The organism is Clostridium oceanicum (assembly GCF_039521385.1).
Classification (GTDB): Bacteria; Bacillota; Clostridia; order Clostridiales; family Clostridiaceae; genus Clostridium_F; species Clostridium_F oceanicum.
The window spans coordinates 115,344-230,686 of sequence record NZ_BAAACG010000009.1; the positions used below are offsets into that span (position 1 = coordinate 115,344).

The following is a 115,343-nucleotide window of genomic DNA, read 5'->3' on the forward strand; positions in this document are numbered from 1 at the left end:
AGAATCATGTAAAAAGGCGTTTTTAACACAATGATTTAGATGCTGCTTTAGTACAAGCATATTAGCTTTTTTTAAAAGTGCCTGAGCTGCAACTATTTGATTAGAAACATCTACACAATATCTTCCATCTTCTATCATCTTAGTTATACCTTCTACTTGACCCCTACAGGTTTTTAAAATTTGTATAGCTTTTTTCTTTTCCTCATTCATTTACTAGCTCTTCCTTTCCATATATTATTAACTAAGGCAATGCTATTAAAGAGCAATATATTATTATAATACCATTTGAACTTATATTAATACAGTAAAATCTAAACAAAAATATAGAGAACCAATAAAATTTATTGATTCTCCAACATATTTTACAAAATAAACTTGTCATGTTTCACATGCTATTCATTTTAATATTTCTAACTATCTTTTTCTATTATTTCTTTCTCTTTTGTTTCCATATAACTACTTTTATCATTTTCCATTTCTTCTAATTTAAACTTATCTAGTTCTTCCTTTACATCCTTTGTCATATAACTTAATTCCATAGCAGCATTTGAAACTTCTTCTGTAGATGAGGTCATTTCTTCTGAAGATGCAGCAATCTCTTCTGATGAAGCTGAGATTTCTTCTGCAATGCCACTTGTTCCTTCTATTGTTTCTATTATTGAATTTTTTTCTTTGTCTATAAGGGCTGCTGATGAATTAACATATTGTATTTTAGGTATAACATCTTGTACCGCATCTATTATATTCTTGAAAGAATTAACGCCTTCTTCTATAGTCTTACCAGACTCTTCTAATTCATAATTAACATCTTTACTTGATGTTATTATTCCTTTATTTTCTTTTGATATATTATCTATAAGATTACTTATGTCTTCTGAAGAATTTTTGCTTTGTTCTGCAAGTTTCCTTATCTCCTCTGCAACTACTGCAAATCCTTTTCCAGCTTCTCCAACTCTAGCAGCTTCAATTGCAGCATTTAATGCTAAAAGATTGGTCTGCTGTGCAATACTATTTATAAGATCTGTTATACTATTTATCTGTCCTATATTTTCACCTAATTTATTAAGTTTCTTTATAAACTCATCAAAGTTAGTCCTTACTTTTGATATTGAAGATACTAAATTTTCCATTTTTTCATTGCTTTCATTAGCTGTATCCTGAATGTTGTTTGAAGTATCATTTATATCTTCTATAGAAATTAGCATCTCGTTTAATGATTTTTCAAATTTATTTAATACTGAAGTTATTTTAGTTAAGTCTTCTGCTTGAGTTCCTGTACCTTTAGCAACATCTTGAATGGTTTTGCTTATATTCTCTGAAGAGGAAGCCATCTCTTCAGAAATAGCACTTAAATTTTCTGAATGCAAATTAACTTTTTTAGTACTTTCCTTTATAGACAGTATAGTATCTTTTACATCCTTTTGCATAGACTGAACTGCTCTAGCTAATTCACCAACTTCATCATTATAATTTAAATATTTTTCATTTACTTCTTTAGTATAATCGCCTGAAGCTATAAGTTTTAAATGTTTTACTGAATGAACTATAGGATTACTTATAGATCTACCAATAAAATCTGCTATAACAACTCCTAATACTAGAAAAATTATTGAACATACTCCTATATAAAGCATTATCTTTTTAACACCACTCATTAAAACGTTTTTAGGTGCTGTAATTCCTAAAGACCATCCTGTAAGTTTTACTGAAGTAAATCCTAAATATTTTTCTTTTCCATCATAATCATATTCTCCTACACCAGTTTCTCCTTTTATCATTCTATCATATATAACACCTAAGCTTTCTAGTGATTTATCTTCCTTAGATTTTTTTAGTAAGTTTTCTTTACTTAAAACTAAATTTTCATCTTTATCCGCTATAGTTTCTCCTTTTTTATTTATCATAAAAGTCAAACTATCTTTCCCATACTTTATATCTTTAGTAATATCACTTAATCCATTTCCATCTCCTGCTGCTGACAGTACTCCTACTATTTGATTATTAACTTTTATTGGAACTGAGAGAACGATTACTACACTATTATTTGCCTTACTCACTATAGGGTCTGAAGCTCCAAATCCACCTCTAATAGATTTTTTAAAGTATTCCCTATCGCTTATATTATATTTTTTATTTTCCGTTGACATAGCATTACCATTTTTATCTGCTATAGCAATACTCATTGCCCCTATTTGTTTTATTTTCCCTTTTAATATCTTTTCTTTATCTTTCCATTTTACTTTTGAATCCTTTACTTCTTTCATATCTGCTATTTGCTCTAATGCTTTAAATTCACCTTGTAGTCTACTTTCTACTATTTTAGAAGCTTGTTTAGCAGCTTCTGGTAATGTAGAATCAATATTCCTAACTAATATTCTAGAAGATATAAAATAAGAAATTAAACCAAGACCAATACTAATACAAAGAATGACTAATCCAAAGTAAACCAACAGTTTTTTTCGTATGCTTACATTCTTTTTATTTTTTCCCATTGTCACACTCTCCTGTCATAAATTATTATGTGAAAACATAGCTATTGTTTTAATATATATACTTCTCCTTTTACTTTTATATTCGATATCTCTTTCTTATAATTTACCATTTTAGACCATAAAAAATATATTTTTCTATATTATTACAATATATTTATGTTATATTAATATATACCATTAATTATCTTCATATAAAACAATCTTTTATATACAATCCATAATAAAATTTATAAAAAAATAAAACCGATGTAAAACTACATCGGTTTCCTATTGATTATTTTTAATTGTCTTTTATTTTTTGGATTAATCTAAGTATTTCTAGATATAACCATACTAAAGTTACAAGTATACCAAAGGCTGAATACCATTCCATATATTTAGGTGATCCATAATAATCTAATTTATTTATAACATCTAAATCTAACATCAAATTTAATGCTGCAATAACTATAACAAATAAACTAAATCCTATCCCTATAACTCCCCCTTCATATAAAGGAATTCTTATACCAAAAGCTAAAGATGATAGAAAAGAAAATAGATTTACAATTAAAATTCCTACAGTAGCTATTAAAACTCCTTTTACAAATCTTCCACTTAAAGCTCCCATTGTTCTATAAATCAACAAAGCTGCTATTGCTATAGCTATTGTTAAAAGCACTGCTGGCAAAACAATACCTTTATAGCTAAACTCTATAAATCTAGAGATAGCCCCTAAAAGTACTCCTTCTGTTATTGCATATATTGGAGCTGTTATTGGTGACACTTTAGGAACAAAGCTAGTAACTACTGATAATATAAAGGCCCCTACAAGGCTTATAACTAATATAGTTCCAAAACCAGTATTTCCATCTCCTAGTGTTCTTGAAATACTATCCATTCTATTAAAAGAAAACACAAAAGAAGCTGTAAGTAATAATAACAATATAAAGGTTTTAGTATAGGCACCTTTAGCAGTCATAGCTCTATCTCCACTTAAAGTTCTACTTTTCTTTATGCCCTTCTCTAAAAAAGGATTTGCTTTACTATTCATAAAATACCTCCATAATGTTTTATATTCCTAATATAAAATTAATGTAATATTAATCTTATATTTTATATATTACATACCTTATACTATAATATCAATACTATTAACATATATTTAGGTTATATTAATATTATTGGAATTAAGCTATAAAGGTAATGTAACACATTATATTATCTTGTATTTTATGAAATACTTTATACCTTATAAATATATAACTTGATTACTTATTATTAAAAGGTTATTGAAAAAACAAATAAAATTTATCTTTCTCCAATAACCTTTTAAAATTATAACTATTTTATAAATTAGCCCTATATTAAAATAATCTATATATAAATTTTATCTGCTTCTTTAAACCATAAGCATACATTTTTCCAAGAGCATCTTCCACATATCTCATTACACTTTTTATGGTTTTTTAATTTACTATTAGCTATTTTTATTAAATCTTCAAAATTACTTTCTATAATTCTTTTTAAATTTAATTCTTTTAATATTAATTCATCCATATGTATTACATCTTCATGTATACATACCCCTTTTTTATTATTAGGACATTTCTCACATATATCATCACATTTACAAGATAAATTAATTTTAATTTTAGATTCTACTTTTGCTGAATTTATAAAATTCATAAGATTGTTTGTAAATTGTTCATTATAGCCGTAGCCTTGAAACCCTTGGGTGCATAAAATATGATGAGCTCTTAAATTTATTTCTTTCATACTTTAAGACCTTCTTTTTGAGTATTAATTTTATCTTTAATTAATGGTAAAATTTTAACTCCTAATAATGCTGTAACTATAGCTTTTATTATATCTCCTGGCAAAAATACTAAACAGCCCATTTTAAAAGCCCCATAAAAAGTAATACTAGTTCCCATAACTTTAGTTAATATAATATACATATAAGGAATACCTATAATATATATAAATATATATCCTATAAAAATATATATAAATAAATTAAAGAATTTAATATTATTAGTTCTTGTACAAAGTTTACCTGTAATATATGCACTAACTATAAATCCAATCAAATATCCAAAGCTTGGACTCATAACTTTTGAAAGTCCACCTGTAAAACCTGAAAAAATCGGTAATCCTATAAGACCTAAAAGAACATATATAAGTTGAGACCATGCTCCAAGTCTTGCTCCTAATATTACTCCAGCTAATGCTGTAAATAAAGTTTGGAGAGTTATAGGTACTGGTCCTATTGGTATTCCTGGGATAAAAGCTCCTACTGCTGTTAATGCTACAAATAATCCTATAAAACTCATCTCGCTTGCAGAAATTTTCATTATACTCACCTCTATAAAATCGCTTATTGTAAACTTGTTATATTTATATAGTTTACAATCATATAATAAGATTGTAGTATTTTATTTTAAAAAAATCAAGTAAAATTTAATAATTATTCTATATAACCTTGTTATATAATAATAAAAATTATTATATTAAGTTATAAATAACCTATTGCTAAATAATATAATATTATATTATAATTTATACATAACGTTTTCATTGATTTATTTTATTATTATATTTTTCATAAAATAAATTGAAATAATTGTAAGGATGTGAACCTTTCTATAATGAAAAAAGAAAGTTTTGGTTTAAAAAAGGTAAAATCCCATTTAATTTCATCTGTTATGTGGCTTGAAACCATATTAGCTTTTTTTATAATAATATCTGTTATAATAAGTGGAAAAGATTTAATAAGTTTTTTAATTAAAATTTACTCATTAGATCCAATCTCATCTTATGATATGTTCCAAAAATTATTGTCCTATTTATTGTTATTAGTTGTAGGTTTAGAACTTGCTTTAATGCTTGTAAAACATACCCCTAATAGTATTGTAGAAGTAATGCTTTATGCTATAGCTAGAAAAATGCTTATTTATGGAACCAGTAGTTCTGAAGTATTACTTGGTGTACTTTCTTTAGCTTTAATATTTATAATAAAGAAATTTTTATTTTCAAAACGAGATAAGCTACTTGCAAGAAAAGAAGCTTCCATAGAAGAATTTAGTATGGATATAGATGACAGTAGCAACATACAATTGTAAAATTATATATAAAAAAGCTTATAACTATTAAATAGTTATAAGCTTTTTTTAAGTAAATCTTATTATATTTCAAATTTTGAAACTGATTCTTTTAATTTTTCTGCTAATTTATTTAACTCCTCTGAAGCATTTACTATTTCTTGAAGACCAGATGCTTGCTCTTCAGAAGATGCACTAACTTCTTCAGATGTTGCAGCTGCTTCTTCTGATACAGTAGAAACTTGATCTAAATCTAATGTAACTTTTTCTTTATCTTTTATAGTTTCTTTTAATGATAAACTTAATTCATCAACATTTTTTTGTAAAAACTCTATGGATGATTTTATTTTATAAAAGCTAGTTTCAGTTTCTGCAATACTATTTGCTGTTTTATCATTTAATTCTATAGAATACTTAGTTTTATCTGAAACACTTGATATTCTATTTTTTATTTCTTTTACTATATCTTCAATTTGAGATGCTGATTCTGCTGATTCTTCTGCTAAATTACCAATTTCTTTAGCTACAACTAAAAATCCTTTACCTACATCTCCAGCTCTTGCAGCTTCAATAGAAGCATTTAAAGCTAAAAGATTAGTTTGTTCTGTTATTCCTTTCATAACTTCTGTTACTTGTTGTATTTTATTAGAATGATCTAATAAACTTCTAACTTCATCAGACACATTTAAGTTTGCTTCATAATTTTCACTAAAAGCCTCTGTTAAAGTTTGTATAGTATTTGATCCATTATTACTTATATCATTAACTTCTCTTAAAGAACTTAACATATTATTAGAATTTTTCATAGAATTATCTATCTTAACAGCTAAGTTTTCTGCAATATTAGAACATTCAACAACTTTTTCAGATTGACTAGATGCTCCTTCTGCTATTTGCTGTACTGATTTTGCAACTTCATCACCTACAGCACTAGACTCTTCTGTAATAGATACTAATGTATCAGAATTCTCTTTTAAATGAGTAGATACATATAAAATATCATTTAGCATATTAGTAATAACACTTGCCGTTGCATTCACATCATCTATAATATCGCTGAATTCTTTAGAAAAACAATCCTTTTTTTCTATCTTTTCTGTCAAATTACCTTTTGAATATTGTTTTAATGATTTTCTTATATTATTTAAAGGAAAAGAGATTTTTCTTTTTACAAATAAATTAGCTTGAATAGCTATTACTGCTAGAATAAGTATAGTTAATACTATAGTAAGCTTAAGAGAATCTATAATTTTCTCTGTTAACTCTTTAGAAGGCATTAAACTAATCATAGTATACCCTGTTTTACTATCCTTAATTTTTGATATTAAAAATTTTTCTCCATTCACCTCTCCCATAAATACGTTCTTGTTATTATGAAAAATTTCTTCTGCATTTGTATTTTCTTTAATTACATTTCCTATTTTTTTCTTATCTTTATGTGCAATTATTCTTCCCTTATTATCTATTATTAAAGAATATCCTTTTCTACCTATTGAAATGTTAGATATCCTATCGCTTAACTGATTCAAATTCATATCCAAACCTATTACCCCTACTACATTTCCTTTATCATCTAAAACAGCCTTAGCATAAGTTATATCATATTGATTTTTATTTGAAGCATTTACATAGGGCTCTGTAACTATAACTTCTCCCTTTTTTTGTATAGCATTTTTATACCAAGAAGTATTAGTAGGATCATATCCTTTAGGTAATGTAGTTTCTGGTTTAACGCACATATTTTTATTTGGAAGTGCAATATAAACATTATTAACTTCTTTATGGGAATTTACAAAATTTTCTAAGTTAATTGATAATTCCTTTAAACTATTTTTATCTTTTAATGCATTTTTTGCATCATAATCTTTTGATAACACTTCTACAGATTTACTACTATCGCTAAAACTATCTTCTAATACTTGAAACACTAGTTTTCCGCTCTTTTTTATAGTACCTTGTACTTCCACCTGTATAGCATCTTTTAATTTAAAAGAACCAGATATTAATATAACAGCAACTGGTATTATTATGCATCCTAAAAGCAATCTTATAATTTGCCAATAAAAACTTTTTCTATTACCCTTAGTCTTTTTCAATCTAACACGTCCCATCTATGTAATTTACCCCAAACCATATTTCTGTATTTACATATAATTATATCATAAATGGAATATATTAACTATTAATAATTTTTTAATAAAACTGTCCCCTATTTAAGACTTAAATATATTTTTTCCAAATTAGATTCCATAATGTCAAAATAATCTTTATCTTTTTTATTTACTTCCATAGTATCTATCTTTTTTATTTTTCCACCAACTTCTTTAGCTAAAGTATTAGATACTTTAGGACTTACATTTTCTTCATAAAATATTGTTTTTATATTATACCTCTTACAATAATCTACTAGTCCTTTTATTTTTTTAGGTGTTGGCTCCCCTTCTTGAAATACATCTTCTACACTACTTTGTTTCAAATTGAAATCTCTACATAAGTATCCAAATGCAGCATGACCTGTTACAAAATTTTTGTTTTTGCACTCTGAAAGTTTTTCTCTATAAGTTCCATATAATTTTTCTGCTTTTTCTTTAAATTTTTTAAAATTTTCTTCATAAAACTTTTTATTAGAAGAATCCACTTTAACTAATCCTTCTTTTATATTTTCACTTTGTTTAATAGCTGATTTTAAACTTAACCATATATGAGGATCATATTTTCCATGATTTGCATCTCCTTTTTCAGCTATTTTTATAGGCTTAATACTTTTTGAAGAATTCACTACTTCTAAGCTATCCTTATTAATATTACCTAAGGTCTTATCTACCCAATTTTCAATTCCAAGGCCATTATAAATAAATAACTTAGATTCATTTAAAAGCTTCATGTCTTTAAGTTTTGGTTCAAATTCATGTGGCTCAGATCCTGTAGGTATTAGAGTTTTTATTTCTACTTTATCTCCTCCTATATACCTAACTAAGTTTTCTAGTGGACTAAAAGAAACTACTACTTGAATTTTAGAATTTTTTTCTACATTGGAACTATTAGCATTTTTCTCTTTAGAACAAGCTGTAAATGTTAAAAAACTAACTATAATAGCAAAAATAGCTATACTTTTTTTCATATGTAACCCTCCTTTTAATTTATAATTACATTTTATATAGATTTAACATAGCTTTAGTAAAAAATTCTAGTATATTAACCAGTTATGTGGAAAAAGACTTGTTGCAAATAATTTGCGTTTACATGTATAATATAGATATATTTGTACAATATGTCAATATAACCATTAATAATATGGAGGTATAATTTACTATATGTTACATACAAACAACTTAAAATTTTCTTATACAAGTAAAGCACCCTATATTTTAGATAATATAAATTTAAATATAAAAAAAGGAGACTACGTGTCAATACTAGGGTCTAATGGATCTGGTAAAAGCACTCTTATAAAACTAATTTTAGGATTTTTAAAACCTACTTCTGGTACTTTAAAATTAAATACAAATAAAGTAGGTTATGTTCCTCAAAAGGTTGATAATTTCAACTCTCAATTTCCTATAACCGTTAAAGAATTATTAAATTGTCATAGAAAAATTTTAAAAATAAAAGATGCTAATTGTATAAATAATTCTCTTAAAGAAGTATCAATGCTAAAATATAAAAACTCTCTTATAGGTAACTTATCTGGTGGTCAAAGGCAAAAAATATTTATAGCTAAAGCTATTATGGGATTACCAGATGTTCTAATACTGGATGAACCCTCTACAGGTATAGATATAAAAAGTCAGAAACAAATTTATAAAATAATCAAACAATTAAATACTAACCATAATATAACTATTTTATCCGTAGAACATAACATAGAAGCAGCCCTTTCTAATTCTACCTACATTTTTAATGTAAAAGAAAGTATGGGAAATCTTTATACAAAAGATGAATATATAAATATGCTAAAGAAAGAAGTGATATAATGCTTAGTTATAGTTTTATGCAAAATGCTCTAATAATCTCAATATTCATATCTATTTTATGTCCTAGCATAGGCATTTATCTTGTTCTTAGAAGATATTCCATGATAGGGGATACCTTAGCTCATAGTTCTCTAGCTGGTGTAGCTTTAGGATTAACCCTAGGACATAACCCTGTATTAACTTCCTTTTTATTTACTTCTGTAGCAGGTATTTTAATTGAATTTTTGAGAAATTATTATAAAAAGTATGCAGAACTTATTTTGTCTATAGTTCTATCTTTAAGTGTAGGAATTGCTATAACTTTAGTTAGCTCTGGTATGGCTTCTGGAAATATAAATTCTTTTTTATTTGGAAGTGTATTAACTGTATCTACTGAAGATTTAATTACTGTAATAATACTTAGTTTAATTTCCTTTTTTATATTAGTATTTCTATACAATGAACTTCTATATATAACCTTTGATGAAGAAGGTGCAAGAGTATGCAAAATTAAAGTTAAACTTATAAACTATGTATTTTCAATATTAGTTGCAGCTACTATATCTGTATCTATAAGAATTGTAGGTGTTTTAGTATTAAGTTCTCTAATTGCCCTTCCAGTAGCTACTGCCTTACAACTTAAAAAAAGCTTTAAAACTACCTTATTTATTTCTATTTTAGTTAGCATGATAGATGTTATAAGTTCTTTGTTTTTATCTTACTATTTAAACTGTGCTCCTGGAGGAATAACAGCTTTAATGTCCGTTTTCATGTTAATTATTGTTATGATTTTCAAAAAAGCTACTGTTGCCTTTTCATATTAGTCTATATATTATTAGATAGACTATAAACAATAAATAAGATAACAACTACAATTAAAATATATTTCATAAAAACTGTTTAAATTTAAAGTATTAAATTTAAACAGTTTTTTGTTATTTAAAATAATTAATTTTATTTTTAACTTTAATTAAATATACATCTTACTAAACTGTAAGTTTATATATATACAATGTAAGGCTACATATATGTACTATCTTTCTAATGCCTTTTAAAATTATACTTAATAAATAGCTACTAACACTGCATATTTATAATTTTCAAAAAATCTAAGGAGGAATATACATGATTGAAATAAAAAATGTATCTAAAATTTATACAATGGGAAATGAACAAGTCATAGCCCTAGATAGCATTTCAACAAAAATTAAAGATGGTGAATTTATAGCTATAGTAGGACCTTCTGGCTCTGGTAAATCTACACTTATGCATTTAGTAGGGGGACTTGATACTCCAACTAAAGGTAAAATATTAGTAGATGGTAATGACATAAGTGAACTTAAAGACAGTGCTATGTCTAAATATAGAAATGAAAAAATAGGATTTGTCTTTCAATCCTTTAATTTAGAAAACACTCAAACCGCTCTTGAAAATGTAATGATGCCACTTATATTTGCTGGAATAAGTGATAAAGAAAGAAAAGCCAAAGCAAAAAAAGCTTTAGAAATGGTAGGACTTGGAGATAAAATCAAACATAAACCGATGGAGATGTCTGGTGGTCAAAGACAAAGAGTAAGTGTTGCAAGAGCCTTAGTTAATTCTCCACAAATAATCTTTGCTGATGAACCAACCGGTAATCTAGATTCTAAAACTGGTGAATCAATAATGGAATTACTTAAAAATTTAAATAAAGAAGGTTATACAATTATTATGGTAACTCACAACACTGAACATACCAAAGATGTTTCAAGAGTTATAAAAATTAGAGATGGTAAAATTCAGGAGGATGATACAAATGAAATTTAAGGACATTTTAAAGCTTGGATTAAAAAACCTTAAAAAAAGAAAAGGAAGAACTTTTTTAACATCTCTTGCTATAGCCATCGGTACTATGCTAGTAGTTACCATGGTTGGACTTGGAACTACTGGTGAAAAATATATATTAGACCAAGTAAAAGAACACAGCAATATAAAAAAAATAGATGTAAGTACTACTAAATATGTAAGTCTTGAAGAAATGGAAGAAGTTGAAGATTATAATAAATTCTTTAAAGAAAATTTTAAAAAAATAGATAAAAATTCTATTGAAAAATTTAAAAATATAAATAATGTAGAAAATGTTACTGCCTCTGTAACTTCTCCTTTTTCAAGTATTAAAATAGATAATAAATCTTATAACAACAAAAAATTCACAAGAGCTTTAGGCTATGACTTAGATTATTCTATATTTACTAAAAGTGATATTGATGCTATAAAAGTAAAAGATAAAAACTTTAAGCCCTTAATTGCAGGTAGAAGTATAAAAAAATCTGATAAAAATGTAATAATGATTTCTGAAACAATATTAAAACAAATGGGAATAAAAGATTACAAAAATATTATAGGTAAAAATCTTACCATGACTTTAAATAAATCCGATACTGGAATGAAACTTTCCCCTCTATCTGAAGACTTAAGAATAATAGGTGTAACAAACTCTAAAATAGATGTCTATTCTGGAAAATTATTAATACCATTAGATATAGCTTCAAAATTCAGAGGATATTCAAAATTTGAAAAAAATAGCTTTAAAACAAAAGGATTTGATTTAGTCTCAGTTTATGCAAAAAATACTGATGATGTATCGAGCATATCTAAAAAAATTAAATCACTTGATTATTCTTATAATTCATCTGAAGATTTTGCAAAACAAATATCCCATATATTTTCCACAATAAAAACTATCCTTGCATCTTTAGGTGTAATAGTTTTAATAGTTGCAGCTCTTGGAATAATAAATACAATGATTATGTCTATTTATGAGAGAATTAAATCTATAGGTATAATGAGATCAATTGGAGCCTCAAGAAAAAATATAAAGGAACTATTCATTGTAGAATCTAGTATGCTTGGATTGTTCGGTGGAGTAATGGGGTTAATTTTTAGTTTGATAAACAGCAAAATAATAGAAATTGCATTAAATATGTTTTTAAAATCTAAATCCACAGGCTCTGACCCTGTAACTAAAATAGCTTTTTATCTTCCTAGTTGGCTTACCTTAGGTTCTCTAATTTTTGCAATAGTTTTAGCTATTTTATCTGGATTATATCCTTCATCTAAAGCTTCAAAATTAGATGTAATCGAATGTTTAAATTCAAAATAGAAATGGAGATGAAAATATTGAAGTTAAAAGATAGTATTAAAATGTCATTTAATGATCTAAAAAATAGAAAATTTCGTACATTTATAACCTGTTTTTCTGTAAGTATTGGAGTAGCTTTAATAATTATTATGTCCTCTCTTGGACAAGGGCTAAAAAATTGGGCAAAAACCCAAGCAAATACTATGAATAATTTAAAAACTATAGCTGTATCTCCAAAGGAAGATGGAAAAAAACAGTTAAACAAAGATACAATCTCTGAATTCAAAAAAATTAAAGGGGTAGTTTCCTTATCTTCCAGATTAAATTCTACTATAACTTCTACTAATTTAAATAATAAATCTACCTCAACTACTTCTATTATAGGTATAGATTTAAAAAACAAAACATTTTTAAATTCTGATATAGAAATTGTAAAATCTAAAAATAAAAATGGCAGTCCAATCCTATATGGTAAAGATTTAGATTCAACCTCACAAAATGAAGCTTTAGTTGGAGAAGTTTATCTTAAAAGACTTGGAATAAAAGACTTTAAAAATGCCCTTAATAAAACTATCAAATTAAATTTAGAAATTCCAAATAAAAGACCTTTATCAATTTCCCTTAAAATTAAAGGAATTATAAACAAATCATATAAAGTAGAATCTAGAAAAATTATAGTTCCTTTAGATATAGCTGAAAAATTTAATAATTATGCTGAAGGACTTTCTACTTCTTCATTAACTGGCAAACTTTCTAGTGTAGTATTAGAAACTAACAATATGAACGACACTGAAAAAGTAGCTTCAAAAGTTAAATCAAAAGGATTTGAAGCTAGTACAAATGCAAAACAAATTAAACAATCTAAATCTCAAATGGATATATTAAATGCTCTTTTAATAGCTGGAGGTGTTATTGTCCTTTTAGTTTCTTCCATTGGAGTTGTAAATACTATGTCCATGGCTGTATATGAAAAAACTAAATCAATAGGAATTATGAAAGCTTTAGGGGCTTCTAAGAAAAATATAAAGGGAATATTTTTAGTTCAATCAGCTTCTTTAGGCTTTCTAGGAGGATTACTAGGATTTATAATATATCTAATTGCATACACATCTTTAGATAAATATCTTGTAAATATGATATCTAAAAAAGGTTCAGCTTCCATGGATAGTTTTTTAGTATTTAATCCTACATTTATTTTAATAGCTATACTTCTTGCAACAATAATATCCATGATTGCAGGACTTATACCTTCTTCTAAAGCAGCAAAATTAGATCCTGTAGAAACACTAAGTTATGAATAATGAAATAAACATATAATTTATTCTAATAACAACAAAACAAGAGGATTTCAATTATAAAAATTTATCCTCTTGTTTTTTACTATAAAATCAATCTTTAATTTCTCCTTTATTCATAAACATTGTTCTTACCTAAGCTTTTAGCTTTATATAACTTAGAATCAACATAATCTATTATTTCATCTATACAATATTCTTCATCAGACACATTTAAACAATCGTATTCTAAATCTTCTATATTTCCTACCCCTAAACTAATTGTAACTTTTATATTTTCTCCTTTAAAAATAAATTCATGTTTCTCTATAGAAGTTTTAATTTTATTAGCTATAGCTAACCCTTTCTTTTTAGAAACATTATTTAATACTAATATAAATTCATCTCCTCCATATCTAGCTATCCAAGCATTATCTTTTTCTATAAGTCTTGAAATAATTCTAACAATTTCTTTTAAAACCTTATCTCCCACTATATGACCATAGCTATCATTAATAAGTTTAAAATTATCTACATCAAACATCATTATACAAGCATTTACTCTTTGTGCTTTACAATTTGCTATATCTAAAAGTAATCGCTTACTCATATATCTTCTATTATAAGCCTTAGTAAGTTCATCTTTCATAAGTAGTTCTTCTATATTTGAAAACATTGTATCTAATAAATCCTCATCATCATTATGTTTTTCTAATATGTTTTCTGTAGTTATCTCTTTAAAAGTTTCAAGTACATATCTTTCACCTTTTATTTTTATAGGAGATGCTACTATCATAAAAATTTTATTTTTATTAAACAATGCTATCTTCATAAAAGTATTATTTTCTCTATAGGCTTTTATACCTATACAATCTGTACAGACTTTTTTTCTACCTAAAATCCCACAACATTTACCATTGTTTTCAATTTTCAATCTACCAGTATGAAGTATAACTTCATTAGTTATAGGATTAACTATTCTTATAACATCGTATAAATCTTGTAATAATTCTATCTGCTTTTTTGCATTAATCATACCATCACATTCCTTATATACATATAATTTATACTTACTAGATTATATGTGCTTTTATTATTTATGATACATATTATCATAAACAGATATGAATGTTAATAAAAAAAACAAAATTTAACATTTTATATGTTACAGCACAAATTTATTTAATATTTAAAAATATTTTGTTCGCATGTTATCGTTTACTTATCATAGTATAACTATATTATTAATACTTTATATTATGTGACTTTTATATTATTTATAAATTAAATCATCAGTTATAATATTTTCTAAGCTACACTCATTGTTTTTTATTACCTTCCATTTTAAATTAATTCTCTTCAATGTAACCTTACCATTTAATGATTTTTTATGATTCTTCTTATCCTTTAAACAATATAAATTTAACTTTACATTATAAGCATAAGTAACAGAACTATCTTTATTTTGTTGGAATTTTTTAACTAATACATCTTCTACAGAAATACTATATTTTAAAGCTGTTGCCATTAAAACTAATACCATGGGAGTTTGATCTTCCCACAATTCATTATAAGCTTCACTTGTCATTAACTTTTTTAAATTCAACTTAGAGTTTATAGCATCTACATTTAATTTATTAACATTGTGAGGAAGCTTTATAGTGTATAATTCATTAATATATTTTTTCAACAATTTTTCTGATTCCTTTTTTGTACTATTTATATCACCACAGCCTGTAACAAAAATAACTACTATTATGGTTAGCAATAATATTGCATTTTTTTTCTTCATAAAAGTTCCTCCCGTATTTAAATAAAAAACTCCAAAAAATTATATACTAGCTATTAATAATCTCGTAAATTATAAATAAGAATTAATATATAGTTTAACATTTTATCTACCTAAATTATTATATAACAAAGTATTGGGAGAATTATGTAAATATAGTTAATAAATTATTAATTTTACCCTTTAACTCAGTAAAATACCAGTTTTAATGCATTTTAACTAAAATTTTCTATTATCATATTAAAATAAATATTACCCTACTCACTAATTATTTATTAAAAGCTGCCTTATTAGAAAAATATCTTTTAGGAACAGATGAAATTAATTCTCTTGTATATTCCTCAGTAAAGGAATTTAATCCAATTTTTTTATTTTCAATATCTTCTACCAGTTTCCCATCCTTCATAACCATAATTCTATCACACAAATAATCAACTGACATTATATCATGAGATATAAATAATATAGAAGTATTGTACTTATTTCTTAATTTTTTTATCATATCTAGTATATATGCTTGAGTACATACATCTAAACTGGATGTTATTTCATCACATATAAGTACTCTAGGTTTTAAAAGCAATGCTCTACATATATTTATTCTTTGTCTTTCTCCACCACTTATTTTAGAAGGATATCTACTTAATATACTTTCATCTAAACTAGCAAAATTTATAAGATTTTTAATCTCTTTTATTTTATCCTCTTTACTTTTTTCTTTAAAATGATTATTTAAAGGTTCCATTAAAGAATCTATTACTTTTAAATTAGGATTTAAAGAACAATAAGTATCTTGAAATATTACTTGAACCTGTTTTCTAAAAATATTCATTTCTTTTTTTCTTATATCCCAAATGTCTTTCCCATTATATATTATAGTTCCTCTAGTTGGTTTTTCTAGTCTAACAAGTAATCTAGCTAAAGTACTCTTACCACATCCGCTTTCCCCTACTAATCCTAATATTTCATTTTTATTTAAACTAAAAGAAATATCATTTACTGCATTAATGCTTTTAGCTTTATTTTTAAATATGGTTAACTTACTTTTATAATTCTTGGTTAACCCTAAAACTTTTAACATGTAGAAATTACCTCTCTTTTAAAAGTAGCCTTCATAAGCTTTTTTGTATATTCTTCCTGTGGATTATTAAATATTTTTTCTTTTTTACCTTTCTCTATTAACTTTCCATTTTTCATAACTATAACATCCTCTGCTATTTCGTCTACTACAGCAAAATCATGAGTTATCATAAGTATGGTAGTCTTAAATTTTTCATTAATGATTTTAAATTGCTTTAAAATTTCTTTTTGACTCTTTAAATCTAAGGCAGTAGTTGGCTCATCTGCTATTAAAAGATCTGGCTTAATTATAATTGATACTGCTATCATCATTCTTTGAAGCATTCCTCCACTTAGTTGAAATGGATATTGTTTTAATATGCTTTCAGGATTATTTAAATTTATTTTTTCCATTATATCAATTAGCTTTTTTCTAATACAACCTTTATCAACAGAAAAATGACTAGAAATCATATTATATATTTGGTTTTCCATTGTTAAAGAAGGATTAAAACAGTTTATGGAATTTTGAAATATAGTAAAAATCTCTTTTCCTCTTATTTTTCTTATTCTTTCCTCTGAAAGGATTAATAAATTTTCACCTTTAAACATAATATTACCAGAAGAAATCTCTATATCTTTTGGTAACATTTTTATTATTGATCTTGACGTAATGGTTTTCCCACTGCCACTTTCTCCTACTATACAAGTTATCTTACTTTTCTCTAATGAAAAATTTATTTTATCTATTATATTTTTATTTTCTAATTTAGATTTTATAGTAAGATTATTTATATCTAATATTTTCATATATATCTCCTTAACCTATAACCTAATTTCTTAGTTTAAAACTAAAATGCATAACAAAACTATAAGGTATATTTAGAAAGCTTGTTTTTAATTTCATCACCTATAAAATTTATGCTAAGCATAGAAACTATTATAAATAGCCCTGGAAATAAAGCTACCCACCAAGCTCCTGCAAGTATATCACTTTGAGCATTATTAAGCATATTTCCCCATGAAGGTATTCCTTCCTTTACTCCTATTCCTAAAAAACTCATAGAAACCTCCATAAAAACTGCTTCAGAACAGTTTAATATAGCTACAACTAATATAGCTGATATACTATTTTTAAGAAGATGATTTATCATTATTTTAATTGTAGGAGTTCCTAATACTTTTGCCACTTTAACATAATTTTTATTTTTTATACTAATAAATTGGGCTCTAACTATTCTAGCTGTTTTAAGCCATCCTGTAAATCCTATAATCAAAATCATACTTAAAACTCCCCCTCTTACTATAGATTGAAATGCTAACATTACAACAAGAGAAGGAATTGATAAAAAAGAATCTAAAATTCTCATCATAAAACTATCAATAATTCCTCCAAAATACCCACTTATTCCTCCATAAACTATTCCTATAATTGTAGAGATCATAACAGAAAAAATAGCTATACTCAAAGATACTCTTCCACCATATAAAATTCTAGAAAAAATATCTCTTCCAACATTATCTGTTCCCATAATATGTATACTGTTTGGTTTTAATAAAACCTCATTCAAATTAACTTCTGAAGGATTAAATTTGCATATAACTGGAGCTATAATAGACATTAATATTATAACTAAAAGAACTATAAACCAAAATTTACATAGTATCTTTTTCACTGTATCACCTACTTTCTAAGATGGGGATTTAATATAATTTCAATAATATCTATAATCATAATGGTTAAAACAACTAGTATTCCTGTTACAAAAATGCATCCCATCAAAAGAGGATAATCTCTAGAATTAGCAGATTTAGCCATAAGCATTCCTATCCCTGGAAAAGAAAACACAGTTTCTATCATAACTGTTCCACCAAAAAAAGAAGGTATATTTATACCTAAATAATTAATAAAAGGAATGATAGAATTTTTTAATATTCCTTTTTTTATATTATTTTCTAAAACACCATTTGCTCTAGCTACCATAACATAATATTTATTGTCTTCCTCTTTAATTTTTTCAGAAATAAACCTAGCATATGCTCCTACATGTATAATAACTATAGATAAAACTGGCATTATTAAGTGTTTAATCCTATCTATAAATCCTCCCCCATCTATTGCTATATTCCCTGATGAAGGCAAAATCCTTATAGATACAGAAAAAATAAATATTAATATTAACCCTAACCAAAAAGATGGTATGCAATAAAAGAATATGCTAAAAAAATTTAATATTCTATCCCAAAGGGATCCTTTATTAAAACCTGCTTTAATTCCAAATAAAATAGAAAATATTACTATTAATATTATGGAGCTTATTAGTAAAAAAAGTGTGTTTGGAATTCTTTCTTTCAATATATGACTAACCTTTCTTCCTTCTATATAAGATATTCCCATATCACCTTTAAGCATTTGACTTGACCATTTTATGTATCTTTCTAATACTGGTTTATCTAATCCATAGTTTTCAACAATTCTTTGTCTTTCTATTTTATTTAAGTTATCTGCTTTTCCTCCATAAATAGCTACAGCCGGGTCACCCGGCGCAGCATTTATAATAAGAAAAGATATAATACTTAAGAAACCTATTACTATAATTCCTTGTATTAATCTTTTGCTTATAAATTTTAATATCATCTTATGTTCCACTCCTCAACATTCCATAAAAAGCCCATTCCATGATGTCCAAGTATCTTTTCTTTTATACCTGTAACTCTCTTGTTAACACCATATAATGCTTTTAAGTAAACATTAAAATTAAAGGGAGGATCAGAAACTAATTCCTTTTGAAATTCATTATATAAATTTTTTCTTTCACTCTTATTTTCAGTTGTTCTAGCCTTTTCAAGAAGATCATCTACTTTAGCATTTGAATAAGCACCAAAATTATTTCCCCCCTCTATTTGACTTGAATGAAATAATTTATATGTATGATCATCTGCATCATATGGACTTCCCCATCCTAATACAAAAGCATCACACTTATCTATTTCTATAGCATTCCAATCTAAAGCTTCAACTTTAACATTAACACCTAATTTTTTAAATTGTGAAGCTAGATAATTTGCTATTTTAACTCTAACTTCATCTGTTTTAGGAGCAGTTAAAGTAAATGAAAATTCTTTTCCATCTTTTCTTCTTATTCCATCAGAACCTTTTTTAAATCCTGCATCATCTAATAGCTTATTAGCTTTTTCTAAATCATAAGTGTATTTTTCTACTTTTTCATTATTAAACTCATTAAATTGTATTGGAGAATAGGCTACTTTTCCATATCCTAAAAGTATCCCTTTAACCATAGCTTTTCTATCTACTGCATAGTTAAAAGCTTTTCTAACATTAACATCTTTCCATATATCTTTTCTCATATTATACATAAAACATCTATAATCTGCTGTATCTAATTTATAAACTTTTACATTATCTGATTTATCAAATTTTTCTACTTGACTAGGTTCCAAATAAGCTACATCAATTTCTCCAGTTTTAAGTTGCATAGCTCGAACATTATAATCTGGTATAAATTTAATTACAATTCTATCTATATTTCCTAATTTATCTTTATCATAATAATCTTTAAACTTACTTAAGGTTAAACTACTTCCTTTTTTCCATTCTTCAACTTTATAAGGGCCTGTACCTATTGGTTTTTGATTAAATTTAGCATTATTTATATCTTTACCTTCAAGAGCATGCTTAGGTATTATTCCTAGGGTCATCTTATCTAATAATGCTGGAAAAGGTTTATCTAGCTTTATTTTAAGTTCATAATCTCCTGTAGATTTTATACTCTTTATTTCTTTAAACTCCGGTCTTAGTTCTGAATTTACCTTTTCGTTTTTTATTGAATTCACTGTAAATATAACATCTTCTGCTTTAACATTACTTCCATCATGAAATTTAACATCTTTTCTCAATTTAAATTCATAGGTTAATCCATCTTTAGATTTACTATAAGATTTTGCTATATCACATTTAGGCTTGTTATTTTTATCAAATTTCATAAGACCTCTAAATATTAAATTAGTAGTATATCCTGTAGTTAATATTGGATTTAGTTTTTCATCTTCAAACTCGGAACCATATATTAAAGTTTTATCCTTACTTTTTTCACTTGTGTCCACCTTTTTACTAGAACACCCTACAAGTATAAAAGATAAAGATAAAATCCCAATAATTAAACTACATATCATTTTATTCTTTAATAATTTTTTTTTCATAAGTATTCCTCCTAAAGTAGTCAATAATATTTACTTATATAAAGAAGCAATTTTCATTCCAATACAATATATTAGAAATCATTCATATTTTTATAAAAAAATCACTTATAATTTTCAAAATGAGATTTTTGCAGTATCATTTTGAGATATTTTTTTAAATTTCTCACTTTGATACCTATTTATATTTCTATTAAACAAAAAAAGTAAAGGTTTAACTTTACTTTTTAAGATTAATTTTAAATTTTAATAAATATACTAAGTTGAATTTATTATCTTTTCTTAAAGGCTTAAAACTAATATATATATATTAATTATAACAATATAATTTAACTTATATTGTTTTAATCAAGCTTTAAATATATAATCAACTCTCATATACCCTTTCTGAAGCACTGCTTCTAGCTAAAATATACTACTTTGTTATAACATTGTCAATATTTTTTACTAAATTTTACATAAATTTTCCATATTATATCATATTTAATGGTACATTTAAATATTATTAATTTAGGGCATTTTCAACTAATTTAATGAGGTGATATTATGAATTGTCTAAGCGAAAACAAATATAAAGATGAATTACCTTTAAATACTATAAAAAAAATAAAATCTATATTGCAAAAATTAGGTATATATACTATAGAACATAACTGGAAAAATTCTGTTAAAGGTTTTTATTCTGTTAGAGTAACCATTAAAGAAACCACTCTTGGAACAAATGGAAAAGGAACTACTCCTATATATGCTTTAGCTAGTGCATATGGTGAACTCATGGAAAGATTACAAAATCAATCATTTTTCAAACTATCAATTGACGTAAGTGATGAATGTTTTAAATATAAAGGCTTTTATTATGCTCCTGATGAAAAGCCTATGACAGCTGATGAATTTTTAAATAGTAATGATGATTGGACCAAATATCAGCTAAGTTCCTCAAAAGACTCTATAAACAAAAGAACATTAATGAAAAAATGGCAAAATATATCCTATGAAAAAACACCTTACGATTTCATAAGCCTTCCTTATATAAATATAAACAACAATAAACTATCCTATATACCTATAAAAATGATATCTAAAATGTATATGTCAAATGGTATGTGTGCAGGAAATTCTCCTGAAGAAGCTTTAGTTCAAGGAATGTCTGAAATATTTGAAAGATATGTAAATATAAAAATAATAAAAGAAAAAATAAATCCACCTAATGTTCCATCAGAATATATTAAAAAATATCCTAAAATATACTCAATGATAGAATCTTTACAATCATCTGGCAAATACAAAGTTTTAGTTAAAGATTGTTCTTTAGAAAAATCTTTGCCAGTAGTATGCGTAATACTTATAAATAGACAAGATAAAACTTATTTTTTAAAATTCGGATGTCACCCTGCAGTAGAAATAGCTTTAGAGAGGACTTTAACTGAATTACTCCAAGGACAAGATATAAAAAAAATGATTGGAAGCACCCCTTATTCATATAATCCTAAAAATGTAGATAGCTACAACAATCTCCTTGGAATATTAACTACTGGTGGTGGAACTTATCATTCAAATATATTCACTAAAAAATTTTCATATAAATTTAAAGGATTTATAGATAATTCAAATTTAAACAATAAAGAAATGCTTAAATATTTAGTAGATTTACTAAAAGAAAACGGATATGATACTTTTATAAGAGATTCTTCATATTTAAATATCCCTGCATACCACATAATTGTACCTGGTTTTAGTGAAATAGAGCCTTTTGATTTTGTTGAATCTTTAGATAAATACAGCAAATTTATAAACTTAAAAAAAGTAATTAGAAATATAAATTCTTTAGATAATAACAAGATCAAAGAAACTCTTGATTATATCAAAGAGGATAAAGATTATAATCCTTTTGTACCTGTAACAAAACTTATAAGTACTTCTATAGACGGCTTTACTCCTTGGTATTATTCAACCCTTGGATTATTTCTAGCAGCTTGTTACTATAAAATAGGTGATTTTAAAAATTCATATGAACAAATGGATATATTTATAAATGCATCTAAATTTAATTATCCCAATTTAAAATTATATAACTATTATAAATGTGTAAGAGATTACATTGGCTGTAAAGCTGCTAATTTATCTTTTAAAGACACTATAAATTCTCTTAATACTTTTTATTCAAAATCAATGATGAAATCTGTAATAAAAGAATTTAGAAAACCTGAAAATATATTTTCATATTTTGGTTGCATGACCTGTTGGAATTGTTCTAAGTGCATCTTTAAAAATACCTGTTCTTACAAAAAAGTAGAAAAAATATATAAAATATTAAAAAATCAAAGTTCTATAAGTAATATACATCAAGAAAATCTTAGAAAACTTTTAGATTAATAGTTTTTAATAGGAATAATTATATTTTTTCATTAAACTGAATTTTTTTTATTAATTGATTAACACTCCCTAAGCATACTTAATATACAGTATGTTTTTTATATACAATATAAAAAGAGCTAAAATATTTTAGCTCTTTTATATGTTTATACTATTATTTAGTATTCTTCAATATCAAATCGATTCATTTTGCAATCACACATTGGTTCCATTTTCATTCCATCCATTTGCTCCATTTGTTGCATCTGCATCCCATCCATACATTGCATTGGTTGCATTTGCATTGTACACATTCCTTGCATTGGCTGCATTTGCATTCCATCCATGCCTTGCATTGCTTGCATTGGCATTACACACATACATTGCATTGGTTGCATTTGCATACAATACATCCCTTGCATTGGCTGCATTTGCATTCCATCCATGCCTTGCATTGGTTGCATCGGTTGCATTGGTTGCATTTGCTGCATCTGTTGCATCTGTTGCATCTGTTGCATTTGCTGCATTTGATCCATTTGTTGCATTGATTCCATTTTCTTCATTTCATATTTATCTTTCATATCTTTATCTTCTTTAGTTTTAGTTTCTTTCATATGATCCATGCATTTACATTGGTTCATATTCATATCCCCCATTGATTGCATTTGATCCATAGATTTCATACACTTCATTAATACACCTCATTATAAAAAATTATTACATTACTATAATATGTTTGATTTAACTTTTTGCTATGCTTTTTTTATATATTTAATGTAAATTTGTTTTACCACATTATTCTTCTCATTTCATTTCCAGTAAATCTATCAATTGAACTATCTGAATCTCTTACATCAAATCTTTTTTTACACTTGCAAGGATTAATATTTAATATATAATTATATTTTATAGCATGCTTCATTTCATCTGTTAAAATGGTAAGAATCATGTCTCTATAACATCTACTAGGTATTCCTTGTCTTATTACTCTATATTTTTCCATAGCTTTTAATTCACCAAATATAGCTTTTTTTATTCCATTTATATAAGATTTTGGTTTTTCATAATCACCAGAATCTTCATTTTCCTTCAATTGTATACCTGTATAACATTTGTATATTTCCTTAAACCACTTAGCATGTTTTTTTTCATCTTTTTTTATACTTTTTATTATTTCTTTTTCTTCTTTAGTTGGAGCTTTAGACATCAAATAGTCATAAAACATCTGATCTGATTTTTCATCTTTAACTGCCTCTTTTATAAGATTTAATGAAATACATAATGCTTCTCTTGTAAAATCCATACCATAGTTACTACAACATCCTGCTTTATGCATTGGCATTGTATATGGGATACCATAGTTCATCATACAAATATATCTCCTTTATTATTGAATCCTCTTTCAGTATATTCTAAATTAGTTTTTTAGTACCTTGTCCAAAGTATTTTGTTTAAATATCTAAATACAAAATAAAAGAAGTCAATTTTAAATTTGACTTCTTAATAAAACAAATTTTTTTATATATTTTAAAATTATAATATTAGCCACCTAAAGTAATATCTTGATCATCATACCATTTTAAAGCATCATAAAATTGCTTTTCCTTAAAATCTGGCCAATAATCATTTACTACATAAAAATCAGAATAAACAGACTGAACTGGTAAAAAACCACTTAATCTTCTTCTACCTCCCCATCTTATAATTAAATCTATCCTAGAAACATCATAAGAATTTATATTCTTCTTTATAGTCTTTCTATTAGTACTATTATTTTCTTTTAAATTAGCTAAATCCCATTCCCAGCCATAATTAACTAGAAAGTTTACTTTTATACCACCATTACCAAATTTTTTTCTTTTAAAAGTATATGGTAATAATTCTTTTGGAAACATTTGAGATCTAGTATTTCCCAAAACTAATAAAGAAGCATCTTCTTTAGACAACATATTAACAGCTTTTACACAAGCATCAGTAAAAGCTTTCCTTTGTAATTTAGGCCTTTTAGTATTATCTGTTGTAAACCCATAATAGGTTATTTCTTTCACTCCTAATTTTTCGCAAAGTTTAAAAACTTTAACTCCAGGAATCAATCCAAACATATATCCTTTTTCCTTGTTAAATCCTTCTCTTTGAGCCCATCTTCTATTGCCATCTGGTATTAATCCTATATGATCTGGAATTCTCATAGTATTCCTCCTTAAGTGTATATGTATATGTGCCTCTAATATATTTATTGTTAATTTAAGGTATAAAAAATATTATTATATATTATTTACAATTTAATCCTTATTTAAACAATTTTATTATTATAGAATAAAAAATATTTTAAAAAATTTTCAAAGGGCTCAATTTTTTTCATAAAATTCCATAATTTTATTGACTTAAATAAATGCATATGATATCATTTGAACGAATTAAAGAAACTATAATTTATAATTTAATATTTTAAAGTTTACGTGTTACTGATTCGATCAGGCATGAGTAAAGCTTGCAATAATTAGCTTTTATTTACATCTACTTATATGTAAATATTTTCTAATTAAAGTTTTACTCATGCCTTTTGTTTTTTTAGTAATCACTATTACTAGTAAAATAATTTAATACAAGAGAGGAGATTTTAAATGTTTAAAAAATCATTTGGTGTTTTACAAAAAGTAGGTAAATCACTTATGCTTCCAGTTGCATTGCTACCAGCAGCAGGATTATTACTAGCATTTGGTAGTACATTTCAACAAGATAACTTTTTAAATCTTGTTCCAGCACTCAATAACCCTGGATTCCAAGCTTTTGCAAAAGTCATGGCTGAATCAGGTAATATAATTTTTGCTAACTTAGCTTTAATTTTCGCAGTAGGTGTTGCCGTAGGACTTGCAGGGGGAGAAGGCGTTGCAGGACTTGCAGCTATAGTTGGTTTCTTAATTATGAATACTACTATGGGCCTTGCAACTGGTGTTCATTCTAGCATGATTGGTCAAGCTCATCCTGAATATGCAAATGTTCTAGGTGTTCCAACACTTCAAACTGGTGTATTTGGCGGTATTATAATCGGTATTATTGCAGCAGCATTATATAATAAATTTCATAATATAGAGTTACCTTCATACTTAGGTTTCTTTGCGGGAAAAAGATTTGTTCCAATAATAACTGCAACATTTGCAATAATTGTTGGTTTAATAATGGTAGTTATTTGGCCACCAATTCAAACTGGATTAAATACATTCTCACATAATATGATAGATGCAAACAAAACTTTAGCAGCTTTTGTTTTTGGTGTTATTGAAAGAGCTTTAATTCCATTTGGATTACATCATATATGGTATAACCCATTCTGGTTCCAATTTGGAGAATACATAGATAAAGCTGGGCAATTAGTAATGGGAGACAATAAAATATTCTTTGCTCAACTTAGGGATGGTATCCCATTTACAGCAGGTACATTCATGACTGGTAAATTTCCATTCATGATGTTTGGTCTTCCAGCAGCAGCTTTAGCTATATATCAAGAAGCTAAACCTGAAAAGAAAAAACTTGTTGGTGGTATAATGGCATCTGCAGCTTTAACTTCATTTTTAACAGGTGTAACAGAACCACTTGAATTCTCATTTTTATTTGTTGCTCCAATATTATTTGGAATTCACTGTATATTTGCAGGTTTATCATTTATGGTAATGGAAATGTTAAATGTAAAAATAGGTATGACATTCTCTGGTGGTGTAATTGACTTCTTACTACTTGGTGTTATTCCAAATAGAACAAAATGGTGGCTTGTAATTCCTGTTGGTTTATGTTTCTCAGTAATTTATTACTTTGGATTTAAATTTGCTATTAGAAAATGGAATTTAAAAACTCCAGGTCGTGAAGATGATTCTGAAGGTCAAGTTTCAACTAACGTTAAAGGTGGTAAATTAGCTGCAGGAGTACTAAAAGCTTTAGGTGGAAAAGAAAACTTAGCAAACTTAGATGCTTGTATAACTCGTTTACGTGTAGATGTTAAAGATCCTAAAAAAGTAGATAAACCTGAACTAAAAAGATTAGGTGCTTCTGGTGTTATGGAAGTAGGAAACAGTTTCCAAGCTATCTTTGGACCAAAATCCGACCAATTAAAAGAACAAATCAAAGATGTTATTGCAGGAAAAATAATAACTGACGATGTAGATGTAGATAACACTCCTAAAAAAGCTGTTTCTGTAGATGATGATGATTTATTTGTTGCTCCTATAGATGGTAAAATAGTTTCTATAACTGAAGTTCCAGACCAAGTATTTTCTGAAAAAATGATGGGTGATGGATTCGCTATAGAACCTAAAAATGGTAATGTAGTTTCACCAGTAAACGGAACAATAACTACTGTATTCCCAACTAAACATGCTATTGGAATAACAGCTAATAACGGACTTGAATTACTAGTTCATTTTGGATTAGATACAGTAAATCTTAAAGGTGAAGGATTAGAAGCTTTAGTAGAGCAAGATTCTAAAGTTAAAGCTGGAGATCCTATACTAAAAGTTGATATAGACAAAATCAAAAATAAAGTACCTTCAATTGTAACTCCTATAGTATTTACAAATTTACCTGAAGGTAAAAAATTAGAAGTTAAACTTAACAAAGAAGTTAAACGTGGTGAAAAAGACATTGTAACTATAAAATAATAAAAAACTGTAACTGATTAATCAGTTGCAGTTTTTTTTATTATTTTACTTTACTTAACTATTTAATTACTATATATTAATCTTAAATCCTTAAATATATCTAAGTTATAATCTTTTCATATCTATACTGGTAAATCCTATATCTAATGTCATAAACTAAATATAGACAACCCTCCTATTTTCTTATAATATGTAAATAACTTGTATTTTAACTGAAATTATTTAAAATTTACAATAAACAAATATACTTTTATTTTTTATTTTTATTATTTAGGAGGTTGTTATTCAATGTATAATCCGCTAGATTCAAAATCTTTTAAGCCTTTCATTTTACTCCCCTTATTATTTACTATTATATTTTTACACTGTTCTATAAAAGTATCTGCTTCTAATATAAATAAAAACACTTCTCATTCTATATACTTAAATTTTAGAAAACATACCATATCTTTAAGACTTCTAAAAATGAACAACAAATTAGATAACCGTATTACAAAACTAACTAATTCAAATAAAGATTCCTCTAAAAAAACCCTTTACTCAATAGATAAAAATAATTATACTAAAAAAATATCTAGATCAATTACTGTAAAAAAGTCTATTAATAAAAACCCAGTTAAAAATACGGATACTAGTAATCTAGATTTATTAGCAAGACTTGTAAAAGCAGAAGCTGAAGGACAACCTTATAAAGCTCAAGTAGCCGTTGCAGCAGTAGTTTTAAACAGAATGAAAAGTTCAAAATTCCCTAACTCTATAAAATCTGTTATATACGATAAAAGTGATGGACATTATCAATTTACTCCTACAGCTAACGGATTTATTAACAAAAAGTCCTCTTCTATATCTTTAAAAGCAGCTAAAGAAGCATTACAAGGCTCTGATCCAAGCAATGGTGCTTTATATTATTTTGACGATTCTACTAAAAATAAATGGCTCTTAAAAAAACCTAAAAGCATAAAAATAGGCAATATGATTTTTGCATATTAATAATATGTAAGATTAAACTTTTTCTCCTTTTTATCAATATCAATTTTTATAACATCAACCTTTTTTACTTTTGAAAAAGGAGTTCCTATTCTTATTTTTGTTAAAAATTTTTCTATATCTGTACCTTTACCCTGTATTTCTATAGCTACAGAACCATCATCACAATTTTTTACCCATCCTGTTAACTTATAAGACTTTGCTATATAATAAGTAAAATATCTAAATCCAACACCTTGTACTTTACCATAAACATTAACTAAATATCTATTCATTTTATCCCTCCCTAATCATATTATAAACTGTATTTTAGATACTATAATAATTAAATTATAACTTATTTTATTTAAGTTATAATTTAATATTCTTTTTTATTCTATTTTACTTTCTAAGTAGTATAATTTGTAAAGGGTATCTATGTATTTAAACCCTTTTTTTTGTATTTTTAGTTGTTAATTCTTTAACGCAAAGACAAATATGTATATAATCTATATGTAGTATTCATATGATTTTTTTAATTAATTACAAAAGAGGGGATGAAACATGACTACATTTTACGCAGAAATTATAGGAACTGCACTAATGATTATTTTAGGAAATGGTGTTATTTCTAATGTACTTTTAAAAGAAAGCAAAGGATATAATTCTGGTTGGATAGTTATAGCAACTGGTTGGGGCCTTGCTATTGCTCTTCCAGTAGCTTTATTTGCAAGCATAAGTGGTGCTCAATTTAACCCAGCAGTTACCCTTTCACTTGCTACTGTAGGAGAACTTTCTTGGAGTAAAGTCCCTATGTACATAGGAGCTCAAACAATAGGCGCTTTTTTAGGAGCTTTTATTGTATGGCTTATGTATAAACCTTATTTTGATAAAACAGATGATTCTAAAGAAGTTTTATCTTGTTTTTCAACAGTACCAGCTATAAGAGGACATGCTGGAAGTTTTATAGCAGAAGTTTTAGGTACATTTGTTTTAGTTTTTGGAGCTTTAGGAATAGGAGCTCAGAAATTTTCTCCAGGAGTTTCAGCAGCTTTAATAGGATCAATAGTTTGGGCCTTAGTTCTTTCACTTGGAGGACCTACAGGCTGTGCATTAAATCCAACTAGAGACTTAATGCCTAGAATTGCTCACACTATTTTACCTATGAAAACAAAAGGAAATTCTGATTGGTCTTATGCTTGGATTCCAATAATAGCACCAATTGTAGGTGGAATACTAGGAGCTATTACATATACTTCTTTATTTTAATGAAAATATTAGATAACCTTTAATACATAAAATAGATAAAAATAGCAACCCCATAGTATATTTAAATATATTTTAAATTATACAATTACAATATATCCTCAAAGCTTAAGATTTTATAAAATAAAAAGTCTTACTAAAAATAATAAAAAATATTATTTTTAGTAGACTTTTTATTTTATATAACAATAAGTTTATTTTAAATATTTTTTCACTTCATCACAGGATAGCTTTCTTCCAGATACAACTACCTTGCCATCAATTACTAGTGCTGGAGTTTTCATAACTCCATATGATAGAACTTTTCCCATATCTGTTATATATTCTACTTTAGCATCTAATCCTAATTCTTTCACAGCTTCTCTTACTTCTTTATCCATGCTATTACAACTACAACATCCTGATCCTAATACTTTAATATCCATAAATACACGCTCCTTTATTTTTATAGCAAAAGCTATTTGGTATTTTTATTTATATTTCTAAAAAATATCATTTTAATTATTAAATAATATTTTTATTACAAATTTAATATCTAATTTAAAAACGGTGCAATAAAATTAAACAAATATCCTACTAAAATAATTCCTATACCTGTGACTACTATAAACAAAGCAATTAATTTAGGTTTTATTACTTTTCTAAGTAATATCATCTCTGGAAGAGATAATGCTACAACTGCCATCATAAATGATAGAGCAGTGCCAATCCCCACACCTTTTTTTATAAGAGCTTCTGCAATAGGTATAGTTCCTAATGCATTAGCATACAATGGTATTCCAGCTATTACTCCAACTATAACTGCAAAAGGATTTTCCCTACCTGCATATCTAGATAACAAAGATTCTGGAGCCCAACCATGAATAAATGCTCCTATTAAAATTCCAATTATAAGGTATATCCATATTCTTTTTATAATATCTTTTACAGAATCTACAGCAAATTTTACTCTTTCCTCTCTTGTCATAGATTTAATTTCTGCTTCTCCAACTTTTATTTTATATACATATTCTTCTACTTGATTTTCCATATGAAACAAACTTATAACTATTCCGCCTACTACTCCTATAACTACCCCTGTAATCACATATAATATTGCTACCTTAATTCCAAAAGAAGCAAGCAATATAGTAAAAGCTGCTTCATTTACTATAGGCGATGTTATAAGAAATGAAAAAGTAACTCCTATAGGTATGCCTGCTTCTACAAATCCAATAAACAAAGGAACTGAAGAACAAGAACAAAATGGAGTAACTATTCCTAATATAGAAGCCATAATATTAGCTTTTATACCACCAAATTTTTCTAGTATTTTTTTCGTTTTCTCCGGTGAAAAGAAACTTCTTATATAAGATATAATAAAAATCATTATTGCAAGCAATATCAAAATTTTTATAGTATCATAAAAGAAAAAATGAATGCTACCTCCAAGTTTTGTATCCATGGAAATTTTAAATATATTTTCTACCAAAAATCTTATTAAATTATCTAACCAAGTAAACATAGCTAGCCTCCTTATAGTAATTTTTATATTATTTTATAAGTATTTCATAAAATAACTAATTAATTATATTCTAATATACTTTCTAAAAAATGTTCTAGCTCAAAGGCTAGAATCTAATTTTTATACCATCTCTTCAATTATCTTTATTATGTCTAATATTTTCTTATCATTTATACTATAATGAACCCACATTCCTTTTTTACTGCTATTTAAGATATTTGCATCTTTTAATATTTTTAGATGTTGTGATAAATTAGACTGACTAAATTCTACATCTTTATTTAGCTCACAAACGCATTTTTCTTCATCTTGTAATTTCTTTATTATTTTTAGCCTTATAGGATGAGCTAAAGCTTTGAAAATTTTAACTTCTTTTTCCATAGAGTTCATAAAACCCTTCCCTTCTTTAGCTAAGATATTAGTAATTAACTTATTTATTTTAAATACATTAGTACATATATTACAAGTATTTAAATTTATAGTATATAAGTAATTTCTAATATGCTTATATTATATTCTATGTTATAAATTTTGTCAATATATTATTAAATTTATTTTTTTTCATAGGGATCTGTGCCTATAAAATTTACTGCTAATGTTGTTATTGGTATAGTAAATATAAGTCCTATACTACCACATAAAGCTTGAAGTATTTCTGCTGACATAACATCTTGATTTAACATTCTTTCAAAAGGAAGATTATAAGATGCCATAAGTATAAGAGTATACATAGCTCCTCCTGCATAAGCAAGTATTAAAGTATTAGCCATGGTTCCCATTATATCTCTACCAACATTAAATCCCGCTTTTATAAGCTCCATATTAGTCATTGCTGGATTATTAGCTTTTACTTCCTTCATTGAAGATGCTATAGACATACTTATATCCATTACTGCACCTAATGCTCCCATAAGTATTCCTGCAAATAATAGCCCTTTAAAATCAAATTTAGTATTTCCAGTTATATATATAACCATTTGAGCTTCTTCATCTCCAAGTCCCAATATTTGAAGAATAGAACTACTAATAAGCGCTATAATACCTGCTATCATAACTCCTCCTAAAGTTCCTATTATAGCAGCAAAGCTTTTCTTATTTTTTCCACTTATTATAAGTAAATTTATTATACTAACTCCTATACATATTATAACAGAGGATATAATAGGACTAAAGCCAGACATTATAAGAGGTATTAGTATCTTTAAGACTGCATATCCTGTTATCATAAGTGCCAGTACTGATCTAACCCCTTGCATTCCTCCCATTAAGGATAAAAGTAAAAAGAATACAACAACTATTCCTAATATGTATTTATATCTAACTATCTCATATATATATGATTTAGTAATTTTATTATTTTTGTCTGCCTCTATATTTACAAATACTTCGCTTCCTTTTTTGGCAGATATCTGATGCTTTGCTTTATCACTTACTAGGTTATCCATAGTAATTACTTTACCTTTAAATTCTCCATTTAAAATTTTCACTTTAACTTTACTTCTACTTAGTTGATTTTTAGATTTACTGTCTTGGAGCACTTCTATAACTTTCCCATGAGTAACATCATTTCTTATATATCCACTAGGGAAAAGCATTATTATAGCAACTATTATAGTAAAAACTAAAATTCTTATATCTGACTTTGATAACTTTTTTATCTTAGTCTTTAAGTTATTCCATATTTTCATATTAGTCTCCTTTCTAGTATATAAGCCTATATAATTATAAATCTTTTACAATAAATATACTACATGAAATATGAAATATAATTAAAATTTAATATTTAAGATAAAAATTATGAATTTTAATAAGTTATATATAACTTTGCCTATAAATATAATTATTTTTAAATAAAAACAAATAAGATTATTAATAAACTTTTATAAAAAATAAACTTTGCAGATTTTTATCTACAAAGTTTATTTTTATTTTATCTTATAATATAAAACTTAATATTAGAAGTTCTACAAGTCCTACTGCCCAAGCTATAGTTGTAGTAACTGACCATACTCTTATTTGTTCTTTTGCATCTTTTATTCCAAGTGAACGATTAACAACCCAGAAATAACTATCATTGAAATATGAGAATAAAAGTGATCCCATACATGCTCCAAGTGCTGCAAGTATTGGATTAACATTTGATGCTGCAACAATTGGTGCTGTTATAGAAGCTGCAGTTATCATAGAAACTGTACCACTTCCTTGAATAAGTCTTACTAATGAAGCTATTATAAAAGGTATTAAAACAACTGGCATACTAGATCCTGCAATTAATTTTGCTATATAATCTCCTGTACCACTATCACGAAGAACCATACCTAAAGCTCCACCACCACCAGTAACTAATATTATTATACCAGCAGATTTTATTCCTTTTTCCATTTCATTTATAACTTCTTCTTTGTTAAGCTTACCTGCTAATCCATATATAGCTATTATAAGTCCAAGACCTACTGCAATTACTGGAGATCCTAAAAATTGAACTATATTAGTAAACCCACTAACATTCATCATTTTTTGTTTTATTAAAACAGCTAATATAGTATTTCCAAGTATCAATATTATAGGAACTAATATTGGTGCAAAAGCCATAAACATAGATGGTAATTCTTTGTTATCCTCTTCATCATCAAAATCATATACCGGTTCTTGATATTCTGGACGAATCCATTCTCCTTCTTCTTCTCCTGGTATTTGATATATTTTCTTTCCTATATACTTTCCATAGATCATTCCAGCTATAGCCATAGGTATAGCTAAAGGAATTCCCCATAAAAGAAAGCTTCCAACACTTACTCCAAATATACCGGCAACTCCTACTGGACCAGGTGTTGGAGGTACTAAACTATGTGTAATTACAAGTCCTAACCCTAAAGCTACTCCAAGAGAAACTACTGATTTTTTAGTTTTTCTAGAAATTGCTTTTGCAAGTGGAGATAAAATTATAAATCCTGAATCACAAAAGATAGGTATTGATACTATAAATCCTGTTATTGCTAATGCTAATTCCTCTCTTTTTTTGCCTAGTACCTTTATAAATGTTTTAGCCATTCTTTCAGCTGCACCAGACACTTCAAAGATTTGTCCCATCATTACTCCAAAACCTATAATTATACCAATACTTCCTAAGGTTCCGCCAAATCCTTTAGATATAGATTCAATTATTTTGTTAGGCGGCATTCCTCCAATAAGACCAGTAATAGATGCTGAAACAATTAATGCTAGAAACGTATGAATTTTAGTTTTTAATATTAAAAATACAAGTATGATAATTCCAATCAAAAGTCCTAAGATCATTTGATTTCCTGCTACTGCGTTTCCCATTATTCTTCCCCCTCCGTATTTTTTGTAAAGGTATTCATTTGTAGTGAAAAAAATCTAGTAAAATATAATTATGTATACTGTGTAAATAAGTTATTTAGTATAAAATTTATTAAATATAAGTTCTTCCCTATAAAACTCAAAAGTAAATATCATTATATAAGGAAGAACTCCTATTTTAAAATATAAAATCTAGTTTTTAAATTTAGGTGAATATTTTGCAGCTAATATTATAGCTTCAATCATACTTACTGAACTTGCTATTCCAGTACCTGCTATATCAAATGCTGTACCATGATCTACTGAAGTTCTAAGTATTGGCATACCGCCTGTAACTGCAATAGTTCTTTCAAAATCTAAAGTTTTAGTAGCTATATGTCCTTGGTCATGATATAAAGATAAAACTGAATTATATCTTCCTTTAAGCGCTAAATGAAACACTGAGTCTGCTCCTATAGGACCTTCTACCTTATAGCCCATTTTTTGAGCCTCTTCTATAGCAGGAACAACTGCTTTCATTTCTTCATCTCCAAAAAGTCCATGTTCTCCACTATGAGGATTTAATCCTGCAACAGCCATTTTTCCATCTTCTACTCCTAATTTTTCTAGAGCTTCTGAACATCTTATTATATAATCTAAAACTCTTTCTTTAGTTACTAAATCACATGCTTTTCTTAAAGAAACATGTCTTGTTAAGAAAAATACTCTCATTCCTCTAACTTCAAACATAGTAAGTGGATCTTCTGTATCTGTTAAATCTGCTAAAATTTCTGTATGTCCAATATAATTTATATTACCTTTTTTTAAAGATTCTTTATTTATTGGAGTTGTAGCTATAGCATCTACTTCTCCTTCTTTAGCCATTTCTACAGATTTTTTTATATATTCAAAAGCTGCTTTTCCTCCTAGCCCTTGAACTTTACCTATTTTCAATTCATCTATATCTACATTATTTAAATCAATTAAATCTATAGTACCTAAAGTAAATTTACCATCTTTTGCTTTTTCAATACAATTTATATTTAACTTAACATCACAAAATCCCATAGCTTGTTTTATTACTTTTGCATCTCCTATTAATATAGGATTACATTTTTCATAAACTTCTTGTTCAGTTAATGACTTCACTACTATTTCTGGTCCTATTCCTGCTGGATCTCCTATAGGTATTCCAATTATTGGTTTATTAATCATATTGTTTCCTCCTTAGTCACAATTAATATTTTTAAGTAAATAATCTACACATAATTTCATTCCATCTTGGTTTCCTACCATTCCCCCTTTGCTTACAATCTTCATTTCTGGGAATTCCCCTTCTATAAATTTACCATAAGCTGCTAATGGAATTACTTCATCTAAAAGTTCTAATCCTGCTGAATTAAATTTTCTACAAATACTAACACTTATATCTCCACCACTGCTAAATATACCTCTTATAGATTTTATTTCCTTCATTATTTTATAACTTATTTCAGCTACAGCAGTATTCATTATTTGAGATAAAAATTCTTTTGTAGTATTTTGTTCATTTGCTTCTTTATCTAAGTTAATTCTTATTTCTTCATATAAAGAATCTAAAACTATACAAAACACATCATATCCATCTTTATTCTTTATAACTTCTTTTGCTACTCTATCTATTTCTTCATTTTTTGTATCTAAATCTCCTAATATTTTTCGAGCCTTTATATCTACTTTAAATATATCTCTATCTTGTAAAACTGTTTCTAATTGATTTCTTGTAGTATCAGTTATACTTCCTATAGACATAAGAACTTTATTACTTTTATTTTTCTTAACTTTCTTATCTAAAGCCATATTTTGTTTTATTGTTTCTGCAGTAAAAGGACCTGGATCTACGCAAACAAACTTAATATTTGTTTTAATTAAACCTTTAGCTATAATCTCCAAATCCTTGTTGTCTACTCCATCAAATATCATTAATTTTTTACCTTGAAGCCATAATTTTGATATTTTGTTTTTTAAATGCTCTGATCCTCTTCTTACATCTTCAAGATATATTGACGCAACTTCATATTTACTTTGCTCTTTTACTATATCTTCTATAACAGAAGAATTTATAGGTTTTTTGCCATCTTTTGCAGCATCTGTATCTTCTAAAGCCTTACCATTTACTAAAAGATAACCTCCTACAGCTTGTCTTCCTGCATCTTTAAATACTGGTACTATAGCAGCTATAGTATCTTTAGGAAGTATATCAAGCATTCCATCTATTTCAGATCCAATATTTCCTCTTAAAGTGCTATCTATTCTTTTTCCGTAAACTTTTACATCTGGACTTAAGAAAAATTCTGTAGCCTGATATACTCTTTCATAAGCATCCTCTTTTTCAACACCTCTACTATCTGTTGAATAAAGAACTGTATCATACCCTTTTTCTAAATCATCTTTTTTTAGAGAATTCATCATAGTTACAGGTTTTAAATTTAATTTTTTGATTAAAACACCGGTAGCATTAGCTCCTGTTAAGTCATCTGCTACAACAACATAATTTATCATTTAGTATCCCCCTTAGACTAATCAATTAGGAAATTTAATAAAATCTAGAGTTATGATTTTACTAATTATTTATATATTAAATTTAATATTCCTCAAAATAATAAATTTATAACTTTCTATACATTAATTACTTTTACATTTAATGATTCTATATATTTATTTTCATCCTTATTAAACTTTTTATCTGTAATAACACAATCTACTGATTTCACTGAAAATATATTTACAAAAGACTCTTTATTAAATTTACTACTATCTGTTAATAAAACAGAATAAGAAGCAGATTTTACTATACTTTTTTTCAATTTTGCTTTTTCAAAAGTAGGAGTAGAAAGCTTAAACTCAGAATCTATTCCTGAAGTCCCTAAAAAAGCTACATTAACTTTTATGTTAGATATAAATTCATCGGCAGTAGGACCTATAATACATCCTGTTTCCTCTTGTATTTTCCCTCCTACAACATATGTTTTTACATCATTTTGATATAATTCTAGAGCTATCTTAAGATCATTAGTTATAACTGTTATACCTTTTATTTTATTAAGAACCTTAGCTAATTCAAAAGTGGTAGTACCTGCATCTAGAAATACACTATCCCCTTCTTTTATTATAGTTAAAGCTTTTTCTGCTATTTTTTCTTTTACATATATATTACTTGTTTTCTTTAAATCATAAGATTGTTCTGATAAATAAGTAGAACGTTTTACAGCACCACCATGGCTCCTATATAAAATTCCTTTATCTTGTAATCTATCAAAATCTCTTCTTATAGTCATCAAACTTACATTTAATTCATTTGCAATATCTTCTACTTTTACACTCCCTAGCTTTTCTAGTTTTTCTATTATGTAATTTTCTCTTTCAACTGGAAGCATCCTATCACCTCTTATATATTATAAAACCATAAATTTTAATATAGTTTCCTTTATTATTGAAAATCAATTTGTGTTTTTCTTTTCGTTTGTATTGTTCGTTTCTGTTAATTTAATATTATACTGTATTTTATATTTTGTCAACATCTTTTATCAATGCCCGTATTTCAACAATACATGATATTTTTATGACAAAGTAACATGAAGATATTATTGCTAAAATCTCTTTTAATAAGAATATCTAACAAAAACTCACAGATAAATTAGGAATTTTATATTTTTCACCTTTAGAAATAAAAAAAATTAGCAAATATTTTTCTATTTGCTAATTTTTTTTATTTATGGTTAGTTAAATTATTATTTATATAGAGTAATTTTCATTAAAATTTTTTCCAATAAATATATTAACTTCAAAATATAGAAGTAAAACAAAAAAATTTTTTTATTATTTTACAATAGTTTTTTTTAAATAAATCTATTTTTAGTTCTATTTTAAAACTTAGTAATAAATTATAGTTTAAATTTATTAACTGTAGCATCTAATTTTTCTGATATTTCTTTAAAATGTCTCATAGCATCTACTATTTTATTTATCTGCTCTACTTCTTCTTGTACAGATGTTAATATTTCTTCAGTACCAGCTGAAGATTCTTCACATATAGCAGTTATTCCTTCTATAGATCCTATAACTACTTTCTTTTCTTCATCTACATTTGAAACATTCTTTGAAAGACTTTTAATCTCTTTTAACATATCTTTTATAGAGGATTCTATGTTATTAAAAGCTTCATTAGCTTTTATAAGTCCTTCATTTTGTCCCTCTACACACTTTTTACCTTTTTCCATATTTCCATTTACTATTTCAACTTCTTCTTTTATTTCATTAATTATATTTGAAATTTGCTTAGTTGAATTTGATGTTTCTTCTGCAAGTTTTCTTATTTCATCTGCAACTACTGCAAAACCTTTGCCACTTTCCCCTGCTCTTGCAGCTTCTATAGCTGCATTTAAGGCTAACAAATTAGTTTGATCTGCTATATTTTCTATAGTATTTATTATTTCACCTATAAACTGTGATTTATCTGATAGTATGTTGATATTACTATTTATTTCTTCCATAGTAGCATTACTATCATTCATTTTAACTTTTAAGTCTTTCATAGATTCTAATCCATTTTTGTTAGCATCTACAGTTTTATTATAATGCTCTCTAAGCATCTCATTACTATTAACTGATGCATCTATTTCTTTAGACAGCTCATCTAATTTTTTCATTCCATTAGTACATTCTTCCACTTGATCATTTGATCCTGAAGCTAATTGCTCTATAGTCTCAGATATAGCATTAACAGATTCTTTCATTTTTTGTATATTGTCCTTTACAAATCCTGAATAGTTATTAACTTCATAAGACTTATCTCTTATATCAGTTATAATGTTTTTAAGCTCACAACTTAAGTTCATAGAAACTTTAATCATTTGTCCAGTTTCATCTTTATTATCTAAATAACCTGTGTCATCTACAGTTTTTGATAAATTCAAATGAGATAAATTTTCCATAAAATCTATATTATTTAATATCGGTTTTGTTATTCTTTTACTTATATATACTGCATATAAAGCTGCTATCATACATCCTATTATTATTACCCCAACACTTATCATTATTATTTTATTTTCTCTTTTAAATATTTCAGATGTAGGAGCTTCACTTACTAAAACCCACCCATTATAAGTTTTAGAAAATGCAACTATTTTATTACTATTACCTATTTTGGATTCAAAAGAACCTAAACTATTTTCTTTTAACTTAGAAGAAATCTTATCATAAACATCCTTATTATAATCTTTTAATTTTTCATTCATTTTATGGTTCTTATTAACCACAAATTGTGAATTATCATCTAATAAGAAAGCATATCCTGTATCATAAATCTTTATGTTGTTTATCATTTTTTTATATTGATCAAAATCCATATCAACTCCAACTATACCTATTAATATTTCTCCTTTATATATAGGCTTTTGATATGAAATTTTTATTCTTCCATTATGATCTTTGTGGGGCTTGTCCCAAAACCCATTCCTTTTTTTTAGTAAGTCAAAGTACCATTTATTATCCTTATTTTCTTCTTTAAAATCAGCTTTTTTATAATCATATTCTAATTTTTCAAATTTACCATTATGATTTACATCTTCATAATTTACAATACTAGCTTTTTCCGTATATGCAAAGTTAGGGTTCACAAGAACATATGCACCCATACCTTTATCTTTTGAAGATATAATATTTTTTATTACAGGATCTAAAGATTTAGTATATTCATCTATGTATTTTTTATCTTTTTTCACTTTATTTTCATCAAATAAAGCTATGGATGATTTCTCTAAATCCTCTGCTATACTTTCTACTTTTATGTAAGTATTATCTAAAGTACTTGCTTTTGCTTCAGTCATATTTAATATTCTATTTTCACATTCTTCTTTTAAAATTTTCCTATTTCCATAAAGAGTTAATCCCCCTACTAAGATTGATATTACAATAGTGCAAGAAATTATAGATAGAACTATTTTTGTACTTATTTTTTTCATTAGTTCTTTCGCCAGCTTTCAAAACAAGCTGACTTCCCCCTTTCTATTCTCATTTTTACCCATTATAATATATATTATATCATTTTTATAATATATTTACATTTTTATTTTAAAATGTAAATATATTTATTTAAACCTTTTAATTACTAAAATAAAATTAATATTACTTAAAACTGATTAACATACATAAATCTTGATTTTCTAAAATAAAAAAGTATAAGGAGCTATAAATTATAACTCCTTATACTTTTAACACACTAAATATTTATTTTTATATGAATAATACAAATGCACTATGTATCTATTTTAGTCCAGTAGATCCAAATCCTCCAGCATTTCTATCAGAAGATGTAAGATCTAAAGCTTCTGTAACTTTAACTTTTAAAACTGGTTTTATAACCATTTGTGCTATTCTCATTCCTTTTTCAATATCAAATGGTTTTTTTCCATGATTTATTAATATAACTGCAATTTCACCTCTATAACCTTCATCTATAGTACCTGGTGTATTTAACACTGTTATAGAATGCTTTAAAGCTAGTCCACTTCTTGGTCTTACTTGAGCTTCTGTATTTTCTGGAAGCTCTATAGCTATTCCTGTTTTTACAAGTATTGTTTCACCTACATTAATAGTTTTATTTTCCACAGAATATAAATCCATTCCTGCATCACTATCATGAGCATACTTCGGTATAATAGCTTCTTCATTCAACTTTTTTATTTTTAATTCTAGCATAGCATTACCTCCCTTTTTTTATAAAAGTCCTTAAACATTATACCATCTCAATTATAAAATCCTAGTATTTTTACTAATATAATTTATATTTAAAAATAAGTTTATGATATTCAAATACTAAAGTAATATATTTTATATCCATAATCATTTTACAATTCTATACATATTATGTATAATCTTAGTAAGCATTCTTTATACTCTATATTTTATTTTGAAAGGATGATTAAATTGAAAAAAAATAGTTACATAAATGTTTTAGTATTTATAACAGCTTACATAACTACGCGAGTTATTTATAGGTTCACAGGATTTAGCTATAGCTTTTCTGAAGGCTTAAGTACAAAACTATTAATAGATTTAAGTTTATGGGCTATATCATACATAATAATTAATATAATTGTTAGAAAAATAGTTTTACCAAAAATTAATACAGAAAGTTAAAAAAGTAAAATATATATAATAAAAAACATTGATATTAATTTAAATAAAATATCAATGTTTTTTATATTACCATAAATATATAATATATTTAATAATAAAACTCTTATCTATATTAACTTTATTATTTTATATTTTCTTTTCTGTTTCTTTATCAAAGAAATGAATCTTTTCTACATTAAAATATATGTCTTTTTCTTCTCCTATAAATACTCTATCTTTAATATTAGATTTCATTACTAAGTTTCCTATCTCAGTAGACATATATATATAATTTTCAGAGCCTAAATATTCTATAAAATCTACTTTTCCTACTATTTTATTCATTGATTTTTCTTTATTAAAAGTTATATCTTCTGGTCTTACTCCTAATGTAACTTGTTTTCCTAAATAATCTTCCTTTTTTAGTTTATTACCATAACATTCATCTAAATATATTATAGATTCTCCTAACTTAATTGCAGTTTTCTCTTTTTTATCTATAACTTCACATTCTAGAAAATTCATTTGTGGAGATCCTATAAAACTAGCTACAAATTTGTCAGCTGGATTATTATATATATTTTGTGGAGTATCAACTTGTTTTATATCCCCATCTTTTATTACAACAATTCTTGATCCCATAGTCATAGCTTCCGTTTGATCATGGGTTACATATATAAATGTTGTATTAAGTTTTTGATGAAGCTTTATTATTTCCGCTCTAGTTTGAACTCTTAGCTTCGCATCTAGGTTTGATAGGGGTTCATCCATTAAAAATACTTTAGGATCTCTAACTATTGCTCTACCAAGAGCAACTCTTTGTCTTTGACCTCCTGAAAGTTTACTTGGCTTTCTACTTAACAAATCTTTTATTCCAAGTATCTCAGCTGCCCAGTAAACTCTTTCTTTTATCTTCTTTTTATCCATCTTTCTTATTTTAAGTCCAAATGACATATTATCAAATACTGTCATATGAGGATAAAGAGCATAGTTTTGAAAAACCATAGCAATATTTCTGTCTTTAGGTTCCATATCATTAACTAACACATCATCTATAAAAAGCTTTCCTTTGCTTATATTTTCAAGGCCAGCTATCATTCTAAGAATAGTAGATTTTCCACATCCTGAAGGCCCTACTAATACTAAAAATTCTTTATCTTTTATTTCTAAATTAACATTTTTAACTGCTTTAAATCCATTTTTATATACTTTTTTTATATCTTTTAATAATAAGCTAGCCACTAAATTTCCTCCTTTAAAACTGCTCCGCTTTTTAGTTTCTAAAAACTTATATTTTATAATAATTTAACCTATTGTATTATTTATTTCTAGCCCATTTTTCAAAATACTATTATTATACATTATCTTAATATAAAATAAATTAGAGATTTAATTCTAAATCTTTCTAGAAAAAATTTCAGCACATTCTGGCATAGAAACAGCAAATGAATTTATATATTTCATATCTTCTTTTTTTCCTAAATTCTTTTCTATTATTTCTTTATAAATTGTTTCTTTTGATATTCCTCTTTCTTCTAGCATCTTAAATAATTGATAATCTTGTATTCCAAATCTTAAATTTTCCCATCTTAAAGAACGTAGTGGCTTCATATCTCTACCTGGATATACAAATAACATATCTCCTGCTTTCCAATGAGGATATTTATAACTCATTTCTTCTAAAGGATCTTTAGGCCATATAGCATAGTCCCATCTTAAGAATCCATCTAAATTAAAATAATAGGTTATCCATGGGATTAATCTACTTTCAATTAATGGAGAACATAAAAAGTTATTTATTCTATCTGGCATGCAGCACACATAATATGTAAGGGCACCTTTTTTGTAATTTAAATCATTTTTAGTCTTTTGTATTTCATTTCTATATTTTAATAATAAAGGTAAGCTTAAAGAAATATCTTTAAACTTTTCTTTTCCATTTTCAAAACATTCCTCAGAATGTAAAGCTGTTTTATAAGTAACTTTATGGTTTTCTATTAAACTATCAAGAAACTCAACATAAGTATTTACAAACTCTGAATCTGATGGTTCATCACTCATTACTCTAACTTTATCCCACCATCCTTTTTCTATTAAATGATTAAATAAAGCTTTAATATATTCACCTAACTCCTTTTTTGAATCAATATATCTGAAGTTATCCATACTTTCATCAAAATATCTAACTCTAATTGGATCTCTATAATCTTTTATTGGATTTCCAAAACCTTTTGCATCCCAAAGACCTGAAATTCCAAACAAATCAATTTCTTTTTCTATTCCAAGTTTCATACAAATTTCTATGTATCTATCTAAATTACTAAAATCAAATAGAAATTTTCCTTTTTTATCTTTCTTAAGAGATATCATATTAATTTCAAACAAGTTAGAAGAATTTTCAAATACTTTATAGCAAGATTGTCCACCCCATGGAAAATCTGAAACTATACAGCATATAGTTTTTTGTCCTAATGTAACTAATTCTTTTAAATAATTTTCTATTATTTTAAAATGATCATCTGACCACAAAGGAACTTTATACATTCTAGCCCAATTACTTGGATGTTGCCATAAATCTAAGTAAAACTCATAATCTTTTAAAGGTTTTAAAGTTATATCTAATAAATCTACTTTTATATTTAAAGATTCCATTTCTTCTTCTTTTGTATAACCTTTTTGAAAATAAAATTTTATTTTTAAATCTAAGCTTTTTTCTTTAAAGTCTTTTGGAATTTTTCCTTCAACCCAAATCATTCTAGTTTCTTTCTCTTTTATAAAGTGAAATGGTTCTCTTAATATAACATCTCCAATAAAATCTCCATTATCATCTTTAACATAATCTATAAAACTTAGTTTAAAGTTATCTTTAATATCCTCTTTTGTTTTTATATCTAATCTTATATTATTTATAAGTCCTTTATAACACACATTATTATTTAAATCTAAAGAACAATTAAATTCTTCATCACTTTTAATCATTATACCTAAAGCAAATTTTTCTTCCTTGGCTACAGTTATATTTTTACTTTTAGAGCTCCAAATGCTATCTTTTACTCTATTATTTTTTATATGTTTATAATATGAATCTACTAAACAATATTTAATATCCATTTTTATTCCCCCAACATTCTATTACTGATAATTTAAATTTTTAGTCCATACAAAAGGTATAGGAAATACTGCTTTTAAAAATTTTTCTATATTAGGCAGGTTACTTAAATCATAATCTAATTTATGATATTCTATCCCTTCAAAAACTAACTGGGTAACCTTTCCTATTTCTTTTATATAAATAATTTCATCTTTAATTTTTATACCATAACCATTTTCATCTTTTAAAAACTTAATTTCATTTAAAACACTTTCACTTACATATTGAGAAAAATACCCTCTTAAGTCATTCATAAGCTTTAAAAAATTAATTATTTTTACTGTACCATGTAAATAATCTTTACAAATCTCATCATATTTATCTAGTTTATTTCTTTCATCTTTTATATGAACATAATAATCTATATATTCTAATTCTAAATCTCTTTCTAAAGTTTCTAATAAATCATAGATATAATAACAGTTTCCAAAACACTCTACAACTTCTCCATATCTTTCTTTTTCATTTATTATTCTTAATACAATATATCCTATTAAATTTTCATCTTTAAAAATCACATATTTTTTATAACTAATATCCCCCCAGGGGATTGTAGCAGAATTGATCAAAGTTTTAAATTCATCATAACTTCTATAGTATCTAGTTGAATTTAAATTATACATTTCAGTAATTAATTTTAAATATTCTTCTTTATATTCTCTTAAATCAAAATTTATATAGATCTTCTCTTTAGGTAATACTCTATACTTATAAAAATCTTTTACTTTCATATATCCTCTTCTAGTATAAAGACTTCTATCCCCTGATATTAAAGCTATATCTACTCCTTGCTTATACATTCTATTTTCTACTTCATCTAATACTAAAGAAGCATAATTTTCACCTCTATAGGATTCATCTGTGCAAACTGCTCCTATAGAAGCAACTTTTATAAAAGATCCTTCTATAAAGATATTTTCTTCTAAAAAATTAACCTCACTTATAGGAATATCTCCATTATAAAATCCAATCATATTTTGGAGATTATTATAACTTAAAAGCAATGGAAATTCTTTTTCCATTGTAGGTTTATAACCTCTACTTTCTCTAAAAACATGATTTATTAAATTAATAACTTTTGTAAAATCTTTTCTTTTAGCGTTTCTTATTTTACTCAAATAAAATCACTACCTCTGCTTTATATTAAATACTAAAAATATTAACTACCCTTTAATACCAGATAAAGTAACTCCTTCTACAAATTTATTCTGAAGTACTAAATAAAATATAAATGAAGGAAAAAATGTAATAGTAGCTCCTGCCATTATAAGACCATAGTTTATAGTATAATGAGCTCCTAAGGTTGATAACCCTACCGTAAGTGTTCTCATAGAATCATCTGTAGTTACAATAAGTGGCCATAAAAATTCATTCCAAGCTCCTATAAATGTAAATATAGATAATGTTATAATAGCTGGCTTTATTAAAGGAAGAACTATTTGAAAAAATATCCTAATATCAGAACACCCATCAATTTTTGCAGACTCTAATAAATCTCTTGGTATAGATAGTATAGCTTGTCTCATTAAAAATACTCCAAAAGCTGTTGGAATAGGTAGTATTAAAGCTAAATAACTATTCATCCATCCCAAATTTCTCATTATTATATAAAGAGGTATCATTATAACTTGTGATGGTATTATTAAAGTAACTATCATAAATAAAAATATATTATCATTTCCTTTAAAATCCATTTTAGCAAATGCATATCCTGCCAAGCTGCTAAAGCTAACTGCAAGTATAACTCCACTTATAGATACAAATGTACTATTTAAAAAATATCTAAAAAAATGGTTATCTTTAAATATTGCTATATAATTTTTAATTGTTAATCCTGTTAATGAAAAATCTAATTTATACCCTACATAGGTAACTTTAAAAGAAGTAATTATCATATAAATGAAAGGTAGTATCATACAACCAGAAATTATAAGTAAAATCATATTTCCAATTGATCTTTTTAAAGATTTCATATAATTTCCTCCTATTTTTAAAAACATAAGTTATAACTATAAAATTAACATATTGACTCTTCTCTTTTTAAAAACTTTCTTTGAACTATAGTTATTATAGCTATAATTAAAAATAATATATTTGCTACAGCCATAGAATAACCTGAATTAAATTGTTTAAAAGATAAATTAAATATATGTAAAACTAATGTAGTAGTTGACATTCCTGGCCCTCCACCAGTCATGGTATATACTAAATCAAATATTTGAAAAGACCATATACTTCCTAAAAACACTATCATTATTGTAGTAGGTTTTAAAAGAGGTACTGTTATACTCTTAAATTTTTGAAATTTATTTGCTCCATCTACATCTGCTACTTCATAATAATCTCTTGGAATATCCATTAAAGCTGCTATATACATAATCATAAAGTATCCAATATTTTTCCATATAATTATAAACATTAAAACAGGCAGAGCAATTTTAGGATTTCCAAGCCAATCTATATTTTTACCTAATAAATTGTAAGCAATATAATTTAGCGGTGAACCATCTCCATTTAATATAATTCTCCATATTATTCCTACTAAAATCATAGAGGAAAGCACCGGGATAAACATTATACATCTTACAAAATTAGCAAGTTTACTTTTTTTTGAAACTATCCATACAGCTAAAAGCATAGACAATATTGTTTGGACAGGAACTACAACTATAGTAACTAATAAAGTATTTTTTAAAGCTACTAAAAAAGTATTATCTTTTAATATATACTTGTAGTTTTCAATTCCTATAAATTCAGCTGGATTTACTATATTATATTTAGTAAAACTAAAACAAAATGACATGATTATTGGTAATACATAAAAACTTGTAATAAGAATTAACAAAGGAAATATGTACCCATAAGGTTTAATACATTTAAATACTGCTTTTCCCTTTTCTTTCATAACTATCTTCCTTTTAACATTAATTATTTATAATATCAAATTTCATATTAGTTCTATGTAAAATTTAATATTAAATAGTATAATAACTACTTAAAAATTTCAAAACTAATCAAATTGAACAGAAGAAAATACATAAAAGACATATACAGTTAAATTTAACTTATATGTATATGTCTTTTTAATTAATATACTATTTAGTATCTTTTTTTAATAAATCATTTCCATATCTAGCTGCTTCATCTAAGGCTTCTTTGGGACTCACTTCTCCATTCATCATCTTTTGAAGTTGTTTCCACAAATAGTCATACACTTCAACTCCATGAGGAGCAACTTTAAGTGGTCTATATACTCCTTTATCATTTTTGATCATTTCTTTTAATTTTGGATCTCCTTGATATGGTTCATCCTTTGTTATTGGTGCTCTTGGATGATATTTATGGAATTTTGTCATAGACTTTGCACTTAACATATGTTTAATTAACTTAAAAGATAAATCTTTATCTTTTGCTGAAGACATTAATGTCAATTGATCAACAGAGGCAAATGTTCCTTTTCCTTTATTTTCTAGAGAAGTTATCATTCCATATTTTAAATCTTTAAAAGATTTCTCCAATACTTCCGAGGATTTTGAAGATAAGTTTATAGCAAAAGCTGCTTTTCCTTTTGCAAAAAGAGTTTCAAACATCTCACTATTTGTTTTAGACATAGCATTATCTGGTATTACTTTATCTTTAAATTTTAAATCTTTTAAAAACTGTGCTGTTTCAACTCCTGCTTTATCATTAAACTTAATAGTTTTTAAATCATCATTATAAAGTTCTCCACCTGCTTGCCATAAAAATCCATACCAATTCCAATTTAAATCACCAAAGAATTTTTGTCCCCAACCTTGGGCAAATCCCCATTGATCTATCTTTCCATCTCCGTTTGAATCTTTAGTAGCTTTTTTAGCTATTCTTCTGAAATCTTCCCAAGTTTTTGGTGGTTTTTCCCCTATTTTTTCTAATATATCTTTATTATAATAAAGCATTGCTGGATTAGCTGCTTCTATAGGAAGCCCATAAATACCTCCCATTTCTTTAGCATCATCTATATATATGTAATTTTCCATATCTTTTTTATCTAATCTTTTTGTTAAATCTTCTACAGCTCCCATTTTTATAAATTTAGGAAACATCTCTGCATACATGTATCCTACATCTGGACCTTTACCTGCTGCTATAGCTGTTGCATATTTTTCAGGATAGTTTTCCCAAGGTATAAGCTCAAGATCTATTTTACAATTATTCTTTTCTTCAAATTCTTTAAATATAGGTTCCCACACAGGTTTATCATTTTCTCCTATAGGTGGTAACCAAACAGTTATATGCTTTTTTTCCCCATCATCTGAATTAGAAGAAGTAGATTTACTTTTACATGCTGATAAAGTTCCTAAAGTTAATATAATAAATAAAAATAAAGCTAACTTCTTTTTAATGCTTTTCATTATCCTTTTCCCCCTACTCCATATCATATTTATACTAATTTCTACATTCTTCATAATAATATTAATAAATTTGATATTGTATGTCTAATCGAAAAAATTTATTGATATTTTATTAATTATTTGAAATTAAAATAATTATTGTAATCATATACTTTTTAAGCGATTATATATATAATGGATAATTTTATCTATTTATAAAATGAGTTATTTTCATATAAAAAAATGCATCAAATAAAATAAATTTATTTGATGCATCCCTTTTTAATATAAATACATATATACTCCAATTAAATATTAATTTTTAAATCATTATAAATAAACTATTTCTAATGAATGCTACATTCATTACAATTTTTAATTTTACATCTAGTACAAATAGGTTCTTCAGTAAATATCCTATCTATACACTGTTTTAAGATCTCCTCTGGTATTTCTTCTGTATCTTTAAATTTAACACATCCTTTTCCAACAGTTAAAGTTGGAATCTTGTGTTTTAAACTTTTAATTACTCTTCTTTCGTGAGTATAAAAAGAAAAGTAATTTTTCTGAGAAGCAAAAGCAATATATGTATGATTTAATTCAAATGTAGGCATATTATATTTATTACTTTCTATAACATTTTTATAATTTTCCCTTATATAATTAAGGATAACTATAGCCTTTTTCTTTCTAATACCTTCTAGATTGCTTACATAAAGATCTACAAAGCCATCTTTTCTTTGTTTCAAAACATAATCACCTCTCAGATTAGTTATTTTACTTTTGTCCTTTACCAGTAATATGTTCTACATCTATTTTTATAATTTTAATATTTTTACTAGCATTTTCTATATATTTTTCTCCTTCTTTTAAATAGTTCTTAGAATATTTATTTACAATAGCTTTTAATCCATCTATTTTTTCTTCACCTAAAACTTCTTTAGCTTTGCCAAAAACTATTACACTTTTATAGTTAGTATCAAATTTAGATGGCAATAATTCTACATCAGAAACAACACAAAATGAAACTCTGGCATTGTTTTTTATATTTTCAAGTTTATACCCTTCTTTAGCACAATGAAAATAAATATGTCCTTCCTTTACTGCATAATTTAAAGGTACACCATAAGGATATCCATAACTACTAATAGTAGATAATACTCCAACTTCTCCTCTATTTAGTATATCAATACTTTCTTCTATAGTTAGCTTTTTATCATCTCTTCTCATTTTTCTAAACACTTTAGTCACCTTCTCTTTGTCTGATTTATACAATAGTATTCACCCCTATATAATATAATTATTATCACATAAACCAATACCCTGTTTCCGTTTAATTATACCATATGTATGTGTCAATTAATGTTAACACTATATAAAGAATAAAAAGACTATACTTTAAATTTATCGGTCTACCTATAAAAAATATTAAACAAATAGCTTTACTATACTTATTTATTTTTATATGCCTAAAACCGACTACTCTATAACAGATAAATCAAAATAAAACTTAACTCCTATCTCTGTATTTTCCGCTCCACAATATCCTTTGTGCAAATCAATTATATTTTTTACAATAGCAAGCCCTATACCACTTCCACCTAATTGTCTATTACGGGATTTATCAATTTTATAGAATTTATCCCATATTTTATCTATCTCTTCTTTTTCAATATGTTTGCCACTATTTTCAATTTCCACTCTCACAAAACCATTTAATTTTCTCATTCTTATATTAATAATATTTCTACTATCTATATGTCTAATAGCATTAGTTAATATATTAGTAATAACTTGATCTATCCTATTCCAATCTCCATATACTTTTGTATTTTTAAAGAGTTTACAATTAACTTTAATATTTTTTTCTATCATAACACCTCTAAATTTATTATTACAACGATTTATAAGTTCATCTATAAAAAACTCTTCTTTGTAAAGTTTAAAATTATCTGTTTCTATTTTAGATAAATCTAGCATATCATATACTAAATCTCCCATCCTTTTTGATTCATCAATAATTATATCTATATAATATTCTGTATCTTCTTCATCAAAAACTTTATCTTTTATCCCTTCTGCATATCCTTCTATTAAACTTATAGGTGTTTTAAGTTCATGTGATGCTGCTGCTATAAATTCTTTTCTCATCCTTTCTACTTTTCTTTCTTTTTCAATATCTTCTTCTAATTTTAAATTTGCAGCTTTAAGTGAATCTAAAGATTTTTTAAGATTGTAAGATAAAAAATTTAATGATGATGCTAAATTTCCAAGTTCATTTTCTGATTTAACTTCACACTTCTCACTAAAATCTAATTTTGACATTTTAGTTGCAACTTTGTTTATCTTTAAAAGAGGCTTCGATATCATTTTTGAATAAAGAAAGGATAGAATAATTACAAGAGTCATTGCTATAATGGAAAAACTTAGGTACATTTTCTTTATAACAGCTACAGATTCATCTACTGGTGATAATGACGTAAATACAAATACTATTTCCTTTTTTTCTTTTACTACTATAGCTGATACTACACTTGATTTATCTGGTTCTAAATCTTTAATTGTATATATAACTGGATTTTTATCATATTCATTTAACTCTAAATTTCCAAATTTCATATAAAAGTTATTTATTATTTTGTGTATCAAAAAAAAATTTCTTTTCTCAAATTTCTTATCCTTTAGAGAATTTAAATCCATTTTTATATTACCTTTTTTATCTAAAATAACTATTTTTGCATTTGAATCTTCTTCATATTTCTCTATTAAATTTTCTAAATTAAGATTTTCTTTTTCTTTTACATATTGGGCTTTAAACTTTTCAGCTATTTTAGATACTTCATGCTTTTTTTCTCTAATATAAAAACTTTTAAAAAATACAGTTTGGCCAATTAAAGCTATTATTATAAACAGAGCAAAGACTAAACTTGTAACAATAAAAAGCTGCTTTAATATACTTTTTTTATATTTCATTTTTCACCTCAAATTTATATCCATATCCTCTTACAGTAGCTATTAAATATGATTTTTCTCCTAGTTTTTCTCTAAGCCTTTTTATATGAGTGTCTACAGTTCTTAAATCACCATAATAATCTATACCCCATATAGTTTCTAGTATTCTTTCTCTCTTTAAAACTATCCCCTTATTTTTTATAAAATAAACCATAAGTTGAAACTCTTTAGGAGATAAATATATTTCCTTTTCATCTACCTTTACCTTATGAGTATTTTCATCTACCAATAATCCATCAAAAACATTATTTTTCACAAGGTCTTCTTTATTGTCTTTTAAATCTATTCTTTTTAACAAAGCTTTCACATTAGCTACAAGTACTTTAGGACTAAAGGGCTTTGGTATATATATATCTGTTCCAAGTTCAAATGAAATTAGTGTATCTTCTTCTTCTGATTTGGCTGTAAGCATAATAACTGGTACGTTAGAAAATTTTCTTATTTTATTTAAAGCAGACCAACCATCCATAACAGGCATCATAATATCTAATATAATAAGATCTATCTTTTCTTCTTTTAAAACTATATTTATAGCTTCGTAACCATTTTTAGCTTCAAGAGAATCAAATCCTTCTTTTTTTAAATATGCTTTTATAAGCTTTCTCATTCTCTCTTCATCATCTACAATCAATATAGTTTTTTTCATATAAAATTCTCTCCATTTCTTTTATTTTAAAAAAGGATCTTGCTTTTATGCAAGACCCTAATTTTATTATACTAAATTTAAAGAAATGTATCTACTCAACTCTTAAAGCTTCTATTGGATTTAGTTTTGATGCTTTATTTGCAGGATACATACCAAAAACAATACCTACTACTATTGAGAAAATAACAGCTACTATAACACTTGATAAAGACATTACAATTGGAGTATTAAATCCACTTTTTAATACATAGCAAGTTAAAAATGCCAAAGAAACTCCTATAATACCTCCCAAAAAGCTAATACATGAAGATTCGATTAAAAATTGAATAAGTATAGTTTTTCTTTTCGCTCCTATAGCTTTTCTTATGCCAATTTCTCTAGTTCTTTCAATAACAGATACAAGCATTATATTCATAATACCAATACCTCCTACTATTAAGGATATGGCTGCAACTCCTGTAAGCATAGTTGTCATACTACTTGTACTTTCATTTGCTGCATTTAAAAGACTTGTTTGATCAAATATCTTATAGCTATCTGTATCATTATTATATTTTTTATTCAGCATTAATTGTAAATATCCCATAGCTTCTTCCACTTTCTCTTTACTATAAGCTTCTACTAAAAATGATTTTATATCTGTATCTTTAAAAACTCTCTGGTAGACACTTAATGGTATTATTATTTTATCATCACTTGATACTCCCATATTACTACCTTTACTTTCAAGAAGTCCTACTATAGAAAAATTCATACCATTTATATTAATAGTTTCACCTATAACATTAATATTACCAAACAACTCTATAGCTGTATCTTGACCAATAACTGCATTATAGTATCTATTTTCTATATCTCTTTCATTTAAAAATCTACCTTTTGATACATTAGTTTTGCTCACATTTGAGTATTCTTTTGTTGTGCTTTCTATTGTAGTTTCTAAAGCTTTAGTTCCCGCTTTAACATTTATCTGATTTTGTGTAGATACAGGAGCTACATATTTTATGGAAGCTTTATTTTTCAAACTTTCTATATCTTCTAAAGTTAAGGCTTTAGATTTTTTCCCTACTATATTTGTAGTTATAAGATTTGTGCCTAAACCTTCTATTTGAGATTGCACTTCTTTTTTTGTACCTTCACCTATAGATACTAGAATTATTACCGAGGAAATTCCTATTATTATTCCTAACATTGTTAAAAATGATCTTACTTTATTTGACCATATAGAGGATAAAGCCATTTTAAATATTTTTTTAATCTTCATAGACTTCCTCCTCATTTCTATATTTATTATTTTTTGTATCTGAAATAATTTTCCCATCTTTTATTGTTATTATTCTCTTAGCTTTTCTAGCAATTTCTTTGTCATGAGTGATAAGTATTATTGTATTTCCATCTTTATTTAAATCATTAAGCATTTTTAAAATATCATTTCCCGTCTTACTATCAAGAGCACCTGTAGGTTCATCTGCTAATATAATTTCTGGATTAGTAACAAGAGCCCTTGCAATAGCTACTCTTTGCATTTGTCCTCCTGAAAGTTCTGAAGGCTTATGCTTTATATGTTCCTTTAGCCCTACCTTTTCTAAACATTTTATAGATTTCTCCCTTATTTTTTTATAATCTAAATCCATATATATAAGAGGAAGCTCTACATTTTCCATTACATTTATTTTAGGTAAAAGGTTGTAATTTTGAAATACAAACCCTATCTTATTATTTCTTATTTCTGCTAATCTATTGTCACTACATCTGGTATTTAACCCATCTAATATATATTCCCCTTCTACTTTACTATCAAGACATCCTATTATATTCATTAAAGTAGATTTTCCTGCTCCTGATTTACCTATTATAGCTACAAATTCTCCTTTTCTTATTGTTAAATTAATATCCTCTAAAGCTTTAAATATGTTATTTCCTACTTTGTAAGATTTACTAATATTTTTCATAACTATAATTTCTTTTTTACTTTCTACCATATAAACACCTCTACTTATAAGTGATAAATTACTTTTTCATTCTTCCTGAATTAGAAGGGCCTCCTCCGGAAGGCATAGGATTTTGTTTTCCTTTTCCCATAATATTTTTCATATCCTTATCACTGTTTTGTTTAGCATTAGGTAAATGTACTATTATATTTTCCCCTTCTTTAATTCCTTCTAAAATTTCTACACTTTCTTCATTTTCTATTCCACATTTAACTTCTTTTACTTTACCTTTAGGAGAATTTTCATCTTCCACTGTAACGTATTTCTTTCCATCTTTTTCTACTATAGCTTCTGAGGGCACTGATAAAACATTATTTTTACTTTCTACTATTATTTCTGAATTAATAGTCATTCCAAGTTTTAAATCTTTAATATCATTAAGTTTTATAACTACATCATAAGTGGTTACGTTATTTTCTGTAACACCTTTAGGAGATATAGATTCCACTTCTCCTTCATAGCTTTTATTTTGTATGGAACTTGAATTAATTTTAACTTTTTGACCTTTTTTTATTTTCGCTATATCAAGTTCATCTACAGATACTTTAGCTTTTAAAGCTGATATATCTGAAACTTCTAAAATAGTTTGTTCTGATTGAATTTTATCGCCACTTTCTTTTTGTTTTTGTACAATAAGTCCATTTATTGGTGAAGTTACTAACATATTAGCTTTATCACTTTGTGCATATTGGAGTTTTTTCTCTGCATCTTCTATAAGTAAATTTTGGAGTTCTTCACTGGTATTTGATTTAGAAGATTCTTCTTCAAGTCTTTGCCTTTCTAAATTTAAACTAGCATTATCTACTTGCTGTATTATTTGTTCACTATATACACTACAAATAGCCTGGCCTTTTTTAACTGTATCTCCTTCATTTAATTTTAAATCCTTTATTTCTCCATTATTATTAGCTACAATTTCTTTAGTATTTGCTGAAAATATTACTCCATTAGCTTGAACTTTTGAAACTATATTTTGCTTTTCTGCTGTAACATTAATATTTTTAATATTTTCCTTTTCATTTTTTCCCTTAGAATAATTTAAAATAAAAATACTAGATATTATTACAAGAACTACAACACCTAACGCTATTAACTTTTTAAAATGTTTTCTCACTACTTTACCTCCCAAGATTTATTTATTAAGCTAATGATAAAAAATCCAAGTGTCACTTAAGTGGCAAAGTTGTTAACAAACATTGAACTTGCTTGTTTATAATTTGTTAACACCTCTGCCACCTATATGTCACCTAACTTAATTATTATTAAATTAAAATTTATTCTTAACTAAACAATACTAGGAGGATCCCTTATGAAAACAAAAAAAATAAATCTAAAATTAATAATAACTTCTTTAACAATAATATCTTTTATAATATGCCTTATAACTAGCATAGTTTTACTTATTCCTAATAAAATATTTTCTAACTACTTGATTATGGGATTAAATAGACGTGATTGGGTACATTTTCATATAATATCTAGTTATATTTTTCTATTTTTTGCTGCAATTCACTTTTATGAGCATTTTAAATCTGCTATATATGGTATGAAAAATAAAAACTTAAGAGGTTTTATAAATGTTATACTTATATCTACATTTATGATATGTTCAATTTCTGGTATAGCTTGTAAATACATTACTCCTATAAAAAATCCACCTAATAAAAATCATGAATTAAATAATACACTTTATAATAAAGAAAGTATAAACACTCAATATATAACCTTAAATAAAAATAAAGATATAAATAAAAAAAATCCTAATTTTAAAAGAGGATTAAATAGAAATAAGAAAGCTCAGCCCAATAAACTTTATAGATCTCTTTCTTTTACTCATAAATTTTCATCTATACTATTTATACTTGTAGCTTTTATTCATACATTTATAAACATTAAACTATATAAAACCATGATGAAAAATAACAAAAGAAAGAAAAATACTAATAATTCTATTGATACTAATGACCCTTTAAATCTGTTAGATTAAAATAAAACTCTATATTTATAAAAAACATTTAAACAAAGTTTTTAAGCTTTGTTTAAATGTTTTACTAAATATATTCCTTTATTTAAATGAAACTACTTTTTAAATTAAAAATAACTAGATAAAAGTAAAATTAACTTCTATAACTTCCATTTATCTTAACGTAATCATAACTTAAATCGCATCCCCAAGCTGATGCATTTTTATCTCCAGATTTTAAATCAATAATTAAAATTACCTCTTTTGAATTTAATATATCCTTTACTTTATCTTCATCAAAATTTAGTTCAACACTATCTTCAACTATTTTAATCTTACCTTTTAAGCTTTTTATGTAAACATCAACCTTTTCTACATCTAACTCTGCCTTTGAATACCCTAATGCACATATTATTCTTCCCCAATTAGCATCATTACCGAACAAAGCACACTTAGTTAAATTAGAACAAACAACAGATTTGGCACTTTTCTTTGCGCTTTCTATAGTTTTAGCATTCTCTACATTTACTTCTACAAGTTTTGTAGCTCCTTCCCCGTCCTTTGCTATCATTTTAGCTAAATTAACATTTACATAATCTAATACTTTCTTAAATATTTTGTAATCCTCATTTTCGCAATCAATGATTTTATTATTAGCAGTTTTATTAGAAAGAACAACTACCATATCATTAGTACTTGTATCTCCATCTACTGAAATCATATTATATGTATCTTCTACACTATCTTTTAGAGCTTTTTGGAGCATTTCTTTTGTAATATTAACATTAGTAACTAGATTTGAAAGCATTGTGGCCATATTAGGATGAATCATTCCTGAACCTTTAGCTATTCCACTTATAATTATTGTTTTTCCATCAATCTCTTCTTCCACAGTTATTGCTTTTACAAAAGTATCTGTAGTTTTAATAGCTTCTGCTGGATCTAAAGAATTTTCTTTTGATAAAGATTTACATCCCTTTTTAATGCCTTCTATTATTAACTCCATAGGTAATTGCTTTCCAATTATTCCTGTAGATTCTATTATAATTTCTTCCTTCTTTATGTTAAGACATTTAGATATACATTCTATAGTATCCTTTCCATTTTTTAATCCAATTTCCCCAGTACAAGCATTAGCTACGCCACTATTTATAACAATAGCTTGTGTATTATAATTTTTTATATTTTCCAAGCTTAGTATAACTGGAGCAGCTTTTGCTTTATTTGTAGTAAATACACCTGCTGCCACCGCTTCAACTTCACTATATATAACACATAAATCTTTTTTATTTTTTCTCTTTACCCCACTACTTATTCCTGAAGTAAGTATATGTGGTACATAATTTAAACTTTTATCTTTTATTATTTTCAAAATAGCCACCCCTTTTTATTGAAATAATCCTTTGTATTACTATAATTTAAAAAATTTATTTAGGGAAAAGAAGGAATATATGAAAGTCCTTCACTCTCATTAAAATCAAATATTATATTCATATTTTGAACTGCTTGTCCTGCTGCTCCTTTCATCAAATTATCTATACATGCTACTATTATTATATTTCCTGTTCTCTTATCTACTTTAAAACCTATATCACAAAAATTAGAATTTTTAACCCATTTTATTTCTGGGAGATCATCTAATATTCTTATAAATTTACAATTTTCATAGGTAGATTTATAAATATTTCTTATATAATCTTCTGAAAAGTTTGAAGAAAGTTTTCCATAGCATGTAACTAAAATCCCTCTATTTATTGGTATTAAATGTGGATTAAAAGATATATTTATATCTTCTTTAGTTGCATCTGATAAAAACTGTTCTATTTCTGGAGTATGTCTGTGATTAGTTATAGAATAAGCTTTCATAGACTCATTACACTCGCAGAACAAAGAATTTAAAGAAGTCTTTCTTCCAGCTCCAGTTACACCAGATTTTGCATCCACTATTATAGATTTAAAATCTATAATTTTTTCTTTTAATAAAGGTACAAGTGAAAGAAGTGTTGCAGTAGGATAGCAGCCTGGATTTGCTATTATACTAGTCTTTCTTATTTTATCCTTTAAAACAAGCTCCGGTATACTATATACTGATTTTTCTAATAATTGAGGATATCTGTGTTCAAATCCATACCAAATTTTATAAAGTTCCTTTTCTTTCAATCTATAATCAGATCCTATATCTATAACTTTAACTCCTTTATCTACCGCTTTTTTTACTAAATCTAAGGATTTGCTATGAGGCATTGCTGTAAAAATCAAATCAACATCATCTAGTTTATTTTTTGCTTTTTTCATATCTATACATTTTTGATCTAATATATTGTTATAACTTTTATAAACTTCATTATAATTTTTGTAAGCATAACTATTAGATACTAAAAAATCTATAATTACATCTTTATGATTATTTAATAAAAATACTAGTTGTTGACCTGCATATCCAGTAGATCCAACTATACCAATTTTTTTCATATTTTCCCTCCTTATATATAATGTTATGTATATTTATGCAATTAGCATATATATTTTTTATGTTCCATAATAGTATTTTTCTTATATTCACTAAGTTTAATTAATATTATACATATAATAAATATTTTTTCAATAATTTTTATAAAATATGTTGAATATTTATTCATTATTGTATATAATTCATATTAATATTTTAAATTTGATTGTTTAATAATTTAAAATTCCTCTAACTTTCACACCCAAAACTTACAATAATGGAACTCCTATATTTTGGTTTTCACCTAATCTTATAAGAGACTCTGTTGTTCACTCTAAATCTTAAGGAAATTAAACAATTAAACACTGACAAATGTTAATTAAAAACTAAGCCTACAAAGGAGATATTAAAAATGAGTATAGAATACTTAAGTAAAAACTCTTTAAAAAAATTTAAAAACAAACTATTAGTTGTAAAATTCGGTGGTAGCCTTCTAAAAAATAAAAAAAACAAAGAATCTTTTCTACAAGATATAGCTTATTTAAAAAACAAGGGCATTAATTTAATATTGGTTCACGGTGGAGGACCTCTCATCTCAAGTTCTTTAAATAATCTAAATATAAAAACTAAATTTATAAACGGACTTAGATTTACTGATGAAAAAACTATAGAAGTAGCTGAAATGGTTCTATCTGGTAAGATAAACAAAAATTTGACTTCTTCTCTTTGCAATCTAAATGTAAAAGCTATTGGTATCAGTGGTACTGACTGTAATTTAATAAAAGCAAAGAAAAAATATACTTTTAATTCAAATCAAAAAATCAACTTAGGCTTTGTAGGAGAAGTAGAAAAAATAAATACGGATATTTTAAAAGAACTAGTTAATTTAGAATATGTTCCCGTTATATCCCCTATTGGGTGTGATGCAAAAGGTCAACATTATAATATAAATGCTGATTATGCAGCTTCTGCTATAAGTTCATCTTTAAAAGCAGACAAGCTAATATTTGCAACTGATGTAGATGGAATTTATCTAGATATTAAAGACAAAAAATCTATTATAAAATCTATAACTGTAGATGAAATTAATACTTATATTGAAAAAAATATAATTTCTGGAGGAATGATTCCTAAAATAAAGTGTTGTATAAAATCATTAAAATATGGCACTAAAAATGTTTCTTTAATAAATGGAACAGAAGAACACTCTTTACTGAAAAATATACTTGAAAATAAATCCTACACTACAATACTAAAGAATTAATTAGTAGACTTTATTTATAAAAGTTAAATATTAAAAATGAAAATATATGGAGGGATACTGGTATATGCATAATGATAACTTGCTTAAAACATATAATAGACTAGACATTACTTTTAAAAAAGGGAAAGGAACAAAACTTTGGGATGAAAAAGGAAATGAATATTTAGATTTTGTATCTGGCGTAGCAGTTAATTGCCTAGGACATTGTCATCCTATAATATTAGATGCATTAAAAAAACAAAGTGAAGATCTAATTCATATTTCCAATTTATATTATAATAAACCTCAAAATGATTTAGCTAAGAAATTATGTTCTATAGGAGATATGAAAAAAGTTTTTTTCTGTAATAGTGGCACTGAATCTATAGAAACTGCTTTAAAAATAGCACGTAAATATGGAACAACCATCCATGAATCTAAAAAGGAAATAATCTATATGAATAATTCTTTTCACGGAAGAAGTATGGGAGCATTAAGTGTTACTGGTCAACCTAAATATCAAAATAACTTTACTCCTTTAGTTGGAGGAATGCACCAAGCTGAAATTAACAATATAAACAGCATAAAAAATATTATAAATTCTAACACCTGTGCTGTTATTATAGAACCAATCCAAGGAGAAGGTGGAATTATATCTTGCTCTAATAAATTTTTAAAAGAATTAAAAACTCTATGTACTAAGTACAATGCCCTTTTAATTTTTGATGAAGTTCAATGTGGTGCTGGTAGATTAGGAAGTTTTTTCGCCTATAAGCAATTTGACATTGTTCCTGATATTGTTTGTATGGCTAAAGGTCTTGGAGGGGGTTTTCCTATTGGAGCTACTCTTACAAATGAAAAAGTAGGAAAATGTATAAGCCCTGGTGATCATGGCAGTACTTTTGGTGGAAATCCATTAGCCTGCGCTGTATCCCTAGCTATAATAAAAGAACTCTTAGATAAAGATATAATAAAAGAAATTCCTTTCAAAGAAAAGTATTTAAAATCGAAATTTAAAGCTCTTAAAGATAAATATCCTTGTTTATTAGACATATCTGGAAAAGGACTTCTTATTGGTATTAAATTTAAAGATCCTAAAACCATAATAAAAAAATGCTTTAATAAAAAACTTTTACTTGTAGGTGCAGGAGAAAATGTAATTAGACTTCTTCCTCCACTTAATGTCTCTTATAAAGAAATTGATCATGCTATAAACATTTTAAAAGAAGTATTAGAAGAAATTTAAAATATAATCTATAATAATATAAAGTACTATAAAATTCCATTAAAATAATATATAAAAATAATAATTATAAACTTTAAATTATTTTAAAAAAACTGTAGAGAAAATCTTTTCTCTACAGTCTTTTTTTAATTATATTCATTAGTTATTATTCAACTATTTTTATTCCAACCATTTTCATTAAATATTTAGCATTAGTAGTATCTGAACGTCCTTTTTTAAGTTTATAATCAAAATATATTTCATCATTTTTATAACTCTCTGAAAAATGGTAATTCTTTATTCTGTTTTTATCATTTGATTCTAGATCACACAATTCAAAATCATGAGTAGAGATAGCTCCAATTGCAAATTTTTTATCTAAATTTCTCACTACATTTTCTGCACCTATTATTCTATCTTTTGAATTAGTACCTTTAAATATTTCATCAATTAGAAAAATCATAGGACGTTTATTATTTAAATTATCAATTATAATTTTTATCCTTTTAAGTTCTGCATAAAAAGTAGATAACCCTTCATTTAAGTCATCACTTATTCTCATAGAAGTAAGTATATCCATAATTGAACAACTCATACTATTAGCACACACTGGTGCCCCTGCATATGCAAGAACTAAATTTATACCTATAGTTCTAAGAAAAGTAGTTTTACCTGACATATTAGAACCAGTAACTATAAATATACTATTTGTCATATCTACATTATTTCTTATTCTTTTTCTTCCATCTATTAAAGGGTGTCCTAATTTTCTAGCAGTAACTTTTACACCTTCTTTTTCTAATGAAGGAAATTGCCAATCAGGATTTAAATGCAAAAGAACAGCTAAACTTGAAAGACTTTCAAATTCACCTACTGTATCAAAACAATCTAAACTAAACTTACCATAGCGTTTTTTCCAGTTTTCAATTGAAAATAAACAATGATATTGCCATAAAAATAATATATTTATTACCAAATACAACATACTATATTTTAAATTTATTTTGTCTACTATTTTATTTAGTTTTTTAATTATCACATGGGATGGTGTACCTTTTAAAGTTAATTTTTCTTTTAACTCTTTTAAATATTCACTTTCAAAATCATTTTCTTCAATAACACTAAGTATACTAGAATAAACTTCAATATCTTTTTTTATACTATAAGCTGAATCTAAAACAGGAGTTATTTTTGAATAAGATATAAAAGTTAAAATTAAATTTAAAGTAAATATCATTAAAGGGATATACATGTATCTAATCAAATTTAATGAAATTATAACTATAGTAGATAAAATAAGGCATATAGGAAGTATGTAAGATATTATTTTCATAATATTGCCTTTAAATAAGGAAGATATATCTTTAGCTTCTTTTGTTAAATCAGATGCTTCTCCTGCTCTTTTATTAGATGCCATACCTTCACATTCTAATCTATTACAAATCTCAATATTACTTCCTAGTTCTTTAATAGCCTTTTGACGTTTTGTAATTTTGTTTATATCTTTTTCAGGATGTTTCAAAGAATTTACTAATTTTTTTCTTCCATAAAAAGTGTTAGTAGTATTTATAAATTGAAATAAGGATTTTTCTCCAAATATATCCAAATCATTTCCATAAGGATGATCTAAACTTAATTCTTCTTTACCATTATCTTTAAATTCTATCCAATCCCCTTCTAATCTTTTTATATACTTTTTATTTATATCAATCATACAATCATATTTTCTCAACTTGGTTTTAATAGAATTATGTAAATTAAGCAGATACATAAAAAGTATTATAGCTAATATAGATGTTACTACAGCAAACTTTGTAGGACTCTCTTGTATAAAATAATATACAAAATACATTACCCACAAAATAGATAACAACCTTAGTATAGAAATAATATTATACTGTTTTTTACAATTTGCTTTTTCATCTTCTAACTTTTTTATTCTATTAATATATTTTTCTTTAAATAACATATCTTCTTCCTTTCTTGAAATTCCAGCTATTATTTATATATATTTATGATACCATTATATTACATAAAAAACACTACTTTTTAGTTTTAAATTTGCCTAATCTTTCTAAATGACTATTCATAAATTTCTTATCTTTAACTTGAAAATTTAATCATATATCTATTATTTGAAAAATTTAATTTATTTAACTCTTTAAAATTCTACTATTTTTTTGTATAATTTACTTAATAGACTATATATTTTTTATTATAATAAAAAAAATCTTAGAACGGGGTGGGCATATGGGCAAAAAAAGTAAAAAGAAAACATTATTTAAAGTATTATTTTCCACTTTAACAGTAGGAGCTATTGTTTTAGCTTCTATAAGTACAAAAAAATCTTCTGATGATTCAAATATTGACATTAATATAGAAGAATAGAAAAAAAAGTTAACAGATTTAAGCTGTTAACTTTTTTTATTATACAAACTTGTACAATTAATTATTACTAAGTCTTTACATTATCAGTTAATTTGGTCTACAAGATAGTTGAATTTATCATACAAAAAATTTTTACAGCTTATATACCCTTCTCTTATATACTGTTTAAAACTATGTTTTTTACCAATTATATCTGTTTTATTCATAACATTAAGAACTATTTTCTCACGTTCCATAGCTTTAGTATAATTTTTCTTAGGATTATAATTATTAGGAGACTGTATTATTCCTGCAAGCATAGCACTTTCTTTTCTAGATATATTTGAAACATTCTTTCCAAAATAAATCTTACTAGCTGAATTTACTCCATAGGCTTCATTTCCAAAATAGACTATATTTAAATACATTTCTAAAATTTCTTTTTTGCTATAATTAAGTTCTAATTTTATAGCCAAAAATATCTCTTCTATTTTTCTCTTAAAACTTTTTTTATTATTTAGAAATAAGTTTCTTGCTAATTGTTGACTTATAGTGCTTCCACCTTGCACTATCTTTTTATTTTTTATATCTACATAAATTGATCTTCCTATAGATATAGGATCAAATCCAAAATGCATATAAAATCTTTTATCTTCCATAGACACTACAGCATCTTTTACTGACTGTGGTATATTATCTGAATCTACATAATTAGGGTGTTTTCTAGATATTTGACTAATTAAAGTATGATCTAACTTATAGTTATTGTTACTATCAAAATTTTCTATATAATAAATTCCTGCTACATATATACTTATTATTAAAAGCAGTAAAAATAATATCTTTTTCATAAGTTCCCTCCCCTTATGTATATTCTACATTTTTTTATCTTTATAAGCCATTAAATTTATCTTACTTTTTCCCTTTTAAACTTACATTTATGTAATATAAAAAAACATATATCCTATATACCAATTTTATTTAGTACATAAGATATATGTTTTTATTAATTATATTAATAAAATTTCCTTATTTGATTAGATATATTTTTAAAATACTCCTTATCACCTAAATCTAAAGCATTATTTGCTAATATATATAATGCTTCTAAGTATATACTGTCTTTTTCCTTTTTACTTAACATATTCTTATATATATCTATTTTAAAACAATTATTAGTATTATTTTTTAAAATTTCTCCTTTGTATATTAGATCTATTTGTTTTATATATTGGAAAAATTCTCTTTTTGTAAAAACAAAAAAATTTCTCTTATCTTTATAATTGTAAGTAACAATTTTCACAACATCTTCATTTAAAATTTTAAATTCTATTTTTTGAGATTCTTTAATAGAAAATTTATATATATTATTTTTATTAAACCCTCTATAAAAAATATTTTTCATTAAACTTATATAATCTTTCAGATGTATTTTTGAAAATTCAAATTTATTTTCATGTATTTCTCCTTTTATTTTTTTTGTAAATTCTAATAAATATATATCTACGCCCTTAAGATATCGCTTATGAAAAATTTTAATTTTATCTGTAAACTTATTTAAAGTTCTATCTATTATAAATTCTGCTCCATATGTAAGAACTCTTTCTTTTTCATTGTTCATAATTTCTATTTCTTTTACGTTCATCTTAGTTCTCCTTATTACCCTATATAATTACATAAATTATATTTTATATACTACTAAATTATTTTTTATTAAATACTTATTAATTATTATATCACTTATAATTATTGCAGAATTTTAAATTTATATACTTTTCTAACTTATTTTAAATTAATAATCTTTTATATACAAAAAACTGCTACAAACTAAGTTTGCAAGCAGCCTTTGTTATCTAATAAATATCTAGATAACTTTTAAGTATATGTGTATAATAAATCAAAGAAGGGTGCTAGTTTATTGGATTGCACTCTTATAACTTCATTTAATAATTAATATAATAAACTAACCACATTTAATATTATAATAGTATTTTCTTAATTTTGAAACAATTATAAAAATTCTCTATAACTGATACCAATTGTTATAATATTTTTCTATTTATTTAAATATACTTTATACTTTTAAATCTGAAAATTCTATGTTTACTATATGATTAATATTTCTCTTTTGATATAAACTAGAATAGGATTTTTCCAAAGTTTTTATTGGTAATGTAACTACAAATTCGCTACCTTCATTTTCTTTACTAAATACTTGTACACTTCCTTCATGGGCTTCTACAATAGATTTTACAAGGGATAATCCTATACCGCTTCCTTCATTATAATCACCATTATTACACAATTTACCTTGCTTAAATTTTTTAAATATTTCATTTTTTTTATCTTCTGATATTCCTATACCTGTATCCTTTACAGAAATATCCAAATTATTGTTTCTATTATAAATATTAACATATATTTTCCCATTACTAGGCGTAAATTTAACTGCATTTGATAATAGATTTAACATAACTCTTTCTATTTTCTCTGCATCAAAAGCCATAATTTTTTCTTCTATATTGGTATCAAATATAAGTTCTATATTTTTAGATTCAGTATATGGAACTATAGATAAAGTTATATCTTCTACTATTTTTACTATATCATAATTTTCTATATTTATATTAAGGAACCCCTTATCTATACGACTACTATCTATTATATTATTGGTAAGTCTAACTAACCTATAACAGTTCTGAGATATAATGTTAGTATATTTTTTAAAATTACTAATATTATAATTTTGATTATTATTATAGCTATCTATTAATTGTATTGTAGATAGTATTATATTTATTGGAGTCCTAAGTTCATGGGTTATATCCGATAAAATATCTGTTTTCTCAACATTGCAACTAATTTTTTCATTTAATTTAGAAACTTTCTCTTTAAGCTCTTTACTTTCTGTAATATCTTTAGCTACTACAATTAATACATTCTTTTTTTTCTTCTTAATATAAATACCTTTAACTTCAAAATAAAACAACTCATTATACTCATTAATTATTTTATAAATATTAGAATCTAAGTTTTTCCCTTTTTTTAACAAATTTATTCTTTCGTATAAAACATGTAATTTTTTATTATCCATACTTATTATATCTGTAATATAATTTTTTTCTATATCTAAAATTTTTTCCACACCTAGTATATCTAAACCTTTTTTATTTATAAACTTCAATTTATCATCTTCATATATAATTATTGCATCTGATAGTATATCTAATATGTTTTTATTATTACAAAACAACTCATATAAATTATCCTTTTTCTCATTATCTTCATAATCATTAGCTTTACGTTCTTCTGCCATATGTAAGTTATTATATCGAGGCCTTTTCATTGTGAAGTTAATCCTCCTTTGCGTGTAAAAATAAATTATACAGTATGTTTTTATACTTATTATTTTCTACGTATATTAAATTTCTCCTCTATTTAAGTTAAAACTTACATATTATTTATTGGTATTTAATATATTTTTATTAAAAAATGTTTTTTTTTATATTATTTATTAATATTATTCCATTTATTATTTATCTCTGCTATCTCTCCTAAACTTATGCCTTTATCTCCAATATTAGCTGCTTTTTTTAAGTTCTTTAAGCTACTAGTTATTTCTTTTACCTCATTATTATCTTGATTAAGGGTGTTACCCTTAGAGACTTCATCATATACTTTTTCTAAATAATTTATTTCTTTTAAAGCGTTATCCCAATTTTCATTTTCTATATCCTTAGTAGCTGTCATTATACTTTTACTTACTTGATTTTGATAGTAATAATCATTGGTTTTTTTTATAGAAGCTCCAACCATAATTATAATAATACCTACTGATATAAATCCTATAGAAATTATTCTAGAAAATTTTTTCATAAAATTCCTCCTACCCTTATAAAGCTAAAACAAATTTTTTTTATTTTGAATTCTATTTAAATCTAGCATTTTTTGTAACTAATCATTAACTATAATTTTGTTCTAATTGTTATTTTTTATTCACAACAAATTATATACATCATATTTTAGTATTAAAATATTTTAAACAGTTTAAATCTATTTTAAAATCATGTAATTTTTAATAGAGGTGTATATTCTAAATGAATGATAAAGAAAAGGTTAAAATAGCTACTCGTGTATCAGTAGTTTCTATACTTTTAAATATATTTTTATGTTTATCTAAAATAACAGCTGGCTTAATAGGTAAAAGTACCGCCATAATAGCTGATGGAATCCATTCCATGTCCGATGTATTTAGTACAATCATAGTAATAATAGGAATTAAGTTATCTACAAAACCTGCTGATAAAGAGCATCCTTATGGTCATGAAAAATTAGAACCTATTACTGCTAAACTATTATCTGCTATTTTATTTTTAACAGGTATTTTTATATGCAAATCATCTATAACCACTATAATCACTAAAAACTATATGATTCCTAGTAAAATAACTGCTTATATTGCCCTCTTATCTGTAGTATTAAAGGAATGGATGTATCTTTATACAATGAAGAATGCAAAAATAATCAACAGTACTTCTTTAAAAGCAGATGCTTTTCATCATAAATCTGACGCTTTATCTTCTATAACAACACTTATAGGCATAATAGGTTCAAGATTAAAATATCCAATCCTAGACCCTATAGCATCTTTGTTTTTATGTATATTTATATTTAATATTTCTATAAAAATATACAAGAGTTCTATAAAACAATTGATAGATCACTGTGCTGATTCAGAAACTTTAGATTTGATTGAAAAAAAAACTTTATCTATACCAGGTGTTAAAAGATTAGATGATTTAAAAACTAGAATGCATGGTAGTAAATTATATGTTGATATAGAAATATCTGTAGATAAAGATTTATCTACTGAAAAAGCTCATTTTATAGCTGAAAAGGTTCATAATGAAATAGAATTATGTGACGTAGATATAATACACTGCATGGTTCATGTTAACCCCTACTACTATGATTAAAAACTCCTCTCTTCTAGTTTAAATCATATAAAAAAATTTTAAAAAAATAATAACCAAGCAATATTAGTTTAAAATATTACTTGGTTATTGTACTTTTTAAATGCTTTAATTTTTATCCTTTATTTTTTCCTTGTTGTATAAACCTTTTTTATCTTCTTTATATGAACGTCCATCTCTTGTATAGGATATAAATATACCAATTAATCCTCCTATTACAAAAGATATTAATATTATTAATGCTAAGGATATATTAATCTGTAAAAACAAAAACTTTATGGCTATAATTTGTGAGTTTTGTATAGCAAAAATACCTACGAAAAGTATTATTATTAAAGATAAAATAAATTTTATTTTCATAATATCATCTCCTAATACAAGAAGAATAATTCTATTTTATATCTTTTAAATAAGGTATAGAAAATTGAGCTCCTTTTTTAGTTACCACTATAGAAGATACCTCACTTGAAAATTCTACTGCTGATTTTAAATTATCAAAATTTAAATTTTTAGCATCTATTTTACTTGCTAAAGCTCCTATAAAAGAATCTCCCGCTGCTGTAGTATCAATAGCTTTAACCTTTTTAGCTGGTATTAACTCTTCTTTTTGTTTTGATAAAATCATAGATCCTTTTTCCCCTAAAGTTACTATTACATATTTTACTCCTTTATTGAATAAATTTTCACAGCCTACTCTAGCATCTTGAGTATTATTAATTTCAACTCCTGTGATCTTTAAAAATTCTGTTTCATTTGGCACAATTATATCAACATTTTCAAGAAGCTCTTTTGGAACTTTATGAGCTGGAGCTGGATTCAATATTGTAATAATATTCTTTTCTTTTGCTAATTTAAAAGCTTTTACAGTAATGTCTATAGGTGTTTCAAATTGGGAAACCATTATATCTTTATCACTATCTATTACTTTTTTAGCTTTATCTAAATCTTTTGATGTAATTTTCATATTAGATCCTGAAACTACTATTATAGAATTATTCCCTGATTTATTTATTGTAATAATAGCATTCCCTGTAGGATTTACTTTATCTATATAAACATTTTCTATATTAATATTATCTTTCTTTAAATTAGCTAATAAAATCTCACCATTTTCATCCATCCCTATTTTAGCTATCATAAAAACATTACTCCCTAATCTAGAAGCAGCTACAGCTTGATTTGCACCTTTCCCTCCAGGTATCTTTTCCATAGACCTTGCTAAAATAGTTTCTCCTTCTTTAGGGTACTGTTCTACATCTAAAACCATATCCATATTCATACTTCCTAAAACCACAATGTTATTCATTAAAAAGCCTTCTTTCTATTTATTCAAGTATAATATAAAAATTTATTCTATATTCAAATATTCCTTTAAATAAATACTTCTAATATATGCCTCAGTATCTTTATAAAATTCAATAACTTTTTTGTTTATAGTGTCTACATTTATGTACAAATTCGCATTTTCACTTTTTTTATCCTTATAAAACAGTAAAAATTCATTTCCTCTATTCCTGGAAAAATAAAATTCTAATTCATCAATATTAGCTAATTTAGTATCTTTAATAAATTTTTCTGAAATATTTTTAGCTTGACTTTCATTAATTCCTTTAGACCTTGAGATTGTATCACTAGGATAGTAGGGGAAATTAGTCAATGAAAGAACATCTCCATTTTCAGCATTTATGCTACCACCACTAGAAATGAGTTTATCTCGAACATAAAATTCAACTTTATACCACCCTTTTTTAGGTATATTTGCTTCTTCATCTAATAAAAATTTCAAATAATTAGTTATTCCAAACTTAGGAAAACTTTCTATTATATCTTGTTTGTTAATATAATTGACACGAAATTTACCTTTATCTATATATTTTTTATAATCTAATCCATAATATTTTTTTAAACCTTCTATAAATATATTTTTAACTTGGCCTTCTGACATTATTTTTGTTTCTTTAAAATTTTCACTATTATTCAAATTACTTTTAATATCGTCCTTCATTAAAACACCTTTTTTTATACCATTAAAAGATCCAGCACATCCTGTCAACATAAAAATTAATAATATATTTATTAAATACAAAAAATTTTTTTTATTCATAAATTATCTCCTTAAAGATTATGATTAAAAAATACTTTTATAGTAGTACCTTTATTCACTTTGCTTTGTATATCAAACTTTGCTTTATGTACTTCCATAATTTTATGGCATATAGAAAGACCTAGCCCAGCTCCATTATCTTTTCTGCTTCTAGATTTATCAACCATATAAAATGGTTCTTTAACTTTATGTAAATGCTCTTTGGGAATTCCTATTCCATCATCTTTAATCTCTAAAATAATATTATCTTCATTAGTAGTTATTCTTAAATATATATTACCATTTTCTTCACAAGCTTTTATAGCGTTATCTAAAAAATTAGTTATAAGCATTATAATTAATTGTTTTTCTACAACAACATATGCGTCTTTAAATTTTACATGTAAATTAATATTCTTTGCCTCTATTTTAGGCTCAGTTATCTCTACTACATAATTTAATATATTTTTTAAATTTTCTTTCTTCATATCAAAATCATCATTTCTTAAATTCACTAATTTCATGAGATTAAAAGATAACTTTTCTAATCGTCTACCTTCTTTATAAACCATATCAAGACACTCTGAAAAAGTTTTTTCATTATACTTAGTAGTACGAAGTAAACTTGAATATCCTATTATTGAAGTTAATGGAGTTTTTATTTCATGTGAAAAGTTATCTATAAATATTTGTTTTTCACTATTAACACTTTTTAATTCTTCTACTGTATTTTCTATAGTATCTGTCATACTATTAAAGTTTTGAGCTAAAACTCCCATCTCATCTTTTGAACTAATCTCTACTCTTTTAGATAAGTCACCATTACTTATTTTTTTTGTAGTATCTATTATAACATTTATAGGTTTAGTTATATATTTACTTACAAACATCATAAATACAGCAAATATTAAACATACTACTAAATCTAATTTTACAAAGAAAATATATTGATCTTTCCTTAAATTATATACATAAGATATATCTTTTATATAGTTTATTTTATAATGTTCATTTGATATATTCATGGAATTAGTAACAAATAAAAGTGTTTTTTCATTAACATCCCTTATAATATAATTTCTTTCTCTAGGATTATTTGATTTTGTTTCAATCCTATCTTTAGGAAGTTTAAAATCTATATTGCTAAATACTTTTTTCTTGTTACTATCTAAAATTTCTATATAAGTATCTTTACTAGAAGATTTCAAATAGTTTTTAGCAAAATCTTCTAGGACTTTATTGTTAAGTACTGTTATATCCATAAAGCTTTCAAAGGATTTGAGAAAAGATCTACTACCATTTAACCCTAAATAAATTCCTAAATCTTCATCTAAAGATCTATTAACTTCCTTTTTTAGCATTTGAGAATGGTTTTTTTCTATTATGATTATTCCAGACAAATTAAATATTAATATAAATATAGCTAAAGAAAAAACATATATCTTCTGCCAAAATTTCATATAAATTATTCCTCCAACCTATACCCAAATTTATAAACTGTTTTTATATTATCATGAAGTTCCAACTTTTTCCTTAATGTTTTTATATGCATATCTATTGTTCGAGTTTCTCCTAAGTAATCCATTCCCCAAACTTTATCTAGAATCTGATTTCTAGATAAGGCTATATTCTTATTAACTATAAGAACTTTTAATAGTTCAAACTCTTTTGGAGTTAACTCAATTTCTTTTCCATCTTTTTTAACTATTCTTTTATCTAAATAAATGTTTAAATGTTTAAAATTAATAACTTTATCTTCTACCTTTTCAAATCTTCTAAGTACAGTTTCTATCCTTGCAATAAGTTCTATAGGTTCAAAAGGTTTAACCATATAATCATCTGCGCCTAATTTTAAACCGGTAACTTTATCTATAGTTGAATTTTTAGCGGTTAAAAATATTACTGGTATATTAAAATTTCTAATTTTTTTCATAATAGTAAATCCATCCATATTAGGAAGCATTACATCTAAAAGTATTAAATCAAAGTTTCCATTTTTAATAATTTCAATAGCTTTCTCACCATCTTCTACAGTTTCCACAAAATAATTTGCAATATTTAAACTCATCTTTATTAGCTTTGATATAGATGAATCATCCTCAACTACTAAAATACTATTCTTCATTAGTTTCCTCCTCTTAGTAAAATATAATAACTATATTACATATATCAATTAAAATATTATAGATTTATAACTATAGTTTCAACCTATAAAATCTTTTCACAAAAAAATAGCCATCATATAATTTTAATATGTGACTATATTGAAATAAATTTTATTTAATAAAATATAAACTTATATCTTAAAGTTAGTATTATTTTGTTTTCTTTTTTATATTTTTTCTTATTTTATCAAAATAGTCTATAACATATTCTCTTTTGTTTTCTTCTATCCATTTTAAACTTATAGTGTACCTCTTGTTACTAAAGTCAATAATTTCTATAACTTTATCATCCATGTTACATTTCTTTACTTTGTTGATCATAATAGAATCATTTATTATTTTAAATTTAGTATCTTCCAATCTCAAGAATATATAATCAAATTTTTCTATGTACCTCATTTGTTTTATTATAAAGTATAACTGTATAATTGCTAATGCTCCTGATATAATCATTATCCATAATATTTTTCTTCCATAGTATTGGCTTAAAAAAATAATTAAAAAAGCTAAAAAGAAGATAATCTTTATTCTATTTTCTCCTTTTAAATAGTTTTTATATAAAGAACTAAACTTTACTATCATTTCTTCCTCCTTTTATAAACTTTATTACTATTATTTTATCACATTACATAAAATCAAATATGTTAATGCTGTTATTATTTATATTAAAAATGCTAATGTTATCATTTTTAATATAATAACATATGAATGTAAAATAGCTGTAAAATATTATTTTCATACAACATAATAAACTATTCTTTTTTACTAGTTATAATCTTTTATATAATTTTTTATGGTAGTATCCTTTATATTATATATGTCCAATATTTTATCATCTAATAAGTTTATTTTACTTTTAATAGATTTATTTAATAAATTTTTTTTATACTTTTCTCTATGGTTAATCCTTTTCAAATCAAAAACCAATTCATCTACTAAAGACACAATCTCTAACTGTGTATCTATATTGCAATTTTTTATAGGAATTCTGTTTAAATTATATTTTTTTATTTGAGGAGTAGAGTTTTTATTAGTTATAAGATAATTTTTATAATACCAATTAATTAATTTAGAGTTCAATACTGCTAAAATATACTTATATTCAAATTCTTTTCTCAAATCTACTATCCCATACAAGGATTGTTCTATTATAAATCCAGTATCATCATATGCAGCTACTAAATTCTCACCTGTTTTTCTAACTAAAATTTTGTATTTACTTTTTAACTTTCTTAAATCTTTAGTTCCACCTTTTAAATTATCTTTTTTAAACTCATAGTAATAATTTGAACTACACAGATATTTTTTTATATTTCTACCTCTATATACTGGAACTTCATTCATATGATTCTTTTTCTTTTGAATTTTTTTAGATAACCCTATAAAACCTGTAAATGTAGTACTTATATCACCTAATTTTTTAGAATCACTAATAATTTTTTCTTTTATATTGCTTACAAAATCTTCTTTTTTATCAAACTCATAATTTTTATTATTTAAATATATATTTTGTTTTACATAGATTTCTTTATCATCTTTTTCTTTAATTTTTATTATATTATTTAAATCTTTAACTTTTTTTATAGTAATTATCATTACATCTATAATTATATATGGAAACTTAATATCAAAGATTAGATTTTTCAGTGAATATTTTGACAATATATCATATCTAAATTTAGAATACTGAATATTGTTCTTAAAATTTGCTGGTATAACTAAAGAAATAACTCCTCCTTCTTTAACTTTTTCTATTGATCTTTTGAAAAAAAATTCAAACAAATTAGGAGAATAAGTACTTACATTATAATTATCAATATAATACTGAAACATAGGTTTTGGTATTAATTGTTTTTGTTTTCTATTTAATGAAACCCAAGGTGGATTTCCTATTATAATATCAAATTTTCTTTTCCAAAAATCATTAATTTTCTCCAATTCTACTTTTTTTATAACATCATCTTTAAAGTTAAGTATACTATTTATCTCATTAAAATTATAATTATTTTCCCATTTTATAAGACTGTTGCTTTTAATTATATTAACTTCATCTACAAAAGAGTTTACATCTTTAAATATTAAAATTATAAAAGTTATTTGAAGAGCAAATACATCAATATCTGAAGCATATAAACAATTTTTCATAATATGATTATGAATATTAGATCTTGTCCAATACTTCATTCCACCAATTCTAATATTTTTTCCATTTTTTCTAACTACATAATGTTTATTTTTATATTTTTTTCCTAACTTTTCAATATTATCTATAAATTTATCTTTTAATATGTCATAAGCCTTACTTAAAAAATAACCTGACCCGCAACATATATCCGCTATAGTTACATAGGGATTAGCAATTATATCTACATTATATATATCTTTATTAAAAGCCGTATCTATAATTTCACTTGGAGTATAAAATTTACCTGAGGATTTTTTTAATTTTCTATTCATAATATTTTCATACATATTTCCAATTATTTTCAAATCATTAAATCCCTCAAATTTATATATATCCTCTATAATATCTCTTATAATATAATTATAGTTATATTCTATTTTTTTATTAAATAAACAACTAGTTTGAGAATACTCTTTTATCTTTTCATTAAATTTAAAATTAATAATTTCATATATATCATTTTGTTCAAATATATGTTTAATATATAAATCATTTATTTTAATATTTTCAAAAAATAGATTAGATAATTTTTTATTTAAAATAATACTTTGTATATACTTTTCTTTATCAATAAAACTAAAATTATTAAACTTACAGTCTTTTTTATAAATCTCTAAAAGTCTTATAAATATTATTTTGCTCAAAGTTATAAAGGATGCCCTATCACAGAATTCATCTATAGATCTAATGTTTTTATCATAATAAGATGATTTTCTTTTTAAAAAAGTTATATTACAAATATCAAATTCATCATAATTATTATTTAAAAAAAGTAAATATATTTTTGCTAAGTTCTTATGATATTTTTTCATATTAGTCAAGAATAGCTTATTTCCTATTTTATTCATATTAAATTCCCCAACATATATTTTATTTTTTTAAGATAAAATTCATTTACAAATAAAACCTTAATATACATTTAAATAAAATTCAAGGAATATTTTTACATTACGTATTCTTAGAATACTAAATATTTTTTTTATTCTTTTTTATATTACTTAATATAAGTAATATAAAAGGAATTATTATATATGTTGATAACCCAAAATAACTTATAAATTCTATCATATTTTCTGCAGCATCTACAGTTCTAGGAATTTCAGAAGATATAAAAGCTATAACCATAACAATAAAGATAATAACTTTTTTATTTATTCTACCTTTAAAAATTTTACCAATAAAATGTACTGACCCATAAAAATATAATGCTGAAGTACAAAATATACTAGATAACCAACTAATTGTAAATATACCATCTAACCTTCCTAAAAACTGTAAAAAAGGTAACTCTACTCTTCGTATTGTAGCTATTACAGAATCTTTATAAAAAACTATATCATGAACTCCCATAATAGCAATAGATGATTCAAATACTAAAATATATAAAAGTCCTATAAATCCTGTAATCCAAAAAGCATATTTACTAATATTTTTATTTTTTTTCTTGCTTAAAGGAATAAAAGAAATAAATTCTATTCCCATAAAGGAAAAAATTGCACTTTTAGTAAAAATACCTTTTGTATAAGCTCCTATAGAATCAATATCAAATATAGGAAGTATATTGTAGATATCTCCCTTTGTAAATATAAATATACTAGATATTACACCTGATAAAATAAAAATTATTCCATATATCTGACAAACTAAACTTATAGTCTTAATACCCCTATTTAAAGCATATCCTATAACTATCAAAAAAACTAAGGTAAGAATCCAGGTTGGTGTTTTAAGTAGTATACTATGTTTTATTATTTCACTAGTATTTCTTAAAACAAATGTAGGTAATAAAAAAAAATCAAAAGCATATATACATGCAACAATTAAAGTTAATTTTTTTCCTAATAGTTTTTTACTATAATCATATAAAGTTTCTTCACTATTAGAATATGCTAAAGATATAACCATATAATTGACAATCATAGCTATTATAGTAGTTAGTAATAAAGTAAACCAACCTCCTGTACCTGCAACTTCTGCAATACTTTTAGGAAGAGAAATGACACCAAACCCTACAGTAATAGTTAATATTAAAAATAAAATTTCTATATTAGAATAATTTTCATGCATATAAACTTCTCCTTAATTTACACCCTATATAATAAATAAAAAAACTAATCTTCTAACTTGGTGTATTTTAAATATTATTTTATAATTTTAAAAACACTAAGTAATTCTAATTTTTAATTTTCATTTTACCCTCTAAATCCTTTAAATTTGTATCTGATATTTTAACGGAAGCATTAACTTTTACATCAGCATAAGGATATTGTTTTTCCCAATCTATTGTTCCTAATTGCTTTGGATGTTTACCTTTAAATGCTTTATAAAAGTTCAAATAATCACATTTATATTTTTGACTTATCTTAATAGCTTCTTCAACTTGTGTTTTAACTTTATAAGAAAGCATTTTTTGTAATTTTTTCATTTCACTTTCACTTATATTATTTAAATAATATTGGTATTGAAGTTTAGAACTTATATCTAAATCTACAGTTAAACATAATCTACCATTCAAAATTTTTGCATCTATTTTTCTTTTTTTTATACTATTTATAAAATATATTATATTGCTTAATTTTTTATCTAAAGACATTTCTTCAGTAATCTGAGGCTTTTTACTCAGTAAATACATTACTCCTTCAGACCTTTTTGACTCAATAACTCCTTGTAATTTTGAATCTTTCATAACTGCAATTCCTAAATATTTAATCTCGTTATCTTCTATTCCAATATAAGGTAATAAATATCCTACTTTTCCCATAGCTACATCTGTAAGTATATCTCCTACAGATTTATACAAAGCTAATCCTTGTTTATCTAAAGTCTTTACCATATTGTCTACTAAAAAACCTACAGCAATGTCCCCTTCCGGTTTCATATTTAAAAGTTTTTCCGGTGACTCTCTACTAACTACTGTTAAAAGAGTTTTTCTGTAATTATAAATCTTATTTATTCTATTTACATAAGCTATAATTCCTTCTTCAGCTAAATTTTTACCAAAAACAGCTACTCTAGTAGCACCTAAAAAAGTAGGGTATGGATTAGAATAATCAAAATTTTTTCTTGCATGTTTATAGTCAGTTCCTTTAGCAACAACTTCATAAGTATCTACTACACTTGTTTCTTCTGCACTTTTACTATCCTTAAGATCCACAAGTTCATTACTAAACTGAACATTATTTCCACTCTTATTTATTCCTATAGATACTACAATATTAGTCTCATCTAAATCTCTATAATCCCAACAAGAAGTCATCAAAAAACATGATAAAATAATACAACTAATTTTAATTGCTTTTTTTACAATATACTTTTTCATATATACCACCTTAGATAACATTACTATAATATTAAACAAATAATCTTTACTGAATTAAATATAAAAATCTCTTTAATCATTTATAAAATAAAAATATTTTATTTAACTATTTTTATTATTATCCCTTTTATTTTTAATTGTATAATCTATATCATTTGAAAAATAATCTTTAACTTTCCTTAATTCAAAAGGTGCTACAGGTTCCATAAAACTTTCTCCAAAACTTTCATTAGAACACATAGTTATTATTATTAAAGTTACTCCCATAGTTAAACCAAATAACCCCAAAAAACCAGTTATAAAAATCATGAAAAATTTTAAAACCCTTATAGGATTCATTATTGTATGATCTGGAGATATAAAGGATGATATAGTAGATAATGCAACTATTATAACTGCTAAGTAGCTAACAAGACCTGCACTTACTACCGCTTGACCTATGACAATAGCTCCAACTACACCAAGAGTTGTAGCTATTTGTTTTGGAAGTCTTAAACTTGATTCCTTTAAAATTTCTGCAACAATTTCTAACATTGTTATTTCCAAAACTGAATTAAAAGGTACACTTATTCTAGAAGAAGCCAAAATTAAAATATAAGAAGCTGGTAATATATCTGGATGGAAACTTACTACAGCTACATATAAGGGAGATAATAATATAGACATTCCAAATACAACTATTCTTAGGGTTTTTAAAAATGAAGAAAGATATACATTTTCATAATGATCTTCTCCTGCTTCCATAGCTTCAAAGAAATTTTCTGGATAAACTAAAACTATATTACTTCCTTCAACCACTATACATATTTTGCCCCCTAATATTGCAGAAGCTATAGTATCTGATCTTTCTGAAATTCCTATCTTAGGAAATAAAGTTTTTTTATCATTTAAAATTTTTTGTATATATGCAGCTTCTAACACCCCATCTATTTGTACACTATTTAATTTATTTTTAGTATAATTAACTAAATTTTTATTTACCTTATTACTTAAATATACTATTCCTACTGTAGTTTTACTTGAATCTCCTACAGACATTTTATCAACATTAAGATTGGGATCTTTTATTCTATATCTTATCAAAGAAATATTAGTTTCATAGTTTTCTGTAAATGAATCTCTAGGCCCTCTTAACACATTTTGAAGTTCTGGAGTTTGAACACTTCTTTTTTCTACTTTATAAGTATCTGCAACTATATATTTTTCTTCGCTTTCCATTATTACTACAGAGTTACCTTCTACTAAATAATTTATAATCTTATTTTCATCACTGTCTACTGAAATATCATCTATATATATAACTGAATCACACAAATAGTCTATATTTAATGTTTTTTCAGAATAATTATGATTTAGTATAGGTTTTATAATATATTCAGATATTTTATTTCTATCAGATAAAGAAGATATATATAGTAAATATCCTTTTTTACAATCTATATTAAATTTTCTTATAACTACATCTTTATTACTTTTTTCTATTTCATTTACCTTATTTATATTTTTATCTGAAAAAAATTTACCAAAACTCATAGTTATCAATCCTTAACTTTTAATTTAGATTCAGTATCCTTTAAATTTTTATTCACTATATCTGTAGAAATTTCAACATTTACATCCGCATAGGGATACTGATTTTTCCAATCAATTTTACCTATTTTTTCTGGATGCTGTCCTTTAAAATACTTATAAAAATTTAAATAATCACACTTATATTTTTGACTAGTTTTTATAGCTCTTTCTATTACCCCTTTTATTTGTCTTTCTAGTATTTTGTCACATTCTTTTAGTTTTTGTTTATCTATTATATTTAGATTATATTGATATTGAAGATGAGAGCTTAATTTTACATATACATTTATTTTTAATTTATCATTATCATAATCTACTTTTATTTTTCTTTTTTTTACAATATTACGAAAAGATATTATATTACTATGTTTCGGACTTAAAGCTACATCTTCAATTATTCTAGGTTTATCAGCTAATAAATATAATACCCCGTCAGAATCATTCCAATTAATTACACCTTGAAATTTTGAATCTTTCATAACTGCCATACCTAAATATCTAACTTTGCCCTCTTCTACTCCTACATAAGGAAGCAAATATCCTATATCTCCTGTAGCCACATCTGTTAGTATATCTCCTACGGATTTATATAGACTTTGACCTTGTTTATCTAATGTTCTAATCATATGCTCAATTTCAATTCCTACAGAAAGATCTGATTTAGTTTTAATATCAAAAAGTTCATCTATAGGATCTCTGCTAACTACAGTAAGTATGGTTTTTCTATAATCATATATTTTATTTATCCTATTAACATAAGGGATAATTCCTTCTTCCGCATAATTTTGCCCAAATACAATTGCTTTACTGGCTCCTAAAAAAGTTTTATAGGGCTTAGAATTATTAAAATTTATTCTAGCTTCCTTAAAATCTCTTCCTTCTGATTTGCTTATATATATGGGATTACCTGCAGCTCCAATATTTCTAAGTTTTGATATTTCACCTACATATTGAATATTTTCACGTACTCTATCAACCCCAAGAGATACTACTATATTTTTTTCTTCTAGATCTTTATAATCCCAACAAGAAATTAAAGTAGAACTAAATAAAATAACAATTATAACTTTAAATATTTTTTTAAATTTTCTCATTTTTATTCACCTTAGTTAAAAATAGTAATATAACTGGAATTATAATATATGCTATTATTGAAAAATAAGATATGTATTTATTTACTTGAGGCAATAAATAACTTTTTTTAGGAAAACCTGAAGTCAGCCAAGCTATTATTACGACCCCAAATATAATCTTATTTTTTGTAATTTTATTTTTAGTTATATTCTGAAAAAAATATACTACTCCATAAAGGTAAAACATAGCAGTAGTAAAAGCTCCTGTTAACCAATTTACTATAAAAACACCATCTAGCCTTCTTAAAAATTGTAAATATGGAAGTTCTACTCTTCTTATTGTAGATATTACAGAATCTTCATAAAACACTATATCTTGTACTCCCATAACAGAAATACATGATTCAAAAACAAGAATATATATAAATCCAATAAGGGCTGTTATAAATATAGCCTGAATATGTATCTTTTTATTTTTTCTTTTATTTAATGCAATATATGAAATACATTCTGAACCTGAAAGAGAAAATAATATACTGCTACTAAAAATACCTTTTATATAATTACCAACAGAATGTGCATCAAATATTGGTACTACATTTAAAACACTTCCTTCTGTTGATATAAATATATGAGTTATTATAAATGTGAGTATTATTATAATTCCATAAATTTGTGAGACTAAAAGTATAGTTTTAAACCCTTTCATAAGTGCATATCCAACGGTGATGGCAAACACTAAAGTTAAAACCCAACAAGGAGTTCTTAAAAGTACATTTGCTTTCATTATTTCACTGGTTATTCTTAAGTCATAAGTAGCTATTAAAAAAAAATGAACTATATATATAATCATTATTATCACATATATTTTTTTACCTAATAATTTTTTGCTATATTCTGGTAATGTTTTACTTTCATTACAATAAGCTAAATGAATATTTATATAATTTATTCCCATAGTAATTATTGTTGCTAAAAGTAAACTAAACCATCCTCCTGTACCTGAATATTCTGCTACAACTTTAGGTATAGAAATTAGCGAATACCCTATAGTACTTCCTATCATTAAAAATAAAATTTCAGAATTAGAATAGGTTCTTCCCATAAACCTTTCCTCCTTATATTTATAACTAGTATTCCCTAAATTTCTAAAAAAATATTAATATAATGATAAAAAACATATTTAAACATTTTTTCTTTTATGATTTAACAAAAATATGCTTTTATCTAGGATAACCTTTAACTTCACAATAAATACTATTTACGTATTTTAAAACCTTTAAATTTTAAACAAATAAAAAAAGTGGCAAACTTATCTAGTTCACCACTTTTTATAATCTTATAATAATTTTTCACTATGAAAAGCATAGATTATTTTTTCTTAACAGATACCCACTTATTATTATTAATATAATATCTCCATAAAAAATCTTTAGCTTCTTTTGCATAATCTATACCTATTCTCTTATCTTCAACTATTTCAAATTTCTCTTTTATTTTTTCTTCCTCTATATATAATTGTCCCTCATATAATTTTTGTTCATTATTATTTTTATCTATATTAAAAGCCATACAAAATTTTGAAGGTCCTGATGTTAAATTCCCTCTTTGAGCTTTTGTAATCTCATTAAGGGATTTTTGGAATCTTAAATATGACATTTTTTCTAATCCTTCTATTGGTTCAACAGCTCTTATAAGTACCCCTTCTGCTTCCCCTTCTTTTTTAGTTATTACATTAAAGCAAAAATATTTTCCATATATAAAATAAACGTAAGCAATTCCTGGTGTGCCATAAAGAGGCTTTATCTTTGGAGTTATTTTCCCACCATAAGCATGACAGGCTTTATCTATATTACCTATATATGCTTCTGTCTCAACTATTTTACCTTTAAGCTTAATTCCATCTACTTTGTGAACTATAATTTTACCTAATAAGTCTTTTGCAACAATTCTAGCATCTCTAGCATAAAAATCTTTAGAAATTTTCATAATATTTTCATCCTTTTAAACAATATATTTTATTTAAAATAAATACATTTCAATAAATTGATTTATTTTAAAAGCATAGAAAGTAATACTCCCATTAAAATCAATGCTAAAACAACAAGTATTATGCCTATTATACCTAATACAAATCCTGCTGTTGCAATCCCTTCTCCTTTTAATTTACCATCAGAATTTTTTATTTTCTTCTTAGCTTTTCTTCCTAATACAATAGCTAAAATAGAAGGAACTATAGCCATTAAATATAAAAAAGGTACACGTACAAATATAAGCAAAACTCCAAGTATACCACAAACTAAACTTATTATTGCCATTTTTTCATTCTTTTTAATTTCATTTACCATTTAAGCAACTCCTTTATATAAACATATTATACATCACTTTATCCTTTTTAAAATAACTATAAGTGAAAAATACTATTTAAATCTGTATTGTATTAAATAATACTATAACAATGTTTTAAATTATAATAAACCCTTAAATAAAAAAATATAAGTAAAAAGCTGTGTAATTATAAATTACACAGCAATAAAATTTTATAATTTTTCATTTATAAATTCAAAAGTTTCAATAAATATTCAAAACTATATAATCTTACTTATAATCAGATAAAGATATAATATTATCTTCATTATTCATGTCTTCATATTGTAAATTTCTATCTAAATCTATGTCGCTACAGGTTAAAAGTATTTCCTTAGCTAAATCATCTGCCTTATCTGAATTTTTAATATTCTCGGTATATCCAAAGAATGAACATCCTCTTTTTTTAAGCCATGTTCTTAAATCATTAAAAAACTTTTCCTTATTCTCGCTATCTGGAATAGTTATAGCTCCATTTATACTTATAGCATTATTACCGATGACAGACTCTTCTTTACCCATAAGGGTCATCTTAGACATAAAATATATCTCCTCTCTATACTTTCAACCATATTATAATTTCTTTTTATAGGTTTTGTAAAAGTTTAGGAAACCTATTTTAGAGTTATTTTTGGGTACAATTAATGATGTAATCTTTTTTAAAGCCCCTTCGTTAAAATTACTTTAAATAACTTGGAATTTATATAGAAAGTTTAGTTCCATAATACAAGGCCTTAAGTATTTTTTCCATATCTTCCTTTGATACTCTAACTGGGTTAGATTTTGTAGATCCTTTTAAAGAATTTTCTACTAATTTTTCAAAGTCTTTCTTAAATTCCATCTCATCTACAAAAACATCTTTTAAAGAATTAGGAATATTAAGTTCATTATTTAAATTTCTAACTTCTTCTATAAAATCTTTAACTCCTATAGTTTTTGCTAAAATATTTAATTTTCCCTTAACTTCTCTATCTTTAGAATTATATTCTAATACATAAGGAAGAGCTATAGCATTGCAAAGCCCATGACCTAAATTAAATCTACCTCCTATAGAATGAGATATTCCATGTGCCATACCAAGGCCTACATTAGCAAAGGCTATTCCAGCCATAGATTGATAGTTATGAACCTTTTCTCTAGATTCTATAGTAGCTTCTTTATATGATATAGGTAAATATTTAAACAAGCCTTCTACAGCTCCTTTTGCAATGACCTCTGTAAAATCATCTAATGATTTATTTATGTAACATTCTACAGCATGAGTTACAGCATCCATTCCTGTTTCAGCCACAATATTTTGAGGCATAGACATCACTATATCTGAATCTAATATTGCTATATCTGGTATAAAAGCATCAGTTTTAAGTCCTATTTTTAAATCTTTATCTTTAAAAGTAACAACTGCTGCTTTTGTAACTTCACTGGCAGTTCCTGATGTTGAAGGAATAGCAATAAATTGAATTTTTTCTCTCTTATTAGGCAACTGTCTTTCTAATATATTATGGAAATTAATCTCTTTATTTTCATACATAATAGTCATAACTTTAGCAGCGTCCATAGGTGAACCCCCTCCTACAGCTATTACTGTGTCTGGGTTAAACTTATTCATTTCTTCTAAACCTTTTAATACAATATCAGTATCTGGGTTCTTTTTTATTCCCTTAAATATAAAAGTCTCTCCTTTTAAATCCTTTATGATATTTTCTATTTTCTCTATAGTACCATTATTAAAAAGAGATTTACCTCCAGTGACTATAAAAAACTTTTTTCCTTTTAAATTACTTAAATATTTTAAAGATCCAGCTCCTGTAACTAATCCTCTTCCACCTAAAACTATCCTTTTCATATGTTCCCTCCTTTAATTAAATTTCATTTTAAATTATCTACTTATATTATTAACTTATTCTTTTCTACAAAACTTTTAAAATTCCTATAATTATTTTTAAAATATTATTATTATTTTGTAACTTTTTTTTAAAACATACATAATATAATAGAGAGGATATATATCCTCCCTATCTTTTCACAAATCCATGTTCTTCGTAGTCACTACTTATTTATTAAGTTTTATAGGATTCTACATATAAGCTTCCTATAAAGCTTATTTTTTATTAAAAAAAATCATCTATTTACTCTTTTTTCTTACTATTTCATATAGTATTTATTTTAAATTTTCTATATATTATTAAATCTTTGCTTTTACATATTTTAAATACAATTCTTTTCTTTATTTAGAACTGTATTTTATTAAATCAGAATTTTTTCTACATTACTTTCGTCTAATCCTACAATTTTTATTGAAATATTCTTCTCTTTAAGCATCTTATTTATTTCTTCAATAAATATTCCCTGTTCCTTACATTCTTTTATGCTATTTATAGTACTTGAAAGAGCTTTATTTCCACAAAGTTCCCCTTTCCAATTTCCTCTACATGTTTTTGTAACACCACAAGTAGGACTTCCTTCTATTCCTATAATAGCTTTTATTTCATAACCATTATTTATATATTCTTCTATTTGTTCTAAACATAATTTAAAAAGATCTCTACAGTGTTTTCTAAAATGAGGAGTATCAAACTGATCCTTTACATGGCCCCATCTATTTGATCCATAACAAGTAAATTCTGGACATGGAAGTTGTATTATTCCTATATCTTTATCTATTATTTTCTTAATAAATTTTTGTTTTTCTTTATTTTGTTCTAATCTTTTTTCATCATTTATATATCTAACTTTAGAATTATTGTTAAGTATACAATGACTCATTATTATAATTTTTTTGTTCATAATACTACTCCTTATTCTTTTTACTTTTCTACTACATGAGTGCTACAAGGGAAAACCATATATATTCCTAAATATGCTTTTCCCTCACTTGCAAGCCACATATTACAATTATATTTTTGTAATATCTTTCTTACATATTCCATATCGTCCTCATTAAATTCCACTAATTGAGAATTATTATGTTTGAATTTTATAGACAATATTAAATTTTCTTCAAAAGCATCTACTTTTAAATCTATCTTATCTTTATTCTCACAATTTTTTATAGAATTTATGATTATATAATTTAGTATAAATGTAAATCTTTTTTGTGGAACTTTTATATAATAAACTCCACATTTTAAAGTTACAACTATGCTCTTATCTTCTATGATTGTATGATTTAATTCAATTACCTTATCTAGTAACTCTTTAAAATCAATATTTTTTTCTTCTTCTGAATCTAATAACTCACTATTATTGCCATTTATCAAACTAATCTTTTCTTCATTCAATTTATATATATACTTTAACAAAGAATCATCTTTTAATCCTTTACTATTATAACTTTCTGATATAAAATACTCTTCATAAAACTTTATAGTTTCTAAAAATAATAATACTTCTTCTAAAATATTAGTATAACTATCTACCTTTTTATTTAAAAAGTTTACTTCTTCCTCTTTATTAATTAAACTATTTTTTAAAGCCTTTATTCTCTTATTTGTTTTCAAAAAATCCTCACTAACAATTTTATCATTGGGATTATTTTTACATATTACCTCTTTTTTTATATGATTAATTTGTTCCCTATTTTCTTCCACTTTCTCTTTTTCTTTATTCATTAAAATAATAATAGAATTATCATTAATTTTTGATCCAGTAAAGTATAAGTTTTCTGATTTTTCATCTAACACCAATTTAATCTCATATTTATAAAGTCTATAATTACTCAATATACCATAAAAAAATTTCATATACTTACTTTCATTGCCTTTTTGAACTGAATCGATTATATTTTGCCCTTTAATAGGAAATCTTTTAAAGTTCATATTATCTTTTCTTATTTTTAAAATTTTACCTTTAAAATCACATATTAAAACAACATCATATATATCATAATTTATATCCATGATATTACCCCTTACATAATTTACTTTAGCCTTTCTATAACTATAATTTTAACACTATCATTAAGTATTTGAAAATAAACAATAAATTAAAGATACCTAGTCTATTTTGTAAACCCTATCAACCTCCGTTTAAATAATTCTAAGAATATACAGCGAAAATGACATAAAAAAATTTTAAATTTCATTTTTGCTCCTTATATGAATTCTTACCAGTCAAAGTATAGTTTTTGAAATAAAACTTTCATATTTAAAATTTTATATTTTATAACCTTTAGGTACCAATTTCGATAATAATCTATATTTTTTTTAACTTTTATTATGTTTTTCTAATTTTAATTTTAAAAATACTGAATTTATATTCTAAATAATATATTTGTAAATTTCGCATTATATGTAAATTGAATAATGGTTATAGTCTATATTCAAAACATTTACTATTGTAAATCTATTTAATTACCTTTTAATCAAAATATTTCGTTATAATTTTAGCAATATTGCTATATACTTAGATAGATGAAAGAAAAGACATTAAAACTTCATTTTGCAGAAAATACAAACAATTGATATCTTATACATTTTCTGGTACAATTCTAATTGAATTAATATTTACATATTTTATTAAAACAATTATGGGAAGGGGAATATATATGAATATTATAGAAAAAATAATTTCTGTTTCAAATGATATACTGTGGTCTTATGTTCTTATAGCAGTACTTCTAGTTTTAGGATTATATTTTTCAATTAAATCTAGATTCGTTCAAATAAGATTTTTCAAAGAAATGTTTAGACTTTTAGGTGAAGGTGCTAGTAAATCTGTTACAGGAAAATCAGAAAAAAAAGGAGTTTCTTCTTTTCAAGCTTTTTGTATGAGTACAGCATCAAGAGTTGGTACTGGTAACTTAGCTGGTGTAGCTATTGCTATTGCAAGTGGTGGTCCTGGAGCTGTATTTTGGATGTGGCTTATAGCTTTAATGGGTGGTGCTTCTAGTTTTGTTGAAAGTACACTAGCTCAAATATATAAAGTAAAAGATAAGCATGGTTTTAGAGGTGGTCCTGCTTATTATATGGAAAAAGCTTTAAACAAAAAATGGATGGGAGTACTATTTTCTATACTAATAACTATAAGTTTTGGACTTATATTCAACTCAGTACAAGCAAATACTATTTCCTTAGCTTTTGAAGAAGCATTTGGAATACAAACGTTAACAATGGGAATATTACTTGCTGTGTTTACTTCAATTATAATTTTTGGTGGAGTTAAAAGAATTGCTAAAGTTGCAGAATTAATCGTTCCTGTAATGGCCGTTGCTTATATAATAATAGCTTTATTTGTAATGTTTAAAAACATTACATTATTGCCAAAAATGTTTTCACTTATATTTAAAAGTGCTTTTGGAATCAAACAATTTGCAGGTGGTGGATTAGGATATGTTGTATTAACCGGTGTTAAAAGAGGTCTCTTCTCTAATGAAGCCGGTATGGGTAGTGCTCCTAATGCTGCTGCTACAGCTAACGTAACTCATCCTGCTAAACAAGGTCTTATTCAAACTTTAGGTGTATTTACTGATACTTTGTTAATCTGTACTGCTACATCTTTTATAGTATTATTATCTGGCAATTACACTAATAAAGGATTAACTGGAATCCAACTTACTCAAAGTGCATTAAGTTCTCAAGTAGGCTCTTGGGGAAATATATTTATAGCTGTTTGTATTTTATTATTTGCTTTTAGTTCTATAATTGGAAACTACTATTATGGAGAAACAAATATAGAATTTTTAAATGGAAGTAAAACTTGGCTTACATTATATAGATTTTCTGTTATAGGTATGGTTATTTTCGGATGTACTGCAAAAATTCAAGTAGTTTGGGATTTAGCTGATTTATTTATGGGCTTAATGGCTCTAATTAACTTAGCTGCTATTTCTCAATTATCTAAAATAGCTTTTGCAGCTTTAAAAGACTACCATAAGCAAAAGAAACAAGGAATTGAACCTGTATTCTATGTTAGTAATTTAGAGGGTGTAGAATTAAAAAATATAGAATGCTGGCCTGAATATGAAGAAGATGAAAAGTTAGCTTAATTTCATAATAAAATTTACATTTAAAATATGTGTATATAAATTAGCTGTTATATCCATATATTTTGAAAATCACAATAAATTTAATTAAAACATATATTTTATATAAGGCATTTAAAAATATTTTGTCTTTATATAAATATATGTTTTTGTTTTACTATACACATTTTATTTTTATTACTAAAGTATCATTTATTTTTGAAAGTATTATATGATATAATTATTAATATTAAACTTATTTATCTATATAAAGGAGGAAAAAATGCAATTAGGAGAAAAAATTAAATACTTTAGAAAAAAGAAAAACTTAACTATAAAAGAGCTTTCACAACTTACAGACCTTTCTATAGGATTTATAAGTAACTTAGAAAGAAATCTAAATAGTCCTTCAGTAAGTAACTTACAACAAATTTGCGAAGTTTTAGATATAAATTTAATGGAAATATTAAAACCTGTAAATAATAAAGACCATGTATTAAGAAAAAATAATAGATATGAAATATTTTCTACTGACGATAACAAAATCAAATTCGAGTTACTAACAACAGGTAATAAAGAATTAAACGGTATAGCTATTAGCATTGTTGATAGAACAGATTATAACGATACATCTTGGGGGCATAACTACGACGAATTAGGTGTTGTTATAAAAGGTAGTCTTGAAATACAAGTAGATTCCAAAACCTATATTCTAGAAGAAGGAGACACTATCTACATTGATAAATTTACTCCCCATAAATATAAAAACCCTTCTAAAGAACCTAATATAACTCATTGGTTTTCTATAAAAAACTAACTTTTAAAAATAAAATACATATTTATAAAGCCAATTTCATTTTGTAATAAACCCTAAATTTAAAATTCATAAAACAAAAACTATAAAAATGAATGCTATCAACTTCTATATTAATGTTGATAGCATTTGCAATTAATTTAATATTCTTTAAATCAAAATACTTTAATTTAATAATTAGTTATTATTTCATAATTAAAATCATAATAAAACTTGTTTTTTATAGTATTTATATATAATGCTATCTAATTCTTGGCTTACTTTTAAAATTTCGCCTTCATGTAGTATTGAGTCCTCTTCTATAAGCAAATTCAATTTTTCTCTAGTTTTCTCGATTAAAGTACCCATAAATCAACATCCCCATTACTTTTTTTAGCACGATTTTCATTATACCGTTTTTTTCCATAAATTTCAACTTATTACTTTTATTATTTTATTAATATTTCAAATAGTTAGTATTATGTTTTGTAATAGAGTTTAGCTATTATATAATTTTACAATATGCTACATAAAACAAGTTATTTATTGATTCTTAAATATTTTTTGTATAATTTTGAAGAAATATTTCTTTTCTTTTCTTTACTTAATATAATTTATTTGATAAAATTATAAAAGGTGTAACGTATATTTAATCGTATATTACTAAAATCACTTAAGTTGTGTCCATTCTAAATTTTTATTATAGGGGAAGGGTATTATATGAATGAAAAAGATAATTTAGAAAAAAATAGTAATAAATCAAAAGGAAAAAGAAATGACGAAAAGTACATAAAAGAAATGCATGATATGGCAGATAAACACGCTAAAAGGAACAATAAGGTTTTTATAGCTGTAGTCATTCCTGTAGTTGTAATATGTATCTTTGTAATTCAACAAATATTTTCATTTTCACTTAACTCTACTAAAAAAGATTCTAAACCTACAACAGAGTTTGCTAGTGAAACAAAAACAAATGATAAAAATAAAACTGAGGATAAAAAGAATTCTACAGATAAAGAAAAGAGTTCTAAATCAGCTTTAGATGAGAAAATAGGAAAATACTTAGATAAACAAGAAAATAGACAAAAATCATTAGATGCTGCTATTTCTATTAACAAAGGCAGTAACAAAGGTATCTCAGTAATATATATATCTGAAATACTAAGAAACAATGGTATAGAAATACCTAAATCTACTTTAAGTACTAAAAGCTTAGTAAAAGAACTAGAAAAACAAGGATTTGAAAAAATTACAGATTATAAAGAATTACAAAAAGGCGATATTGCTTTTACAACTAAAGATAAAAGTGGCAATCCTTCTCACGCATATATATTTTTAAAATGGTCAAAAGAAGGTAAAACTGATTATGGTACAGTTTGCGATGGACAGATAAACGATTATGATAGTACAATTCACAAAAGAAATATATCTGTATCTACAACTACAAAAGATAAAATTTCTTTCTTTATGAGAAAAAAATAAAGTTAGCCTTAATGGCTAACTTTTTATTTTTCTTTAATATAAAACTTTCCTCTTTTACTTTTAATTCTCCATAAAGTAAGCATTATACCTACAAAACATAATATAGCACAAACTATATATACAAATCTCATTCCATAAATAAATACATATTCTTTTCCTTTAATAATCTTATCCACTTTATATCCTATTTTATAACTCATTCTATTATTTAATAGTACTATTGAAAGAGCTATTCCAAATACCATACCTATATTTCTTACTAATGCATTTATACTTCCTGCTATTCCTAATCTATTTTTAGGAACAGCTGACATTACTATACTATTGTTAGGTGCCTGGAAAAAACCATTTCCAATTCCTAATATACTAGTTTTAAATATAACTTCATAATAACTTGAGTTTAAATTTAACGTAGATAAACTATATAATCCTACAAAGGTTACTACAAGGCCTAAAAGAGTTATAACCTCACTTCCTACCTTATCTGATATATATCCACTTATAGGAGCTATAATAGACACTGTCATAGGATATATCATAAGAAATATCCCTGCTTTTTTAGGAGACATTTTTAATCCATATTGAAGATAAAATGGTTGTATAATGTTAGTAGAAAATATAACCATATAGGATATAAAAGCACATATTAAACTTACTGAAAATAGTCTGTTATAAAATAAATTGAAATTAAGAATAGGATTTCTAACCTTATTTTCATTGAAATAAAATAATATAAGAAAAACTAAAAATATAAAAAAACTAAAAATAATATACCTATTATTCCAACCTACTTTTTCTCCACTTAACATTGCTCCAAACAAAGCAATGCTAGCTATGAAAAATAAAATAAATCCCTTTATATCAAACTCTTTTACTTTATTATGTATTTCACTTTGATTATATTTAGGTAAAATTTTAATTCCTATTATATAAGCTATTATTCCTATAGGAACGTTTATTAAAAATATATACTCCCAATCTAAAATTCCAAGTATTATACCACCTATAGGTGGTCCAACCATAGTTCCTACAGCTACTGTAGTTCCAGAAAATCCTAATGCTCTTCCTCTTTCTTCTTTTGGAAATATATCTGCAATAATCCCTTGATTACATGCCATAATCATAGATGCTCCAATTGCCTGAATTATTCTAGAAAATATTAAAAAATAAATAGTATATGATATACCACAAAAAAGAGAGCCTAATGAAAATATTAAAAACCCATACTGAAAAACTTTAGTTTTACCTATTATATCTGCTAATCTACCAAAAGCTAAAATAGTTGAAGATATTATAATTAAATAACTTGTTACTACCCATTGTATAGTTGATATACCAACTGATAATTTATCTGCCATAAAAGGTAATGCTACATTTACTATACTACTATCTAATGTTGCCATAAAAGGTGCTAATAAAACTATATTTAATATTTTCCATCTATTCTTATATATATAATCCTTATTTTTATATTCCAAAGTATCCCTTCTTAATTAAACTAAATATGAATCCTTGTATCTTTATTATTAAATTTATAGGCTAAAGTTTTAATTTGAACTTTAGCCTATATAATAATTTAGTTATTTATTTAAATTTGTTTTAAAACTGAACTTATTCTCTTCCTGGTTTATTTGCATCTTTTTGACCATTTTGTTGTCTCTTTTTTGCATTTTTGTTTCCCTTCATAGGTTTATTAGGCTTATGATCATGATTTTCTTTCATCTCTATCACTCCCATATAAAAATAAATTCATCTTTATTTTTATCATTATTCATAAATAAATACATGTATTTATTTCAAATATATAAATTACTAAAATAACTGTATTCATATTTTATAATGTAAAATATAGATTATACTTTTAATATTTAATTAAAAGCATTTAAATTTTAAAGATTTCTCATAAAAAAATTATAAATGTAATTATTAATGGATAAAATACTACTAAAATATAATATTTCAAATTATATGGAGGTAAAAAAATGAATTCTAAAAGAGTTACTCAAATAATTAATTCTAAAGATTATATACCAGTATATTATAAAAACACGCCAGTAAAATTAGAAAAAGTAAATAACACAGAAAACACAGCCTATGTAAAAAACCTTAATACAGATAAAGAAATGGTAGTAGAAGTTAAAACTTTACATGAATGCAATAAATTAAATCAATAATATATTCATCCTTAAGTTAATAAAAACTAAAATATTTTATAATAAAATAATCTCTAAATTATACAATTTTAAAATTATAAATTTTGTTTTGAAAAATAAGTCACTAATTTAAAATAACTCTTTAAGAATATTCTAAATTAGTGACTTTTTATAAATTAATAATAATCATCCAGTTTATTAAAATTTTATACAGCAGAAGAAATTTTATGTTTAATATCTTTAAATTTATCATTATCCATGTATTTTTCAATTTTATCTTTTTTATCTAAAAAACCTTTTTTCAAATCCACATTTTCATTTAACTCTTTATGACAATCCTTTTTTGATTTATCACTAATATAATTATTTTTATTTGTATGTTTAGATTCTTTAGTAATTCTTTTCATTCCATCATTATAAAGCTTTTTAGCCTTATTTTTGAAATCAAATACTTTATCTAGTTTCTTAGAATCATAAATTCCTCTTTTTGCATCAAAATCAAATTCCATTTTTATAATTTTAGCTCTACTTTTAAAACTTTTACTTAAAGAAATCAGTCTTCTAGATTGACTATAAGAGCTAAATTTAACAGTTAACTTGCTTATATCAGAAATATCAACTAGTTTATCATCTTTTTCATTTTTTACATATGAATCTTTGTTTAAGTCTGGTTCCTTTTTATTTTTTTTAATTTTATTCTTTTCTTCTTGCTTCTTTATCTTTTCCATTTCTTTTTGTTTTATTTGATTTTCGATTTCACAAATCTTCTGTTTTACTTCTGCAATCATAGTTTTTTTAATCTTTTCATCAATATCTCTTCCTTGTATATCTTTTATTTTTTCTCTAAGCTTTATTATTTGTTTACGAAGAAATTGAATTTCTTTATCTTGTGGCTTAATCTTTTGAGATTTTATATTTTTGCATTTAACATTACTTTTTTGAATATTATTTCTTTGAATATTCATAATATTTACCCCTCCTTTATAATTAAAATTCAATATATTTAATCGTATTAAAAGTGTAAATTTTTAGATATTTAGTAAAATAATCTATTCAGTAATAGCTAATGCTGCCGCTCCTAACACTCCTGATTTTCCTCCAAGCTTTGCTTTTTTAACAATACAATTTTTAAATATTATAGGGAGACATCTTCCATTCATCACTTCTTCTATTTTTTCAAAAACCACATCTCCAGCATTAGAAACTCCTCCACCTATAACTATCATATCTGGATCAAAGGTATTAGCTACATTGGATACTATTATTCCTAAATATCCTAAAGCTTCATCTATAATATCTTTTGCCACTACATCACCTTTTTTAGCTTCTTCAAATACATCTTTAGAGGTTATACTATCATAATTTTTAAGGGATGTTTTAACATTAGTATTTATAGCTTCTAGGGCTCTTTTAGTTATTGCCGTTCCAGATGCCATTCTCTCTCCACATCCTTTATTCCCACAGCCACACCTTGGTCCATCAGGTTTTACTGTATTATGGCCTACCTCTAATGCATTAGATGTACTACCTCTATATATTTTACCGTTTAATACGGCTCCTCCCCCTATACCAGTACTTACTGTTATATACACCATATTTAATGTATTAACCCCTGCTCCAAAACTATGTTCAGCAAGAGCTGCTGCATTTGCATCATTATCTAAATATACAGGAACATTATAATGGTTTTCTATTTTATCTGTTAAAGGAAAGTTTTTAAAAGGTAAATTAGGTGTTTCAACAATTATACCTTTTCTTGCATCTAAAGGACCTGGAGCCCCTATTCCTATTGCTTTTATTTCTTCTTTTTCTATATCTTTTATAACATAATCTATAGTAGATTTTATATTACAAACTATAGCCTTATCTCCTTTTTCTACTTCTGTTTTAACTATTTTTTCTTTTACTACATTTCCTTCTAAATCTACCAAAGCAGTATAAATTTTAGTTCCACCTAAATCTACTCCAACTACATATTTCTTTTTCATTAAAACCACCTCTTTTATATTATAATAAAATTAGGATAGTCCTTTTTTTATACTATCCTAATTTTTTAAAATTTTATTTTTTATTTATATACTCTATATTTTAAAAAAAACTGTACAACATCTCTAATTTAAAACCCATTATTTTTAGATACTTCTTTTATCCACTGACCAGATTTTTTAATTGTTTTCTTTTGAGTTTCAAGATCAAGGGCTATATATCCATACCTATTTTTGTAAGCATTCATCCAAGACCAACAATCTATTGGAGTCCAAGTATGATATCCAAAACAGTTAGAACCTTCTTCAATCCCTTTATAAAGATACTTTAAATGCTCTTGAAAGAACTCTATTCTATAATTATCTTCAACTATACCATCAGCGTTTATGTATTTTTCTTCTCCTTCTACTCCCATTCCATTTTCAGAAATATACCAAGGTATATTATTATAATTATCTTTAATGTTTATTGCTATATCATAAATAGATTCAGGATATATTTCCCATCCTCTATATGGATTCATTCTTCTACCTGGCATTTCATAGTTATCAAAATACTTGTCTGGCATCCATCCTTTAGATTCATCATACTTTGATTCTTTTACTTTAATTCTCCTTGGTTGATAATAGTTAACCCCTAATATATCAATAGTGTTATTTTCTATTATTTCCATTTCTTCTTTTGTAAATTCAAACATTACTCCATCTTCTTGAAAAACTTTTATCAAATTTTTAGGGAAACTTCCTTTTATAGCTGGATCTAAAAAAGAATTATTAAAGAAATCATCTGCAAATTTTGCTGCTTTTACATCTTCATCATTTTCTGATCTTGGATATGATGGAGTTAAGTTTAATACTATCCCTATTTTAGCCCCCTCTTTATCACAGCCCATTTCTCTAAAAACTTTTATTGCTTTAGAAGAAGCTAAATTTAAGTTAAACATAACTTGAACTGCTTTTTTCCCATCAACTAATTTAGGATAATGAAATTGATATAAATATTGACCTTCTATAACAACTATAGGCTCATTAAAAGTTATCCAATGTTTTACTCTATCTGAAAAAAGCTGGAATGCTCTCTCTGCAAATTTAACAAATAAATCAACAACATGTTTAGATTCCCACCCACCATATTTATCATATAGTTCTATTGGTAAATCAAAATGATGTAATACTATAACAGGAGTCATCCCATTTTTTATACATTCATCTATAAGATCATTATAAAATCTAACACCATCTTCATCTAATTCTGCTGTTTCAAAATCCTTTATTAATCTTGTCCATTGTATAGACGTTCTAAAACTATTTAATCCTATATCTTTAAGCATAGCTAAATCTTCTTTATAACTATTATAAAAATTAGAAGCTATATTAGGTCCTACTTTTCCCCAAAACACTTCTGGTTCTATATCAAACCAATGATCAAAAACACTTTTATGTTTTTTATTAAATCTTCCTTCTGACTGTGGACCTGATGTAGCTGAACCCCACCAAAAATTTTCTGGAAATATATACTTTTCACTCATAATAATCACTCCTAAATACTCTATATTAAAATTATATAGTCTTTCTACGTAAATGTCTATACTTTTATTTTATTCGTAAATGTTTTATTAATATTAAATACAATATCCAGATTATTTTATAAGGCTAAGTGCTAATTCTAAAACTTTTTCTCCATTCATTGCACCATAAGTCATAAAATCTATAGCCTCTACATTTACTTTTCCATCTACTATTTTTTCAATATCTCCTTTTAAAAATCTTATTTGAGGTCCTAATAGTATAACATCTGCTTTTCTCCATTCATTTTCTATTTCAGCTTCTGATGTAGCCCATATAGTAGCATCTACACCCTTTTCTTCTGCTACCTTTTGCATTTTTTTAACTAATACACTTGTTGACATTCCTGCATTACATACTAATAATATATTTTTCATTTGTTCTTCCTCCTAGTTATCTAATTTTTTATATACTTCTACAAATTCTTTTATTAAATCTCTAAACATACTTGAAGTCATTAAATGATCTTGGGCATGTACCATTAAAGGTCCCATTTCCACTTTATCACCTTCTGCTTCAGCAAATATTAAAGAAGTTTGAAATTTATGAGCTGAAACCATTCTTTCTTTTGCTAAATTTAATTTTTCTTCAGCTTCATGAAAAGCTCCATTTTTAGCAAGTTTTAATGCTTCAAAGGATAAACTTCTACACTCTCCTGAATTACCTATGATTTCCATAACATTTAGTTGGATATCCATATGTTTTTCCCTCCTAGTTTTTCTATTTCTTTTTTCCATTGTTGAGCTTTTTTATAATTCACAGTTTTCATATCATCTAAAATATACTTTTTACCTATTTTTTTGCTTTTACTTTTCCCTAAATTATGGTATGGAAGTATTTCTACTTTTAACACATTCTTAAGTAAAGATAAATGAGATATCATCTTTAAATGATCTTTATCATCATTAACTTGTGGCACCAAAGGACATCTTAATATTATTTTTTTATTAGAATCATTTAAATAAATAAGATTATTTAATATCTTTTTGTTAGATACAGATGTAAGCTTTTTATGTTTTTCTTCACCTGTTGCTTTATAATCATATAAATATAAATCTACATACTTATTAATCTCTTTAAGCTTATCTTTTTCTATATATCCACTAGTTTCTAAACAAATATTTATATCTTTTTCTTTTAATATTTTGTATGTTTCTATAAGAAAATCTAATTGATATATAGCTTCTCCACCGGAAAAAGTTACTCCACCATTACTTTTTTTATAAAATTTTATATCTTTTTCTACTATATTTATAGTTTCTTCAATGGAATACTCTTTTCCTAATATTGAAATAGCATTATTTTTACATACCTTTTCACACTTTCCACACAATTTACATTTATCAAAATCTACTTTATGTATGTGATTTTCAAAAGAATGAATCCTATTTTCACATACTTCCATACATCTTTTACAATTAAAGCATTTACTAAAATCTATAGATAGCTGTCTTTTAAAAGATTGAGATTCTGGATTATGACACCATATACACTTTAATGGACATCCTTTTAAAAAAACAGTAGTTCGTATTCCTGGTCCATCATGTATACAAAATCTTTGTATATCAAAAATCAATCCTTTTTTATTCATACAAAGTTCTCTCCATTACTTCCTTTTGAACTTGTCTATCAAGTTCAACAAATCTAGCACTAAATCCACCTACTCTAACTATAAGATTTCTATAATTTGTTGGATTATTATAAGCCTTTTCTAGTTCTTTTGGGTCTACTACCGTTATCATTAACTGAGATCCACCATTTTCAAAATAAACTTCTAAAAGTTGGTTTATTATATTTATATGATTTTTAAACATACTTCTAGAAAATTTCATATTTTGTACACTTCCTGCATGTATATCAGTTTTTAATTTTGTTAAAGAATTAAGCATAGCTGTTGGTCCATTTATATCCGTTCCATTATAAGGATTATTTCCATTAGCCATAAATTGTCCTTTTTTTCTACCATCTGCTGAGGCTAGGGTTGTCCTACCCCATATAGTATTTGAATGATTATTTATAACTACTGCTAAAAAACTATCTAATCCTATATCTTTTGCTGATTCTTTTATACACATACAAACATATTCATGTAACTTAGAAGCCATTAAATCTCCTTCTGCTTCATCATTTCCATATTTAGGAGCATTTAAAAGTTCATTTCTTATTTCTTCAAATCCATTAAAATTTCTATCTAATATATGTACTAATTGTTTTAAATTAATCTTTTCATCTTCAAAAACTATTTTTTTAATAGCAGTCAAACTATTAGCTGAATTTATATTTCCATATACCTCTAATGTACCTCCTAAATGTCTTGCTCCTCCTGATAAAAGTTCTTTTCCCTTTTCTATACAATCATCTATAAGTAAACTTACATATATAAAAGAACAATTTTCTTTCATAACATCGTATGAAAGTCTTTGAGCTTTTGCAAGCTCTTCTATGTGAATTTTCAGTTGCGTTTTGTAAGCTTCTAACAACTTATCAAAAGTATCAAAATCCTCTATTTTTCCTGTGTTATATCCTAAAGAAACATCATTTACTCTATCATAGCCATTTCTAAGTGTTACTTCTAACGCTTTAAGAGTATTTATCAACACATTAGGAGTACCTACAGACTTGCCACATAAAATAATTTCTCCACATCCAAAGGGAACATAATCCTCTGCTTCTTTTAGTGATACATTCATAGCACTCGCTACAGACGGTATATTAACTTCATCATTATATATCATAGGAAAAGTACAACCTTCACTTATTACTTCAAGTCCTTTTTCTAATAGCTTTTTATTTTGATTTTCATATATTCTAAGAGTTAATTGTGGTTCTAGATCTTTATTTATTCTAGTAGCTTCCATTGCAATCATTGCAAACTTATCTGCTGCTTTTTCATTTCTCCTACCTTTTCCTCCGATAGTTACACGTCCATTCATAACAGTCTTTCTCCATGCAATCATCTTCCAAAAGGATTTGACTAGATCTAAAGCTTCTTTTTCTGTTAATTTATCATTGTTTAAATCATCTAATAAATATTCACCTAAATAATCATCCATCCTTCCATAATTAACTACTCCTGCAACTACCCCATATAACCATGTAAGTTGAATTGCTTCTCTAAAAGATTTTGGTTTTTCTCCTTTCTTTATTTCTTTTAAACAATTAGAAACTTTTAATACTTCTTCTCTTTCTAATTTATCACCTATTAAACTTTGGGCTAACTTTCTAGTTTCTATTTCAAAATGATTAGCTATATCTAAAAATAAATCTAAGGCTTCTAAAGATGCTCTATAAAAATCATTTTTCCCATCTTTATTTCTACTTAATATAGATTTTTTTAATCCATTTACACCTAAATCTAAGAGTTTATTATAATTTAATTGCATACCACTTAATCTAGAAAATCCACATACAACACAAGAATAATTATCATTTTTCGCAAATTTTTTGAAAAATTCAGGATTAGATTTTTTCAATTCTTTTCTAAAATTTTCTTGAGTATCTTTATCACACCAATATTTTTCTACCAAATTAATTTTCTCTAATAGCTCTTTATCTTTAGTATTATTTTTTAATTCATCAATCTTATGTTTATGAAAAAAATATCCAACACCACTTGTTGATGTGACACATCCAAAACCTACAGCACTATAATCTGTCTTTCCTATAAATTTATCTCCTATTTCTAAATTTCTTATAGATGCAGGATACAATATTTTCAAAAATTCCACTTCTCTTTTAGATTTCGGTAATCCTATACACTTTTTATGTGTTTCTGTTAGTTTAACAAGTATATCAACTTGTTCTTTAATACTTCTATTATTTTTATGCTTTATCCACATATTACTATTATCCATAAAGCTTCATCCCCTTTGTTTAAAACCTAACTTAACTATACTTTTTTTTATTTTCTAAGCATTTCCTTCTTGTTCAGCTACTCTATCTGAAATTTTTAAAAATGGCAAATAAATCAAAACTGACATCCCTAAAAGTAATATTCCTAATATAACGGATCTTAAATCTCCTCCAGTTGATAAATATTGAGAAATAATTGGTGGTGTTGTCCATGGAACTAATGCTATTGCTTTTGAAACTAACCCCATTGCTGTAGCTAAATAAGCAACTAATAATGAAGCTACTGTAGTTAATACAAAAGGAATCATAAGTATTGGATTAAAAACTATAGGTAATCCAAATATTATAGGTTCATTTATATTAAATATACCTGTTGGTAGTGCTAATTTTGCTATATCCCTATATTGCTTTCTTTTAGAAAATACCAAGATTGCTATTATAAGAGCTAGTGAATTTCCTGTTCCACCCATTAATCCATACATATTTTGAAATGATGTATTTATTATATGGGGCGGTGTTGTACCATTTGAGTATGCTAACATATTTCCTTGCATTGCTATTAGCATAGCTGGATCTAATATAGGACCAACTATCCCTGATGGATGTATACCAAAGGCAAATAACAAATTAAATATAAACATTAGGAATAAAAATCCCGGTAAACTAGTTGTAAATCCAAGTAGTGGAGCTTGAATCAATTTTGCTATAAGTTTATGTATTCCTTCACCAGTTAATGTATTTATACCAAAAGATACTAAGGCAAATATTATCATTGTAAGCATTACAGGAATTAATAAATTAAATGTTTTTTCTACTGCGGGAGGTACATTTTCGTTCATTTTTATTTTCATTTTTTCTAATGTTGATAATTTAATAAATAATTCTGTTGTAAATATAGCTGTAAAAATAGATACAAAAGTTCCTGCTGTATTAGTTAATTGAAATGGTAATACTCCTCCTATTTCAACAGCTTTTTTAGCACCATTAGGTACAATATTGTGCATTAGTGGCATAAAAATAATTAAAACTGATATTGATATAAGTCCTGGATATATGGGTGCATCGAATTTTTTATTCTTAGCTAACATATAAGCTAAAGTAAACACTATTAAAATAGATACTATATTTAAAGTTCCATTTATAATACTATTTCCTATACCTTGTGCTTGTGCCATAGAATCTTTACTAATAAATCTACTTAAAATACCTGTGTCTCCTAATATTACATTGTTAAAAAGTACTGCTATCCCAGCTAAAATAATAAACGGTAATATTGTTACAAAAGTTTCTCTTAATGATCTTAAATGAATTTGTGATGCTAACTTTTGAGCAATTTTCATAAGTTTTCTTTGCATTTTTACCCCTCCATATTTTTGTAGAATTTTGTCGATTCTTTTTTCTGTTTTTAGTTTATCAACGTTTACAAAAAAGTTCAAATACTTTTATAAGTACTCTATTTCGTCTTATGTAATTGTATACATAGCATATCTTGATTTTTTGCCATTCTATTTCGTCTTTTGTAATTATAATTATTATTTTTAAAATTATATAATTTATTACTTATTTTTTTATTTTTCTATTTTATTTAACTTTTTGTCCCTTTGTAATTGATTTCATTCTAAAAATAAGATATTATATTGTTAAATAATTAAATTTTATTTTTAATTACATTTCTAAAATCTTATTTCATTTAGTATAGGGAGAATTATATGAAAAATTATAATAATATACAATTTCAAATAGAAACTAATAGAAATTTTTTAAAAAAAGAACTTGTTTTGATTTCTTATTTAGTAAAACAATATAAAGCCCAAAAATCTAGCTGCTTAAAATTATCCGTTAAAAATTTTCACAAAATGATTGAACTTAAAAACACCTCTTTAAATGACTATTTAGACAACATCTGTGATAAAAAAATTAACCTTAAAATAATAAAAGAAAAAGAAATTAAACTAATTAGTTGCTTTAAAGTTTTTTCTTATTATATTCATAATGAAATTATATATTTTTTCTTAGATAATATATTAAATTCATCTTTTAACCAAGAAAATTTATTAAATGAAATTAAGTTATTTAGAATATTTGAATTCAAAGAAAAGTACACTTATAAGTTTTATAATTATATTTTTAACAATATAGAAAGTAACAATGATAAATTTACCCTATCAGTAAAAAAATTTAGAGAACTAACTAATAGTTCAAAATCATACAAACGTTTTTATGATTTAGAAAAAAATTTGATAAAACCTATAGTAAAAGACTTTGAAATTGTAAACAATATGGTCATTTTTTATGATAAAAATAAACTTGGAAAAAACATAGATAGTTTAACTTTTCACTTAAATGAAGAAAGCGAATCTGTAAAACAAATTAATAAACTATTCGCAATAGTAAAAAATAAAATAAATAATTTTATAGAATTTAGAAATAGGATAGTTAAATTAACTAATACCTTTACCTATGAAGAAATCTATGAAAAGTTAGTAATAATAAAAAATAATTATACATCTAGCAAAGGATCCTTCGAAGATTATATATTAAAATCCTTAAATGAAGAAAATTTAAATTCAGTAAAGAAAGCAGATATGATACTAAAAAAAGAATTTAAAACTATGTCCCAAGCTTATAAATTCATATTTAAAAAATTACAAGATTTAGGTTTCATTTTAGATGTAGATGGTTCCTTCTTTTCAGCAGAATTTTTAAAAGAAATGTACAAACACTACGAACATAAACTATTATCATTTGAAAATTCAAAAGTTAAAATTAATCTAGAGTTTCATACTAATTCTATATCTACTATAGAAATATATCTAAAATAATATACCTTTTATTTAAATGTGAATTATTAAATACTATAAAATTTAAAGCCAGTTAATTTAAAATATAAATAAACTGGCTTCATTATACTATTGATTTTAATATTCAATTATTTTTGATATAAAATCGTTAAATTCATCTACTACCATGTCTACCTTGCTTTTAAGTTTTTCTTCTACATTATGGAAAGTTGCAGATGCTGCTGCTATTTCAAACATAGATGCATCATTCCAAGAATCTCCTATACAATATACATCTGTTTTATTTATACCAAAATATTCACTTATGTATTTAACCCCATTTCCTTTTGAACATCCTATAGGTGCTATATCTATATATTTTGTATTTCTAAATACATCAATTTCATATCTATATTTATCTTTTATCTTTTTAACTATTTCATCTATTTGTCCTATACTCTTATTGGAATCAGTAAAATTCATATTAAAAGATACTATATTTTCTCTATTAATTTTTCCTTCTTCTATAAACTTAGCATTTCTTGTATATTCCTTTGATCCCGATAGCTTGTATACTTCTTTTTCTGTAGAAAAAAATATATCAATATTCTCTTTATTATAAGTATCATATATTTCCTGCAAAATTTCTCTTGAAATATATTTTTTAATTAATATATTCTTATTTTTATCTACAATAACTGATCCGTTTAAAGTAATGGCTGCATCCCATTCTATACCATATTCATTTTTCAAAAATTCAATTTCTCCTAAATGTCTACCAGTAGAGATTACCAAAAAGTTTTTATCCTCTTTGAATTTTTTTATGCTTTTTATACTATTACTTTTTATCCTATTCTTATGTTCTAATAAGGTCCCATCTAAATCTGTAGCTAAAAGTTTAATTTTCATATTACACGCTCCTATAATAGTTATTGTCTATATGTTTTTTTAATTACACTAACTGTTAATAAAATAATTACATAAATCATTTTTAATATATCAATAATTAATATAAAATTATATGTTTTTATCATTAATATTAGGTTAATTCTTTGTTTTATAATATTAAGCTTAGCTAATATACTAAAAATATGAAATTAAATTATAATTGAAAAATTCATATTTTAATTATATAAACTCTTTTTCTAATTGTATATACTTTTATAAAATAAAAATATATTATATAAATAAATATATTTATATTTATCACAAAAATTAACTGTAATACTTAAATTTATGTTATTATATTAGTATAAATTTATATGGTATATAATTTTTTACATTTTATATAATAGAGGGGATTAATAATGGCTAAGTATAAAGATATCTCTAATGAAATACGTTTGAGAATAAAAAAAGGGGTATACAAAAATAGTAATAACCAAATACCAGATGAAATGAGTCTTTGCAAGGAATTTAATTGTAGTAGAATGACTGTAAAAAAAGCATTAGAACTACTGGTATTAGAGGGACTCATATACAGAAGACGAGGACATGGAAGTTTTGTAATAGAAAAATCTAATACTAACTCTAAAATTAACATCCTCACTAATAATTTTGGAGGATTAACAAAAGATTCAAAAGAAAATATAGAAACAAAAATCTTAGACTTTAAATTAATATTTGCTAGTAAAACAATAGCTGAAAAATTAGATTTAGCTGAAAATTCTCCTATTTATGAAATTCTAAGACTTAGAATTATAAAAGATACTCCTGTAGTATTAGAAAAAACTTTTTTTAATCCACTTATTATAACAGGTTTAACAACTGATATAATAAAAAGTTCAATTTATGAATACATAGAAAGTACATTAAAATTAAAAATAAATAGTGCTAACAGAATAATTAGGGCAGATAAAAGTACTGCTTCTGATAAAAAATATTTAAATATATCCGATACAGAACCTGTTCTAGAAATTGAACAACTAACTTATCTAAATGACGGAAGACCTTTTAGTTATTCTTTTTCTAGACATAAATATGACAAATTTGAATTTACAACCTTTGCTGTAAAACACTAATTATCCTATTATCTATAAAAAGACCCTTTCTTTTATTATAAAAGAAGGGGTTTTTAAATTATATTAACTATATGCTTTTTTCATATTTCTTATAAAACATGCTAATAAAACAGAACATATTATAAGAATTATAACATTTATATTAAACCATATACTTTGGTATTTTAAATTAGGAGTAATAACATTTAAACTTACTGCCAAAGATAAGTATAAAATCCAACTAAAAGCTTGTGAAAATAAACTTACATAAATATCTTTTTTATAAAAAAAGTATAATGATACAAAATAAGTCAAAAGAAGTGGTGCAAGCCATGTTATCAATAAAAATAGAAACAAATTTTCTTTATTAATACTATAATTTACAATACTTATAATTGATGTAAACAATATATCATATCCAATTATTATTATACTTCTTGCTAATATAATCTCATATAATGAATACTTACAAACTTTTTCTAATTCATTTACTTCATAATATATCCCTCTATACATGTAATATATGCTGAAAATTATAAATAAAGGGGCAAATATAAAAATCATTTCAGCATTTTTATAAGTAATAGAAAGTATTCCACTAATTATTATAAGTATAGATATAATCCAAAATCTTAAATCTATAAGTGATATCTGATACTTAACTGTAAAAATAAGTTCTAAAATAGTCTTTTTTATCCCTACTTTCTCTTTCATATCTTCATTTTTCTTTATAGTTGATTCTTCCTTTTCTTCTTCAAATTCTATAGAATCCATTATATTATTAAATAAATCATCTGGAACGTCTACTTGAGGACTATTTTCAAATAATGTTTCTATATTTTGAATATCTTTTAAATCTAAATCTTCATCTATATCTTTTATATCTTCAAAAATATCATCACTCAATTCTTTCATTTTCAAGGTAGTCCTCCTTCCGCTTTTTTAATTTATTCTTAATATATTTTATACCGCTATATAATCTAGTTTTCACTGTATTTTTACTACTATTTGTAACACTAGCTATTTCTTCTAAAGTAAGCTGATCTTTAAATCTTAAATTCACAACTTCCTTTTGATTTTCATTTAATCCTTCCGTTAGATCTTCTATATTATTCTTAAATAATTCAATTTCTATAATATTGTTTTTTTCTTCCATATCATATTTAAGTTCCACAGTATTTTTCTTTTCTTTGGCTTTTTTTGATCTAAAATAATCCACTATTATATTATGTGCTATCTTATAAATCCAAACTTTTACAGGATACTTACTGGAATAAGTTTTTCTTTTATTATATACTTTACAAAATACTTCCTGACACAGATCTTCTCCTGTATGATATTCTCCAATTTTCATATAGATATATCTAAAAATATTTTTATAATACCTTTTAACTATAATTTCCATAGATTCTTTACTTCCCTTTTGAACCTTTGTAAATAATTCCTCATCAGATAAATTCTCCACTGTGTCACCTCACTTTATGTAAAACTTAATTTTTATGTCTTAATGAATATAAAAATTAATAACTAGACTTTTTCTTATAAATCTTAAAACCTAACCAATATATAAATATAAACTGAATAGTTAGAGCTAGGAATAATCCCTTTAAATTATACAAATTTATATAAAACCCTTTGCAAAATTGATTGTATCTTAAAAAGAAATATACAGAAATAACAAAATATTTAATATAAATACTTAATACACTTGGATTAAACATATAATAAAAAACATTATCAAAAGTTACAGTTAAAACCCCTATTACATAACATATTAAGGGATTTTCAAATATAGTTGATATAAACATATATATAAGACATCCAAAGACCAAGGCAACCCATCCTATTATTGTCCTTAAAATAACATACTGTCTTGCATTTATATTTAATATAGAAAAATCAAGTCCTCGAATAGTTTGTATAGGACTTGTTAAACTTGAAAATCCCAAAAGTAATCCACTTAGTAAAAAAGTCCAAACAAAATTTATAATGTATACTATAGTTACAGCAGAAACTAAGCTTATAAACTTACAAAAATACATTTTACTTCTACTAGTTTTTGTTGCACATTGAATACTAGTTATGTTTTTCTTTTTATCTTGACCTATTACATCACAACAAATCAAAAGAATAATATATAAATAATCATGCATATATATAGTTCTAGCTAATCCTTGTGAAAAATCTTTTTTTAATTTTACTGGCTTATGATTTTTATAAAACTCTAGATGATATTTATTAAAAGCCTTATCTTGCTCATAGGTTTGATAATATTTTGTTTTAATATAAGTATCCTTTTCTATTTCAATCAACTCATTTTTTATATCCTTTATATTATTATAATATGATTTATAATATACCTTATTTAATTTTCCATAATCCTTAAATGAAATTCGCTCACTACATATGTTTATAGTAGATACTACTATAAACAACAAAATCACAATCTTAAATCTATTAGATTTTACTATCTTATAAAATTCAAAGTTAAAAACGTCCATATACTACTCCTAAAATAATATTCATTTAAAGTACAAAACTTTAGATATAGTTAAGCTAAAAGTTATATTATAAATTTATATTTACCTACCAAATTTCCTAATTATATTTGCATTTTTAACATATAGAAGAAATTATAATATACTAAAATATTTTCCTTTACAATATAATAAATTAAACTTTAAAACTATAATATCTTATAAAATATATAATTAAACATAACATTTACATAATAAGTATAAATTAAAATAGTTAATACACCATATTATAATAATATACATATACATCTTCTAAGTTTGGTTCTACTTCTACTGCTGTATCATAAGGATTGTCTCCTATTATTCTAAGAAACATACCATCTTTTTTATTTATACACTTAGTAACAAAATACTTATCTTTTATTTTACTGCATTCACTTTTAGGTACTAAAACCTCATATATTTTTGAGGAAACATTTAAAATAGCATCACAAGTAGTAGTATAATTAAGTAATTTGCCATTTTTCATAAATAATATCTTATCTGCCATTTCCTCTATATCTGAAACTATATGTGTAGATAAAATTATAATTTTATCTTTGTCTTCATTTAACTCTACTAAAAAGTTTCTAAATTTTATTCTTTCATCTGGATCTAGTCCTACTGTTGGTTCATCTAGAATCAATATTTTAGGATTATTTAATAAGGCTTGTGCAATTCCTATTCTTCTTATCATTCCTCCAGAAAATGTTTTAAGCTTTTTCTTTTTAAAGTCTAAAAGTGATACTTTTTCCAAAAGATAATCTATCCTATTTTCAAGCTGGGCTTTTGGTATTCCTTTTAAAGTACCAAAGTATTTCAAAAACTTTTCCGCTGTAAAATTAGGATATACTCCAAATTTTTGTGGAAGGTATCCTATCATACTCCTATATTTTTTTCCCATATTAAATATACTTTCATCTTTTAAATATATATCTCCTCCACTAGGATCACTAGATGTTGAAATTATCTTTAAAAGTGTAGTTTTACCAGCTCCATTAGGAGCTAATAGAGCTGTAATACCACATCCTATTTTAATGGAAAAATTTTTTAATATAGAAGTATTCTTATAATTTTTATTTAAATTTTTTATATTTAATTCAAGCATCATTAGCTCCTTTATATTGTAATTCTCAAATTAATGAATCTATTTTTCATAAACCCTTTAATTATGAATTTATCAATTAAATTCCTCTATAATTTGTATTTTTACCTATGGTAACCTTTAAAAATTTATTTAATTCTAAATCAAAATACTAACTAATTATCTTGTTTTTCATCTGCTCTTACTCTCTTATTTGTTGAATATCCTTCGTGCGCTTTCTTAGCTTTGTAGTAAAGAGTAAATACTTTATCTACTTTTTCCTTTGGAAAATACTTTTTGCAAACCTTTTCTATATTTTTATTATCTAAAGACACTTTACTATAAGAAAGTTCTTTAAGCATATGAAAAGTTTTTTCGTGATTATATTTATCAAATTCATACAATATATTTGCAGCAGCAATAGTATTATCCCAATAGTTAAATTTTTTCTTTTTATTAATTTCTTTCATTTCATCAATAAGCCATTTATTATTATAATCATAAGGATGAATCCAAATATTTTCACCTATTTTATCCTTTAATTCTGGCTGAATATATGCAGTAAAGATATATTGTATCCAATACTTTTTAATACTTTTATCTTTAAAATTAATCATATGATTTAGTATTTCATCATTTACCTTTTCAGGCCAATTTATTTCTGATGAATATCCAGAATTAAATTCTATTAAAGATCTAAAAGATACATCATATCCATCTAAATCTTTTCTTCTAATATTTTCAGAATTATACCATACATAAAATTTATTTGTACTATATTTATTTTTTTCAAATAAATCATTAATTTTATTAACTGTAACATCACAAATTCTAGATAGTTTATTTGCATATTCATCTTTAAATTGTTTATATACTAATGTACTGTTTCCATACTTTATGGTTTTAATTGTATCATTTTTCCAAAATTCTTGCTTCTTTAAATTAGAGGCATATACGTAATTAGAAGCACTTGCAGTTACAAAAACCACTATTATCCCTATTACAGTTAGTTTTTTTCTAAAATTCTCTCCCTTACTTACTAACCATAAGTTAATTATTATAAATAAAATGCAAAATAATGTAATAATGATTAAGTTAGACCATACTACTATAGATTCAAGTTGTAAATTAATAACTAAAGATATATTAGGATACTTTTTTAATAATCCAAGCATACCACTAACTACTAAAAGTAGTGGAACACCATATCCTATTAAAGTCTTTTTAAATATATTTGAACAGAAAAGTCCTACTAAACTTAAAAATGTAGAATATATAACTACAGCTAATAAATCTATCATAGAATTTTCAAGTCCTACCCCAAAAGCCATAATATAAGTTATAAATATTAGTATTTCACTTATTATCCATCCAGATATATACTTTTGTATTAATAATTTATATTTAGGAGTTTTAGAAGTGAAAATTAAAAACTCTGTTTTTTCCTCTAACTCTTTTGAAAAAGAATGAGCTGTAAAAAATGTTGGAAGTAATGTTAATATTATAACTGTACTACTCCATGTAATTTCATCTTTACTCAATATGGTATACACATTTAATACTAAAAACGCAGCTATAATTCCTAGTATTAATTTTGATTGTTGTTTAATATGATATTTAATTAGCACAATAATCACCTCTTATTTGTTAATTGTTTAGGAGAAAATTTTAAAACTGATAGAAAAACTAAAACTAAACTAAAAGCTATTAATAACTCTCTATTTATTAATAGATACTGCCTAATATCAGGTATTAAAGCTTTTCCAGAACAGAGCGTTCCTAATATTTCACTTCTAAATCTTAAAGAAACACTACTATTTGAAAAAAAATGATCTGTACCTAAAAAAAACATGAATGGTATAAATATAGTAAAAACTTTCTTATTTAAAAATACATCTATAAAATAGCAAAGAGCAACTATAAAAAGTAATGACGGCACAGAATATATGAAGAAAGCTTTTAAAAAAACTATTGGTGTATATAATGGTCTCTTAAAATATAATGGAATAAAAAGATTAACTATATTCCCAATAACTCCTATAAATAAAGAATATAAATATACTCCTAAAAACTTACCTAAAGCATATACTTTTGGTGTAACAGGCTGAGAAAATATAATTTGTGGCATTTTAGTTATTTGGTCTTTATAATACACAGTACACACTACTAAAGGTAAAAACATCATAGCAATGGAAACTAGTCCATGATTATAAACATATGCAGCAGATGAAACTATCCAGGGGGATCCATCTTTTAAGGGGCTATCCATTCCTATAGGAACAATTATTAAACATATGATACTTATAATGTTTATCCAGCTTTTTAATATGCTTTTAAACTCATTTTTTGATATAACTAAAATATTTTTAAGCATATACTTTTCCCTCCTTAAAACCTCCTTTATTTCCTTTTCCATATTTCATAAAATACATATAAGCATCTTCTAAATTCGGCTCAACATCTACTCCTTTATCAAATTTCAAGAAATTATTTGCAACTACCCTTACAATAGTTCCAGCTTGGGTTCTTCTTATACCAATAAGCTGATATTTTTGTTTTAAATCTAGCATTTCATCTTCATTTTCCACATTAAATTCTCTAACCTTTCCTTCTGCCTTTAATATAAATTCCATAGGTGATCCAATATACTGTATTTCACCTTTATTTAAAAATCCAATTTTTTCACATGAACTTGATATATCTTCAACTATATGAGTTGAAAGTATTACACATTTTTCTTTACTAAGTTCTACAAGAAGCATCCTAAATCTAATTCTTTCCTCTGGATCTAATCCTGCTGTTGGCTCATCAACAATTAATATTTTAGGGTTTTTAAGTATTGCCGCTGCAATTCCTAATCTCCTTTTCATACCACCGGAAAATCCACCAACTTTTTTATTTCTCATTTCCCACAAATTTACTTGCTTTAATACTTTCTCTATTTTATTTTTTCTATTTTGTCTATTTCCTATTTTATTAATTTGACCTATATAATTTAAAAATTCTTTGGAAGTTAAATTAGGGTATATAGAAAATTCTTGTGGTAAATATCCTACTACATTTCTAACTTTAAGAGAATCCTTCTTAATATCATATCCATCTACAATAATTTTCCCTTTATCAGGATTAATAAGTGTAACTAAGCTTTTCATTAAAGTAGATTTGCCTGCTCCATTTGGTCCTATAAGACCAAACATTCCTTCTCCTATTTCAAAAGTAACGTTTTTTAATGCATAAAAATCCTTATTAAAAACTTTTGATACATTTTCAAAAGAAATTATTGATTTCATAACTAACCTCTCCTCAAATTCTTTTTTATTGTATTTTCACTTATTAATACGTAAAAAGATTTAAAGAAAGTTTTTTGTTTTTAAAAAAAATTTATAATTTCTTAAATAATAAAAAAGCTCTAGTATACTTACAAAGGAAAAATCCCACTTAAAAATTTATAAGTAGGATTTTAAATTTACATCTATTTTATTTAATTCTTATACATTCTCCATTAGATGGCAAGGTATCTTTATATACATTACCTCCTAAATCTATATAATACATACATGCAGTAACATAATTATCTTCACTATTTCCATTTATCCCTTCAAATACATATACCTCTTTATTCATTATTTCCTTTGGAAAAATTCTATAAGGTGATTTACTCTTATCTATATTATCAAAGGGAACCTTTGATATACCTTGATAGTTAATTTTACTTATTTCACTATCCTTTTTTGAAACTTCCCTTGCTAAGTCTTCTGCTTGTTTTTTTGAAATTTTATCATCTTTAGCTTCATCAGTAGCTTTTTTAGCTTTAACACATTGAAGATTAGAAGGATAAGTATCTTTATATACATGACCTGAAAAATCTACATAGTATTGACATATAGCATATTTTGAATTATCTTCTCCATAAAGTCCTTCAAAAACATACACTTCTTTATTAAATATTTCTTTAGGAAATGTTTTATAAGGATATTTTGACTTTGTTATATTATCATAAGGCACTGTCTCTATACCTAAATACACCAAGTTTATTTCCTTATCTTTAATAGATTCTACTAACTTTTGAGCTTTATCTTTAGATATTTTATTTATATTTTTATTAGTACTTTTATTGGCTTTATTTGAATTATTAGCAATATTTTTAGTTTTTTCTTCTTCTTTTTTATTCTCTACTAAATTTTTCTTTTCTTCTTTTTCTTTTCTAAATTTAGCTTCATTTTCTTCTTTTATTTTATTTATCACTAAATTTTTCAACTTTTTAGCATCTTTATCATTAGAATCAAAAGTTAATATTATATCTAAATACTTAGTTGCAGTATTATTTTGGTTATTTTTAAAGGCTGAATCTGCAAGTTTTAATAATTCTTTTTTACATGTTTTTATATATTCTTTTGCTTTTAAATAATACTTACTATTAATTTTTAAATTATGAAATTTATATAATGCCATTCCATATTTTTTTTCTTTAGAAAAATCTACTCCTTGATCAAAAAATTTCTTATCATTTTTTAACTTCTTAGCATTTATTAATATATCCTCTACATTAGAATCATTTTTATAGTTTAATGATTCAGTAAAAAGTTTTATAGCCTTATCGTAATTTTCACTTTGTAAATATTTATTTCCTTCTGATATTAATCTGTTATAAGCCTTAACTTTATTATATTTTGTTACTCCTAGTATTGAAAATATAATTCCTAAAACAAGTATAATAGATATTAAATTCTTTTTTCTTTTTATGCTTTCACCCATAATATTTCTCTCCTTTAAATAAAATAATTAATACTGAATATGATTTCAAATAAATTATAATATGGTTATTA

107 protein-coding genes (1 of these 107 only partly in view) are annotated in these 115,343 nt (G+C 25.0%); 22 read left to right on the forward strand and 85 right to left on the reverse strand.

Annotated elements, in window-relative coordinates:
• The 5 genes from ABDZ71_RS10055 to ABDZ71_RS10075 all read right to left on the reverse strand — a co-directional run.
• On the reverse strand, window positions 1-210 hold the 5' portion of the coding sequence (locus ABDZ71_RS10055) for a metal-sensing transcriptional repressor (protein ID WP_343761301.1). Its footprint begins 54 nt before the window's first position; 210 of the gene's 264 nt are visible here — the first part of the coding sequence; it begins with the start codon at window positions 208-210; the stop codon falls past the left edge of the window.
• 200 nt (window positions 211-410) lie between these two features.
• Complete coding sequence (locus tag ABDZ71_RS10060; protein ID WP_343761304.1) at window positions 411-2,492, reverse strand: methyl-accepting chemotaxis protein; 2,082 nt, start codon at window positions 2,490-2,492, stop codon at window positions 411-413.
• Between the two features lie 280 nt (window positions 2,493-2,772).
• Window positions 2,773-3,525 carry a Bax inhibitor-1/YccA family protein gene (locus ABDZ71_RS10065; RefSeq protein WP_343761306.1) on the reverse strand — a complete coding sequence of 251 codons (753 nt, stop codon included), beginning with the start codon at window positions 3,523-3,525 and terminating at the stop codon, window positions 2,773-2,775.
• Window positions 3,526-3,848: 323 nt separating this feature from the next.
• The gene (locus ABDZ71_RS10070; protein WP_343761308.1) at window positions 3,849-4,250 is read right to left on the reverse strand and encodes a DUF1284 domain-containing protein; all 402 of its coding nucleotides are present in this window, start codon (window positions 4,248-4,250) and stop codon (window positions 3,849-3,851) included.
• The gene (locus ABDZ71_RS10075; protein WP_343761310.1) at window positions 4,247-4,828 is read right to left on the reverse strand and encodes a biotin transporter BioY; all 582 of its coding nucleotides are present in this window, start codon (window positions 4,826-4,828) and stop codon (window positions 4,247-4,249) included. Before ABDZ71_RS10075 ends, ABDZ71_RS10070 begins: the two co-directional genes overlap by 4 nt.
• A 294-nt stretch (window positions 4,829-5,122) precedes the next feature.
• On the opposite strand from ABDZ71_RS10075, the gene ABDZ71_RS10080 reads away from it, so the two are divergent.
• Complete coding sequence (locus ABDZ71_RS10080; protein ID WP_343761312.1) at window positions 5,123-5,596, forward strand: hypothetical protein; 474 nt, start codon at window positions 5,123-5,125, stop codon at window positions 5,594-5,596.
• 62 nt (window positions 5,597-5,658) lie between these two features.
• Here the strand turns inward: ABDZ71_RS10080 and ABDZ71_RS10085 are convergent, their stop codons facing one another.
• Together ABDZ71_RS10085 and ABDZ71_RS10090 are read right to left on the reverse strand one after the other, a co-directional pair.
• Entirely contained in the window at window positions 5,659-7,671 is a 2,013-nt protein-coding gene (locus tag ABDZ71_RS10085; RefSeq protein WP_343761314.1) for a methyl-accepting chemotaxis protein, read from the reverse strand.
• A 113-nt stretch (window positions 7,672-7,784) separates the two neighbouring features.
• On the reverse strand, window positions 7,785-8,696 hold the full coding sequence (locus ABDZ71_RS10090; protein WP_343761316.1) for a metal ABC transporter solute-binding protein, Zn/Mn family: 912 nt from the start codon (window positions 8,694-8,696) through the stop codon (window positions 7,785-7,787).
• A 193-nt stretch (window positions 8,697-8,889) separates the two neighbouring features.
• Here ABDZ71_RS10090 and ABDZ71_RS10095 point away from each other — a divergent pair, with 193 nt between their 5' ends.
• The 5 genes from ABDZ71_RS10095 (at window position 8,890) to ABDZ71_RS10115 (ending at window position 13,950) form a co-directional block, all read left to right on the forward strand.
• Window positions 8,890-9,549 carry a metal ABC transporter ATP-binding protein gene (locus tag ABDZ71_RS10095; RefSeq protein ID WP_343761318.1) on the forward strand — a complete coding sequence of 220 codons (660 nt, stop codon included), beginning with the start codon at window positions 8,890-8,892 and terminating at the stop codon, window positions 9,547-9,549.
• Window positions 9,549-10,352 (forward strand): metal ABC transporter permease, encoded by an 804-nt coding sequence (locus tag ABDZ71_RS10100; protein ID WP_343761320.1) that lies wholly within the window; start codon window positions 9,549-9,551, stop codon window positions 10,350-10,352. Before ABDZ71_RS10095 ends, ABDZ71_RS10100 begins: the two co-directional genes overlap by 1 nt.
• A gap of 301 nt (window positions 10,353-10,653) precedes the next feature.
• Complete coding sequence (locus ABDZ71_RS10105) at window positions 10,654-11,334, forward strand: ABC transporter ATP-binding protein (protein ID WP_343761322.1); 681 nt, start codon at window positions 10,654-10,656, stop codon at window positions 11,332-11,334.
• Complete coding sequence (locus ABDZ71_RS10110; protein WP_343761324.1) at window positions 11,324-12,670, forward strand: ABC transporter permease; 1,347 nt, start codon at window positions 11,324-11,326, stop codon at window positions 12,668-12,670. Before ABDZ71_RS10105 ends, ABDZ71_RS10110 begins: the two co-directional genes overlap by 11 nt.
• A 17-nt stretch (window positions 12,671-12,687) precedes the next feature.
• Window positions 12,688-13,950 carry an ABC transporter permease gene (locus ABDZ71_RS10115; RefSeq protein ID WP_343761326.1) on the forward strand — a complete coding sequence of 421 codons (1,263 nt, stop codon included), beginning with the start codon at window positions 12,688-12,690 and terminating at the stop codon, window positions 13,948-13,950.
• Window positions 13,951-14,056: 106 nt separating this feature from the next.
• On the opposite strand, the gene ABDZ71_RS10120 is transcribed toward ABDZ71_RS10115, so the two are convergent.
• From ABDZ71_RS10120 to ABDZ71_RS10150, 7 genes are all read right to left on the reverse strand, one after another.
• Window positions 14,057-14,959, reverse strand: coding sequence for a GGDEF domain-containing protein (locus ABDZ71_RS10120; protein WP_343761328.1), 903 nt, complete (start codon window positions 14,957-14,959; stop codon window positions 14,057-14,059).
• A gap of 237 nt (window positions 14,960-15,196) precedes the next feature.
• Window positions 15,197-15,715, reverse strand: coding sequence for a hypothetical protein (locus ABDZ71_RS10125; RefSeq protein WP_343761330.1), 519 nt, complete (start codon window positions 15,713-15,715; stop codon window positions 15,197-15,199).
• 265 nt (window positions 15,716-15,980) lie between these two features.
• Complete coding sequence (locus ABDZ71_RS10130) at window positions 15,981-16,793, reverse strand: ABC transporter ATP-binding protein (RefSeq protein ID WP_343761332.1); 813 nt, start codon at window positions 16,791-16,793, stop codon at window positions 15,981-15,983.
• Window positions 16,787-17,581, reverse strand: coding sequence for an ABC transporter ATP-binding protein (locus ABDZ71_RS10135; RefSeq protein ID WP_343761334.1), 795 nt, complete (start codon window positions 17,579-17,581; stop codon window positions 16,787-16,789). The genes ABDZ71_RS10130 and ABDZ71_RS10135 overlap by 7 nt, the downstream gene beginning before the upstream one ends.
• A 59-nt stretch (window positions 17,582-17,640) precedes the next feature.
• Window positions 17,641-18,393: an ABC transporter permease gene (locus ABDZ71_RS10140; protein ID WP_343761511.1), complete on the reverse strand. Its 753-nt coding sequence runs from the start codon at window positions 18,391-18,393 to the stop codon at window positions 17,641-17,643.
• A gap of 62 nt (window positions 18,394-18,455) precedes the next feature.
• Window positions 18,456-19,409: an ABC transporter permease gene (locus ABDZ71_RS10145; protein ID WP_343761336.1), complete on the reverse strand. Its 954-nt coding sequence runs from the start codon at window positions 19,407-19,409 to the stop codon at window positions 18,456-18,458.
• Complete coding sequence (locus tag ABDZ71_RS10150; RefSeq protein ID WP_343761338.1) at window positions 19,406-20,992, reverse strand: ABC transporter substrate-binding protein; 1,587 nt, start codon at window positions 20,990-20,992, stop codon at window positions 19,406-19,408. The genes ABDZ71_RS10145 and ABDZ71_RS10150 overlap by 4 nt, the downstream gene beginning before the upstream one ends.
• A gap of 543 nt (window positions 20,993-21,535) precedes the next feature.
• Here ABDZ71_RS10150 and ABDZ71_RS10155 point away from each other — a divergent pair.
• On the forward strand, window positions 21,536-23,362 hold the full coding sequence (locus ABDZ71_RS10155; protein WP_343761340.1) for a YcaO-like family protein: 1,827 nt from the start codon (window positions 21,536-21,538) through the stop codon (window positions 23,360-23,362).
• Window positions 23,363-23,520: 158 nt separating this feature from the next.
• On the opposite strand, the gene ABDZ71_RS10160 is transcribed toward ABDZ71_RS10155, so the two are convergent.
• The 3 genes from ABDZ71_RS10160 to ABDZ71_RS10170 form a co-directional block, all read right to left on the reverse strand.
• Entirely contained in the window at window positions 23,521-24,033 is a 513-nt protein-coding gene (locus tag ABDZ71_RS10160; RefSeq protein WP_343761342.1) for a hypothetical protein, read from the reverse strand.
• A gap of 95 nt (window positions 24,034-24,128) precedes the next feature.
• Complete coding sequence (locus ABDZ71_RS10165; protein WP_343761344.1) at window positions 24,129-24,710, reverse strand: ferritin family protein; 582 nt, start codon at window positions 24,708-24,710, stop codon at window positions 24,129-24,131.
• Window positions 24,711-24,882: 172 nt separating this feature from the next.
• On the reverse strand, window positions 24,883-25,530 hold the full coding sequence (locus ABDZ71_RS10170; protein ID WP_343761346.1) for an undecaprenyl diphosphate synthase family protein: 648 nt from the start codon (window positions 25,528-25,530) through the stop codon (window positions 24,883-24,885).
• A gap of 435 nt (window positions 25,531-25,965) precedes the next feature.
• Here ABDZ71_RS10170 and ptsG point away from each other — a divergent pair, with 435 nt between their 5' ends.
• Together ptsG and ABDZ71_RS10180 are read left to right on the forward strand one after the other, a co-directional pair.
• Window positions 25,966-27,993, forward strand: coding sequence for a glucose-specific PTS transporter subunit IIBC (ptsG, locus tag ABDZ71_RS10175; protein ID WP_343761348.1), 2,028 nt, complete (start codon window positions 25,966-25,968; stop codon window positions 27,991-27,993).
• A 288-nt stretch (window positions 27,994-28,281) separates the two neighbouring features.
• Window positions 28,282-28,983 (forward strand): cell wall hydrolase, encoded by a 702-nt coding sequence (locus ABDZ71_RS10180; RefSeq protein ID WP_343761350.1) that lies wholly within the window; start codon window positions 28,282-28,284, stop codon window positions 28,981-28,983.
• On the opposite strand, the gene ABDZ71_RS10185 is transcribed toward ABDZ71_RS10180, so the two are convergent.
• The gene (locus ABDZ71_RS10185; RefSeq protein ID WP_343761352.1) at window positions 28,980-29,255 is read right to left on the reverse strand and encodes an acylphosphatase; all 276 of its coding nucleotides are present in this window, start codon (window positions 29,253-29,255) and stop codon (window positions 28,980-28,982) included. The genes ABDZ71_RS10180 and ABDZ71_RS10185 overlap by 4 nt on opposite strands.
• A gap of 268 nt (window positions 29,256-29,523) precedes the next feature.
• On the opposite strand from ABDZ71_RS10185, the gene ABDZ71_RS10190 reads away from it, so the two are divergent.
• On the forward strand, window positions 29,524-30,228 hold the full coding sequence (locus tag ABDZ71_RS10190; RefSeq protein ID WP_343761354.1) for an MIP/aquaporin family protein: 705 nt from the start codon (window positions 29,524-29,526) through the stop codon (window positions 30,226-30,228).
• Window positions 30,229-30,419: 191 nt separating this feature from the next.
• On the opposite strand, the gene ABDZ71_RS10195 is transcribed toward ABDZ71_RS10190, so the two are convergent.
• From ABDZ71_RS10195 to dut, 10 genes are all read right to left on the reverse strand, one after another.
• Entirely contained in the window at window positions 30,420-30,650 is a 231-nt protein-coding gene (locus ABDZ71_RS10195) for a thioredoxin family protein (RefSeq protein ID WP_343761355.1), read from the reverse strand.
• 110 nt (window positions 30,651-30,760) lie between these two features.
• Window positions 30,761-31,729, reverse strand: a complete 969-nt coding sequence (locus tag ABDZ71_RS10200) for a permease (RefSeq protein WP_343761357.1) — start codon at window positions 31,727-31,729, stop codon at window positions 30,761-30,763.
• A gap of 120 nt (window positions 31,730-31,849) precedes the next feature.
• Window positions 31,850-32,119 carry an ArsR/SmtB family transcription factor gene (locus tag ABDZ71_RS10205; RefSeq protein ID WP_425544706.1) on the reverse strand — a complete coding sequence of 90 codons (270 nt, stop codon included), beginning with the start codon at window positions 32,117-32,119 and terminating at the stop codon, window positions 31,850-31,852.
• A 161-nt stretch (window positions 32,120-32,280) separates the two neighbouring features.
• Window positions 32,281-33,417 (reverse strand): YibE/F family protein, encoded by a 1,137-nt coding sequence (locus tag ABDZ71_RS10210; protein WP_343761359.1) that lies wholly within the window; start codon window positions 33,415-33,417, stop codon window positions 32,281-32,283.
• Window positions 33,418-33,664: 247 nt separating this feature from the next.
• Entirely contained in the window at window positions 33,665-35,053 is a 1,389-nt protein-coding gene (locus ABDZ71_RS10215) for a GntP family permease (RefSeq protein WP_343761361.1), read from the reverse strand.
• A 189-nt stretch (window positions 35,054-35,242) separates the two neighbouring features.
• Window positions 35,243-36,244, reverse strand: coding sequence for a 4-hydroxythreonine-4-phosphate dehydrogenase PdxA (gene pdxA / locus ABDZ71_RS10220; protein ID WP_343761362.1), 1,002 nt, complete (start codon window positions 36,242-36,244; stop codon window positions 35,243-35,245).
• 12 nt (window positions 36,245-36,256) lie between these two features.
• Window positions 36,257-37,570, reverse strand: a complete 1,314-nt coding sequence (locus ABDZ71_RS10225; RefSeq protein WP_343761363.1) for a four-carbon acid sugar kinase family protein — start codon at window positions 37,568-37,570, stop codon at window positions 36,257-36,259.
• A gap of 116 nt (window positions 37,571-37,686) precedes the next feature.
• Complete coding sequence (locus ABDZ71_RS10230) at window positions 37,687-38,445, reverse strand: DeoR/GlpR family DNA-binding transcription regulator (protein WP_343761365.1); 759 nt, start codon at window positions 38,443-38,445, stop codon at window positions 37,687-37,689.
• 507 nt (window positions 38,446-38,952) lie between these two features.
• Complete coding sequence (locus tag ABDZ71_RS10235; RefSeq protein ID WP_343761366.1) at window positions 38,953-41,034, reverse strand: methyl-accepting chemotaxis protein; 2,082 nt, start codon at window positions 41,032-41,034, stop codon at window positions 38,953-38,955.
• Window positions 41,035-41,335: 301 nt separating this feature from the next.
• Window positions 41,336-41,770, reverse strand: a complete 435-nt coding sequence (gene dut / locus ABDZ71_RS10240; protein WP_343761367.1) for a dUTP diphosphatase — start codon at window positions 41,768-41,770, stop codon at window positions 41,336-41,338.
• Between the two features lie 228 nt (window positions 41,771-41,998).
• Here dut and ABDZ71_RS10245 point away from each other — a divergent pair, with 228 nt between their 5' ends.
• A complete protein-coding gene (locus ABDZ71_RS10245) occupies window positions 41,999-42,211 on the forward strand; it encodes a hypothetical protein (protein ID WP_343761369.1) in 213 nt (70 codons plus the stop codon).
• A 126-nt stretch (window positions 42,212-42,337) separates the two neighbouring features.
• Here ABDZ71_RS10245 and ABDZ71_RS10250 read toward each other — a convergent pair whose 3' ends face one another.
• The 13 genes from ABDZ71_RS10250 to ABDZ71_RS10310 form a co-directional block, all read right to left on the reverse strand.
• Window positions 42,338-43,432 carry an ABC transporter ATP-binding protein gene (locus tag ABDZ71_RS10250; protein WP_343761370.1) on the reverse strand — a complete coding sequence of 365 codons (1,095 nt, stop codon included), beginning with the start codon at window positions 43,430-43,432 and terminating at the stop codon, window positions 42,338-42,340.
• 153 nt (window positions 43,433-43,585) lie between these two features.
• The gene (locus ABDZ71_RS10255; protein ID WP_343761372.1) at window positions 43,586-45,301 is read right to left on the reverse strand and encodes a DUF4091 domain-containing protein; all 1,716 of its coding nucleotides are present in this window, start codon (window positions 45,299-45,301) and stop codon (window positions 43,586-43,588) included.
• 21 nt (window positions 45,302-45,322) lie between these two features.
• A complete protein-coding gene (locus ABDZ71_RS10260) occupies window positions 45,323-46,459 on the reverse strand; it encodes a GNAT family N-acetyltransferase (protein WP_343761374.1) in 1,137 nt (378 codons plus the stop codon).
• Between the two features lie 45 nt (window positions 46,460-46,504).
• A complete protein-coding gene (locus ABDZ71_RS10265; protein ID WP_343761376.1) occupies window positions 46,505-47,314 on the reverse strand; it encodes a carbohydrate ABC transporter permease in 810 nt (269 codons plus the stop codon).
• Between the two features lie 44 nt (window positions 47,315-47,358).
• The gene (locus ABDZ71_RS10270) at window positions 47,359-48,246 is read right to left on the reverse strand and encodes a carbohydrate ABC transporter permease (RefSeq protein ID WP_343761378.1); all 888 of its coding nucleotides are present in this window, start codon (window positions 48,244-48,246) and stop codon (window positions 47,359-47,361) included.
• Window positions 48,247-48,436: 190 nt separating this feature from the next.
• Entirely contained in the window at window positions 48,437-49,732 is a 1,296-nt protein-coding gene (locus ABDZ71_RS10275; RefSeq protein WP_343761380.1) for an ABC transporter substrate-binding protein, read from the reverse strand.
• A 326-nt stretch (window positions 49,733-50,058) separates the two neighbouring features.
• Window positions 50,059-50,460, reverse strand: coding sequence for an iron chaperone (locus tag ABDZ71_RS10280; protein ID WP_343761382.1), 402 nt, complete (start codon window positions 50,458-50,460; stop codon window positions 50,059-50,061).
• Between the two features lie 28 nt (window positions 50,461-50,488).
• Window positions 50,489-50,986, reverse strand: a complete 498-nt coding sequence (locus ABDZ71_RS10285) for a pyridoxamine 5'-phosphate oxidase family protein (protein ID WP_425544707.1) — start codon at window positions 50,984-50,986, stop codon at window positions 50,489-50,491.
• Window positions 50,987-51,190: 204 nt separating this feature from the next.
• The gene (locus ABDZ71_RS10290) at window positions 51,191-52,684 is read right to left on the reverse strand and encodes a HAMP domain-containing sensor histidine kinase (RefSeq protein WP_343761384.1); all 1,494 of its coding nucleotides are present in this window, start codon (window positions 52,682-52,684) and stop codon (window positions 51,191-51,193) included.
• Window positions 52,674-53,369 (reverse strand): response regulator transcription factor, encoded by a 696-nt coding sequence (locus ABDZ71_RS10295; RefSeq protein WP_343761386.1) that lies wholly within the window; start codon window positions 53,367-53,369, stop codon window positions 52,674-52,676. The genes ABDZ71_RS10290 and ABDZ71_RS10295 overlap by 11 nt, the downstream gene beginning before the upstream one ends.
• Window positions 53,370-53,460: 91 nt before the next feature.
• Window positions 53,461-54,633: an ABC transporter permease gene (locus ABDZ71_RS10300; protein ID WP_343761388.1), complete on the reverse strand. Its 1,173-nt coding sequence runs from the start codon at window positions 54,631-54,633 to the stop codon at window positions 53,461-53,463.
• On the reverse strand, window positions 54,623-55,351 hold the full coding sequence (locus ABDZ71_RS10305) for an ABC transporter ATP-binding protein (RefSeq protein WP_343761390.1): 729 nt from the start codon (window positions 55,349-55,351) through the stop codon (window positions 54,623-54,625). The genes ABDZ71_RS10300 and ABDZ71_RS10305 overlap by 11 nt, the downstream gene beginning before the upstream one ends.
• Window positions 55,352-55,379: 28 nt before the next feature.
• Entirely contained in the window at window positions 55,380-56,474 is a 1,095-nt protein-coding gene (locus ABDZ71_RS10310; protein ID WP_343761392.1) for an efflux RND transporter periplasmic adaptor subunit, read from the reverse strand.
• Between the two features lie 195 nt (window positions 56,475-56,669).
• Between ABDZ71_RS10310 and ABDZ71_RS10315 the strand changes: the two genes are divergently transcribed.
• Complete coding sequence (locus tag ABDZ71_RS10315) at window positions 56,670-57,347, forward strand: DUF4405 domain-containing protein (protein ID WP_343761394.1); 678 nt, start codon at window positions 56,670-56,672, stop codon at window positions 57,345-57,347.
• 130 nt (window positions 57,348-57,477) lie between these two features.
• On the opposite strand, the gene argJ is transcribed toward ABDZ71_RS10315, so the two are convergent.
• Entirely contained in the window at window positions 57,478-58,704 is a 1,227-nt protein-coding gene (argJ, locus tag ABDZ71_RS10320) for a bifunctional glutamate N-acetyltransferase/amino-acid acetyltransferase ArgJ (protein WP_343761396.1), read from the reverse strand.
• 50 nt (window positions 58,705-58,754) lie between these two features.
• Complete coding sequence (gene argC / locus ABDZ71_RS10325; protein ID WP_343761397.1) at window positions 58,755-59,795, reverse strand: N-acetyl-gamma-glutamyl-phosphate reductase; 1,041 nt, start codon at window positions 59,793-59,795, stop codon at window positions 58,755-58,757.
• A 389-nt stretch (window positions 59,796-60,184) separates the two neighbouring features.
• Here argC and argB point away from each other — a divergent pair, with 389 nt between their 5' ends.
• Window positions 60,185-61,036, forward strand: coding sequence for an acetylglutamate kinase (argB, locus tag ABDZ71_RS10330; RefSeq protein ID WP_343761400.1), 852 nt, complete (start codon window positions 60,185-60,187; stop codon window positions 61,034-61,036).
• A 64-nt stretch (window positions 61,037-61,100) separates the two neighbouring features.
• The gene (locus ABDZ71_RS10335) at window positions 61,101-62,261 is read left to right on the forward strand and encodes an aspartate aminotransferase family protein (protein ID WP_343761401.1); all 1,161 of its coding nucleotides are present in this window, start codon (window positions 61,101-61,103) and stop codon (window positions 62,259-62,261) included.
• Window positions 62,262-62,406: 145 nt separating this feature from the next.
• Here ABDZ71_RS10335 and ABDZ71_RS10340 read toward each other — a convergent pair whose 3' ends face one another.
• Entirely contained in the window at window positions 62,407-64,209 is a 1,803-nt protein-coding gene (locus tag ABDZ71_RS10340) for a MutS-related protein (protein ID WP_343761402.1), read from the reverse strand.
• A gap of 281 nt (window positions 64,210-64,490) precedes the next feature.
• Here ABDZ71_RS10340 and ABDZ71_RS10345 point away from each other — a divergent pair, with 281 nt between their 5' ends.
• Window positions 64,491-64,628, forward strand: coding sequence for a hypothetical protein (locus ABDZ71_RS10345; RefSeq protein ID WP_343761404.1), 138 nt, complete (start codon window positions 64,491-64,493; stop codon window positions 64,626-64,628).
• Between the two features lie 83 nt (window positions 64,629-64,711).
• Here ABDZ71_RS10345 and ABDZ71_RS10350 read toward each other — a convergent pair whose 3' ends face one another.
• The 4 genes from ABDZ71_RS10350 to ABDZ71_RS10365 all read right to left on the reverse strand — a co-directional run bounded on the left by ABDZ71_RS10350 (window position 64,712) and on the right by ABDZ71_RS10365 (window position 68,483).
• Window positions 64,712-65,458, reverse strand: a complete 747-nt coding sequence (locus ABDZ71_RS10350; RefSeq protein ID WP_343761405.1) for a transglycosylase domain-containing protein — start codon at window positions 65,456-65,458, stop codon at window positions 64,712-64,714.
• Window positions 65,459-65,622: 164 nt separating this feature from the next.
• Window positions 65,623-66,252, reverse strand: a complete 630-nt coding sequence (locus ABDZ71_RS10355) for a hypothetical protein (RefSeq protein WP_343761407.1) — start codon at window positions 66,250-66,252, stop codon at window positions 65,623-65,625.
• 429 nt (window positions 66,253-66,681) lie between these two features.
• Complete coding sequence (locus ABDZ71_RS10360; RefSeq protein WP_343761408.1) at window positions 66,682-67,953, reverse strand: sensor histidine kinase; 1,272 nt, start codon at window positions 67,951-67,953, stop codon at window positions 66,682-66,684.
• Window positions 67,954-68,114: 161 nt separating this feature from the next.
• On the reverse strand, window positions 68,115-68,483 hold the full coding sequence (locus tag ABDZ71_RS10365) for a DUF4363 family protein (RefSeq protein WP_343761410.1): 369 nt from the start codon (window positions 68,481-68,483) through the stop codon (window positions 68,115-68,117).
• Between the two features lie 221 nt (window positions 68,484-68,704).
• Between ABDZ71_RS10365 and ABDZ71_RS10370 the strand changes: the two genes are divergently transcribed.
• Complete coding sequence (locus ABDZ71_RS10370) at window positions 68,705-69,583, forward strand: cation diffusion facilitator family transporter (RefSeq protein ID WP_343761411.1); 879 nt, start codon at window positions 68,705-68,707, stop codon at window positions 69,581-69,583.
• Window positions 69,584-69,688: 105 nt separating this feature from the next.
• On the opposite strand, the gene ABDZ71_RS10375 is transcribed toward ABDZ71_RS10370, so the two are convergent.
• From ABDZ71_RS10375 to ABDZ71_RS10460, 18 genes are all read right to left on the reverse strand, one after another.
• Window positions 69,689-69,940, reverse strand: coding sequence for a LapA family protein (locus ABDZ71_RS10375; RefSeq protein WP_343761412.1), 252 nt, complete (start codon window positions 69,938-69,940; stop codon window positions 69,689-69,691).
• Between the two features lie 31 nt (window positions 69,941-69,971).
• Window positions 69,972-70,886, reverse strand: coding sequence for a ribokinase (rbsK, locus tag ABDZ71_RS10380; RefSeq protein ID WP_343761414.1), 915 nt, complete (start codon window positions 70,884-70,886; stop codon window positions 69,972-69,974).
• Between the two features lie 42 nt (window positions 70,887-70,928).
• The gene (locus ABDZ71_RS10385) at window positions 70,929-71,684 is read right to left on the reverse strand and encodes a hypothetical protein (protein WP_343761416.1); all 756 of its coding nucleotides are present in this window, start codon (window positions 71,682-71,684) and stop codon (window positions 70,929-70,931) included.
• Between the two features lie 11 nt (window positions 71,685-71,695).
• Window positions 71,696-73,123, reverse strand: coding sequence for an ATP-binding protein (locus ABDZ71_RS10390; protein ID WP_343761418.1), 1,428 nt, complete (start codon window positions 73,121-73,123; stop codon window positions 71,696-71,698).
• Between the two features lie 5 nt (window positions 73,124-73,128).
• Entirely contained in the window at window positions 73,129-73,788 is a 660-nt protein-coding gene (locus ABDZ71_RS10395) for a response regulator transcription factor (RefSeq protein WP_343761420.1), read from the reverse strand.
• Between the two features lie 190 nt (window positions 73,789-73,978).
• Window positions 73,979-74,410, reverse strand: coding sequence for a hypothetical protein (locus ABDZ71_RS10400; protein ID WP_343761422.1), 432 nt, complete (start codon window positions 74,408-74,410; stop codon window positions 73,979-73,981).
• A gap of 183 nt (window positions 74,411-74,593) precedes the next feature.
• Window positions 74,594-76,861, reverse strand: coding sequence for a TaqI-like C-terminal specificity domain-containing protein (locus ABDZ71_RS10405; protein ID WP_343761424.1), 2,268 nt, complete (start codon window positions 76,859-76,861; stop codon window positions 74,594-74,596).
• Between the two features lie 118 nt (window positions 76,862-76,979).
• Window positions 76,980-78,080: a GerAB/ArcD/ProY family transporter gene (locus tag ABDZ71_RS10410; protein WP_343761426.1), complete on the reverse strand. Its 1,101-nt coding sequence runs from the start codon at window positions 78,078-78,080 to the stop codon at window positions 76,980-76,982.
• 106 nt (window positions 78,081-78,186) lie between these two features.
• Window positions 78,187-79,332: a Ger(x)C family spore germination protein gene (locus ABDZ71_RS10415; RefSeq protein ID WP_343761428.1), complete on the reverse strand. Its 1,146-nt coding sequence runs from the start codon at window positions 79,330-79,332 to the stop codon at window positions 78,187-78,189.
• Between the two features lie 102 nt (window positions 79,333-79,434).
• Window positions 79,435-80,865, reverse strand: coding sequence for a spore germination protein (locus ABDZ71_RS10420; RefSeq protein WP_343761430.1), 1,431 nt, complete (start codon window positions 80,863-80,865; stop codon window positions 79,435-79,437).
• Between the two features lie 5 nt (window positions 80,866-80,870).
• Window positions 80,871-81,998: a Ger(x)C family spore germination protein gene (locus ABDZ71_RS10425; RefSeq protein WP_343761432.1), complete on the reverse strand. Its 1,128-nt coding sequence runs from the start codon at window positions 81,996-81,998 to the stop codon at window positions 80,871-80,873.
• Window positions 81,985-83,082, reverse strand: coding sequence for a GerAB/ArcD/ProY family transporter (locus tag ABDZ71_RS10430; protein ID WP_343761434.1), 1,098 nt, complete (start codon window positions 83,080-83,082; stop codon window positions 81,985-81,987). The genes ABDZ71_RS10425 and ABDZ71_RS10430 overlap by 14 nt, the downstream gene beginning before the upstream one ends.
• A 266-nt stretch (window positions 83,083-83,348) precedes the next feature.
• The gene (locus tag ABDZ71_RS10435; RefSeq protein ID WP_343761436.1) at window positions 83,349-83,966 is read right to left on the reverse strand and encodes a DNA-3-methyladenine glycosylase; all 618 of its coding nucleotides are present in this window, start codon (window positions 83,964-83,966) and stop codon (window positions 83,349-83,351) included.
• Window positions 83,967-84,028: 62 nt separating this feature from the next.
• Window positions 84,029-84,325, reverse strand: coding sequence for a DUF4190 domain-containing protein (locus tag ABDZ71_RS10440; protein WP_343761438.1), 297 nt, complete (start codon window positions 84,323-84,325; stop codon window positions 84,029-84,031).
• A gap of 250 nt (window positions 84,326-84,575) precedes the next feature.
• A complete protein-coding gene (locus ABDZ71_RS10445; RefSeq protein ID WP_343761440.1) occupies window positions 84,576-84,884 on the reverse strand; it encodes a hypothetical protein in 309 nt (102 codons plus the stop codon).
• Between the two features lie 160 nt (window positions 84,885-85,044).
• Window positions 85,045-86,190 carry an iron-containing alcohol dehydrogenase gene (locus ABDZ71_RS10450; RefSeq protein WP_343761441.1) on the reverse strand — a complete coding sequence of 382 codons (1,146 nt, stop codon included), beginning with the start codon at window positions 86,188-86,190 and terminating at the stop codon, window positions 85,045-85,047.
• Between the two features lie 401 nt (window positions 86,191-86,591).
• Window positions 86,592-87,134, reverse strand: coding sequence for a CD3072 family TudS-related putative desulfidase (locus ABDZ71_RS10455; RefSeq protein WP_343761517.1), 543 nt, complete (start codon window positions 87,132-87,134; stop codon window positions 86,592-86,594).
• Between the two features lie 17 nt (window positions 87,135-87,151).
• Window positions 87,152-88,243 (reverse strand): ATP-binding protein, encoded by a 1,092-nt coding sequence (locus tag ABDZ71_RS10460; protein ID WP_343761442.1) that lies wholly within the window; start codon window positions 88,241-88,243, stop codon window positions 87,152-87,154.
• Between the two features lie 647 nt (window positions 88,244-88,890).
• Here ABDZ71_RS10460 and ABDZ71_RS10465 point away from each other — a divergent pair.
• On the forward strand, window positions 88,891-90,330 hold the full coding sequence (locus ABDZ71_RS10465; RefSeq protein WP_343761444.1) for an alanine/glycine:cation symporter family protein: 1,440 nt from the start codon (window positions 88,891-88,893) through the stop codon (window positions 90,328-90,330).
• A 259-nt stretch (window positions 90,331-90,589) separates the two neighbouring features.
• Window positions 90,590-91,123, forward strand: a complete 534-nt coding sequence (locus ABDZ71_RS10470) for a helix-turn-helix domain-containing protein (protein WP_343761445.1) — start codon at window positions 90,590-90,592, stop codon at window positions 91,121-91,123.
• 198 nt (window positions 91,124-91,321) lie between these two features.
• Here the strand turns inward: ABDZ71_RS10470 and ABDZ71_RS10475 are convergent, their stop codons facing one another.
• Window positions 91,322-91,468 (reverse strand): aspartyl-phosphate phosphatase Spo0E family protein, encoded by a 147-nt coding sequence (locus tag ABDZ71_RS10475; RefSeq protein WP_343761447.1) that lies wholly within the window; start codon window positions 91,466-91,468, stop codon window positions 91,322-91,324.
• Between the two features lie 351 nt (window positions 91,469-91,819).
• Between ABDZ71_RS10475 and ABDZ71_RS10480 the strand changes: the two genes are divergently transcribed.
• Window positions 91,820-92,581 carry a hypothetical protein gene (locus ABDZ71_RS10480; RefSeq protein ID WP_343761449.1) on the forward strand — a complete coding sequence of 254 codons (762 nt, stop codon included), beginning with the start codon at window positions 91,820-91,822 and terminating at the stop codon, window positions 92,579-92,581.
• Window positions 92,582-92,604: 23 nt separating this feature from the next.
• Here ABDZ71_RS10480 and ABDZ71_RS10485 read toward each other — a convergent pair whose 3' ends face one another.
• Window positions 92,605-94,059: an MFS transporter gene (locus tag ABDZ71_RS10485; RefSeq protein WP_343761450.1), complete on the reverse strand. Its 1,455-nt coding sequence runs from the start codon at window positions 94,057-94,059 to the stop codon at window positions 92,605-92,607.
• A 504-nt stretch (window positions 94,060-94,563) separates the two neighbouring features.
• On the opposite strand from ABDZ71_RS10485, the gene ABDZ71_RS10490 reads away from it, so the two are divergent.
• Window positions 94,564-94,755, forward strand: a complete 192-nt coding sequence (locus ABDZ71_RS10490; protein WP_343761452.1) for an H-type small acid-soluble spore protein — start codon at window positions 94,564-94,566, stop codon at window positions 94,753-94,755.
• A gap of 185 nt (window positions 94,756-94,940) precedes the next feature.
• Here ABDZ71_RS10490 and ABDZ71_RS10495 read toward each other — a convergent pair whose 3' ends face one another.
• From ABDZ71_RS10495 to ABDZ71_RS10530, 8 genes are all read right to left on the reverse strand, one after another.
• Window positions 94,941-95,699 (reverse strand): hypothetical protein, encoded by a 759-nt coding sequence (locus ABDZ71_RS10495; protein WP_343761454.1) that lies wholly within the window; start codon window positions 95,697-95,699, stop codon window positions 94,941-94,943.
• An 84-nt stretch (window positions 95,700-95,783) separates the two neighbouring features.
• Complete coding sequence (locus tag ABDZ71_RS10500) at window positions 95,784-96,722, reverse strand: ROK family protein (RefSeq protein ID WP_343761456.1); 939 nt, start codon at window positions 96,720-96,722, stop codon at window positions 95,784-95,786.
• A gap of 128 nt (window positions 96,723-96,850) precedes the next feature.
• Window positions 96,851-98,248, reverse strand: a complete 1,398-nt coding sequence (locus ABDZ71_RS10505) for a glycoside hydrolase family 1 protein (RefSeq protein WP_343761458.1) — start codon at window positions 98,246-98,248, stop codon at window positions 96,851-96,853.
• 111 nt (window positions 98,249-98,359) lie between these two features.
• Window positions 98,360-98,662 carry a PTS sugar transporter subunit IIB gene (locus ABDZ71_RS10510; protein WP_343761460.1) on the reverse strand — a complete coding sequence of 101 codons (303 nt, stop codon included), beginning with the start codon at window positions 98,660-98,662 and terminating at the stop codon, window positions 98,360-98,362.
• Window positions 98,663-98,674: 12 nt separating this feature from the next.
• Window positions 98,675-98,983, reverse strand: a complete 309-nt coding sequence (locus ABDZ71_RS10515; RefSeq protein ID WP_343761462.1) for a PTS sugar transporter subunit IIA — start codon at window positions 98,981-98,983, stop codon at window positions 98,675-98,677.
• Window positions 98,968-99,876, reverse strand: a complete 909-nt coding sequence (locus ABDZ71_RS10520) for a glycyl-radical enzyme activating protein (RefSeq protein WP_343761464.1) — start codon at window positions 99,874-99,876, stop codon at window positions 98,968-98,970. The genes ABDZ71_RS10515 and ABDZ71_RS10520 overlap by 16 nt, the downstream gene beginning before the upstream one ends.
• Complete coding sequence (locus ABDZ71_RS10525; protein ID WP_343761466.1) at window positions 99,869-102,139, reverse strand: pyruvate formate lyase family protein; 2,271 nt, start codon at window positions 102,137-102,139, stop codon at window positions 99,869-99,871. The genes ABDZ71_RS10520 and ABDZ71_RS10525 overlap by 8 nt, the downstream gene beginning before the upstream one ends.
• Window positions 102,140-102,193: 54 nt before the next feature.
• A complete protein-coding gene (locus tag ABDZ71_RS10530; protein ID WP_343761468.1) occupies window positions 102,194-103,492 on the reverse strand; it encodes a PTS sugar transporter subunit IIC in 1,299 nt (432 codons plus the stop codon).
• A 354-nt stretch (window positions 103,493-103,846) separates the two neighbouring features.
• On the opposite strand from ABDZ71_RS10530, the gene ABDZ71_RS10535 reads away from it, so the two are divergent.
• Window positions 103,847-104,959, forward strand: a complete 1,113-nt coding sequence (locus ABDZ71_RS10535; RefSeq protein ID WP_343761469.1) for a hypothetical protein — start codon at window positions 103,847-103,849, stop codon at window positions 104,957-104,959.
• A gap of 96 nt (window positions 104,960-105,055) precedes the next feature.
• Here ABDZ71_RS10535 and ABDZ71_RS10540 read toward each other — a convergent pair whose 3' ends face one another.
• Complete coding sequence (locus tag ABDZ71_RS10540) at window positions 105,056-105,826, reverse strand: Cof-type HAD-IIB family hydrolase (RefSeq protein ID WP_343761471.1); 771 nt, start codon at window positions 105,824-105,826, stop codon at window positions 105,056-105,058.
• Window positions 105,827-106,224: 398 nt separating this feature from the next.
• Here ABDZ71_RS10540 and ABDZ71_RS10545 point away from each other — a divergent pair, with 398 nt between their 5' ends.
• Window positions 106,225-106,938 carry a GntR family transcriptional regulator gene (locus ABDZ71_RS10545; protein ID WP_343761473.1) on the forward strand — a complete coding sequence of 238 codons (714 nt, stop codon included), beginning with the start codon at window positions 106,225-106,227 and terminating at the stop codon, window positions 106,936-106,938.
• Between the two features lie 63 nt (window positions 106,939-107,001).
• On the opposite strand, the gene ABDZ71_RS10550 is transcribed toward ABDZ71_RS10545, so the two are convergent.
• The 8 genes from ABDZ71_RS10550 to ABDZ71_RS10585 all read right to left on the reverse strand — a co-directional run bounded on the left by ABDZ71_RS10550 (window position 107,002) and on the right by ABDZ71_RS10585 (window position 115,272).
• Window positions 107,002-107,832, reverse strand: a complete 831-nt coding sequence (locus ABDZ71_RS10550; protein WP_343761475.1) for a hypothetical protein — start codon at window positions 107,830-107,832, stop codon at window positions 107,002-107,004.
• Entirely contained in the window at window positions 107,816-108,382 is a 567-nt protein-coding gene (locus tag ABDZ71_RS10555; RefSeq protein ID WP_343761477.1) for an RNA polymerase sigma factor, read from the reverse strand. Before ABDZ71_RS10555 ends, ABDZ71_RS10550 begins: the two co-directional genes overlap by 17 nt.
• Before the next feature lie 55 nt (window positions 108,383-108,437).
• Window positions 108,438-109,418: a hypothetical protein gene (locus tag ABDZ71_RS10560; RefSeq protein ID WP_343761478.1), complete on the reverse strand. Its 981-nt coding sequence runs from the start codon at window positions 109,416-109,418 to the stop codon at window positions 108,438-108,440.
• A gap of 250 nt (window positions 109,419-109,668) precedes the next feature.
• Window positions 109,669-110,541: an ATP-binding cassette domain-containing protein gene (locus ABDZ71_RS10565; RefSeq protein ID WP_343761479.1), complete on the reverse strand. Its 873-nt coding sequence runs from the start codon at window positions 110,539-110,541 to the stop codon at window positions 109,669-109,671.
• 152 nt (window positions 110,542-110,693) lie between these two features.
• The gene (locus tag ABDZ71_RS10570) at window positions 110,694-112,145 is read right to left on the reverse strand and encodes an ABC transporter permease (protein ID WP_343761481.1); all 1,452 of its coding nucleotides are present in this window, start codon (window positions 112,143-112,145) and stop codon (window positions 110,694-110,696) included.
• Window positions 112,146-112,150: 5 nt separating this feature from the next.
• A complete protein-coding gene (locus ABDZ71_RS10575; RefSeq protein WP_343761483.1) occupies window positions 112,151-112,891 on the reverse strand; it encodes a hypothetical protein in 741 nt (246 codons plus the stop codon).
• Entirely contained in the window at window positions 112,884-113,807 is a 924-nt protein-coding gene (locus ABDZ71_RS10580) for an ABC transporter ATP-binding protein (protein ID WP_343761484.1), read from the reverse strand. Before ABDZ71_RS10580 ends, ABDZ71_RS10575 begins: the two co-directional genes overlap by 8 nt.
• A gap of 187 nt (window positions 113,808-113,994) precedes the next feature.
• Complete coding sequence (locus ABDZ71_RS10585) at window positions 113,995-115,272, reverse strand: hypothetical protein (RefSeq protein WP_343761485.1); 1,278 nt, start codon at window positions 115,270-115,272, stop codon at window positions 113,995-113,997.
• Between the last annotated feature and the right edge of the window lie 71 nt (window positions 115,273-115,343).

What these genes read in the sequence shown, in the direction of transcription:
- ABDZ71_RS10460 (WP_343761442.1), bottom strand. Translation starts at nt 88,243, where the DNA reads ATGGATATAAATTATGATATATATGATGTTGTTTTAATATGTGATTTT.
- dut (WP_343761367.1), bottom strand. Translation starts at nt 41,770, where the DNA reads ATGCTAGAATTAAAAATAAAAAAGTTGAATGAAGAAGCTATTATACCG.
- ABDZ71_RS10420 (WP_343761430.1), bottom strand. Translation starts at nt 80,865, where the DNA reads ATGAGTTTTGGTAAATTTTTTTCAGATAAAAATATAAATAAGGTAAAT.
- ABDZ71_RS10385 (WP_343761416.1), bottom strand. Translation starts at nt 71,684, where the DNA reads ATGAATAAAAAAAATTTTTTGTATTTAATAAATATATTATTAATTTTT.
- ABDZ71_RS10185 (WP_343761352.1), bottom strand. Translation starts at nt 29,255, where the DNA reads ATGAATAGATATTTAGTTAATGTTTATGGTAAAGTACAAGGTGTTGGA.
- ABDZ71_RS10535 (WP_343761469.1), top strand. Translation starts at nt 103,847, where the DNA reads ATGAAAAATTATAATAATATACAATTTCAAATAGAAACTAATAGAAAT.
- ABDZ71_RS10355 (WP_343761407.1), bottom strand. Translation starts at nt 66,252, where the DNA reads ATGAACGTAAAAGAAATAGAAATTATGAACAATGAAAAAGAAAGAGTT.
- ABDZ71_RS10480 (WP_343761449.1), top strand. Translation starts at nt 91,820, where the DNA reads ATGAATGAAAAAGATAATTTAGAAAAAAATAGTAATAAATCAAAAGGA.
- ABDZ71_RS10490 (WP_343761452.1), top strand. Translation starts at nt 94,564, where the DNA reads ATGAATTCTAAAAGAGTTACTCAAATAATTAATTCTAAAGATTATATA.
- ABDZ71_RS10075 (WP_343761310.1), bottom strand. Translation starts at nt 4,828, where the DNA reads ATGAAAATTTCTGCAAGCGAGATGAGTTTTATAGGATTATTTGTAGCA.
- ABDZ71_RS10435 (WP_343761436.1), bottom strand. Translation starts at nt 83,966, where the DNA reads ATGAAAATTTCTAAAGATTTTTATGCTAGAGATGCTAGAATTGTTGCA.
- ABDZ71_RS10170 (WP_343761346.1), bottom strand. Translation starts at nt 25,530, where the DNA reads ATGAGAATTCCAGATCATATAGGATTAATACCAGATGGCAATAGAAGA.
- argC (WP_343761397.1), bottom strand. Translation starts at nt 59,795, where the DNA reads ATGAAAAAAATTGGTATAGTTGGATCTACTGGATATGCAGGTCAACAA.
- ABDZ71_RS10290 (WP_343761384.1), bottom strand. Translation starts at nt 52,684, where the DNA reads ATGAAATATAAAAAAAGTATATTAAAGCAGCTTTTTATTGTTACAAGT.
- ABDZ71_RS10335 (WP_343761401.1), top strand. Translation starts at nt 61,101, where the DNA reads ATGCATAATGATAACTTGCTTAAAACATATAATAGACTAGACATTACT.
- ABDZ71_RS10120 (WP_343761328.1), bottom strand. Translation starts at nt 14,959, where the DNA reads ATGATTAATGCAAAAAAGCAGATAGAATTATTACAAGATTTATACGAT.
- ABDZ71_RS10100 (WP_343761320.1), top strand. Translation starts at nt 9,549, where the DNA reads ATGCTTAGTTATAGTTTTATGCAAAATGCTCTAATAATCTCAATATTC.
- ABDZ71_RS10365 (WP_343761410.1), bottom strand. Translation starts at nt 68,483, where the DNA reads ATGAAAAAATTTTCTAGAATAATTTCTATAGGATTTATATCAGTAGGT.
- ABDZ71_RS10370 (WP_343761411.1), top strand. Translation starts at nt 68,705, where the DNA reads ATGAATGATAAAGAAAAGGTTAAAATAGCTACTCGTGTATCAGTAGTT.
- ABDZ71_RS10210 (WP_343761359.1), bottom strand. Translation starts at nt 33,417, where the DNA reads ATGAAAATATGGAATAACTTAAAGACTAAGATAAAAAAGTTATCAAAG.
- ABDZ71_RS10560 (WP_343761478.1), bottom strand. Translation starts at nt 109,418, where the DNA reads ATGGACGTTTTTAACTTTGAATTTTATAAGATAGTAAAATCTAATAGA.
- ABDZ71_RS10305 (WP_343761390.1), bottom strand. Translation starts at nt 55,351, where the DNA reads ATGGTAGAAAGTAAAAAAGAAATTATAGTTATGAAAAATATTAGTAAA.
- ABDZ71_RS10425 (WP_343761432.1), bottom strand. Translation starts at nt 81,998, where the DNA reads ATGAGAAAATTTAAAAAAATATTTAAAGTTATAATTGTTATTTTATTT.
- ABDZ71_RS10530 (WP_343761468.1), bottom strand. Translation starts at nt 103,492, where the DNA reads ATGCAAAGAAAACTTATGAAAATTGCTCAAAAGTTAGCATCACAAATT.
- ABDZ71_RS10110 (WP_343761324.1), top strand. Translation starts at nt 11,324, where the DNA reads ATGAAATTTAAGGACATTTTAAAGCTTGGATTAAAAAACCTTAAAAAA.
- ABDZ71_RS10215 (WP_343761361.1), bottom strand. Translation starts at nt 35,053, where the DNA reads ATGGGAAACGCAGTAGCAGGAAATCAAATGATCTTAGGACTTTTGATT.
- ABDZ71_RS10235 (WP_343761366.1), bottom strand. Translation starts at nt 41,034, where the DNA reads ATGAAAAAAATAAGTACAAAAATAGTTCTATCTATAATTTCTTGCACT.
- ABDZ71_RS10200 (WP_343761357.1), bottom strand. Translation starts at nt 31,729, where the DNA reads ATGTTTACTTGGTTAGATAATTTAATAAGATTTTTGGTAGAAAATATA.
- ABDZ71_RS10430 (WP_343761434.1), bottom strand. Translation starts at nt 83,082, where the DNA reads ATGGGAAGAACCTATTCTAATTCTGAAATTTTATTTTTAATGATAGGA.
- pdxA (WP_343761362.1), bottom strand. Translation starts at nt 36,244, where the DNA reads ATGATTAATAAACCAATAATTGGAATACCTATAGGAGATCCAGCAGGA.
- ABDZ71_RS10550 (WP_343761475.1), bottom strand. Translation starts at nt 107,832, where the DNA reads ATGAAAGAATTGAGTGATGATATTTTTGAAGATATAAAAGATATAGAT.
- ABDZ71_RS10545 (WP_343761473.1), top strand. Translation starts at nt 106,225, where the DNA reads ATGGCTAAGTATAAAGATATCTCTAATGAAATACGTTTGAGAATAAAA.
- ABDZ71_RS10345 (WP_343761404.1), top strand. Translation starts at nt 64,491, where the DNA reads ATGGGCAAAAAAAGTAAAAAGAAAACATTATTTAAAGTATTATTTTCC.
- ABDZ71_RS10360 (WP_343761408.1), bottom strand. Translation starts at nt 67,953, where the DNA reads ATGAAAAGGCCTCGATATAATAACTTACATATGGCAGAAGAACGTAAA.
- ABDZ71_RS10580 (WP_343761484.1), bottom strand. Translation starts at nt 113,807, where the DNA reads ATGAAATCAATAATTTCTTTTGAAAATGTATCAAAAGTTTTTAATAAG.
- ABDZ71_RS10165 (WP_343761344.1), bottom strand. Translation starts at nt 24,710, where the DNA reads ATGATGAACTATGGTATCCCATATACAATGCCAATGCATAAAGCAGGA.
- ABDZ71_RS10405 (WP_343761424.1), bottom strand. Translation starts at nt 76,861, where the DNA reads ATGAATAAAATAGGAAATAAGCTATTCTTGACTAATATGAAAAAATAT.
- ABDZ71_RS10225 (WP_343761363.1), bottom strand. Translation starts at nt 37,570, where the DNA reads ATGATAAATTATGTTGTTGTAGCAGATGACTTAACAGGAGCTAATGCT.
- ptsG (WP_343761348.1), top strand. Translation starts at nt 25,966, where the DNA reads ATGTTTAAAAAATCATTTGGTGTTTTACAAAAAGTAGGTAAATCACTT.
- ABDZ71_RS10295 (WP_343761386.1), bottom strand. Translation starts at nt 53,369, where the DNA reads ATGAAAAAAACTATATTGATTGTAGATGATGAAGAGAGAATGAGAAAG.
- ABDZ71_RS10065 (WP_343761306.1), bottom strand. Translation starts at nt 3,525, where the DNA reads ATGAATAGTAAAGCAAATCCTTTTTTAGAGAAGGGCATAAAGAAAAGT.
- ABDZ71_RS10190 (WP_343761354.1), top strand. Translation starts at nt 29,524, where the DNA reads ATGACTACATTTTACGCAGAAATTATAGGAACTGCACTAATGATTATT.
- ABDZ71_RS10155 (WP_343761340.1), top strand. Translation starts at nt 21,536, where the DNA reads ATGAATTGTCTAAGCGAAAACAAATATAAAGATGAATTACCTTTAAAT.
- ABDZ71_RS10145 (WP_343761336.1), bottom strand. Translation starts at nt 19,409, where the DNA reads ATGATATTAAAATTTATAAGCAAAAGATTAATACAAGGAATTATAGTA.
- ABDZ71_RS10270 (WP_343761378.1), bottom strand. Translation starts at nt 48,246, where the DNA reads ATGAAAGAAAAGGGAAAAGCAGTATTTAAATGTATTAAACCTTATGGG.
- ABDZ71_RS10135 (WP_343761334.1), bottom strand. Translation starts at nt 17,581, where the DNA reads ATGAAAATATTAGATATAAATAATCTTACTATAAAATCTAAATTAGAA.
- ABDZ71_RS10500 (WP_343761456.1), bottom strand. Translation starts at nt 96,722, where the DNA reads ATGAAAAAGAAATATGTAGTTGGAGTAGATTTAGGTGGAACTAAAATT.
- ABDZ71_RS10475 (WP_343761447.1), bottom strand. Translation starts at nt 91,468, where the DNA reads ATGGGTACTTTAATCGAGAAAACTAGAGAAAAATTGAATTTGCTTATA.
- ABDZ71_RS10230 (WP_343761365.1), bottom strand. Translation starts at nt 38,445, where the DNA reads ATGCTTCCAGTTGAAAGAGAAAATTACATAATAGAAAAACTAGAAAAG.
- ABDZ71_RS10540 (WP_343761471.1), bottom strand. Translation starts at nt 105,826, where the DNA reads ATGAAAATTAAACTTTTAGCTACAGATTTAGATGGGACCTTATTAGAA.
- ABDZ71_RS10525 (WP_343761466.1), bottom strand. Translation starts at nt 102,139, where the DNA reads ATGGATAATAGTAATATGTGGATAAAGCATAAAAATAATAGAAGTATT.
- ABDZ71_RS10090 (WP_343761316.1), bottom strand. Translation starts at nt 8,696, where the DNA reads ATGAAAAAAAGTATAGCTATTTTTGCTATTATAGTTAGTTTTTTAACA.
- ABDZ71_RS10205 (WP_425544706.1), bottom strand. Translation starts at nt 32,119, where the DNA reads ATGAACTCTATGGAAAAAGAAGTTAAAATTTTCAAAGCTTTAGCTCAT.
- ABDZ71_RS10095 (WP_343761318.1), top strand. Translation starts at nt 8,890, where the DNA reads ATGTTACATACAAACAACTTAAAATTTTCTTATACAAGTAAAGCACCC.
- ABDZ71_RS10275 (WP_343761380.1), bottom strand. Translation starts at nt 49,732, where the DNA reads ATGAAAAGCATTAAAAAGAAGTTAGCTTTATTTTTATTTATTATATTA.
- ABDZ71_RS10515 (WP_343761462.1), bottom strand. Translation starts at nt 98,983, where the DNA reads ATGGATATCCAACTAAATGTTATGGAAATCATAGGTAATTCAGGAGAG.
- ABDZ71_RS10415 (WP_343761428.1), bottom strand. Translation starts at nt 79,332, where the DNA reads ATGAAAAAGTATATTGTAAAAAAAGCAATTAAAATTAGTTGTATTATT.
- ABDZ71_RS10390 (WP_343761418.1), bottom strand. Translation starts at nt 73,123, where the DNA reads ATGAAATTTTGGCAGAAGATATATGTTTTTTCTTTAGCTATATTTATA.
- ABDZ71_RS10150 (WP_343761338.1), bottom strand. Translation starts at nt 20,992, where the DNA reads ATGAAAAAAAAATTATTAAAGAATAAAATGATATGTAGTTTAATTATT.
- ABDZ71_RS10080 (WP_343761312.1), top strand. Translation starts at nt 5,123, where the DNA reads ATGAAAAAAGAAAGTTTTGGTTTAAAAAAGGTAAAATCCCATTTAATT.
- ABDZ71_RS10465 (WP_343761444.1), top strand. Translation starts at nt 88,891, where the DNA reads ATGAATATTATAGAAAAAATAATTTCTGTTTCAAATGATATACTGTGG.
- ABDZ71_RS10255 (WP_343761372.1), bottom strand. Translation starts at nt 45,301, where the DNA reads ATGGATATTAAATATTGTTTAGTAGATTCATATTATAAACATATAAAA.
- ABDZ71_RS10180 (WP_343761350.1), top strand. Translation starts at nt 28,282, where the DNA reads ATGTATAATCCGCTAGATTCAAAATCTTTTAAGCCTTTCATTTTACTC.
- ABDZ71_RS10140 (WP_343761511.1), bottom strand. Translation starts at nt 18,393, where the DNA reads ATGTCTATTATAGCTCCAGTTATATGCAAATTTAATCCTTCAGAAGTT.
- ABDZ71_RS10585 (WP_343761485.1), bottom strand. Translation starts at nt 115,272, where the DNA reads ATGGGTGAAAGCATAAAAAGAAAAAAGAATTTAATATCTATTATACTT.
- ABDZ71_RS10495 (WP_343761454.1), bottom strand. Translation starts at nt 95,699, where the DNA reads ATGAATATTCAAAGAAATAATATTCAAAAAAGTAATGTTAAATGCAAA.
- ABDZ71_RS10565 (WP_343761479.1), bottom strand. Translation starts at nt 110,541, where the DNA reads ATGCTTGAATTAAATATAAAAAATTTAAATAAAAATTATAAGAATACT.
- ABDZ71_RS10300 (WP_343761388.1), bottom strand. Translation starts at nt 54,633, where the DNA reads ATGAAGATTAAAAAAATATTTAAAATGGCTTTATCCTCTATATGGTCA.
- ABDZ71_RS10505 (WP_343761458.1), bottom strand. Translation starts at nt 98,248, where the DNA reads ATGAGTGAAAAGTATATATTTCCAGAAAATTTTTGGTGGGGTTCAGCT.
- ABDZ71_RS10445 (WP_343761440.1), bottom strand. Translation starts at nt 84,884, where the DNA reads ATGTCTAAGATGACCCTTATGGGTAAAGAAGAGTCTGTCATCGGTAAT.
- ABDZ71_RS10350 (WP_343761405.1), bottom strand. Translation starts at nt 65,458, where the DNA reads ATGAAAAAGATATTATTTTTACTGCTTTTAATAATAAGTATATATGTA.
- ABDZ71_RS10265 (WP_343761376.1), bottom strand. Translation starts at nt 47,314, where the DNA reads ATGAAATCTTTAAAAAGATCAATTGGAAATATGATTTTACTTATAATT.
- ABDZ71_RS10060 (WP_343761304.1), bottom strand. Translation starts at nt 2,492, where the DNA reads ATGGGAAAAAATAAAAAGAATGTAAGCATACGAAAAAAACTGTTGGTT.
- ABDZ71_RS10070 (WP_343761308.1), bottom strand. Translation starts at nt 4,250, where the DNA reads ATGAAAGAAATAAATTTAAGAGCTCATCATATTTTATGCACCCAAGGG.
- ABDZ71_RS10105 (WP_343761322.1), top strand. Translation starts at nt 10,654, where the DNA reads ATGATTGAAATAAAAAATGTATCTAAAATTTATACAATGGGAAATGAA.
- ABDZ71_RS10520 (WP_343761464.1), bottom strand. Translation starts at nt 99,876, where the DNA reads ATGAATAAAAAAGGATTGATTTTTGATATACAAAGATTTTGTATACAT.
- ABDZ71_RS10375 (WP_343761412.1), bottom strand. Translation starts at nt 69,940, where the DNA reads ATGAAAATAAAATTTATTTTATCTTTAATAATAATACTTTTCGTAGGT.
- argB (WP_343761400.1), top strand. Translation starts at nt 60,185, where the DNA reads ATGAGTATAGAATACTTAAGTAAAAACTCTTTAAAAAAATTTAAAAAC.
- ABDZ71_RS10395 (WP_343761420.1), bottom strand. Translation starts at nt 73,788, where the DNA reads ATGAAGAATAGTATTTTAGTAGTTGAGGATGATTCATCTATATCAAAG.
- ABDZ71_RS10510 (WP_343761460.1), bottom strand. Translation starts at nt 98,662, where the DNA reads ATGAAAAATATATTATTAGTATGTAATGCAGGAATGTCAACAAGTGTA.
- ABDZ71_RS10470 (WP_343761445.1), top strand. Translation starts at nt 90,590, where the DNA reads ATGCAATTAGGAGAAAAAATTAAATACTTTAGAAAAAAGAAAAACTTA.
- ABDZ71_RS10410 (WP_343761426.1), bottom strand. Translation starts at nt 78,080, where the DNA reads ATGCATGAAAATTATTCTAATATAGAAATTTTATTTTTAATATTAACT.
- ABDZ71_RS10400 (WP_343761422.1), bottom strand. Translation starts at nt 74,410, where the DNA reads ATGATAGTAAAGTTTAGTTCTTTATATAAAAACTATTTAAAAGGAGAA.
- ABDZ71_RS10340 (WP_343761402.1), bottom strand. Translation starts at nt 64,209, where the DNA reads ATGTTATTTAAAGAAAAATATATTAATAGAATAAAAAAGTTAGAAGAT.
- rbsK (WP_343761414.1), bottom strand. Translation starts at nt 70,886, where the DNA reads ATGAATAACATTGTGGTTTTAGGAAGTATGAATATGGATATGGTTTTA.
- ABDZ71_RS10125 (WP_343761330.1), bottom strand. Translation starts at nt 15,715, where the DNA reads ATGAAGAAAAAAAATGCAATATTATTGCTAACCATAATAGTAGTTATT.
- ABDZ71_RS10130 (WP_343761332.1), bottom strand. Translation starts at nt 16,793, where the DNA reads ATGTTAAAAGTTTTAGGGTTAACCAAGAATTATAAAAGTAAGTTAACC.
- ABDZ71_RS10195 (WP_343761355.1), bottom strand. Translation starts at nt 30,650, where the DNA reads ATGGATATTAAAGTATTAGGATCAGGATGTTGTAGTTGTAATAGCATG.
- ABDZ71_RS10450 (WP_343761441.1), bottom strand. Translation starts at nt 86,190, where the DNA reads ATGAAAAGGATAGTTTTAGGTGGAAGAGGATTAGTTACAGGAGCTGGA.
- ABDZ71_RS10160 (WP_343761342.1), bottom strand. Translation starts at nt 24,033, where the DNA reads ATGAAGTGTATGAAATCTATGGATCAAATGCAATCAATGGGGGATATG.
- ABDZ71_RS10440 (WP_343761438.1), bottom strand. Translation starts at nt 84,325, where the DNA reads ATGGTAAATGAAATTAAAAAGAATGAAAAAATGGCAATAATAAGTTTA.
- ABDZ71_RS10315 (WP_343761394.1), top strand. Translation starts at nt 56,670, where the DNA reads ATGAAAACAAAAAAAATAAATCTAAAATTAATAATAACTTCTTTAACA.
- ABDZ71_RS10575 (WP_343761483.1), bottom strand. Translation starts at nt 112,891, where the DNA reads ATGCTTAAAAATATTTTAGTTATATCAAAAAATGAGTTTAAAAGCATA.